The sequence below is a fragment of the Streptomyces sp. NPDC037273 genome (assembly GCF_055603625.1).
This window is the reverse complement of sequence record NZ_JBVJVO010000003.1, coordinates 404,337-516,787: the sequence shown is the minus strand read 5'-3', so window position 1 is coordinate 516,787 and position 112,451 is coordinate 404,337. Positions and strand designations below refer to the sequence as shown.

The following is a 112,451-nucleotide window of genomic DNA, read 5'->3' as shown; positions in this document are numbered from 1 at the left end:
GGGGGGCAAAGAGGTTAACGAAGAAAAAACGCCAGGGACTGGAGAGAGCTTCGGGGCCGGGGAGGCAAGGCGTGTGTTCGCCTTTTAGATGGCGTGCGCCCCCCCCCCCCCCCCCCCCCCCCCGCCCACGGCCATCACCTGCCCTTCGGACCTGGCGGCGGGTGGTGCGCCGGTGAAGCGGGTCGGATTACTTGACGACGCCGAGCGACGCGTAGTCGTAGCGGCCGTTGTAGGCGTCCGCCGTGTAGACGTTGGTCAGCCGGGAGCTGCGCCAGATGATGTTCTTCTCGTGGGTGAAGGGCAGGTAGACCGCGGCCTCCGACACCTTCGTGTTGATCTGCTTGTAGAGCTCGCCGGCCTTGTCGGGGTCGGTCTCCTTCAGCGCCTGGTCGAACAGGCCGTTGACGGCCTTGTCGTTCAGCTCGGAGAAGTTGTTGTTACCGCTCTGCAGGATGAAGCGGCCGTCGACCAGCGGCTGGAGGAAGCCCTGACCGGTCGGGAAGTCGGCGCCCCAGCCCATGATGATGATGCCGTAGCCCTTGTCCTTGACGACCTTCGGCGAACCGATGATGCCGGACGTCTGGGCGCCGTCGAACTGGTCGATCTCGGCCTCGATGCCGACGGCCTTCAGCGACTGCTGGAGGGACTCGGCGGTCGCGATCTCGATCTTCTTGTTGTTGCGGACCGCGATCGTGGTCTTGAAGCCGTTCGGCTTACCGCACTTCTTGAGCGCCTCCTTGGCCTTGGCCAGGTCCGGGGCGCCACCGAGCTTGCCGTACGGGTCGGCCTTCGGGTCGGCACCCTTCAGCCCCGGCGGAAGCATGTTGGTGGCGATGTCGCCACCGGCCTGCGGGCCACCACGGGCGGTCTGGAGGGACTTCGAGTCTGCGGCGTAGATGATCGCCTTGCGGCACTCGATGTTGGGGATGACCGTCTGCGGGAAGACCGCGTAGCGGATGAAGCCCGTCTGCGGGTTGTCCGCGTTCTCCTTGTGCTGCTGGAGCACCTTCTGGCGGGCGGAGGCGCCGACACCGGTGGCGTTGATGTCGAGGTCGTACTCGCCCTCGATCAGACGGTTGTCCATGTCGTCGGCGTTCGTGGTGAACGTGACGCTGATGGAGTCCGGGAGCGCCTTGCGGACGTTGTCCGTCTTCTGGTCCCACTTGTCGTTGCGGACCAGCTTCATGGACTTGTTCGGCGTGTACGACTGCCACTTGTACGGGCCGGAGGAGAAGACGTTCAGGCCGTACTTGGCCTTGGTGTCCTTGTCCTGGCGGACCGGGGAGGCGGCGGGCATGGCCAGCAGCTGCAGGAAGTCACCGTTGGCGACCGGCAGCTTGAAGATGATGGTCTTGTCGTCCGGGGTCTCGATGGCCTTCAGGCCGAGCTTGTCCGCGGAGGTGTCCTTGTAGGGACCCTTGTACTCGCCCTTGGGGTCGAGGACCTGCTGGAGGTAGATCGGGCCGCCGGAGATGACGTCCTGGGCCCAGACGCGCTCGATGCCGTACTTGATGTCCTTGGAGGTGATCGGCTTGCCGTCCTCCCAGGTCACCCCGTCCTTCAGCGTGAAGGTGTAGGTGAGGCCGTCCTCGGAGATCTTGCCGGCGTCGGTGGCGAGGTCCGGGACGAGCTCGGTGGAGGCGGAGCCCGGCTCGGCCTTGAAGGTGACGAGCTGGCGCGTGTAGTAGCGCTGGAAGTCCCACACGAAGCCGTAGTAGCCGCGCTGCGGGTCCCACGAGTCGGCCTCCTGCGAGCCGATGAACTTCAGCTCGCCGCCCTTCTTGGTGGAGGGGCTGGCGACCTTGTTCACGGCGGCGTTGAAGCCGGCCGCGCCCGCCTTGCCGTTGCCGCCGTCACCGGACTTGGCACCGCCACCACAAGCCGTGGCGGCGACCATCGTGGCCGCGGCAAGCAGCGCGCCCGCGGCGATTCTGCGCTGGGAGCTCTTCAGCATGGGTCCAACAACCTCCGGGATAGTGGCGGCCGTTACGGCGGTCCGCCGATTGGGGATCAGCCTCCTGTCGCCAGCGGCAGGGGCGGGTCTTGCGTGTCGTCGGCGAACGGTCAGCGGGAGCCCTTCGGGTCGAGCGCGTCGCGCACGCCGTCGCCGAAGAGGTTGAACGCCAGGACGGTGATGAAGATCGCGAGGCCGGGGATCACCATGAAGAGCGGGTCCGCTTCGTACGTGGTGATGGCCGTCGACAGCATCTGCCCCCAGGAAGCGGTGGGAGGCTTGACACCCGCGCCGAGGAAGCTGAGCGCCGCTTCGGTGAGGATGTTGGTCGGGATCATGAGCGTCGCGTAGACCGTGATCGGGGCGATCAGGTTGGGCAGCAGCTCACGGCGCAGGATGTAGAGGCGGCCGGCGCCCAGGCTCTGGGCGGCCTCGACGTACTCGCGGTTGCGCAGCGAGAGGGTCTGGCCGCGGACGATGCGTCCCACGTACGGCCAGCCGAAGAAGCCGATGACGAGCACCAGGGCGGCGATGCGGACGCCCGAGCCGTCGAGTCCGAGGAGCTTGTTCGGGAGGACGGAGACCAGGGCGATCGTGAAGAGCAGCTGCGGGAAGGCGAGCATGACGTCCATGACCCGGCTGAGGGCCGCGTCGATCCAGCCGCCGAAGTAGCCGGCGATGATGCCGAGGACGGTGCCGAGGGCGACCGCGAAGACCGCCGCGAGGAAGGCGACGAGCAGCGAGATCCGGGCTCCGTAGACGATCCGGCTGAAGACGTCGCGGCCGTTGACGGGCTCGACGCCGAAGAGGAAGTCGGAGCTCACCCCGCCCCAGGAGCCGATCGGGGTGCCGAACAGCGGGTCGATCTGGTCCTCGTGGAACTCGTCCGGCGGGTGGCCGAGGAGGCCGACGATGACCGGCGCGAAGATCGCGACCAGGACGAGGAAGAGGACGACGAACGCGCCGGCGAGGGCGAGCTTGTCGCGCTTGAGGCGCGTCCAGGCGATCTTCCAGGGCGAGCGGCCCTCGATCGCCTTGGCGGCCGTGCCGGGGCCGTCCGGGGTGCCGGAAGCGTCGGGCGCACCGTCGACGGTGGCGGTCGCCTCGCCCGCACTCGTCTCGTGCAGTGGTGCCGTCATCGTGGTGAGGACCCCTCTCGGCCGCCGGTAGCCGGCCCTTGCCCGCCGCGGGTAGCGGCTCGGTGGAACAACCTGCTGGGCATAGGGCTCGAAAAGGAGCCGAACGCCCGGTGTTCCGGGGAGTCTTCAATGCGTTCGTGATCACCCGCCAGCCCTGACGAGGAATGTTTGCTCAAACGTGATGCGGTGCTGCGACTTCCGTTATCCGGACGTCGTGATCACCTGAGCGGACCAACTCGGGTCCTCTTCCCCACAATCGGGCATGTCGCCCAACAGGGCGTTTGAGCTCCTCAATTGGGGCGAACGAAGGCCTCCGGAGAGGCCCCGCGGGGCTGTCGGTACGGACGGGGAGGAAGGCGACGTCTCAGTATCCGGACGGCGCCGGCGGCGGGTAGCCGTACCCCGGAGCGGGCGCGGAACCGCGGCCGACGTGCGCCTCGCGGTCGTAGAAGGGGCGCGCGTTCGCCCGCAGCCAGAGCGCCACCGGGTCGTAGGAGTCGGAGAGGGCGACCGTGGAGACGGGCAGCCCGTCGGGTACGGAGCCGATGGACTGGCGCATCATCGCGCGGACCGTGTCGACGGCCGCCGGGGAGGTGTCGTACAGGTCGAGACCGATGGCGAGGTACGGGGAGCCGAGCGCGGGCTGCACCCAGCCGCGGCGCAGCGCGCGGACGGCCGGGGTGCGGTGGGCGTTCTGCGTGAGCAGGGCGTAGAACTGCGGGATCTCCACGGCGGGCTCGGAGACGCGGAGCGGTCCCGCGGGCATCCGGTCGAGACCGGTGGCGATCCGGCGCAGGTCGGCCCAGGGGATGCCGACGCCGCCGCCGGGGGCGTGCGGGTTCAGCCAGACGCCCCAGCGGTCGGGGTAGAGGGCCCGGGCGATCTCGCGGCCGGTGACGAGCTCGTGGGCGCGGTTCCAGCCGGAGGCGGCGAGCTCCTGGGGGGAGGTGACGCAGGGGGCGTAGCCGAAGCCGTCGACCTCCATGTTCCCGTACTGGGCCTCGGGGGAGCCGGGCGCGCCGTGCCAGAGCAGCATCCAGAGTTCGCCGTCGGCGAGGGCGTGCAGCAGCTGCTCGTACGCGTCGTAGCGTCCGGGTGCCACCTCGCGCAGCATGCGCTCGACTGGTCCGGCCGCAGCGGTGCCTGACGCGCTCACGCTCACCATGGGTCCCCGCCCCTCTTCCGTCCACCATGTTCCGCGCGGCTCGCGTGCCGCTGCCGAGTCGGTTCGGCTCACCGGTCAGTTCAGCTTAAACAGGAGGTCGCTCACACGGCGGCGCGCTGGTAGAACGGGCGCACCCGCTCCAGCAGCCAGTCGCCGACCGGGTCCTGCGCCATGTCGAGCAGGATGAGGTTGACCGGCCAGGCGACCTCGACCCGGCCGAGGGCGCGGCCGAGGGCGTCCAGGGGCGCGTTGCGGTCGGCGCCCTCCCAGTGGGCGAGCTGGACGCCGATGAAGAGGGCCGGTTCGGTGCCCTCGACGCTGGCGAGCGCCCGCCGGGCGCTGGTGACGACGCCGGTGGCCTCGAATTCGGCGGAGGCGGCGGCGAGGAAGTCGACGGGGTCGTCCTGCCAGTCCGGCTCGAAGAGCCGGACGCGGCCGCCGGTGGCGGGGCCGTCGAGCGGGGTGCGGCCGCTGCGGCAGAGTTCGGCGACGGCGGGCGGGGGCAGCGGGACTCCGGCGGTGCCCCCGGGGTTCACGGCGATGCCGAGCTGCGGGGGCAGGCCGCGGGCGAAGTCGCGGGCGGGGGCGACGGCGAAGGACATGTGCTCGCCGACGCAGGCGAGGAACTGCTGCTCGGAGCTGAAGACGGGGACGTAGGCGGCGCCCTCGATCTCCATGGTGGCGAGGTCGAGGCCGGGGCTGTCGGGGCCGCCGCCGTTCGGCAGGGGCACCCAGACCTGGCTGCGGCCCAGCACCTCGACGAGCCGGCCGCCCGCCGCGGGGTTGCCGAGTGAGGCGGCTAGGACCTCTTCGAGCTCATTGCCCGGCCACGTCACGTCCACGGTCGCGTTTCCCCTTCTCGCACGGCCTGCCGCACCGGCCGCCGGGCAGCACCCTAACGCCGCCCCGGGGCCGCCGTGGCCAAAAGGGAAGGGTACGGGGTCCCCCGGGGCGGCGGGACGGGCCGGAGCGGCGCTACGCGGCCTCGCGGAAGGCGATGCGGCGGAGGGTGTCGGCGGCGGCGCGGTCGAGGAGGGTGACGGAGGAGCAGCCGGGCGGGAGGCTGCCTCCCTCGGCGGCCTTGAGGAGCCGGCCGACGGCTCTGCGGTGCCGCGCGAAGGCGTAGGCGGAGACGCCCCGGCCGCGGGCGTCCTGGCCCGCCCTCGCGGTGTCGGGGGTGACGTCGAGGAGGACCAGGTGCAGGGCGCCGCCACGGCGGCGGGCCTCGCGGGCGAGCCAGCCGCGCACCCAGGACTGGGTGCCGCAGTCGTGGACGATCACGCTGATGCCGGAGCGCAGGGCGCGGCGGAGCCCGGCGTAGTGCGCGAGGCGGACGAGGGGGCGGTAGACGGCGTACGGCAGGAGGCGGGGCATGCGGGCCTCCCAGCGCTCGCGGGCGTCCTGGGAGTCGATACCGCGGCCTTCGGCGGCGCGCCTCATGAGGGTGGACTTGCCGCTGCCGGGGAGTCCGGAGACGACGACGAGGTCGCCCGCGGCGAAGAGGAGGGCGCGCGGGCCGTGGCCGCCGCGCTCGCGGAGGTCGCGCAGGAGCCGGCCGCGACGGCGGGTCCTGGCGCGGGCCCGCTGGGCCGGTATCCCGGTGCCGGTGGCGTACGCGCCGGTGTGCTCGATCCTCATCGCGCTCCCCCTGTCGGGTCTCAGGAGACCTGAGGAGACCCTTGCCCACGAAGTGTAAAGAAACGGTAATGAGACACAAGCGATTTGCCCCGCCGACACCGCATGCAATGATGTGCGCGCCAGGCGCGCACAGTCGCCACACAATCGCATACCGGCCGCTCGAATCCGCGCGGGAGAGTTCCGGACCGCCTTCGGCGCCCGGACGCCGAAGGAGCAAGACCCTCCCTTGAATCTCTCAGGCCCCGTACCGCGCGGATGAGGCAGATCTGAAAAGCGGGACACCTGCCGTGTCCCCACCCAAGGTGCAAGCCGAACTCACGTCGCCGATCCCTCGGTGACGAGATGCTCTCGGTGAACCTCTCAGGTTCCATGACAGATGGGGAGGACGTCCTCGCCCGTCATGTGTTTTCGTCACCGATCACGCCCTTGGGACCCGGGAGCCACCCCATGAGCACTGCCCCCCGTCTGACCGCCCTCGATGCCCTGCATCGTTCGCTGGGCGCGACCATGACCGACTTCGCGGGCTGGGACATGCCGCTGCGGTACACGAGCGAGCGCGACGAGCACAACGCCGTCCGCACGAAGGCCGGCCTCTTCGACCTCTCCCACATGGGCGAGATCACGGTCACCGGCCCGCAGGCCGTGGACCTCCTGGACTACGCCCTGGTCGGCAACATCTCCACCGTGGGCAACGGCCGCGCCCGCTACACGATGATCTGCCAGGAGGACGGCGGCATCCTCGACGACCTGATCGTCTACCGCCTGGGCGAGACCGAGTACATGGTCGTCGCCAACGCCTCCAACGCCCAGATCGTCCTGGACGCCCTCGTCGCCCGCTCCGAGGGCTTCGACGCCGAGGTGCGCGACGACCGCGACGCGTACGCGCTGATCGCCGTCCAGGGCCCGGAGTCCCCCGGCATCCTGAAGTCGATCACCGACGCCGACCTGGACGGCCTGAAGTACTACGCCGGTCTGCCGGGCACGGTCGCGGGCGTGCCCGCGCTGATCGCCCGTACCGGCTACACCGGCGAGGACGGTTTCGAGCTGTTCCTGAAGCCCGAGCACGCGGAGGGCGTCTGGAAGGCGCTGACCGAGGCGGGCGCGGGCGTCGGCCTGATCCCCTGCGGCCTGTCCTGCCGTGACACGCTCCGCCTGGAGGCGGGCATGCCGCTGTACGGCCACGAGCTGACCACCGCCCTCACCCCGTTCGACGCGGGCCTCGGCCGGGTCGTGAAGTTCGAGAAGCCCGGCGACTTCGTCGGCCGCAAGGCCCTGGAGGCCGCCGCCGAGCGTGCCGAGACCTCTCCGCCGCGCAAGCTGGTCGGCCTGATCGCCGAGGGCCGCCGTGTCCCGCGCGCGGGCTTCCAGGTCGTCGCCGGCGGCGAGGTCGTGGGCGAGATCACCTCGGGCGCGCCGTCCCCGACGCTCGGCAAGCCGATCGCCATCGCGTACGTCGACGCGGCGCACGCGGCTCCCGGCACGCCGGGTGTAGGTGTGGACATCCGCGGCACCCACGAGCCCTACGAGGTCGTGGCACTGCCGTTCTACAAGCGCCAGAAGTGACGCATTCGTCTCACCCGGCGTCTCACCCCGCAAGACCCACGTACACCAGTACTCCCCCGATCCAGGAGAATCAGGCCATGAGCAACCCCCAGCAGCTTCGCTACAGCAAGGAGCACGAGTGGCTGACGGACGCCGTTGACGGCGTCGCCACCGTCGGCATCACCGAGCACGCGGCGAACGCGCTCGGCGACATCGTGTACGTCCAGCTTCCCGAGGTCGGCGCCACCGTGACCGCGGGCGAGGACTGTGGCGAGCTGGAGTCGACCAAGTCCGTCAGCGAGCTGTACTCCCCGGTGACCGGCGAGGTCGTCGAGACGAACCAGGACGTCGTCGACGACCCGGCGCTGGTGAACACCGCCCCGTTCGAGGGCGGCTGGCTGTTCAAGGTGCGCCTCGCGGACGAGCCGAAGGACCTGCTCTCCGCCGACGAGTACACCGCCTTCACCGCCGGCTAACCGAGACCCCCTAGGGATCGATTCATGTCGCTTCTGAACACTCCCCTCCACGAGCTCGACCCCGACGTCGCCGCCGCCGTCGACGCCGAGCTCCTGCGCCAGCAGTCCACCCTCGAGATGATCGCCTCGGAGAACTTCGCTCCGGTCGCGGTCATGGAGGCCCAGGGCTCCGTCCTCACCAACAAGTACGCCGAGGGCTACCCGGGCCGCCGCTACTACGGCGGCTGCGAGCACGTCGACGTGGCCGAGCAGATCGCGATCGACCGGATCAAGGACCTGTTCGGCGCCGAGTACGCCAACGTCCAGCCGCACTCCGGCGCCTCCGCGAACCAGGCCGCCCTCTTCGCGATCGCCCAGCCGGGCGACACGATCCTGGGCCTGGACCTGGCGCACGGCGGTCACCTGACCCACGGCATGCGCCTGAACTTCTCGGGCAAGCAGTTCAACGTGGTCGCGTACCACGTGGACGAGGCCGGCCTGGTCGACATGGCCGAGGTCGAGCGCCTCGCCAAGGAGCACCGCCCGAAGGTCATCATCGCGGGCTGGTCCGCCTACCCGCGCCAGCTGGACTTCGCGGAGTTCCGCCGGATCGCCGACGAGGTCGAGGCGTACCTGTGGGTCGACATGGCCCACTTCGCCGGCCTGGTCGCGGCGGGTCTGCACCCGAACCCGGTCGAGTACGCGGACGTGGTGACCTCCACCACGCACAAGACGCTCGGCGGCCCGCGCGGCGGCATCATCCTCGCGAAGAAGGAATTCGCGAAGAAGCTGAACTCCTCGGTCTTCCCCGGCTTCCAGGGCGGCCCGCTGGAGCACGTGATCGCGGCCAAGGCCGTCTCCTTCAAGGTCGCGGCCTCGGAGGAGTTCAAGGAGCGCCAGCAGCGCACCCTGGACGGCGCCCGCGCGCTGGCCGAGCGCCTGGTCCAGGACGACGTCACCGCCCACGGCGTCTCGGTCCTGTCCGGCGGCACGGACGTGCACCTGGTCCTGGTGGACCTGCGGAACTCCGAGCTGGACGGCCAGCAGGCCGAGGACCGTCTCCACGAGGTCGGCATCACGGTCAACCGGAACGCCGTTCCGAACGACCCGCGCCCGCCGATGGTCACCTCGGGTCTGCGCATCGGTACGCCGGCGCTCGCCACCCGCGGTTTCCAGGCGGAGGACTTCGCCGAGGTCGCCGACGTGATCGCGGAGACCCTGAAGCCGGGCTTCGACGCCGAGAAGGCCGAGGCGCTCAAGGCCCGCGTGACCGCGCTGGCGGACAAGCACCCGCTGTACCCCGGCCTGAAGTAATTTCGTACCCTTTTGTTCGTACGAAAGCTCCGGGGCACCGCGCACACTGGACAGTGAGCGCGGTGCCCCTGCTCATGCTCAGCCCCCTCCCCACGCTTTTCTGCTCCACCCCGGCAGACAACGGCGTCTAGCCCCCACAAGGAGTCCTTCCGTGGCCATCTCGGTCTTCGACCTGTTCTCGATCGGCATCGGTCCGTCGAGCTCCCACACGGTGGGCCCCATGCGCGCGGCCCGGATGTTCGCCCGCCGGCTGAAGAACGAGGGCCTGCTGGCCCACACGGCGGCGATACGAGCGGAGCTGTACGGCTCGCTCGGCGCGACCGGCCACGGCCACGGCACCCCGAAGGCGGTGCTCCTGGGCCTGGAGGGCAACTCGCCGCGCACCGTGGACGTGGAGAGCGCCGACGAGGAGTTCGAGCGGATCAAGGCGAGCGGGAAGATCAACTTGCTCGGCGCGCACGAGATCCCGTTCTCCTTCGACGACGACCTGATCCTGCACCGGCGCAAGGCGCTCCCGTACCACGCCAACGGCATGACGGTCTTCGCGTACGACGCGGAGGGCGCGCTCGTCCTGGAGAAGACGTACTACTCGGTCGGCGGCGGCTTCGTCGTGGACGAGGACGCCGTGGCCGGCGAGAACCCGATCGTGCCGGACGACACGGTCCTGAAGTACCCCTTCCGCACCGGTGACGAGCTGCTGCGGCTGGCGAAGGAGACCGGTCTGTCGATCTCCTCGATGATGCTGGAGAACGAGAAGGCCTGGCGCACCGAGGAGGAGATCCGCGCCGGTCTCCTGGAGATCTGGCGGGTCATGCAGGCCTGCGTCTCGCGCGGCATGTCCCGCGAGGGCATCCTGCCGGGCGGTCTGAAGGTCCGCCGCCGCGCGGCGACCTCGGCCCGCAAGCTGCGCTCCGAGGGCGACCCGGCGGCGCACGCGATGGAGTGGATCACCCTCTACGCGATGGCCGTGAACGAGGAGAACGCGGCGGGCGGCCGGGTGGTCACCGCCCCGACCAACGGCGCGGCCGGCATCATCCCGGCGGTCCTTCACTACTACATGAACTTCGTGCCGGGCGCCGACGAGGACGGCATCGTCCGCTTCCTGCTCGCGGCCGGCGCGGTCGGCATGCTGTTCAAGGAGAACGCCTCGATCTCCGGCGCCGAGGTCGGCTGCCAGGGCGAGGTCGGCTCGGCCTGCTCGATGGCGGCCGGCGCGCTCGCCGAGGTCCTCGGCGGCACCCCGGAGCAGGTGGAGAACGCGGCCGAGATCGGCATGGAGCACAACCTGGGCCTGACCTGCGACCCGGTCGGCGGCCTGGTCCAGATCCCGTGCATCGAGCGGAACGGCATGGCGGCGGTCAAGGCCGTCACGGCGGCGAAGATGTCGATGCGCGGCGACGGCAGCCACCTGGTCTCCCTCGACAAGGTCATCAAGACCATGAAGGAGACCGGCGCGGACATGAGCGTGAAGTACAAGGAGACCGCGCGCGGCGGTCTCGCGGTGAACATCATCGAGTGCTGAACCGTTCACGCGCACGGCCGGCCGGCCCCGGGATTCCCGGGGCCGGCCGTTCGTGTGTCAGGCGCGGACCCAGAGGACGATCACGTCCGGGCGGGTGGAGCTGAGGGGCTCGCAGAAGAAGATCGGGCCCCAGATCTGGTATCCGGCCTTGCCCGCGGCCTGGCACTCGGCGTACGAGGCGTGGTGGCTGCGCGGGTACCAGCCCGCGCCCGGGTTGGCCGAGGCGGAGCCGGCGGCGCCGAGCGCGAGGGCTCCGGCGGTGACGGCGGTGGCGAGTGCGGCTGCTGTGCGGCGGTACATGGCATTGCCTCCTGAAAACGCCGGGATGCCCCGGCGGAGTACGTGACGATGCGATGTGGTGCGTTACGTGCCGGCTGCGCAGCCGGGGACGAACGTACCGTCACGGACATGGCCGCACAATAGGTCTAGGCCAATGCGTCAGGTCGGTTCGCCCGACCGCTCGTCGGACCGTTCGCTCAGTGCGTCAGGCCGTGCGGATCGGGCACCACGGTGAGCAGCGCCGACACGACCACGATCGCCACCAGGACGGAGACCTCGACCCGGGCCGGCGCCTGGGCGTTCCCGCCGGAGAGCAGGCGGCCGCGGGCCGCCAGCGCGAGCAGGCTCGCGCCGCCGAAGAGCGCCAGCTTCACCAGGAGGAGCCGGCCGTAGGCGGTGGTGAGGACGGCGTCGAGCGGCAGCCTGCGGAGCGTGGAGGCGGTGCCGGTGACGACGAGCGCGGCGTACACCCAGGCGGCCATCCGGGCGTATCGGAGCAGGACGTCCCGGCCGCCGCCGCGCAGCCGCATGGTGCGGAGCACGTACAGGAGGGTGCCGACCCAGAGCGAGGCAGCGGTGAGGTGGACGACGGTCAGACCGGTCCCCAGGGCCTGCTGGTGCGCCTCCGGGTGGGCGCGCATCGCCTCGGCGCCGATGGCGACGGCGAGCGGCAGGACGGCGAGGCCGGGGCGCCGGGAGGCGGCGCAGAGGGCGGCGAGGACGAAGGCGTTGGCCGTGACGAGCAGCAGGCGGCCCTCGCGCAGTCCGTAGACGACGGCGGGACTGAGGCCGCTGACGGCCGTGAAGAGGAGCAGGAGCCCGGCGGAGGCGGCCGCGGCGAGCAGCGCGGCGGGCACGGAGCGGCTCCGGGGCAGCGGGCCGTCGCGGGCTATCCGGCCTCCGGCCAGTTCGCCCAGGTGCACGGCGAGGCCGGTGAGGACGAGGAGCCGCAGCAGCGAGGTGGTGCCGGCCGCGGGTATCCGCAGTTCGCCGGTGCCCGTCTGGGCGAGTCCGGCGCCGAGCAGGGCGACGGCGAGGACGGCGCTCGCGGCGACGACCGCCACCGTCAGACGGCTCGGGGTACCGAAAGGTCCGGGAAGCGTCACCGGTCGATCGTCACCGAGCCCCGGGCGGGCGGCAACTCAGCGTTGCCTCGCCCGCCCGGGCGGGCGGGTCAGGCCTTGCTGTAGTGCGCCCAGAACTCGTCCCAGGAAAGGACGCCGTCGCCGTTGTCGTCGCGCTGCTTGATGAGCACCTCGGCGACCGTCTCCGTGACGTTGAAGTCGCCGTGCTTCGCCATGAGGCTCTTGTACTCCGCGGCGGTGATGAAGCCGTCGCCGTCCGCGTCGAACTGGTTGAATGCCGTACGTGCCGACTCGATGTCCGCCACTGCTTCCGCCCCTTCTCGGTGCTTATCTGACGGGGGTCAGATTAGCTGGCCCGCCCCTGCCGGATGATGGGGGTATGAACGAACTGGCACGGATCCTGGCGGACGCGGCGCGCGGGACCTTCCCGCCCCCGGACGGCTCGACGACGGTGGTGCCGCAGCCCAGCCCGCGGGACGCCGGAGTGCTGGCCTTCACCGCCCATTCGGTGATCTTCACGGACGCCGACCCGGCATGGGTACGGGCCGAGCTCGCGGCCACGTCGAGCGACCCGCTCGCGGCCAGCATGAACCCCGGCTTCCTGGTCGCCCTGATGGCCCGCACCGGCCTGCACATGAACACCATCGACCTGCTCACCGTCGCCGACCGCCTGCCCGGCGCTCCCCCGCTGGAGCTGCGGGAGATCGAGGACCCGGCGCACCCCCGGGTGGCGCGGGCCCTGAAGTTCCGCGACGACGTCCAGGTCTGGGCGGCCGACGGCGGCGTCCTGATCCTCGGCCGGGGCGTCGCGGGCCGCTGGGAGGCGGCGATCGAGGTGGACGAGGAGGTGCGCCACCGGGGCCTGGGCCGGGCCCTGGCGACGGCGGCGCGCCACCTCACGCCCGGCGAGGTGGTGTGGGCCCAGCAGTCCCCGGGCAACGCCCGGAGCGTCCGGACCTTCCAGGCGGCGGGCTACCGCCCGGTGGCGTCGGAGGCGCTGCTGGTCGCCGGCTGAGGCTCATCTGAAGATGCCGGTGTGCCCGAGCGAGTAGCGGCCGGGCTGCGGGTAGACGGCGAGGCCGTGCGGGCCGCCGCCGACCGGGATGCGGGCCAGCTGCGCGCCGGTCGTGGTGTCGATCGCGTACACCTCGGAGTCGTACCGGCCGGAGAGCCAGAGGACCTTGCCGTCGGCGGAGACGCCGCCCATGTCGGGGGAGCCGCCGTTGGGCAGCCACCACTTCTTGGTGAGCTTGTTCTTGCCGAAGTCGAAGACGGAGACGGAGCCCTCGCCGCGGTTGGGGACGTACATCTCGCGCGAGTCCCGGCTGATGTAGAGGCCGTGGCAGCCCTTGCCGGTGGGGAGCAGGGTGGGGGTGGTGAAGTTCTCGCCGTCGAGCACCCACATGCCGTGGGCCATCATGTCGGCGATGTAGAAGGTCTTCCCGTCCGGGGAGATCTTCACGTCCTGCGGCATGGCGCCCTCGAAGGGCAGCTTGAGCTGCCCGACGACCTCCATCTTCTCGGTGTCGACCTTGAGGAGTTCGCCGGAGAACTCGCAGGAGACGACGAAGTAGCGGCCGTCGGCGGAGAAGTCGGCGTGGTTGACGCCGTAACAGCTGACCGGGACGGTCTTGCGCCGTTCCATGGTGTGCGGGTCGCGGAAGACGAGTTCGCGGTCGAGCGAGGCCATCACCACGGCGTACTTGCCGTTCGGCGTGAAGTAGAGGTTGTACGGGTCGTGGACCTCGACCGGCTTGCCGGCGACTCCCGTGGCGGGGTCGATGGGGGTGAGGGTGTGGCCCCGGTTGTTGTTGACCCAGAGGGTCTTCATGTCCCAGGACGGGACGACGTGCTGGGGCTGGACGCCGACCGGGATGGTCTCGATGACCTTGTAGGTGGCGGGGTCGATGACCGAGACGGTGTTGGAGTTGGTGTTGGGGACGTAGACCCGGGAGGGGAAGTCCCGTACCGCCGGGGCGAGTCGATTGGGCCGGTCGGCGGCGTAGACGTCGTTCGGGTCGAGCAGCGGCGGCATGCCGGGGAGCCCGGCGGGTGCGGCGGCCGGTTTGGGGACGGCGGGTGCGGCCGCCTTCTTCACGGCCGACGCGCCGCCGTGGTCGGTGGTGCCGCAGCCCGCGAGGGCGGCGAGCAGCGCGGCGGCGAGCAGGGTCCTGGTGCGGGGTGCGAGGCGTCCGGGCGGGTGGCGGTCCATCAGGTCAGCAGCTCCGTGGTGGTGACCGCGCGCAGTCCGCGGCGGTCGAGGTCGGCGAGGAGGAGGGGCAGCGCGGCGGCGGTGTCCGGGTAGCCGAAGTGCAGGCTGACCACCGAGCCGGCCCGGACGGCCCCGGTGACGTTGCGGACGACGGCGGCCGGTCCGGGCGAGGTGAAGTCGAGCGAGTCGACGTCGTACGAGAGGACGTGCGGGTATCCGGCGCGGCGGGCGGCGCGCAGGACGGCGGGGGCGGCGTGCTGGGTGCGGGAGGGCCGGAACCAGCTGCCGATGGAGCCGGTGAGCCGGCGCAGCCGGGTGGCGCAGGCCTCGATCTCGGCGTGGGCCTCGGCCTCGGTCATGGCGTTGACGTCGATGTGGTGCTGGGTGTGGTTGCCGAGGTCGTGGCCGCCGTCGAGGACGCGGCGGGCGAGGTCGGGGTGGTCGTCGAGCCAGCTGCCGACGGCGAGGACGGTGACGCGGGCGCCGGCCTTCTCGGCCTGGCCGAGGAGGGTGCGGGCGAGGGCGGGGTCGCCCTGGCCGTGGAAGGTGAGGGCGACCCTGGGCCGGTCGCGGGGGCCGTGCGCGATCTCGTCGGGCCGGCCGGGGAAGCGGCGGGGTGCGGGGGCGACGGCGGGCGCGGGGGCGGGGCGGCGCGCGGCGGCGGGGGTGGGCGCGGGGCGGGGCTCGGTACCGCAGGCGGTGGCGAGGGCTCCGGCGACGGCGGCGGCCGCGCCCGCCCGGAGGGCTCCTCGGCGGTCGGTCGGCTTCACCCGACCATTGAATGCCCGCCTTGCCCGTTTTATTACGATTAGGCCAATTCAGGACGTTTGCAGCCGAAGCCGGGGTGTCCAACATGCGGACGATCCCGGCAAACAATCGATGAACCGCATAGTCATTCACCATTTAGAAGGTGGGTGCTGCATGTCACCAACGATTCATTGTTGAACTGTCCGCATTTGACCTAACTTGCCCCAGTAGGGACTTTTGGCGGCACGGCCGCCTGTCTGCCATAGTCGGAGTCACCGACCCCCTTTGACCCGGGCCAGGTCGACATAGCGGCCGTGGATACACCCCCCCGTCCACGGCGCATCACACGGAAGCCCCCAGGCGCCCCACCACGGCACACGGGGGCTTCCGTGCGTGCGGAGGAGTCTCAGGGGCGGTCGGCGACCCGCATCTCGAACCAGGTCGTCTTGCCGCGCGGCGCCAGGTCCACGCCCCAGCGGTCCGAGAGCTTGTCGACCAGGAAGAGACCGCGGCCGCTGGTGTCGAGCTCGTGCACCGGCATCAGACAGGGCAGCCCGCGCGAGGGGTCGCGCACCTCGACCCGGATCCAGCCGCGGCGGCGCTGGAGCCGCAGCGCGAAGACCCGGGCACCGGTGTGCCGGACCGCGTTCCCGACGAGCTCCGAGACGAGGAGCACCGCGTGCTCGGCGATCTGCGGGCCGAGCCCCCACTGGCGCAGGATCACGTCCTTGGTGAGCCTGCGGGCCACCCACGCCGACTCGGGACGGGACGGCAGCCGCACGTCCTCCTCGGCCGGGTTGCCGTACAACTCGACTGCGCCGGCGGCCTGTTCGTCGTCCGCGGCCGGAGACCAGCGCGCGGCGGCGGCGCTGCCGCGCTGCCAAGGTTGTTCCCTACCCTCCAGGCCCGCCATGCCCCCCATCATGGCCGCACGGAGCCCTCCGCGGGGGCCGTTCCGCCGGAATCGGCCCCCTCGGTGACGGGCTGTCAGGCGAACTTCGCCTTGCCCGGGCCCTCTTCGACGAAGCTGCGCATCCCGCGCTCGCGGTCCTCGGTCGCGAACAGGCCCGCGAACCAGGTGCGCTCGATGGCCAGACCGGTGTCGATGTCGGCCTCCAGACCCTGGTCGACGGCCTCCTTCGCGGCCCGCAGGGCGACCGCCGGGCCCTGCGCCAGCTTGGCGGCCCAGGCGTGCGCCTGCTCGTACACCTCGGCGGCCGGGACGACCCGGTCGACCAGGCCGAGCGACAGGGCCTCGTCCGCCTTCACCATCCGGCCGGTGAAGATGAGGTCCTTGGCCCGGGAGGGGCCGATCAGGCGGGACAGGCGCTGGGTGCCGCCCGCGCCCGGGATCAGGCCGAGCAGGATCTCCGGCTGGCCCAGCTTCGCGTTGTCGGCGGCGATCCGGTAGTCGGCGCAGAGCGCGAGCTCGCAGCCGCCGCCGAGCGCGTACCCGGTGACGGCGGCCACCACGGGCTTGGGGATGCGGGCGATCGCGGTGAAGGAGTCCTGGAGGGCGCGCGACCGCTTGACCATGGCCACGTGGTCCATGACCTGCATCTCCTTGATGTCCGCGCCGGCCGCGAACACCTTCTCCCCGCCGTAGAGGATCACGGCCCGCACGTCGTCGCGGTCGGTCGCCTCCTGGGCCAGCTCGCGCAGCCGGTCCTGGACGGCGATGTCCAGCGCGTTCATCGGGGGACGGTCGAGGCGGATCGTGCCGACGCCTTCGGCGACTTCGAGGTTCACAGTCATGAAGGGAAGGTTAGTGGGCGTTAACGCGAAGGGACCCGGTGCTGTTGCTCACAGCACCGGGTCCCACCGTCGGACGGCGTCAGCGGGGATCTAGGCGATCCACTCCGACCAGTCCATGTTCCAGCCGTTCAGGCCGTTCTCCGGCTTGATCTGCTTGTCCTTGGAGTTCTTCACGATGACGACGTCGCCGATGAGCGAGCGGTCGAAGAACCAGGCCGACGGGGTCGACGGGTCGCCCGCACCGCGCACGTCGGAGAGGCCGACGCAGCCGTGGCTGACGTTCTGCGAGCCGAAGGTGCTCTTCGGGGCCCAGTAGTTGCCGTGCACGAAGGTGCCCGAGTTCGACAGGCGCATCGCGTGCGGCACGTCCTTGATGTCGTACTCGCCGCCGAAGCCGACGGTGGCGCCGTTCATGCGCGTCACCTTGTACTTCTCGCTGATGACCATCTGACCGTTGTACGTGGTCGTGGACGGGGCGCCGGCGGTGATCGGCAGCGTCTTGATGATGGCGCCGTCGCGCTCGACCTTCATCGTCTTGGCGCTCGCGTCGACGGTGGAGACCTGACGGCGGCCGATGGTGAAGGTGATGGTCTTCTTCTGCTTGCCGTAGACGCCCGGGCGGCCCTCGACGCCGTCCAGGTTGAGCTGCACGGTCACCTTGGTGCCGGCGGCCCAGTACTCCTCGGGGCGGAAGTCCAGGCGGTCGTTGCCGAACCAGTGGCCCTCGACGCGGACGGCCGGCTCGGCCGTGACCTTGATGGCCTTCTCGACGGCCTCGGGGTCGGTGATGCCCCGGGTGAAGTTGATGGAGACCGGCATGCCGACGCCGACGGTCGAACCGTCCTCCGGCGTGTAGTGGCCGATGAAGGTGTTCTTCGGGACCAGCGTGGTGAAGGTGGTGTCCTTCGCCGACTCGCGGCCCTCGGAGTCCTTCGCGATCGCGTGGACCTTGTACTGGGTGGCCGCGGCCAGGTGGGCGGTGGGCGACCAGCTGGCGCCGTCCGCCGCGATCTTGCCGTCGACCTCGGTGCCCTTGGAGTCGGCGACCGTGACCGTGGTCAGCTTGCCCTGCTCCGCGGTGATCTTGAGCGCGCCGCTGGTGGCGACCGCGTCGGCGCCGTCCTTCGGAAGGATCGTCACGACCGCCTGGGAGGCCGAGTTGTCCTGCTTGCCGCCGCCCTGCGCCGCCGGCCCCGTGCCGCCCGCGCCGCTGCCCCCGCCGGCGGTCTCGCCGCCGCCGCAGGCGGTGAGCACGAGGAGCAGCGCTCCCGCCGCCACGGCCTGGAGGCGGACGCCCCCGCGCCGCCGGCCGCGACGCGCCGTCGCCCCTACCGATGCCCCCGATATCGGCTGCCCGTTCACTGTGGTGTTCTCCCCTCGCACGGCCTGGCACCGCCACGGCCCCGCCCCCGTGCGCATCCATCCGCGCACACAGCGCTAGATAATCACACCGCAGGACACGAAAGTTCCTCGTGAATGTCACCGTTCAGTCCCAGTCGGCGTGCTAGGGGGCGGCGGGGCCAGGGGGGCCAGAGGTCAGCCGAGGGCCGAGCCCGCCCGCCACTGCTGCCAGTCCAGGTTCCAGCCGCCGAGGCCGTTGTCCGGAGCGACCTTCCGGTCACGGGAGTTGACCACCTCCACGATGTCGCCGATGAGGGTCCGGTCGAAGAACCAGCCCGCCGGGGAGTCGGAGCTGCCGCCCTTGTCGTCGCGGAGCCCGACGCAGCCGTGACTGACGTTGGCGGAGCCGAAGGTGGAGGCCGAGGCCCAGTAGTTGCCGTGCAGGAAGGTGCCCGAGTCGGTGAGCCGCATCGCGTGCGGCACGTCCTTGATGTCGTACTCGCCGCCGAAGCCGACGGTCCGTCCGTCCATCCGCGTCACGTCGTACAGCTCGGTGACGACCATCTTCCCGTTGTACGTGGTCGTCTTCGGCGCCCCCGCGGTGATCGGCACGGTGGCGAGGAGCTCGCCGTCCCGGTGGACCTCCATGGTGTGTTCGGCGGCGTCGACCAGGGAGACCTGGGAGCGGCCGATGGTGAAGCCGACCGTCTTGCGCTGGATGCCGTACACGCCGGGCGCGCCCTCGACGTCCCGGAGGGCGAGGTCGACGGTGACCTTGGTGCCGGGCTGCCAGTACGCGGCCGGGCGGAAGTCGAGGCGCTCCTTGCCGAACCAGTGGCCGACCACCTCCACCGGCGGCACGGACGTGATCCGGATGGCCTTCTCGACCTCGGCGCGGTTCTCGACGGGCCGGTTGAAGGCGAAGGAAACGATCATGCCGGTACCGACCGTGGAGCGGTTCTCCGGCTTGAAGTAGCCGATGAAACGGCTCTCCGGCACCACCGTGGTGAAGGTCGTGTGGCGGGCCGAGCGGCGCCCGTGGGCGTCGAGCGCGACCGCGTCCACGCTGTACTTCGCGGACAGCGCGAGCCGGGTGTCCGCCCGGGGCCGCCACCGCAGCCCGTCGGCGGAGATCTCCCCGGCGACCCGGGTCCGCTGGGCGTCCTCGACCTGCACGACGGTCACCCGTTCGAGCCGTCCGCTGTCGATCCGCACCTCGACGGGGCCGTCCGCCGGCACCCCCTTGCTGCCGTCCTCCGGGCTCACCCGGATCACGTCACCCGGGGCCCGCGCCTTGCCCGGCAGGGAGACGCCGACGCCTCCCCCGCCGTCCGCGCCTGTGCAGCCCGCGAGGCCCGCGATCAGTCCCGCCACCGCCAGGGCGTACCTCGTCCGCTTCCATACTCGATTCACGCTCGGCCCAACGACAGGCACCCTCCAGGGGAAACGTGCGTGCGGGTCATGTTGGGAGCACGGCCGTCCGGGCAGATAAGGGGGAGAACCACGCGCGGGAGCGGCGGCCGGGACGCCGCCGCTCCCGCGGGTGCGGGCCCGACGAGCCGCGGGAGGCCGGGACGGTGGCGAGCGCAGCCGAGCAGGAGGCGGTATCCGAGCATGCCCTGGAACGGACCGGACCACCCGTGTGGCCGGGTGCGCCGACGCCGCTCGGCGCGCGCTGCCGGGTCGGGCCCGGCGGGGTGACGGGCACCAACTTCGCCCTGTGGGCGGGCGGCGCGGAGGCGGTGGAACTGTGCCTGTTCGACGCGGACGGGACGGAGACACGGCTGCCGCTGACGGAACTCACCCATGAGATCTGGCACGGCTTCGTGCCGGGCGTCGGCCCCGGACAGCGGTACGGCTACCGGGTGCACGGCCGCTGGGACCCGTGGACGGGGGCGCGCTGGAACCCGGCGAAGCTGCTCCTCGACCCGTACGCGCGGGCCGTCGACGGCGACTTCGCCGCGCTGCCCCCGGAAGCGTACGGGCACGTCAGGGACTGGCCGCAGCAGCACGTGGCCGACACCGTCCGGGACGAGCGGGACTCCGCGCCGCACGTGCCGAAGGGGGTCGTCGTGCACGACGACGACGACTGGTCGGACGACCGCAGGCCCAAGACGCCCTGGCAGGACTCCGTCATCTACGAGGTGCACGTCAAGGGCTTCACCAAGCTCCACCCCGGCATCCCCGAGCACCTGCGGGGCACCTACGCGGGGCTCGCGCACCCGGCGGCGATCGAGTACCTCAGCGGGCTCGGGGTGACGGCCGTCGAGCTGCTCCCGGTCCACCAGTTCGCGCACGAGGACCACCTCCTGCGGCGCGGACTGCGCAACTACTGGGGCTACAACTCGCTCGGCTACTTCGCCCCGCACGCCGCCTACTCCTCGTCGGGGACGGCGGGACAGCAGGTCGGCGAGTTCAAGCGGATGGTGCGGGCGCTGCACGCGGCCGGGATCGAGGTCATCCTCGACGTCGTCTACAACCACACGGCGGAGGCCGGCGAGCTCGGCCCCACCCTCTCCCTGAAGGGCATCGACAACCGGGGCTACTACCGGCTCCAGTCCGACGCCCGCCGGTACGCCGACTACACCGGCTGCGGCAACACCCTGCACGTCGTGCAGCCGCAGGTGCTGCGGCTCATCACCGACTCGCTGCGGTACTGGGTGACCGAGATGGGCGTCGACGGCTTCCGCTTCGACCTCGCGGCGGCGCTCGCCCGCTCGATGCACGACGTCGACATGCTGTCGCCGTTCCTCGCGGTGATCGCCCAGGACCCGGTGCTCCGCCGGGTCAAACTGATCGCCGAGCCCTGGGACGTCGGCAACGGCGGCTACCAGGTCGGCGCCTTCCCGCCGCTGTGGACCGAGTGGAACGACCGCTACCGCGACGCCGTACGGGACTTCTGGCGGGGCGCGCTGCCCGACGTGCGGGACCTCGGCTACCGGCTCTCCGGCTCCAGCGACCTGTACGCCTGGGGCGGCCGGCGGCCCTACGCCTCGGTCAACTTCGTCACCGCGCACGACGGCTTCACCCTCCGCGACCTCGTCACGTACGAGCGCAAGCACAACGAGGCCAACGGCGAGGGCAACCGGGACGGCACCCACGACAACCGCTCCTGGAACTGCGGGACGGAGGGCGAGACCGACGACCCGGAGGTCAACGCCCTGCGGCTGCGCCAGCAGCGCAACCTGCTCACCACCCTGCTGCTGTCCACCGGCGTGCCGATGCTCGTCGCCGGCGACGAGACCGGCCGCACCCAGGGCGGCAACAACAACGCCTACTGCCAGGACAACGAGATCGGCTGGCTCGACTGGTCGCTGCCCGACGACCCGGACCGGGCCCAGCTCCTCGCCCTGACCCGCCGGCTCCTCGCCCTGCGCCACCGCCACCCGGTGCTGCGCCGCCGGGCCTTCTTCTCCGGCCGCCCCCAGCGCGCGGACGGGCTGCGGGACCTGGCCTGGTTCACCGCCGAGGGCGCCGAGATGACCGAACCCGACTGGTACGCGCCCACCGCCACGCTCGGTCTCTATCTGTCGGGCCGTGACATCCCGGGCCGGGACGAGCGGGGCGAGCGGGTCACCGACGACAGCTTCCTCGCCGTGCTGCACGCGGGCCCGCGCCCGCTGGAGTTCCGCCTCCCCGGACCGCCCTGGGCGGCGGCGTACGAACTCGTCGTGGACACCGCCCGCGCGGACCAGTCCCGCGCCCCCGGCACCCGCCACCAGGGCGGCGGGACGATCACGGTCGGCGCCCGGTCCACGGTCCTGCTGCGGGTCAGGGAGTGAGCGCCACTCCCGGCCCGGCCACCACGGCGCGACGGCGGTGGCCGGGCCGAGCGAGGGCGCCCGTCCCCGCGGGCCGCAGCCCGCGGAGGCGCCCGTCGCGGGCCGTCCTGGGCCCCCGTGCGACGGCCCGCGCGTCCGCCCAGTGTCGGGGCGGCCCCCTCGCCCTGTCTTTGGCCCACGGCGCACGGTTCGTTGGCTCTGCGCGCACGGAAAACCGGATGAGAGGTGTCAGGGGCGAACCGTAAGGTCGGGCCTGATGCCCGAGAAATCTGTGAACCCAGCGAAACCCCCGAAGGCGCGCGACCGGTCGGCGGTGCGCGTGCTGCTGCGGCTGTGGCCGTACGTGCGGCCGGTGCGGGGGAGGTGGCTCGCGGCGGCGGTCGTGGCGATCATCGCCTCCTGTCTGTCCCTGGTGATCCCGCTGGTGCTGAAGTGGATGGTGGACGGGCCGGTCGCGGACCGCGACCCGGGCGGCGTGTGGCGCGGGGCGCTGTACCTGCTGCTCCTCGGGATCGCCGAGGCCCTCCTGTTCGGCTTCCGGCGGTGGCTGGTCGCGCGGCCGCTGTCGGCGGTGGAGGCCGGGATGCGGGCCGATCTGTACGCCAGGCTCCAGCGGCTCCCGATCGCCTTCCACGACCGGTGGGCCTCGGGCCAGCTGCTGTCGCGCGGCACGACCGACCTGATGCTGGTCCGGATGTTCCTCGCCTTCCCGCTGACCTTCCTGCTGGTCAACGGCGTGACGATCCTCGCCGGTTACGTGCTCCTCATCGCCCAGGACTGGTCGCTCGGCCTCGTGCTCCTGACCCCCGTCCTGCCGCTGGTGATCCTCTGCTCCCTCTTCGAAGGGCGGTACGGGGTGGTGGCCCGCCGGGCACAGGACCAGGTCGGCGACCTGACCACGGTCGTCGAGGAGAGCGTCCTCGGCATCCGGATCGTCAAGGGCTTCGGCCGCCACCGCAGCCAGGCCGAGGCCTTCCGCACGCTCTCCGAGGGGCTGCGGGGCACCGAACTGGCGAAGGCGCGGCTGCTCGCCATGATCTGGGCGGTCATCACCGTCGTCCCCGAACTCGCCATCGGGGCCACCCTCGTCCTCGGCACCGTGCAGGTCGCCGACGGCGACCTGTCGGCGGGCACGCTCGTGGCGTTCCTCTCGACGGCGCTCGCGCTGCGCTGGCCCGTGGAGTCGATCGGCTTCCTCCTCGCGATGAGCCAGGAGGCGGCGACCGCCACCGAGCGGTACTTCGAGGTGATGGACGCGGAGGAGGAGCCGGACACGGCGCCGGCGAAGCCCGCCGCCGGGGACGGCGGGGCCGAGGGCGGCGTGCGGTTCGAGGGCGTGACCTTCCGGTACCCCGACGCGCCCGAGGACACCCCGCCCGTCCTGGACGGCATCGACCTCCACATCCGCCCGGGCGAGACCCTCGCCCTGGTCGGCGGCACCGGCTGCGGCAAGACGACGCTCACCGCGCTCGTCCCCCGCCTGCACGAGACCACCGAGGGGCGCATCCTGCTCGACGGCGAGGACATCGCCCTGATGGACCGGGCGCGGCTGCGGTCCCTGGTGTCGATGGCCTTCGAGGAACCCACCCTCTTCTCCGCGAGCGTCGGCGAGAACGTCCTGATGGGCGCCGGGGAGAACGCCGGCGCACCGGAGCTCGAACGGGCCCTGGGCGTGGCGCAGGCCGACGGTTTCGTCGGCCGGCTGCCCGAGGGCGCCGCCACCCAGGTCGGCGAGCAGGGCCTGAGCCTCTCGGGCGGCCAGCGGCAGCGGCTCGCGCTGGCGCGGGCGGTCGTCGGCCGCCCCCGGTTCCTGGTCCTCGACGACCCGCTGTCGGCGCTCGACGTGCACACCGAGGCCCGGGTGGAGGCCGCCCTGCGGGAGGTCCTGCGCGACACGACGGCCCTGGTCGTCGCGCACCGCCCGTCGACGGTGATGCTCGCCGACCGGGTCGCGCTGCTGTCGAGGGGGCGGATCGCGGCGGTCGGCACCCATCAGGAACTGCTGCGGAGCAGCGAGGAGTACGCCTGGCTGATGTCCGGCGAGACGCGGGAGAAGCGATGACGGACACGAAGCCGGAAACGACGCCGGGAACGACGCCTGAGAACGGTCCCGCGGCGGCGGGCACCCCCGCGTCCGACCCCTTCGACCAGGACGACCTGCCCTCCCCGCACGGGGCGACGCTCGCGCTGCTGCGTTCGCTGCTCGCCGCGCACCGGGCGCGGGTGACGGTCGCCGCGCTCGTCCTCCTCGTCAGGGAGGCCGCCGTGCAGGCGGGCCCGCTGATCGTCGCGTACGCCATCGACCGGGGCGTGCCGGCCTTCCGGGCCGGCGACCACGGCCCGGTCGTGGCGGTGGCGCTGGGCTATCTGCTGTGCGCGGCGCTCTCCGGGCTCCTCCAGTACGTCTTCGTCCGCGAGGCCGCCCGCGTCAACCAGGACGTGCTGCTCGACCTGCGGGGCCGCATCTTCCGCCACGCCCAGGTGCTGAGCGTCGACTTCCACGAGCGCTACACCTCGGGGCGGCTGATCTCCCGGGCCACCACCGACGTCGAGTCCCTGCGCGAGCTGCTCTCCGAGGGCCTCCAGGAACTCATCGGGGTCGTCCTCTCCTTCGTCTCGATCTCCCTGGTGCTGCTCTGGCTCGACCTGGGCATCGGGGCGGTCGCCGTCGCCTCCTTCGCGCCGCTGTACCTGCTGATCCGCAGCTACCGCAGGCGCGTCGGCGAGGTGTACACCGATCGCTCCACGGCCATCGCGGGCGTGATCGTGAAGTTCGCGGAGACGATGAACGGCATCCGGCCGGTGCGGGCGTTCCGCCGCGAGCGGGCCAACGACGCCGAGTTCGCCGTCCTCAACCACCGCCACGAGCGCAGCAACGGCGACGCGCTCCTCGAAATGGCCCGTTACGTCGTCGGCTCCCGCCTGGTCGCGAACACGGCGGTGGCCGGCATGTGCCTGTGGGGCGCCTACCGCGTCGCGGGCGGCACGCTCGAACTGGGCGTCCTGGCCGCCGCCGTGCTCTACATGCGGCGCCTGTACGACCCCATCGACCGGCTCGGCATGTTCCTCAACTCCTACGAGTCGGCCGCCGCCTCCCTCGCGAAGATCGCCGGCCTCCTCGCCCAGGAACCGGGCGTGCCCGAGACGACCGCCCCCGAGCCCCTCCCCCGGCGCGCCGGGACCCCGGGCCGGGAAGTGGTCTTCGAGGGCGTCCGTTTCGCGTACCGGACGGGCGGCGAGGTCCTGCCCCGCTTCGACCTGACCATCCCCGCCGGCCAGACGGTGGCCGTCGTGGGCGCCACCGGCGCGGGCAAGTCGACCCTCGCCAAGCTCCTTGCCCGCTTCTACGACCCCACCGAGGGCCGGGTCCTGCTCGACGGCGTCGACCTGCGCGACCTCACCACACCGGACCTGCGGCGCGGGGTCGTGATGGTCACCCAGGAGGCCTTCCTCTTCTCGGGGACGGTCGCCGAGAACATCGCGATCGGCCGCCCGGACGCGACCCGCGACGAGATCGAGACGGCCGCGAAGGCCATCGGGGCGCACGACTTCATCGTGAGCCTCCCGGACGGCTACGACACGGACGTCCGCAAGCGCGGCGGCCGCATCTCGGCGGGCCAGCGCCAGTTGGTCGCCTTCGCCCGCGCCCTGCTCGCCGACCCGGCCGTCCTCATCCTCGACGAGGCCACCAGCTCCCTGGACGTGCCGGGCGAGCGTGCGGTGCAGCTGGCCATGGACACGGTCCTCGCCGGCCGCACCGCCGTCGTCATCGCCCACCGGCTCTCCACCGTCGAGGTGGCCGACCGGGTCCTGGTCATGGACTCCGGCCGCGTCGTCGAGGACGGCCCGCCCGCGAGCCTGGTCGCCGGCGACGGCCACTACGCCGGACTCCACCAGGCCTGGCGGGACAGCCTGGTGGGCTGACGGGCGGGCTCCCCCGCCCGTCTTACGGACCCCCCCGGCATACGGCCCGGCCGTCCTAAGGCCCCGCCCGGCATACGGCCCCGCCCGGCATACGGCCCCGCCCGTCTTACGGCCCCGCTCGCCTCACGCCCGCCCGCGCAGTGCCCGGAGCGCCACGGCCGCCGCGAGGAGCATCAGCAGGGCGGCGCCGAGGGCGGCCCCCGCCATGGCGTCGACGAAGGCGGTGCGGGCGGTGTCGAGGACGGCGGGGGAAGCGGTGAGGGCGCCGCCGAGGGTCTCGCGGGCCGCGGCGGGCGCGGAGTCGGGCATCGCGGCGGTGTAGACGGCCGCGCCCACCGAGCCGAGGATCGCCATGCCGAGCGCGCCGCCGAGTTCCTGGCCCGCTTCGAGGACGGCCGCGGCGGATCCGGCGCGCTCGGGCGGCGCGGCGCCGAGGGCGAGTTCGTTGGCGAGGGTCATGGCGGAGACGAGCCCGGCGGCGTACACGGCACCGGCGACGAGGATCACCCAGAACGGGGTGGCGCGGTCGGTCGTGGCGAGCCAGGCGAAGCCGGCGGCGGAGACGAGGAAGCCGCCGCCCATCACGTACGCCCGGTCGGTCCGTCCGGCGAGCAGTGCGGCGACGGGAGCGGCGACCATGACGCCACCGGTGGGGACCAGGCTCCACAGCGCGGCTTCGAGGGGGCTCTGGCCGAGGACGGACTGGAGGTACTGGGTCAGGAAGACGGCGAAGCCGACGGTGGCGGCCATGGCGAGCAGGTTGACGAGCAGGGAGCCGCCGTAGGCGGGGGTGCGCAGCAGCGTCAGGTCGATCATGGGGTGGGCGAGCCGTCGCTGGCGGTGGACGAAGACGAGCGCGAGGAGCAGCCCGAAGGTCACCCCGAGCGCGGGCAGCGGCGCCCAGCCGTCCTTGGCGAGTTCCTTGATCCCGTGGATGAGGGGCAGCAGGGCGGCGAGCGAGAGTCCCGCGCTGACGAGGTCGAACCGTCCGGTGCCGGCGGCGGGCTTCGACTCGGGGAGCAGCAGGGGCGCGAGGACGAGCAGCAGGAGCATCGCGGGCAGGTTGATCAGGAAGACCGATCCCCACCAGAAGTGTTCGAGGAGCGCGCCGCTGACGACGGGTCCGAGGGAGATGCCGCTCGCCATGACGGTGGTCCACAGGGTGACGGCCTTGGCGCGCTGGGCCGCGTCCTGGAAGAGGGTGCGGATCAGGGCGAGCGTGGACGGCATGAGGCAGGCGCCGGCGACGCCGAGGAGGCCGCGGGCGCCGATGAGGGCGCCGGCGCTGTGGGCGTAGGCGGCGGCGACCGAGGCGACGCCGAAGAGGGCGGCGCCGCCGAGGAGGAGCCTGCGGCGGCCGACGCGGTCGCCGAGGGCGCCCATGGTGACGAGGAGTCCGGCGAGGACGAAGCCGTACATGTCGAGGATCCACAGCTGCTGGGTCGCGCCGGGTCGGAGGTCGGCGGCGATGGAGGGGATCGCGAAGTAGAGGACCGAGACGTCCATGGAGACGAGGAGCAGCGGCAGCATGAGGACGCCGAGGGCGGTCCATTCGCGCCGTCCGGCACGGGCGGGTCCTGTGGTGGTTCCGGGGTGCTCGGTGAGTGTCATGGGGGGACGGAAGCAGCCGGGGGCGTACGGCGCCACCATCGCCCTAGTACACCTCGGATCAGACTCCTGAAATCGCAGGTCAGCGGCCTGTACGACGTCCCTGGCGCACTAGTACACTCACCGCCGTGCCGACCTCGCCGCCCTACCTCGCCATCGCCGCCGAGCTCCGTCGCCGCATCCGGTCGGGCGAGCTGCCGCCGGGCTCCCGGGTGCCGTCGACGCGGGCCGTCACGCGCGAGTGGGGCGTGGCGATGGCCACGGCGACGAAGGCGCTCGCGGTGCTGCGCCGGGAGGGGCTCGTACGGGCCGAGCCGGGGGTGGGCACGGTGGTGCTCGCCCCGGCGGATCCGGGCGCGGAGCCGCTGTCGCGGGAGCGGCTGGTCGCGGCCGCGCTCGCGCTCGCCGACGCGGAGGGCCTGAACTCCCTGACGATGCGTCGGGTGGCGACGGTGCTCGGGGTGTCGACGATGACGCTGTACCGGCATGTGCCGGGCAAGGCGGAGCTGGTGCGGCTGATGTCGGACGCGGCGTGCGGGGAGGTGCCGCTGGGGCCGGTGCCGGCGGAGTGGCGCACGGGTCTGGAGCGGGCGGCGCGGTGGCTGCGCGGGGTGTACGCGCGTCACCGGTGGATGGCGCACGCGATGGCCTCGTTCACGCGGCCGGTCGCGACGCCGAACGCGATGGCGTACACGGAGTGGGTGCTGCGGTCGCTGCGGGGGACGCCGCTGTCGCCGTCGGACAAGCTCCACGCCCATCTGCTGATCTTCGCCTTCGTCCAGGGGCTGTCGATGGCGGACGATCTGGAGGAGCAGGCGCGTCAGGACACGGGGATCTCCGACGGCGAGTGGATGGAACAGAATGAGCCACGGTTCGACGCGATCCAGGCGGCCGGCTCGTACCCGGAGCTGACGTCGGTCACCAGCGCCGGAGGCTTCGGTCTGGACCTGGAGACGCTCTTCGAATTCGGGCTCCGCAGAACGTTGGACGGCATCGCGGCCATGATCGACGAAACGTCCGGTTAACGAACACCGACGTACGGGCAGCGGACGATTTCCGGCCAACTTGTCGATGCGCTCCTGACAGGTCCCCGTCATTCCTGTCACTCTCTCCCCGGTTCTTCGCATCAATGTTCAGCGCTTCACCCGTACGTGCTCCACAGCTCTCCTTGCTCCGCCCGGACGGGCTCACCCAAGTCCGCCGGTACCCCCCTCGCATAAGGAGTCTGCGTGAGATCCACGCCCAGCCGCCGTGCCACCGCGACCGGCGCCCTGATCGCCGCCGCCGCCATGATCGCCGTCGGCGTCCAGACCGGGTCCGCATCGGCCGGCACCTTCGCGGCCGCCCCCCAGGCGCAGTCCATCGGCAAGGTCAACCCGGGCAAGCTCCCGGCCGACCTCACCCCCGCCGAGCGCACCGCGCTCATCAAGGCGGCCGACGCCGACAAGGCCGCCACGGCCAAGTCCCTCGGCCTCGGCGCCCAGGAGAAGCTGGTCGTCCGTGACGTCGTCCAGGACCGCGACGGCACGACCCACACGCGCTACGAGCGCACCTACGCCGGGCTGCCCGTGCTCGGCGGTGACCTCGTCGTCGAGGAGTCGAAGGCCGGCGCCCGGCAGAGCGTCTCCAAGGCCTCCCGCGCGGAGCTGAAGAACGTCGACACCACCGCCACCGTCACCCCGGCCGCCGCCTCGAAGCAGGCCCTGGGCGCCGCGAAGGCGGAGGGATCCGACAAGGCCGAGACCAACCGCGCCCCGCGCAAGGTCGTCTGGATGGCCAAGGGCGCGCCCGTCCTCGCGTACGAGACCGTCGTCGGCGGCCTCCAGCACGACGGCACCCCGAACGAGCTGCACGTCGTCACCGACGCCAAGTCGGGCGCGAAGCTGTACGAGTGGCAGGCCATCGAGACCGGCACCGGCAACACGATGTACAGCGGCCAGGTCACCCTCGGCACCGCGCCCTCGTACACGCTGACCGACACCGGCCGCGGCAACCACAAGACGTACAACCTCAACGGCGGTACGTCCGGCACCGGGACGCTGTTCAGCAACACCACCGACGTGTGGGGCAACGGCAGCCCGTCCAACAAGGAGACGGCCGGCGCCGACGCGCACTACGGTGCCGCGCTCACCTGGGACTACTACAAGAACGTGCACGGCCGCACCGGCATCCGCGGTGACGGCGTCGGCGCGTACTCCCGGGTCCACTACGGCAACGCGTACGTCAACGCGTTCTGGTCGGACTCCTGCTTCTGCATGACGTACGGCGACGGCTCGGGCAACACCAAGCCGCTGACGTCCATCGACGTCGCCGCCCACGAGATGACGCACGGCGTCACCTCCAACACGGCCGGCCTCCAGTACAGCGGCGAGTCCGGCGGCCTCAACGAGGCCACCTCGGACATCTTCGCGGCGGCCGTCGAGTTCTACGCCAACAACGCCAACGACCCGGGCGACTACCTCGTCGGCGAGAAGATCGACATCCGCGGCAACGGCACCCCGCTGCGCTACATGGACAAGCCGAGCAAGGACGGCTCGTCCAAGGACGCCTGGTACTCGGGCATCGGCGGCATCGACGTCCACTACTCCTCGGGCCCGGCGAACCACTTCTTCTACCTGCTCTCCGAGGGCAGCGGCGCCAAGGTCGTCAACGGCGTGAGCTACGACTCGCCGACCTCCGACGGCCTGCCCGTCACCGGCATCGGCCGCGCCAAGGCCGAGCTGATCTGGTTCAAGGCGCTCACCACCAAGTGGGGCACCACCACCGACTACGCCGGTGCCCGCGCCGGCACGGTCGAGGTCGCCAAGACCCTCTACGGCACCACCAGCCCCGAGGTCGCGGCCGTCGAGGACGCCTGGGCCGCCATCAACGTCGGTCCCCGCTCGGGCGGCGGCAACCCGCCCACCGGCAAGGTCTTCGAGAACTCCGCGGACGTGACCATCCCGGACTCCCCCGGCGCCGCGGTCACCTCGACCGTGAACGTCACCGGCATCACCGGCAACGCCCCGAGCAACCTCGCCGTCGGCGTGGACATCATCCACACCTACCGCGGTGACCTCGTCGTCGACCTCATCGCCCCCGACGGCTCGGTCTACAGCCTCTCCAACCGCTCCGGCGGCAGCGCCGACAACATCCAGCAGACCTTCACCGTCAACGCCTCCTCCGAGGTCGCCAACGGTGCCTGGAAGCTCCGCGTCCAGGACAAGGCCTCCATCGACACCGGCTACATCAACAACTTCAAGCTCACCTTCCCGTAACCCCGGGAAACACAGCGACGGGCGCCCGAAGGGATCTCTCCCTCCGGGCGCCCGCCCTTTTTCATGCCCGCTGCCAAAGCCGCCGGTCGATCCCGTCGGGTCACCCGGGCTGTCGAGTAGGAAACAGGCCGGACCGACTTCTCCGCCAAGGTGCCATTTCTGCGGTTTTCCCTTCCTGAAAACCTTTGACTCCCCATTCGTCCGCAACGGGAAAAAGCCCTGATGGGAGGCCTGTTAGCCTGCGTCAGATTCCATAGAACCTTTCTTGGGGGGAAGCAGTGAGACGCGACCGCAGGCATGGCCTGCATGTACTCATGGCCGCAGCGATATTGGGCGGGATGCTGCCCGGCGCCGCGGCTTCCGCGAGCCCGGACGACAGACCGCGACTGCCCGATCTGAAGCAGCCAAATGCCGTCGCTGTGACCGGAGTCGCGACGGGGGGCGTCAGACGACCGGACGCCGCTGCCGCCCATTCCTGGCGGAAGAATCCCCCGAAGGCGACCTGGCCGGCACAGGGCAGCGCCGAGGTGTCTCTGTCGGCGGGAGGGCGGGCGGGAAATCTGCCCGTCTCCATAGCGCAGGCTCCCTCCGCGGGTCGCGCCTCGACGCAGGCCAGGGTGAAGGTCGCGCTCGCCGACCGCAACGCGGCCCGCAAGGCGGGTGTCGACGGCGTGATGCTGACCGTCGCCCCCAGCGAGGCGGGCAGCAAGGCGAATCCGGCCCGGGTCTCGGTGGACTACGCGGCCTTCCGGGGTGCCTACGGCGGTGACTGGGCCTCCCGCCTCCGCCTGGTCGAACTCCCGGCCTGCGCGCTGACCACACCCGAGGCCGCGAAGTGCCGCGTCCAGAAGCCGCTCGCCACGGAGAACGACGTCCGCGCGGGCAGGCTTACCGCGGACAGCACCGTGCCGATGTCGGGCGCCATGGTCCTGGCCGCGACGGCGGATGCCGGAGGGCCCACCGGCGACTACAAGGCGACGTCCCTGCAGGCGTCGGGCTCATGGAGCGGCGGAGGTTCGACGGGTGCCTTCACCTGGTCGCAGCCGATCGAGGTTCCCGAGGCTCCGGGGGGCGGAAAGCCCGAGATCACGCTGAACTACAACTCTCAGGCGGTGGACGGGCTCACGGCCGCGGCGAACACCCAGGCGTCGTGGATCGGTGACGGCTGGAACTGGGAGCCGGGGTTCATCGAGCGCAAGTACAAGGGCTGCAACGATGACAAGACCGGCGGCACCAACACCGTGGACGTCGGCGACCTGTGCTGGTACACCGACAACGCGACGCTGAACCTCGGTGGCAAGAACACCGAGCTCGTCTACGAGTCGGGCAAGGGCTGGCATCCGGCTTCCGACTCGGGCGAGAAGGTCGAGAAGTTGACCGGTGCCGCCAACGGCGACGACAACGGTGAGCACTGGAAGATCACCACGATCGACGGCACCCAGTACTTCTTCGGTCTGAACCGGCTGCCCGGCTGGAGCGACCACGGCACGGCCGCCGACGACCCGGTCACCAACTCCGCCTGGACCGTGCCCGTCTTCGGCAACCAGTCGGGCGAGCCCTGCCACGACGCGAGCTTCGGCAGCGCCTGGTGCCAGCAGGCCTGGCGCTGGCAGCTCGACTACGTGGTCGCGCCCGGTGATGACGCCATGGCCTATTACTGGGGCGTCGAGAAGAACAACTACGCCCGCAACGCCGACCGGACGACGGGCAAGGGCACGGTCACGCCGTACACCCGCGGCGGCTGGCTGGACCGGATCGACTACGGTCTGCGCTCCGACGCCGTCTACACCGGCAAGCCCATGGGCAAGGTGCAGTTCGGCGTCGCCGAGCGGTGTCTGACCACCTGCGGCACCTTCGACGAGACCAACGCCAAGAACTGGCCGGACGTCCCGTACGACCAGTACTGCAAGGACGGGTCGACCGAGTGCAAGAACCAGTTCTCCCCCACGTTCTGGACCCGAAAGCGGCTGACCTCCATCACCACCAAGCTGCTCACCGGCGGTGCGTACAAGGACGTCGACACCTGGACCCTGACCCAGGACTTCCCCGCCTCCGGTGATGGCATCTCCACCCCGATGTGGCTCAAGTCCATCCAGCGCACCGGCAAGGTGGGCGGCACCGCCACCCTCCCGCCCGTCACCTTCGCCGGCGAGCAGTTGGCCAACCGCGTGGACAAGACCGGTGACGGGCTGGCTCCGTTCATCCGCCTCCGCCTCTACCAGATCACCACGGAGACCGGCGGCACCATCGGTGTCACCTACTCCCAGCCGGATTGCACCGCGTCCACTCTGCCCGCGGCAGACGGAACCAACACGACCCGCTGCTACTCGGTCAAATGGGCGTACGAGGGCGAGACGGCGCAGACCGACTGGTTCAACAGCTATGTCGTGAACACCGTGGTCGAGGGCGACAACCTGGTCGAATCCCCTGACAAGGTCACCTCGTACTCCTACCTGGGCGGCGCCGCCTGGGCCAAGAGCACCGACGAGTTCACCAAGGCCGAGGACCGCACCTATTCCGTCGCGCGAGGCTACGAGCGCGTCCAGGTCCGCACAGGGGCGGCCGACGACCCCCGGACGCTGAGCGAGACCCGCTACTTCCGCGGCATCGACGGCCAGGGCGTCAAGGACTCCGCGGGTGACTCCGTCACCGACCGCGAACAGTTCGCCGGCATGAAGCGGGAGTCCGCCACCTACAACGGCGACGACACGAGCAAGCTCGTCTCCGCCACCTCGTACACCCCGTGGCGCTCCGCCGTGATCGCCACCCGCACCCGCAGCGGCATGCCCGCGCTCGAGGCGTACCGGACCGGCACGGAGCGGGAGATCAGTCGGGCGACCACCGGCACGGGTGTCGCCAGGACCGAGGTCTCGCGAGACTTCGACACGTACGGCCTGGTCACCGCCGAGTCCTCGACCGGCGACACGAGCAGGACCGGCGACGAGAAGTGCGTGACGACCAGCTACGCGCGGAACCTGACCACCTGGTCGCTGAACAAGCCCTCGCGGATCGAGACGGTCGCCGTTCCCTGCGGAAGTGCCGTCACCCGTCCGGCAGACGTCACGGACGACGTCCGTACGTACTACGACAACGGCGCCCTGGGCACTGTCCCGGGCCGGGGCATCGTCACCAGGACCGAGCGCATCAACGGCAAGGGCGACGGATACGACGCCACCGCCACCATCCCCAGCACCTGCGGCGCGGACGCCAAGCAGCTGTGCGTGGACATCCACGGCAGGGCGCTGGCCGCGGCCGACGCGCTCGGCAACCTGACCACCACCGCCTACACGCCGGCGACCGGCGAGGTGCCGACGAGTTCCTCGGTGGCCAACTCGCTCGGACACACCACCACCACGGTCCTGGAGCCGCTGCGCGCCCAGCCGACGCAGGTCACGGACCCCAACAGCAAGGTCGTCACCACGGCCTACGATCCGCTGGGACGCGTGACCAAGGTCTGGCTGGCGACCCGCTCGGCCACGACGTATCCGGACTCGCCGAACTACGTCTTCGCGTACCTGGTCCGCAACGACGGCCCGATCATCACGACCACCAGCACGCTGACGCACGATTCCCAGTACAAGACGGCCTACGCGATCGCCGACGGCATGCTGCGGCCGCGCCAGACCCAGGAGCCCTCGCCCGACCTCTCGGGCCGACTGGTGACGGAGACCTTCTACGACACCCGCGGCCTGGTCTGGCGCTCCTCCGGCAACTTCTACGCCGAGGGCAAGCCCGAGCCGCTTCTGGTGACGGGACAGGAGCTGAAGTACCCCGCTTCGGTCGACACCGAGTACGACGGTGCGGGCCGTGTCGTCGCCAAGATCTCCAAGCGCTTCGGCGACGAGACCCGGCGCACGACCAACGTCTACACCGGCGACACCACGACGGTGATTCCGCCCGCGGGAGGCACGGCCACGGCGTCGGTGACCGACGCTCTCGGTCGCGTCGTGGAGACCAAGCAGTTCACGAACACCGCGCGCACGACGGCGTTGTCCACGAAGTACTCCTTCGACAAGCACGGACGTCTTGCCCAGGTTGTCGACCCGGCGAACGCCGAGTGGACCTATGCGTACGACGTCCGCGGCCGGCAGACCGAGGTCGACGACCCGGACAAGGGCCTGTCGAAGACCTCCTACGACCAGGCCGACCGGGTCACGGACGTCACCGACGCCCGACTGATCACGCTGCACTACGACTACGACGAGCTCGGCCGCAGGACCGCGGTGAAGCGGGGCACCACCACACTGGCCACCTGGCTGTACGACACCGTGTCCAAGGGCCAGGTGTCGAAGTCCACGCGATTCGTCGGCGCCAACGCCTACGAGTCGGCCGTCACGTCGTACAACAGTCTGTACCAGCCGGTGGGGCAGCAGGTCACGATCCCCGCCTCCGAGGGGCTCCTCGCGGGCACCTACAAGTGGATCAACTCCTACAACCTCAACACCGGTCAGGTGATGTGGGTGCAACACCCCGCCGCGGGCGGGCTGGCGCAGGAGAAGGTCGCCAACACCTACACCGCGGGCGCCGGGCTGCTCAACACCGTCGGCGCTGCTGCGGACCCGATCATCTCGGCGAACACCTACGACCACTACGGCCGCAACATCCGCCAGGAGTTCGGCGCCTTCGCCCAGCATCTCTGGGTGAGCAGCGAGTACGACGAGCACACCAGCGCCCTGACCCGCTCGTACACCGACCGCGAGGTCGCACCGCAGCGGATCGAGGACACCCGGTACGGCTACGACCTGGCCGGCAACATCACCTCGCTGGCCACGGCCTACGGTCAGGACGCCGGGCGCACCACGGACACCCAGTGCTTCACGCTCGACGCGCTGCGCCGGATCACCGAAGCCTGGACCAACACCGGTACGGCGTGCGCCTCCGCGCCCGCCGACTCCGTGGTCGGCGGCCAGGACGCGTACTGGACCTCGTACACGTACGACGCGGTCGGCAACCGCACGACCGAGACGAAGCACAAGACCGCCTCCGGTCCGACCGCCGACACGCTGCGCACGTACGCGGCCCCGAACGCCGGACGTCATGACCTGCCCAAGGTCACCCAGACCGGGACCGCCCCGCACGAGGAGTCCTTCACCTACGACGCCGCGGGCAACACCAGGACCCGCACCATTGGCGGCGCGACCCCGCAGACGCTCGCCTGGGACGACGAGGGACACCTCAAGTCGGTCACCCAGGGTACGAATGTCAGCTCGTACGTGTACGACACCGGGGGCCAGCGTCTGATCCGCCGGGACTCGACGGGCACCACCCTGACCCTGCCGGGCGGGACCGAGCTCAAGCTCGACAAGGCCGGCACCACGGTCACCGGCACCCGGTACTACTCGGTGGCGGGCAAGCCCGTCGCCATGCGCACGGGCGGGAAGCTCACCTTCCTGTTCTCCGACCACCACGGCACCGGCACGACGCAGGTCTCCGCCGACGCCGCGCAGGTGGTCACGCGCCGCAAGACGTCCATCTTCGGCGAGCAGCGCGGCGCGCAGCCCTCGGGCTGGGCCGGCGACAAGGGCTTCGTCGGCGGGACCAGGGACGTCGACAGCGGGCTGACCCACATCGGCGCCCGTGAGTACGACCCGGCCCTGGGCCGGTTCGTCTCCGTCGACCCGATCCGTGACCTCACCGACGCGCAGCAGCTGCACGGCTACACGTACAGCAGCAACAACCCGGTGACGCGAAGCGACCCGACGGGGCAGTACGACCCGGACGAGCGCGCGTTCTGCAACGGCAATCCGGACAGCTGTACCGGTGGCCGTTACGACCGCAAGAAGGCGGAGCAGGACACCGGCGCGAAGAAGCGCAGCAAGCCGAACTACTACACCACCGAGTACAAGGCGGTCGACGACTCGTACCTGTTGAGCAGGTTGAACTCGAAGCGGGCCGCCGAGCTCCGCAAGAAGCGGTTCCAGGACATCTACTACAGGCGGGACGGCTACTACGGCGACGTGGTCCAGCTGCTCGACACCGCGACCAGCCTGTGTTGGGACACCCGCGCCGCCTGCCGGCGGGCGAAGAGGTTCGACATGGACGTCATGGAGGACAGGCTCGAAGCGGCCCTGGAGAAGATCGACGAGTCGGTGGGCCATCCCAACGAGGACACCGAGTTCGCCTGGGACGACGACGACTTCCACGTCGCCATGCGGATCGCGATGGACATGCACGATGTCCACTCGATCGTCGCCCGCCGGGAGAACGAACCGGCTCCCGGGGCCGCCGGAGACAAGCAGTTCGACGGATGGGTGGACGGTGTCAGGTCGGAGTTCAAGCGGATCAAGGGTGACAACCCCGATGCGCTCCAGAACCACCTGACGACCGCCAACCGACAGGGTGCCGACCGGGTGTACGTTGCCGTGGAGGGCATCAGCGAGCGGGACATCACGAACAAGTTGAACGGCTGGGTGAAGAACCCGAGGACGCGTGAGGTCAGACTGACCACGGTGATCTTCCTCGGGGAGAACTACATCAAGGAAGTCGAACTCAAGTAGAAAGGGAGAGGACCAGCACCATGGGCAGCTCGTACGCGTTTCCCCTCCTGGCGACCTCCGATGCCACCGAAGCCCTGGCTGTGGCCCGGCGCCTGCTGCGGCTCGCGGAGAACCGGCATCTGACCACGGTCGACGGGCAGGCCCGTGCCGCCGACGAGGCCACACTGCGGCGGCTCGCGGCCGTGGTGCCCGAGGGCTCCGACTACCTGGCGGAGGAACCGCCGCTGACGCTGGAGGTACCCGAGGACATCGCCGAGGGGACCTTCGAGGAGGCGTTCGTGGAGGCGCTGGGCGATGCTCCGGGTTGGCTCCGGTGGGACGTGGGCGCCTGGCCGGCCGGGCCCTTCGGCTTCCGTGACACGGAGTACAGCGGGGTGCAGATCGCGTTCAACTCGCGGGATCTGTACTTCGCGCCGCCTCCGCCGGGCGGCGAGTCGCACATGCTCTCCGTCTGCGTGGGCATGAGGGACCTGGCGCGCGCGCGGTGGATCGCGGAACAGACCGGACTGGAGGTTCTGGGCGAGCCCGTGCAGTCGCTCTGACCGGACCCCCTGCGAGACGGCGGTCCCCAAGACCCGATGGTGGTCTTGGGGACCGCCGTCGTCGTACGGAAGGGTCAAGGACCTCGCGCCCTCGCGCCCTCACGGTCACGGCCGACCCCGACAGCGGCACCTCGGCCGGCAGGCCGAGGTGCCGGGGTGGGCTACCTCAGGAGGACGCCCGCGCCCTCGGTCGTCGTCTCCTCAGGGAGGGCGGCGAGGCCCGGTTCGGAGGGGTGGGCGAGGAGGGGGTGGGCGGGGAGGACGCGGACGGTGCAGCCGAAGGAGCCGGTGCGGTCGAGTTCGAGGGTGCCGGAGTAGGGCAGGCGGCCTTCGAGGTCGGGGCCGCCGGCGGGCTTGAGGGTGGCGGTACGGGTGGCGGTGAGGGTGTCGTCGGCGTCGACGCGGCCGGTGACGGCCTGGACTTCGACGTCGTCGGGCGTGAGGGCGCCGAGGGCGACGCGGACCCGGACGACCGGGGTGGCGCCGAGTTCGGCGTCGGCGAGGTCGTCGGAGAGGCCGTCGCCGACCTCGACGTGCTCGACGGCGACCTTGGGCCAGGCCTCGCGGACCCTGGCCTTCCAGGCGGCGAGGTCGCGGGCCCGGTCCGGGGTGAGGGCGCGGCGGGCGCCGGCGGCGGGCACGTAGAGGCGCTCGACGTACTCGCGGACCATCCGGTCGGCGAGGACCTTGGGGCCGAGGTCGGTGAGGGTGCGGCGGACCATGGCCGTCCAGCCGGCCGGGACGCCGTCGGGGCCCCGGTCGTAGAAGCGGGTGGCGACGCGGCGCTCGATCAGCTCGTAGAGCGCGGCGGCCTCCAGGTCGTCGCGGCGGTCCTCGTCCGCGGCGGCCGCGCCGTCGGCGGTGGGGATGGCCCAGCCGAAGTCGGGCTCGAACCATTCGTCCCACCAGCCGTCGAGGACGGACAGGTTGAGGCAGCCGTTCAGGGCGGCCTTCATGCCGCTCGTGCCGCAGGCCTCCAGCGGGCGGAGGGGGTTGTTGAGCCAGACGTCGCAGCCGGGGTAGAGGCCGCGGGCCATCTCCATGCCGTAGTCGGGCAGGAAGACGATCCGGTGCCGGACCCGGGGGTCGTCGGCGAACCGGACCAGCTCCTGGACCAGCCGCTTCCCGCCGTCGTCGGCGGGGTGCGCCTTGCCCGCGACGACCAGCTGCACCGGGCGCTCGGGGTGCAGGAGCAGCGCCCGGAGCCGGTCCTTGTCCCGCAGCATGAGCGTGAGCCGCTTGTACGAGGGGACCCGGCGGGCGAAGCCGATGGTGAGGACGTCCGGGTCGAGGACCGAGTCGGTCCAGCCGAGTTCGGCGGCGGCCGCGCCGCGCTGCCGCCAGGAGGCCCGCAGCCGCTCCCGCACATCGGTCACGAGCCGTTCGCGGAGGGTGCGGCGCAGCTCCCAGAGTTCGCGGTCGGACGGGTCGGGGCCGAGGCCGCCGACCTCGGGGGCGACCCAGGTGGGGGCGTGGACGCCGTTGGTGATGGAGGTGATCGGCACCTCGTCGGCGTCGAAGCCCGGCCAGAGTCCGGCGAACATGTCGCGGCTCACGGCCCCGTGGAGGGTGGAGACGCCGTTGGCGCGCTGGGCGAGCCGCAGGCCCATCGCCGCCATGTTGAAGACGCCGGGGTCGCCGCCGAGCGGGGTCTCGTCGCCGAGGGCGAGGACGCGCGCGGTGTCGACGCCCGCGAGCGCGCCGTCCTCGCCGAGGTGGCGGGCGACGAGGCCGCGGTCGAAGCGGTCGATGCCGGCCGGGACGGGGGTGTGGGTGGTGAAGACGGTCCCGGCCCTGACCGTCTCCAGGGCGCTGTCGAAGTCGAGCCCCTCGCCCTGGAGTTCGCGGATGCGTTCGAGGCCGAGGAAGCCGGCGTGGCCCTCGTTGGTGTGGAAGACCTCGGGCACGGGGTGGCCGGTGAGCCGGGTGTACGTGCGGACGGCGCGGACGCCGCCGATGCCGAGCAGCATCTCCTGGAGCAGCCGGTGCTCGCTGCCGCCGCCGTACAGCCGGTCGGTGACGCTCCGTTCGCCGGGGGCGTTCTCCTCGACGTCCGAGTCGAGCATGAGGAGCGGGACGCGGCCGACCCGGGCGATCCAGAGGTGGGCGTGCAGGCTGCGGCCGCCGGGCAGTGCCAGGGTGATCCGGGCGGGTTCGCCGTCGGCCTCCCTGAGCAGGTGCACCGGCAGCTCGCCGGGGTCGAGGACCGGGTAGTGCTCCTGCTGCCAGCCGTCGCGGCCGAGGGACTGCCGGAAGTAGCCGTGCCGGTAGAGCAGGCCGACGCCGATCAGCGGGACGCCGAGGTCGCTCGCGGCCTTGAGGTGGTCGCCGGCGAGGATGCCGAGCCCGCCGGAGTACTGGGGCAGGGCGGCGGCGACGCCGAACTCGGGCGAGAAGTAGGCGACGGCCGCCGGGGCGTCGTCGCCGGTCCTGCCCTGGTACCAGCGGGGGGCGCGCAGATAGCTGTCGAGGTCCTCGGCCGCCGCACGCAGCCGGTCGAGGAACTCCCGGTCGGCGGCGAGCGCGGCGAGCCGGGGGGCTTCGAGGGCGCCGAGGACCCGGACGGGGTCGGCGCCCGTGAGCCGGTCGGGGGCGAGCGAGTCGAAGAGCGCCCGGGTGGGCGCGTGCCAGGACCAGCGCAGGTTGTGCGCGAGGTCGGCGAGGGGTCGAAGGGTGTCGGGGAGGACGGGACGCACGGTGAATCGACGGATTGCCTTCACGCTGTCCACCTTCGCAGGCGAGTACGGACCGGAGCGGTCGCACCACGCTGTGCGACCGGCGTGCCGCCCCGACGTTAGGCCACCCCCCGCCGTCGGCGCCACGGCGCACGGGGTCGCGCGGCCGGTACGGGCACGCCGTCCCGGCTCGTACGGGTCACCCCGTCGGCACCGCCACCTCGTACGGGGAGCCCTGGTTGACGGTGGCGGGGTCGGAGCCGCCGGTGGTGGCGTAGCGGCCGGCGACGGCGGCGAGTTCCTCGGCGGGGATGACGTCGTGGATGTCGGTGAAGCCGTGCGGGGCGCGGGCGTGGGCGAGGTCGATGACGACCTCGGGGCCGAGTTCGCGGTTGGCCCGCTGGAGGGCGGTGGTGACGGGCCGGCGTTCGCGCTCGTAGGCGGCGAGGCCCTCGGCGGGGTCGGTGTGGTGGGCGAGGGCGTGGGCGAGGGCCCGGGCGTCGAGGACGGACTGGGTGGCGCCGTTGGAGCCGATGGGGTGCATGGCGTGGGCGGCGTCGCCGATGAGGGTGGTGCGGCCGTGGGTCCAGCGGTCGAGGGGCGCGCGGTCGACCATCGGGTACTCGTGGGCGGAGTCGGCGGCGCGCAGGACGTCGGGGACGCTGACGCCGTCGAACTCCCAGCCCTCGTAGAAGGGGAGGAAGGTCTCCACCGGGACGGGCCGGTTCCAGTCGCCCTTCAGCCGCCGGGCGGCGGCCGCGTGCGGGGGCTCGGCCGGCCGGGCCAGGGCCCAGTTCACCAGGACCTCCCGGTTCCTTCCGGTGGGCCGGCCCATGGGGTAGACGACCGCCTTCTGCCGGTCGTCGCCCGCGATCAGCATGAAGGCGCCCACGGCGCGGGCGGGCATCCGGGACACTCCGCGCCACACGAGCATCCCGTTCCATCGCGGGCCGCCCTCGCCCGGGTGCAGCGAGGCGCGGACCGCCGAGCGGACGCCGTCGGCGCCCACGAGCACGTCGGGGTCGAGCGAGGCCCGGCCGCGCACGGCGCCCTCCCGGTGTTCCAGGAGCAGGCGTGGCCGCCCGCCGGGCAGCGGCTCCACGCCGCGCACCCGGACGCCGGTGACGAGTGCGGCGGGCCCGAGCCTGGCCCGTACGGCCCCGGCGAGGACCTGCTGGAGGTGGCCGCGGTGGACGGAGAGCTGCGGCCAGCGGCAGCCGGCGCGCAGGCCGCGCGGTTCGCGGGAGATGAGGGCGCCGGACCGGTGGTAGTAGCGCAGTTCGCGGGTGGGCAGGGCGCCCGCCTCCAGGGCGCCGAGCAGGCCGAGGGCGTCGAGTTCGCGGACCGCGTTGGGCAGCAGGTTGAGCCCGGCGCCCAGCGGCCGTACCGCGGGCGCCGCCTCGACGACCGTCACCCGCTCGAATCCGGCGGCGTGCAGGGCGAGCGCCGCGGTCAGACCGGCGACGCCGCCGCCGGCGATGACGATGTGCGGACTCTGCCCGAAGGGGTACGGGGTGGCGGACGGGGTGGGCGACGGCATCGGGGCTGCTCCTAGCGACTGTGCCCGGCAGGGGCTCCGGCGGGGTGGCGGTGCGGGGTCGCGCGGCGTACCAGGGTCTCGTTCTCCCGGGTGAGGTCGAGGATGGAGCGGAGCAGCGCGACGGGGGCGCCGCCGCTGCCCTCCTCGTAGCGGCGGACGTCGTCGTGGTAGGCCTTGCGGGCGATGCCGAGGTGGCGGGCGCGGAAGGTCTTGAGGGTCCGCAGGACCCGGCCGAGGGCCTCGGCGGAGGCGGTGAGCGGTGGCGGGAGCCGGTCGGCGCCCTCCCAGCTGACGGCCGCCGACAGCTTGCTGACGGCGGAGACCCCGCCCCGGTGGCGGGCGTGGAAGTCCCGCCAGGCGGGCAGCGCGTAGGGCAGGGAGCCGGCGAGGAAGGCGTCGTACGCGGGGTCGCTGCGGTCGCACTGCCACAGCGTCAGGTCGACCAGCCACAGCGGGACCTGCGCGGCGGCCGGGCCGAGGTAGTCGCGGCCGCCGATCTCGACCTCCTCGAAGTAGGGGCGCAGGGTGAGGGCGAAGTACTCCGGTGACACCTCGGCGACGGTGAGGTCGATGGAGTCGACGAGGGCCCGCACGCGGAGGCCGATCCGGTCGAGGGCGGCGGCGAAGCCGGGGTCGTACGGTTCGAGGGCGGCGACGAGGGCGCAGTCGTCGAGGGCCCCGGCCAGGCCGGGGAACACCATCCGTACCGCTTCCTGGAGGCGGGCTTCCGCCGGGTCGCCGGTGTAGGAGCGGCGGCGGGGGCCTGGCGGGTTCCAGGTGGTGTAGTGGTGGACGGTGTCCCGGGGCACCATGTCCGTGCGGCGGCCCAGGAGTTCGAGGACGGGCAGCGCCTCGGGCACCGCGGCCAGCGGCTGCACGCCGTGCCGTTTGAGCGAGCCGAGCAGGATGCCGAGGTCCCGCATGGCGGCCGCCGCGCCGCCGACGCTCCACAGGGCCGCCTCGTCCTGGTCGGGGACGAGGGCGCGCAGGGCGACCGTGAGCGCGGCCGCGTCCGCCCGTTCGTTCATCCCGGGCACCGCGGCGAGCAGCGCGTCGGCGCCCAGCGGGTCGGCGGCGCGTATCTCCTCGGTGCGGTGGCGCGGATCGCCGAGCAAGGTCCCGGCTCCCTTCTGTCGGGGCTCAGTGGCCGGTGGTGGACGAGGGGTCGGGCTTCGGTGACCGCTCCGGGAGGTGGAGCCGTACGGAGAGCAGGGCGGCCAGGGCGGCGAAGGCGGCGCCGGTGAGGAGGGCGGCGCGGAAGCCGGCGGTCTCGGCGGCGGCGCGGGCGGTGTCCTGGGCTTCGGTGCGGGCGGTGGCGACGGCGACGAGGACGGCGAGGCCGAGGACGGCGCCGAACTGCTGGCCGGTGTTGACGAGTCCGGAGGCGAGGCCGGTCTCCTCGGGTGCGGCGTCGGCGGTGGCCGCCACGTTGGTGGTGACCAGGACGAGCGGGAGGGCGGCGCCCAGGAGCAGGCTGGGGGCGAGGACGGTGTTCGCGAAGGTGCCGTCGGCGGTGAGGGCGAGGCCGAGCCAGAGGGTGCCCGCGCAGAGCAGGACGAAGCCCAGGGTCATGGTGCGGTGCAGGCCGGTCCGGAAGATGATCCGGCCGGTCTGCGGGGCGACCGCGACGACGACGAGGGAGAGCGGGAGCAGTCCGAGGCCGCCGCCGAGGGGCCCGTACCCGATGACGTTCTGCAGGTAGAGGCTGACCAGGAAGAACATCGGGAAGAGGGTCGTCTGGGCGAGTGCGGCGAGGAGGTTGGCGCGGCGGAGCGCGGGCCGGGTGAGGACCGTGGGCGGGACGAGCGGGGCGGCGGCCCGGCGCTCGGCGGCGGCGAAGGCGAGGAGCAGCGCGAGGCCCGCTCCCCCGGCGCCGAGGGTGCGGGCGGAGAGCCATCCGGCGCTGCCGCCGCCGACGAGCGCGAAGGCGAGGAGGCCGAGCCCGGCGGTGGCGGTGAGCGCCCCGGCGAGGTCGAAGCCGCCGCGGGAGGCCCGTCCGCCGCGCGGTGCGAGGACGCCGAGGGCGAGCGCGGCGAGCAGGGCGGCGAGGAGCACGTTCAGCCAGAAGGTGGCGCGCCAGCCGAGGAGGCCGGTGAGGACGCCGCCGAGGACGGTCCCGAGGACTCCGCCGAGGCCACCCATCGCGGCGAAGGCGCCGAGGGCCTTGTGGCGGGCGGGGCCGTCGGGGAAGAGCAGGAGGAGCAGGGCGAAGGCGGCGGCCGCGGCGAGGGCGGCGCCGGCGCCCTGGGCGGCGCGGGCGGTGACGAGGAGGCCGGCGTCCGGGGCGAGGGCGCCGAGGGCGGAGGCGGCGGCGAGCAGGCCGAGTCCGGTGAGGAAGACCCTGCGGTGGCCGAGGAGGTCGGCGGCGCGTCCGCCGAGCAGCAGGAGTCCGCCGAAGGCGATCAGGTAGGCGTTGGCGACCCAGGAGAGGCCGGTGGGTCCCGGGCCGAGCTCCTCGCCGACGGAGGGCAGGGCGACGTTGACGATCGCGGTGTCGGCGACGAGGAGCAGCTGGGTGGCCGCGAGCAGGGTGAGTGCCCCGCGCCGTGGCCGGGGTGGTGGCGTCACCTGGTCGTCCCGAGGCCGTAGCCGTCGAGGCAGGCCCGGGCGAGGTTCTCGCACTCCCCGGCCCCACCGGCCCAGGTCTGCATGGTCAGGGAGACGTGCGGGGCGCCGTGATAGAAGCGCTCGTACTGCTCGTGGCGGCCGGCGAACTCCGAACCGAGCCCGTCCCAGGCGAGTTTGAGGAGTTTGACGCGGTCCTCGGCGGGCTGTGCCCGGGTGCCGAAGTAGCGGTGGACCAGCGGCCCCAGTTCGGGGTGGAGGAGGTCGCGGCCGCTGGCGGGGAGTTGGACGAGGGCCCCGCCGGCGAGGAGTCTGACGTCCTGGAGCGCCCGCGGGTACAGCTCGCCGGCCATGATCCGCTGGGCGTAGGAGATCTCCCGGCCGGGGCGGACGCCGCCGCGGCCCCCGTCGACCTCCTCGTACGAGGCTTCCGCGGCGAGGACGAACGCCTTGGCCTGGGCCACCATGCCGAGGAGCCGGCCGATGGCCTGGGTGACGGGCGGCAGTTCCTCGGTGCCGTTCGAGCGGGCGACGAGGATGGCGAGGCCGGTGAGGAACGCGAGCTTGGTCCAGAAGCGGGTGGCGGACTGGTGGACGAGGTTCACATAGGCCGGGGTCTCCCACCAGACGGCGGCGGTGGTGGCGGGGTCCCGGTAGGTGAGGACCCGTTCCCAGGGCACCAGGACGTCCTCGCAGACGAGCATGGCGTCGTTCTCGTCGTACCGGGAGGAGAGCGGGTGGTCGAAGACGGAGCGGGACCGCTGCTCGTAGGAGGTGCGGGAGATCAGGCTGAGGCCGGGGGTGTCGAGGGGTAAGGAGAAGGTGACGGCGTGCTCGGTGTCGTCGGCGGCGAGGGGTTCGATGGCGCCGACGAGGAGTTCGTCGGCGAAGACCGCGCCGGTGCCGGTCGTCTTGGCGCCGCGGACGACGATCCCGCCGTCCCGCTCCCCCACGACCCGCAGGGCGAGGTCGTCCCCGTCGCGTCCCCGGGGCGGGTTGGTGAGGGTGAGGGCGGTGTGCAGGTCGCCCTCGGCGAGCCTGCGGTGGAAGGCGAGGGCGTTCGCGGCGCCGTCGAAGGTCTTGCCGGTGAAGACGCCGGGGGCTGCGGCGAATCCGGCCGCGCCGGCGGCCGTGTAGTCGGGGGTGCGGCCGAGGAAGCCGTAGCTCGCCTCGGCGGTGGTGCGAAAGGCGCGGCGGCGGGCGACGAGGTCCTCGTAGGAGCGGGGCACGGCACAGACGCGGCGGACCCCGCCCTGGACGAGGACGGGGTGGTGGACGGGGTCGTGGGCGAGGTCGTGGAGCCCGGCGAGGGAGGCGGCGGTGGCCCGGAACGCGGGGTGGCCGGTGACGTCCTCGACGCGTTCCCCGTCGAGCCAGACCGCGCGCCCGTCGCGCAGCCCCTCCAGATACTCCTGCCCCGTCCTCGTCACCGGCGCCTCGCCTCTCCTCGGGTGTCACGGCACTGCCGGACCCGAGCCTGGACCGGTGCGGACCGCCCGGACAATGAGCTTCCGTCCAGGGGTCCTTAAGAACCGTCCAGGGGCTCCCGAAGATGTCAGGTCGGGGTGTCAGGCGGCGCTGACCTCTCCGGCGCGGTACTCGCCGGGGGTCACCCCGAACCATTTGCGGAAGGCGAGGTGGAAGCCGACGGCGCTCTGGTAGCCGACCCGGGAGGGGACGGCCGACTGCGGCAGCGAGGTCTCGGCGAGCAGCCGCCCCGCCTCCTGCATCCGGCGGGCGGCGAGGTACCGGGCGGGCGACTCGCCGACGAGCTCGCGGAAGGCGGCGGTGAACGCGGACCGGGACATGCCGACCTCGCGGGCGACGGAGTCGATGGTCCAGGGTTCGGCGAACCGGGTGGCCATCATGACCACCGCGCGGCTGATCCCGGGGTGGCGGAGCAGCGGCAGCGAGGCGGGGTTGCCGGCGAGTTCGCGGAGCAGCGGGCGGAGCGCGAGGACGAGGGCCATCTCGAAGGCGCGCAGGGTGATGAGCCGGTCGCCGGGGCCGACGGGCCGGTCGGGCGCGGCGAGCAGCCGGAGGGTGTCGCGGAGCAGGGGTTCCCGGCCGACCTGGGCGCCGTCGAGGACGAGGGCCCAGGGCAGCGAGGTGTAGAGGCCGGTGGCGGCGCTGGCGTCGTAGTGGAGCCCGGCGCACAGGAGGCGGCTCTCGGGGCCTGTGCCGTCGATGACGATCTCCCCCGAGGTGCCGGGCTGCCGTTCGGGCAGGACGGCCTTGAGGGGGACGCCCTGGCGGTCGGGCCGGTCGGCGAGGCGGTGCGCGGTGCCGGTGGGGAAGACGACGAGGTCTCCGGCGTGGAGTTCGACGGGGGCCTCGCCGTCGGCGGTGATCCAGCAGCCGCCCTCGACGACGTAGTGGAGGACGGCGCAGCTGCGTTCGGCGTCGCCCTCGATGGCCCAGGGGGCGCGGACGTGCCAGCGGCTGTCGAAGACGCCGGTGAGGCGGAGGGGTTTCAGGAGTTCGCTGAGGAGGTCCTCGTGCTGCTCGTGCCGGTCGGTTCCCACGGTTTCCATGGACGATCCTTCAACTTCCGCCCCGGTTTGTTAATTGAACGGCCCAAGCCGTCGCGGCGAGCCTGGAAGGCGCCCCGCACGACAGCGGTGACAGCCTATCGAAGGGCGTTCGACACACATGTCCAGTGAGATTCCGATGCGGGTGGCGGTGGTGGGCGCGACGGGGTTCCAGGGCGCCGCGGTGACCCGTCTCCTCGTCGAGCGGCTGCACCGGGTGCGGGCGCTGACCCGCCGCCCGGCGGCCGACCGGCCGCCGCTGCCGGGTGCCGTCTTCGTCGCCGGTGATCTGGGCCGGCCGGCGGAGGTGCGGCGGCTCTTCGAGGGGACGACGCACGCGTTCGTGACGATGCCGCTGGTGTACGAGCCGGAGCGGGTGGAGGCGTACGCGCGGCACGTCGCGGAGGCGGCGCTCGCGGCGGGGACGCTCCGGCTGGTGTTCAACACCAACACCCGGCTGCCGCTGGGCCCGACGGACGTGGCCGCCTTCGAGACCCGGCGGCTCGCGGAGCGGGTGCTGCGGGACAGCGGGGTGCCGCTGGTGGTGATCAGGCCGCCGGTGTACCTGGACAACCTGTTCTCGCCGTGGAACGGCCCGGCCCTGGTCGACGACGGCGTGCTGGCCTATCCGCTGCCGGAGTTCGCGCGCACGGCGTGGCTCTCCCACCGGGGCCTGGCGGAGGCGGCGTTCGCGGCGCTGACCCGGGACGGCCTGGAGGGCAGGACCTTCGACATCGGCGGCGAGCGGTCGCTGACGGGCGACGGCCTCGCGGCGGCCTTCGGCCGTGGCCTCGGGCGGGCGGTGCGGTACGAGGAGCTGGATCCGGCCGCCTTCGAGGAGGGGCTCGCCCGGCTGCTCGGTCCGGCGGCGGCCGCCGGAGTGGCCGGGATCTACCACTACATGGCGAGCGGCGCGGATCCGCTCCTGCTCGCCGACGACGACGGCGTCTCGACCGAGGTGCTGGCCCTGGACCCGCCGCCGGTGGAGGAGTGGGTGGCCCGCCAGCCGTGGCAGGTGTGGTCGACGGACCCGGTGAGCTGACGGACGGCCGGAAACGGAGCCCCGCCCCTTGAGGGGGCGGGGCTCCGTTTTCGTCTGCCGGGACCCTTGCCGGTGCGGCTACGCCCGAGTAGTTAACAAAGCGCCGGATTGCCCACCCGAGAACCGTGGGAAGGCTCCTGCGGTACACCCCCGAAACCGCCCCTCGCGACCCCGTACTCCCTGTGGACCCGCCATCCGAGTGAACGCGGACAGGAGCCGTCATGCCCGCAACCCGCCGGCCGTCGACGGAGCTAGAAAGAGCGCACCACCACCCGCACCCCCGTAACCCGTCAGGTGATGCTGTGAATCCGCTCATGGGACGCATTCCCGTACTGGACGTACGCCCGCTGGTCGACTGTGGCCGGCGCCCCGCGAAAGCGGTGGCCGGAGAGACCTTCGAGGTGACGGCGACCGTGTTCCGCGAGGGCCACGACGCGGTCGCCGCCAATGTCGTGCTGCGCGGCCCGTCCGGCCGCCCCGGCCCCTGGACCCCGATGCGCGAACTGGCCCCCGGCACCGACCGCTGGGGCGCCGAGGTCACCCCGGACGCCGAGGGCCTGTGGACGTACACCGTCGAGGCGTGGAGCGACCCGGTGGCCACCTGGCGCCACACGGCGAAGATCAAGATCCCGGCCGGGATCGACTCCGAACTGGTCCTCGCCGAGGGGGCCGAGCTGCACGAGCGGGCCGCGAAGGGCGTCCCGAAGAAGGGCGGCGCCCGCGAGGCGGTGCTCGCGGCCGCGGACGCGCTGCGCGATCCGTCCCGCCCGGCCGCGGTCCGCCTCGCGGCCTCCCTCGCGCCCCGGGTGGTGGAGGCCCTCGATCGCCACCCGCTGCGCGAACTGCTCTCCTCCTCCCCCGCGTTGCCCCTGCAGGTGGAGCGCGAGCGGGCCCTGTTCGGCTCCTGGTACGAGTTCTTCCCGCGCTCGGAGGGCGTACGGAAGGTCAGGGGACGTACGGTGCCGGGGAACTTCCGCACGGCGGCCGAACGCCTGCCGGCGATCGCGGCGATGGGCTTCGACGTGGTGTACCTGCCGCCGGTGCACCCGATCGGCGAGACCCACCGCAAGGGCCCGAACAACTCCCTGTCGGCCTCGCCGAACGACGTCGGCGTGCCGTGGGCGATCGGCTCGCCCGAGGGCGGGCACGACGCGCTCCACCCGGACCTGGGCACCTTCGAGGACTTCGACGCGTTCGTGGCGCGCGCCCGTGAGCTGCGCCTGGAGATCGCCCTCGACTTCGCCCTCCAGTGCTCGCCGGACCACCCGTGGGTGGAGAAGCACCCGGAGTGGTTCCACCACCGCCCGGACGGCTCGATCGCCTACGCGGAGAACCCGCCGAAGAAGTACCAGGACATCTATCCCATCGCGTTCGACCGGGACATGGACGGGATCGTCGCGGAGACCGTGCGGGTGCTGCGGTTCTGGATGGACCACGGGATCCGGATCTTCCGGGTCGACAACCCGCACACCAAGCCGGTGGTGTTCTGGGAGCGGGTGATCGGCGAGATCAACCGGGCCGATCCGGACGTCATCTTCCTGGCGGAGGCGTTCACCCGGCCGGCGATGATGCGGACGCTCGGCGCGATCGGCTTCCAGCAGTCGTACACGTACTTCACCTGGCGGAACACCAAGGAGGAGCTGACGGAGTACCTCACCGAGCTGTCCGGCGAGACGGCCGCGCAGATGCGGCCGAACTTCTTCGTGAACACCCCCGACATCCTGCACGCCTACCTCCAGGAGGGCGGCCGGCCCGCCTTCGAGGCGCGCGCGGTGCTCGCCGCGACGCTGTCGCCCTCGTGGGGCATGTACGCCGGGTACGAGCTGTGCGAGAACACCGCCCTGCGGGACGGCAGCGAGGAGTACCTCGACTCGGAGAAGTACGAACTGAGGCCGCGCGACTGGGAGTCGGCGGAGCGGTCGGGCGCGACGATCACTCCGCTCATCACCGCCCTGAACCGGGCGAGGCGCCGTCATCCGGCGCTCCGAAGGCTGCGGAACCTGAGCTTCCATGACACCGACAACCCGCAGGTGATCGCCTACAGCAAGCGTTCGGGTTCGAACACCGTTCTGGTGGTCGTCAACCTCGACCCGCACCACACCCAGGAGGCGACGCTCTCGTTGGACATGCCGGAACTCGGCCTCGACTGGCACGAGACCGTGCCGGTGCGCGACGAGCTCACCGGCGATACCTATCACTGGGGCAGGGCCAGTTACGTGCGCCTGGAACCGGGTGTCACACCCGCGCACGTCCTCGTCCTGCGACCGTCCCCGCAGACCGGAGGGTCACCCACATCATGACCGTCAACGAGCCCGTCCCCGACACCTTCGAGGACACCCCGGCCAAGGACCGCGACCCCGACTGGTTCAAGCGGGCCGTGTTCTACGAGGTCCTCGTCCGCTCCTTCCAGGACAGCAACGGCGACGGCGTCGGCGACCTGAAGGGCATCACGTCGAAGCTGGACTACCTCCAGTGGCTCGGCGTGGACTGCCTCTGGCTGCCGCCGTTCTTCAAGTCCCCGCTGCGGGACGGCGGCTACGACGTCGCCGACTACACCTCGGTCCTGCCCGAGTTCGGCGACCTCGCCGACTTCGTCGAGTTCGTCGACGCGGCCCACCAGCGCGGGATGCGGGTGGTGATCGACTTCGTCATGAACCACACGAGCGACCAGCACCCGTGGTTCCAGGAGTCCCGGCGCGACCCGGAGGGCCCGTACGGCGACTACTACGTCTGGGCCGACGACGACAAGCAGTACGCGGACGCCCGGATCATCTTCGTCGACACCGAGTCCTCCAACTGGACCTTCGACCCGGTCCGCAAGCAGTACTACTGGCACCGCTTCTTCTCGCACCAGCCGGACCTCAACTACGAGAACCCGTCCGTGCAGGAGGAGATCCTCTCCGCGCTGAAGTTCTGGCTGGACCTGGGCATCGACGGCTTCCGGCTCGACGCGGTGCCGTACCTGTACCAGCAGGAGGGCACCAACTGCGAGAACCTCCCGGCCACCCACGCCTTCCTCAAGCGGGTGCGCAAGGAGATCGACGACCACTACCCGGACACGGTGCTGCTCGCCGAGGCGAACCAGTGGCCGGAGGACGTCGTCGACTACTTCGGCGACTTCCGCTCCGGCGGCGACGAGTGCCACATGGCCTTCCACTTCCCGGTCATGCCACGGATCTTCATGGCCGTGCGGCGCGAGTCCCGCTACCCGGTCTCCGAGATCCTGGCGAAGACCCCGGAGATCCCCTCCGGCTGCCAGTGGGGCATCTTCCTGCGCAACCACGACGAGCTCACGCTCGAGATGGTCACCGACGAAGAGCGCGACTACATGTACGCCGAGTACGCCAAGGACCCGCGGATGCGGGCCAACATCGGCATCCGGCGCCGTCTCGCCCCGCTCCTCGACAACGACCGCAAGCAGATGGAGCTGTTCACCGCGCTGCTCTTCTCGCTGCCCGGCTCGCCGGTGCTCTACTACGGCGACGAGATCGGCATGGGCGACAACATCTGGCTGGGCGACCGGGACGGGGTCAGGACCCCGATGCAGTGGACGCCCGACCGGAACGCCGGCTTCTCCTCCTGCGACCCGGGACGGCTCTACCTGCCGACGATCATGGACCCGGTCCACGGCTACCAGGTGACCAACGTCGAGGCGGGCATGGCGTCCCCCTCCTCGCTGCTCCACTGGACGAAGCGGATGATCGAGATCCGTAAGCAGAACCGGGCCTTCGGCACGGGGACGTACACGGAACTCCCGGCGTCCAACCCGGCGGTGCTCGCCTTCCTGAGGGAGGACGGCGACGATCTGGTCCTCTGCGTGAACAACTTCTCGCGGCACGCGCAGCCGACCGAGCTCGACCTGCGGCGCTTCGACGGCGTCCGGCCCGTGGAGCTGATCGGCGGCGTGCAGTTCCCGGCCATCGGACAGTTGCCCTACCTCCTGACCCTTGCGGGACACGGCTTCTACTGGTTCCGTCTCAAGAAGGCCTGAGCGAGAGCCAGTTCTCGCTCACCCGGAGTGGGGCGGTTTCCCCCGTCCCGCTCTGGGCACTGTGAACGACACACGATTCAGGTCCATCCGGGCCCACTTGGCGGACCCATACGGATCTTCCCTTTCCGACACGTCCCGCACATCCGGACAGCCATAGCCGCAATCCGGGACACTCTGCGCATTTGAACGCACACGAATCCTCATTGCGCACCCCGGGGAAAGGACGCGATGCCATGCCGGAGACCGCATCCACCACCCGGGCCCCGGACGCCCTCCTCCCGTCCCTCGCCCCCCTGCTCCACGAGTGGCTGCCACGGCAGCGCTGGTTCGCGGGCAAGGGCCGCCGGGTCACCGGATTCACGCTGGACGCGGCCACCGAGCTGCTGCCCCTGGACGGCGCGGGCCCCGGCCTCCTCCACCTCCTCGTCCGGGTCGAGCAGCCGGGCCGCCCGGCCGGGACGCCCGCCGACTGCTACCAACTCCTCCTGGGCGTAAGGACCCAGCTGCCGCCCCGCCTCGCCCCCGCCCTGATCGGGCGGATCCGGCAGGGGCCGCTCGCCGGACGGGCCGTGTACGAGGGGCTGCGCGACCCGCGGCTCGCCGGCCTCCTCTACGAGCGGCTGCGCACCCCGGGCCGGACCGGCCCGCTGCGCTTCCACGCCACGACGGCCCTGCCGCCCGCCCTCGCACCCCGGGTGCTCGACGCCGAGCAGTCCAACTCGTCGCTGGTCTACGGCGATTCGTACATTCTCAAGATCTTCCGACGGGTCAGCCCCGGCGCCAACCCCGACCTGGAACTGCCCCTCGCGCTCAGCCAGGCCGGCTGCGAGCGGGTCCCGGCTCCGGTCGCCTGGTTCGAGTCCGGGGCCTCCACCCTCGGCGTGCTCCAGCCCTATCTGCGGGACTCCCGCGACGGCTGGCGGCTGGCGCTCGACGCGCTCGCCGACGGGCGCGAGTTCACCACCGAGGCCCGCGCCCTCGGCCGGGCCACCGCCGAGGTCCACCTCGCCCTCGCGCGGGCCCTGCCCACCCGGCGGCTGCGGCGGGCCGAGGCGGCGGAGGTCGCCGACGCGATGGACCGGCGGCTGCACGCGGCGGCGCAGGCGGTGCCGGCGCTGCTGCCGTTCGTGCCGGGCCTCCGGGCGGTCTTCGCCGCGGCCGGCGACGGCGCCGGGGCGCTCCAGCGCATCCACGGCGACCTGCACCTCGGGCAGACCCTCCGCGGCTCCGACGGCGCCTGGGCCGTCATCGACTTCGAGGGCGAGCCCGCCAAGCCGCTCGACGAGCGGCGCAGCCCCCAGCCCACCGTCCGCGACGTCGCCGGCATGCTCCGCTCCTTCGACTACGCCGCCCGCACCCACCGCCCCTGGAACGCCGACTGGGCCGCCCGCTGCCGGGCCGCCTACTGCACCGGCTACGCCGAGGCCGCCGGCGCCGACCCGCGCGCCGACCCGGCGCTCCTGCGCGCCTACGAGACCGACAAGGCGGTCTACGAGGTCGTCTACGAGGCCCGCCACCGCCCCGACTGGCTCCCCGTCCCCATGTCCGCCATCCAGCGTCTCGCCGAGCCCTCGTGACCGCCGTGGTCGAGGGCCCCGATCGGACCAGCGTCACGGCCGGATGGGCGCGGTCTGCCTGCGGGAACGGGGTGGGGCCCGTTCGGCGGAGTGTCCAGGCGTGCCGTGGCGGCGTTGCGCATCCGTATACCCGTTCCCCTCGCCCTTCAGGAGGCCCCCGGTGACCGCCCGATCCGCAGGCAAGACGTCCCGTACCAAGAAGACGCCCGCGCCGGACCGGACCGCGGTGCGGAAGGCGCCGCCGCTGGACGGAGGGGACCGGGCGCGGCTGCTCGCGGGCGAGCACCACGATCCGCACGGGGTGCTCGGCGCGCATCCGGTCCGGGGCGGGGTGGTGGTGCGGGTGCTGCGGCCGTGGGCGAAGGAGGTCGCGGTCGTCACCAAGGGCCGGCGGGTGGCCCTGCACGACGACGGGGACGGGCTGTTCTCGGCGGTGATCCCGCTGCTGCGCAAGGTCCCGGCGTACGAGCTGCGGGTGCGGTACGAGGAGGGCGCGGACGAGCTGGCCGTACGCGACCCGTACGCCTTCCTGCCGTCCCTTGGCGAGCTCGATCTGCACCTCATCGGCGAGGGCCGGCACGAGGAGCTGTGGACGGCGCTCGGCTCGCGGACGATGACGCACGAGGGCGTGGCGGGCACCCGCTTCGCCGTCTGGGCGCCGAACGCGCGCGGGGTGCGGGTCACCGGCGACTTCACCTGCTGGGACGGCACCGGTCTCCCGATGCGGTCGCTGGGCTCGTCGGGCGTGTGGGAGCTGTTCGTGCCGGGGGTCGGCGAGGGCGCCGTCTACAAGTACGACATCACCCGCCCGGACGGCTCGCACACCGTCCGCGCGGACCCGATGGCCCGCCGCACCGAGTGCCCGCCGAACACCGCGTCGATCGTGACGGAGTCGCACTACGAGTGGGACGACGCCGAGTGGATGGAGCGGCGCGGCGCGCGCCCCCACCACGAGGCCCCGCTGTCGGTGTACGAGATGCACCTGCCCTCCTGGCGGCCGGGTCTGACGTACCGCCAGCTGGCCGAGCAGCTGCCGGCCTACGTCCGGGACCTCGGCTTCACGCACGTGGAGTTCATGGCCGTCGCCGAGCATCCGTTCAGCGGCTCGTGGGGCTACCAGGTGACCGGTTTCTACGCGCCGACGGCCCGCCTCGGCACCCCGGACGACTTCCGGTTCCTGGTGGACGCGCTGCACGCGGCGGGGATCGGGGTCCTGATGGACTGGGTCCCGGCGCACTTCCCGAAGGACGACTGGGCGCTCGCGGAGTTCGACGGGCGCCCGCTGTACGAGCACGAGGACCCGCGCCGCTCGCACCACCCCGACTGGGGGACCCTGGAGTTCGACTACGGCCGCAAGGAGGTGCGGAACTTCCTGGTCGCCAACGCCGTGTACTGGTGCCAGGAGTTCCACATCGACGGCCTCCGCGTGGACGCCGTGGCCTCGATGCTCTACCTCGACTACTCGCGGGAGCACGGCGAGTGGCTGCCGAACGAGTTCGGCGGCCGGGAGAACCTGGACGCGGTCGCCTTCCTCCAGGAGATGAACGCGACCGTGTACCGCCGCTGCCCCGGCATCGTGACCTTCGCCGAGGAGTCGACGGCCTGGGACGGGGTGACCCGGGCGACCGACCAGGTGGGTCCCGGCGGCTTCGGCGGTCTGGGCTTCGGCATGAAGTGGAACATGGGCTGGATGCACGACTCCCTCGGCTACGTCGAGAAGGAGCCGGTGCACCGCAAGTACCACCACCACGAGATGACCTTCTCGATGGTGTACGCGTACAGCGAGAACTACATCCTGCCGATCTCCCACGACGAGGTCGTGCACGGCAAGCGGTCCCTGGTGTCGAAGATGCCCGGCGACTGGTGGCAGCAGCGGGCCAACCACCGGGCCTACCTCGGCTTCATGTGGGCCCACCCCGGCAAGCAACTCCTCTACATGGGACAGGAGTTCGCCCAGGGCGCGGAGTGGTCGGCGGAACACGGTCCCGACTGGTGGCTGCTCGACCCGACGTACGGCGCGGAGGCCGACCACCGGGGGGTACGGGACCTGGTGCGGGACCTGAACACGGTGTACGCGGCGACCCCGTCGCTCTGGGAGCGGGACACGGTCCCGGAGGGCTTCCAGTGGGTGGTGGGGGACGCGGCCGAGGACAACGTCTTCGCGTTCCTCCGCTTCGACGCCTTCGGTTCGCCGCTGCTCGCCGTCTCCAACTTCTCGCCGGTCGTCCGCCACGACTACCGGCTCGGCGTGCCGGACACCTGTGCCGCCTGGGCGGAGGTCCTGAACACGGACGCGGCCCGGTACGGCGGCGGGGACGTCGTCGGCACCGACCCGGTGAAGACCGAGTCGGTGCCGTGGCACGGCCGCGCGTCGAGCCTGCGGATGACGCTGCCGCCGCTGGCGACGGTCTGGCTCAGGCCGGCGTGACGGCCCGCGTGACGGCCGGCCTGATCACGCCCAGGCGCTGAGTGGCCCGGGTGAGCGCCACGTACAGGTCGTTGACCCCGTGCGTGGCGCCCGCCCGGATGCCGTCGGGGTCGACGACCAGGACGGTGTCGAACTCCAGGCCCTTCGCCTGGCGGGGGTCGAGCAGCACCACCTGCCGGGTGAGGTCGGGCTTCGGGCCGTACGAGGCGGCCGGGAGCGCGGCGAGGAGGCCGGGATGCAGCCGCGGCGGGGCGATCACGGCGATCCGGCCCTCCTCGCGGAGCTCCGCCGCGACCGCGTCGGCGGCCTCCTTGACCGGGTCGTCCACGGTGCGGTCCCAGGGCTCCACGCCGGTGGAGCGCACCGAGCTCGGGGGCTCGAAGGAGGGGTCGTCGGCCCGCCGCACCTCGGCGGCGACGGCCATGATCTCGGCGGGCGTGCGGTAGTTGACGCCGAGCCGGACGTGGTCCCAGCGGTCCTCCACGTACGGGGCGAGGATCCGCTCCCAGGCGCCGACGCCGGCCGGGTCGCCGGTCTGGGCGGGGTCGCCGACCAGGGTCATGGAGCGGGTGGGGCTGCGGCGCATGAGGAGGCGCCAGGCCATCGCGGAGAGCTCCTGGGCCTCGTCGACGATGATGTGGCCGAAGGCCCAGGTGCGGTCGGCGGCGGCCCGCTCGGCCGCGGTGCGGTGGTCGGCCTCCTCGTGGCGCTCGGCGAAGCGCTCGGCGTCGATGATGTCGTGGGCGGAGAGGACCTCGGAGGCGTCCTTGTCGAGCTCCTCCTTGTCCTCGAACTCGTAGGTGCGGGAGGCGAAGGAGACGTCCAGGACGCCCTGCGCGTACTGGATCTGCTTCTGCCGCTCGGCCTCCTCGGCGGCGCGGGCCGCGGAGTCGTCCTCGCCGAGGAGTTCGGCGGCCTCGTCGAGCAGGGGTACGTCCCCGGGGGTCCACGGTCCGCCGTCGCGCCGGATCTCCGCCGCCTCGCCCTCCGGGAGGTGGGTGGGCTCGGCGAGGTAGTCGGCGAGGAACTCCTGCGGGGTGAGGGCCGGCCAGAGGGTGTCGACGGCCGCGTACACCTCGGGGTTGGCGGCGATGCCCTTGGCGAGCAGCGCGATGTCGTCGGGGCCGAGGAAGTTGGGGCCGCCGTAGGGGTCGGCGCCGATCCGGTCGGCGAGCTGTTCGGCCAGCGCGTCGAGGATCCGGAAGACGAAGTACGGACGGGCGAGGTTGTGCGGCAGGGCGGTCTCGCGGGCCTTGTGGCGGGCCTCGAGGGCCATGTCCCAGTCGATCACCAGGTCGCCGTCCTCGTGCGGGACGACCAGCGGCTCACCGCGCTCGGGCACCTGCTGGCGGTCGCGTACGGCCGCGGCGAGCGCCTCGGCCATGGCGGCGGAGCCCTTCACGGCGGCGGCTTCCGGGGTGTCGGTGCCGGTGGCGCGGACGCCGGGGAAGAGCTCGGCGGGGGTGGCGAGGAGGACGCCGGTCTCGCCGAGCGAGGGCAGGACGTTGCCGATGTAGCCGAGGAAGGCCGGGTTGGGGCCCACGATGAGGACGGCCCGCTTGGCCAGCTGCTCGCGGTGCGCGTACAGGAGGTACGCGGCCCGGTGCAGCGCCACGGCCGTCTTGCCGGTGCCGGGGCCGCCCTCGACGACGAGGACACCGCGGTGCGGGGAGCGGATGATGGCGTCCTGCTCGGCCTGGATGGTCTGCACGATGTCGTGCATCCGGCCGGTGCGGGCGGCGTCGAGCGCGGCGAGCAGCACCTCGTCGGCGTTCCGGCTCTCGTGCCCGGTGCGGGTGGCGTCGGTGAGGTCGAGCACCTCGTCGTGGAGGGCGGTCACGGTCCGGCCGACGGTGGTGAGGTGCCGGCGGCGGGTGAGGCCCATCGGCTCGTACCCGGTCGCGAGGTAGAAGGGGCGGGCGATCTCCGCGCGCCAGTCGACGACGAGCGGGGTCCGCTCGGCGTCGTCCCTGCGGATGCCGAGCCTCCCGATGTGGTGGTCACGGCCGTCCTTGAAGACGAGCCGCCCGAAGCAGAGCCCGCTCTCCCCCGCGTTCAGCGCCGCGAGCACACCGGACTGCTCGGCCACCAGCACGTCCCGCTCCAGCCGGCCCTGGTTGCTGCCGACGCCCGGCGTGCGCAGCGCCTGGCCGACCGCCGCCTCGGCCTGGTCCCTGAGGTCGTCGAGTCGTGCGTACAGATCGGTGATGAATTGCTGCTCTTTCCGAATTTCCGCGGTTGACAATTCGACTCCCGGCGCGATACAGTGCTTTTATTGAACTTCTCCGTGTCCTTCGCGTGTCCGGACACGGAATCCATGAATATACGCGATGCAATACCCCGACTGTCAATTCTAGTCGGGGTATTTCCGTATGCGCGGCGAGGCGGCCCGGGGGCCCTCAGGCGGGCGGGAGCAGGGGCTTCCGGCCGACCGGGGACGACAGCACGATCGAGGTCGTGGTGCGGCCGAGGGCCGAGGTCTGCTCCAGGACGTCCTCCAGATGGAGGGTGTCGGTGACGGCGACCTTCAGGATCCAGCAGTCCTCGCCCACCACGTGGTGGACCTCCAGGATCTCGGGCCGGGCGATGAGCTCCAGGGTGCGGGGGTGCTTCAGGGTGTAGCCCCCGTGCGGGTTCACCCTGATGAACGCCTGGATGCCGTAGCCGAGCCGGGCCGGGGAGACGTGCGCCCCGTAGCCGGCGACCGCGCCCGTCGCCTCGAGGCGCCGGACCCGCTCCGTGACGGCCGCGGGGCTGAGCCGGACCCGGCGACCGAGCTCGCTGAGCTTGATCCGGCCCTCGGTCTGCAGCAGCTCCAGGATCTGCCGGTCGATGGGGTCGAACCCGGCCACCGAGGTTTCGTCGGCCACGGCCCGTGAATGCCGTGGTTCCTTCTGCGGAACGGCCCGCACTCCCATGTTTCCCCCTTCAATCGACGCGCGCACAACGTAACACTTGTCCCCGGAAGCAAGGGAGTTGGGATTCATGGACATTCTGGTCATCGGCGGCAACCGTTATTTCGGAAAGCGACTCATCGCGCTCCTCCGGGAATCCGGACACCGCGTCACGATCCTCAACCGGGGCTCTTCGCCGGCCCCCGCCGGAATCGAGCAGCTGGTCGCCGACCGCGACGACGAGTCCGCCCTGGAATCCGTCCTCACGGGCCGCTCCTTCGACGTCGTCGTCGACCAGGTCTGCTACACCCCCCGCCAGGCCGAGATCGCCCGCCGCGTCTTCGCGACCCGCACCGGGCGCTATGTGATGACCTCCACGGTGGAGGTGTACGAGTACGAGGACTCCCCCGTACCGGTCCCCGAATCGGCGCTCGACCTGTCGGCGGTCGCCGTCGACACGAGCCTGCCCTGGGAGGACGCGGAGTTCCGCGAGACCCACTACGGGGAGGGGAAGCGCCAGGCCGAGGCGGTGTTCGCGGCCGGGTCGCCCTTCGCCTGGACGTCGGTGCGGGTCGCCCACGTCCTGGGCGGCGACGACGACTTCACCGGTCGCCTCCAGCACTACGCGGACCGCGTCCGCGCGGGCGAGCCCATCGCCGTACCGGTGGTCAACCACCCCGCCACGTACGTCCACGTGGACGAGATCGCCGCCTTCCTCGCCTGGACGGTGGCCGCGCCCTTCACCGGCCCGGTCAACGCCCACTCCCACGGCCCGCTCACCACCGCCGACCTCTGCGCCGCGATCGAGAAGCACGCCGGCGGCCGGACGGTCCTGCGGCCGGTGGAGGTCGGCGAGGTCTCCCCGTTCTCCTTCGCCCGCTCGTACGGGATGGACAACTCCCGTGCGGTGGAGCTCGGTTACTCCTTCAGCCACTCCGGCGAGTGGCTGGCGCGGGCCGTCGCCGAGACGCTCGGGGAGGGACGCTGATGCGGTACCGCACGCTCGGGGACCTGCGGGTCGGGGCCGTCGGGTTCGGCACCATGCCGCTGTCCATCGAGGGCCGGCCGGACGAGGCCCGGGCCGTCGCCACCGTGCACGCCGCCCTCGACGCGGGCGTCACGCTCCTCGACACCGCCGACTCCTACCACCCGCCGGGCGGCGCCCCGGGCGAGGGCGAACTCCTGGTCGCGCGGGCCCTCGCCGCGTACGGAGGCGGTACGGACGAGGTCCTGGTGGCCACCAAGGGCGGCCGGGGCCGTACCGCCGACGGCGGCTGGACCGTCGACGGCCGGCCCGGCCACCTGCGGCGCGCGGCGGAGGCCTCGGCGCGGCGGCTCGGCGGCGAGGCGATCGGCCTGTACCAGCTGCACAAGCCCGACCCCGCCGTCCCGTACGCCGAATCCCTCGGCGCGATACGGGAGTTGCTGGACGCGGGCACGGTCCGGCTCGCGGGCGTCTCGAACGTCGACTCCGCGCAGATCCGGCTCGCCCGCGACATCCTGGGCGACCGGCTGGTCTCCGTACAGAACCGCTACTCGCCCGCGGTCCGGGACAGCGAGGCCGAGCTCCGGCTCTGCGCGGAACTCGGCCTGGCCTTCCTGCCGTGGAGCCCCCTGGGCGGCGTCTCCCGCAGCTCCCTCGACGGCAGCTCCGCCCAGGAGGAGGACCCGGACTTCGGCGCCTTCCACCGGATCGCGCGGGCGCGCGCGGTCAGCCCGCAGCGGGTCGTGCTCGCCTGGCTGCTCGCCCGTTCGGCGACCGTGCTGCCGATCCCCGGGGCCAGCCGGCCGGAGTCCGTACGGGATTCGGCGGGGGCGGCGGACCTGGAGCTCTCGCCGGAGGAACTGGCCGGACTCGACGGACGCTGAGACGCGGGCGGCGGCCCGGACGCACGAGAAGGGCGGCCCCTCGGCGGGGCCGCCCTTCTCCCGGGGCCCGGATCCGGCTCAAGGCCCGGGACCCGGGGCGTGTCAGACCCCCGCGCGGGCCTTCTCCTCGCCCTCCTCGGCACGCTGGTCGGGGACCGGGGCGGGGGCGTGGTCGTCGTGGACGAGGGTCTGCTCGTCGAAGGGGACGCGGCCGGCGAGGACTTCGGCGACGCGGGCCTTGTCGATCTCCTTGGTCCAGGTGCCGACGAGGACGGTGGCGACGGCGTTGCCGGCGAAGTTGGTGAGGGCGCGGGCCTCGCTCATGAAACGGTCGATGCCGACGATGAGGCCGACGCCGTCGACGAGCTCGGGGCGGTGGGACTGGAGGCCGCCGGCGAGGGTGGCGAGGCCGGCGCCGGTGACGCCGGCGGCGCCCTTGGAGGCGATGATCATGAAGACGAGGAGGGAGATCTGCTCGCCGATCGAGAGGGGGTCGCCCATGGCCTCGGCGGTGAAGAGGGAGGCCATCGTGAGGTAGATGGCGGTGCCGTCGAGGTTGAAGGAGTAGCCGGTCGGCACGGTGATGCCGACGACCGGCTTGCTGACGCCGAGGTGCTCCATCTTGGCGATCAGGCGGGGCAGCGCGGACTCGGAGGACGAGGTCGAGAGGATGAGGAGGAACTCGCGGCCGAGGTACTTCAGGAGGGACCAGATGTTGATCCCGGCGACCAGCCGGAGGATCGCGCCGAGGACGACGAAGACGAAGAGCCCGCAGGTCACGTAGAAGCCGATCATGATGACGGCGAGCGACTTGAGCGCGGCGGCGCCGGTCGCGCCGACCACGGCGGCGATGGCGCCGAACGCGCCGACCGGCGCGGCCCACATGATCATGCCGAGGACGCGGAAGACGAGCCGCTGGATGTGGCCGATCCCGCGCAGGACCGGCTCGCCCGCGCTGCCCATCGCCTGGAGCGCGAAGCCCGCGAGGAGGGCGACGAGGAGGGTCTGGAGGACCTCGCCCTCGGTGAAGGCGGAGACGAAGGTGGTCGGGATGATCCCGAGCAGGAAGTCCGGGGTCGACTCGCCGCCGCCCGCCGCCTGCTTGGCGCCCGCCTCGGCGATCTCCTTGGTGAGGTGCAGCCCGGAGCCCGGCTCCAGGAGGTTCCCGACGAGCAGGCCGATCGCGAGGGCGACGGTCGACATCACGAGGAAGTAGCCGAGGGCGAGGCCGCCGACGGCGCCGACCTTGGCGGCCTTCCGGACCGAACCGACGCCGAGCACGATCGTGCAGAAGATGATCGGCGAGATCATCATCTTGATCAGGTTGACGAAGCCGGTGCCCAGCGGCTTGAGCTCGACGGCGACGCCCGGCGCCAGGAAGCCGACCGCGATGCCGAGCAGTACGGCGCCGATGACGGCCAGATACAGGTAGTGCGTACGGTCCCGCCGTGCGGCCACGGGGTCCTCCTCGTGCTGATGGATGGTCCACGTCCCGGTGGACTCCGCGACTATCCACCAGCCTGTGACCCGGGTCACGGTTACGTACGTTTCGTTCACGACCGAAGCTTCGGAAGGGCCCGGCGAGGGGGAGGAAAGGGACGAGCGGGAAGAGAACGATTCGGGAACGCGCTGCCCCGCGGCAAACTCCGGCGTGCACACTTACCCGCATGCGCCTCCCCCTCCCCCGCCCCCGCAGCCTGGCCGGCCAGCTGTTCGCGATGCAGGTCGTGCTCGTGGCCGTCGTCGTGGCGGGATGCTCGGTCTTCGCGTACCTCACGGACCGGGCGCAGGCCGAGGAGACCGCGCGCCGCCAGTCCACGGCGACCGCGGCGGCCGTCGCCGACTCCCCCGCCGTGGCCGCCGCGGCCCGCTCCGCGAACCCGACGGCCGTCCTCCAGCCGTACACCGAGGACCTGCGCCGCCACGCCGACGTCGCCTTCGTGGTGATCATGGCGCCGGACGGCACCCGGTGGACCCACCCGGACCCGGCGCAGATCGGCCGGACGTACCTCGGCCACATCGAGGAGGCGCGGCAGGGCCGCTTCTACTCCGAGACCCACCTCGGCGTGCTCGGCCCCTCCGTGCGGACGGTCGCGCCCGTGTACGCCGACGGCCGGGTCGTCGCCCTGGTCAGCGCGGGCATCACCATCGAGCGGATCAGCGAGCAGGTACGGGAGCAGGTGACCGCCCTGCTCGGCATGGCGGGCGCGGCGCTCGCGCTCGGCGGCGCGGGGACGTACGTCGTCAACGCCCGGCTGCGCCGCCACACCCACGGCATGAACGCGGCGGAGCTGAGCCGGATGCACGACTACCACGAGGCCGCGCTGCACGCGGTCCGCGAGGGGCTCGTGATGCTCGACGGCCGGCGGCGGATCGCCCTCATCAACGACGGGGCGCGCGAGCTGCTCGGCCTCGACGACGGCGTCGTGGGGCGCCCCGCGGCCGAACTCGGCCTGCCCGCACCCCTGACGGGCGCGCTGCTCTCCTCGGAGCCGCGCGTCGACGAGACCCACCTGACGGCCGACCGGGTCCTCGTCGTCAGCACCCGCCCGGTGGTGGGCGGGGAGCGGCGCGGCACCGTCGTCACCCTCCGCGACCGCACCGAACTCCAGGCCCTCTCCGGCGAGTTGGACTCCGAGCGGGGGTTCACCGAGGCACTCCGCTCGCAGGCCCACGAGGCCGCGAACCGGCTGCACACGGTCGTCTCGCTCATCGAACTCGGGCGGGTGGCCGAGGCGGTGGACTTCGCGACCGCCGAGCTCGAACTCGCCCAGGCCCTCACCGACCGGGTCGTCGACGCCGTCGGCGAGCCGGTCCTCGCGGCCCTGCTCCTCGGCAAGGCCGCCCAGGCCAACGAGCGGGGCGTCGAACTCGTCCTCACCGAGGACAGCCGCATCGACGACGGCCGGGTGCCCGCGGCGCTGCCCTCGCGGGACCTCGTGACGATCCTCGGCAACCTCATCGACAACGCCGTCGAGGCCGCGGGCGGCACCCCGCACGCCCGCGTGACGGTCACCGTCGCCGCCCCCGCCGGCGACGGCGAGCTCCTCCTGCGCGTCGGCGACAGCGGCCCCGGCGTCCGCCCCGCCGACCGCGAGGCCGTCCTCGGCCGCGGCTGGTCCACCCGCGGCCCCGGACGCGGCCTCGGCCTCGCCCTCGTCGGCCAGGCCGTCACCCGCGCCTCCGGCACCCTGACCCTCACGGACGCGGCGGCGGGCGGCGCGGAATTCACCGTACGACTGCCGCTGCCACTGCCGTGCCCGGCGGGCCCGGCGGACGCCGGCCGCGCGGAGGTGACGGCGTGAGCACCGCTCCCCTCCGGGTCCTCGTCGTCGAGGACGACCCCGTCGCGGCGGACGCGCACGCGCTGTACGCGGGGCGGGTCGAAGGGTTCACCGTCGTCGGGGTGGCGCACTCGCGGGCGGCGGCGGTGCGGATCCTCGACCGGACGCCGGTCGACCTGATCCTGCTCGACCTCTACCTCCCCGACGGGCACGGGCTCCAGCTGCTGCGGGCGCTGCGGGCCGCGGGGCACGCGGCCGACGTGATCGCCGTGACCTCGGCGCGCGACCTGGCGATCGTCCGGGAGGGCGTGTCGCTGGGCGTCGTGCAGTACGTGCTCAAGCCGTTCGCCTTCGCGACCCTGCGGGACCGGCTGGCGCGGTACGCCGAGTTCCGCGCGGCGGCCGGGGAGGCGTCCGGGCAGGACGAGGTGGACCGGGCGCTGGCCGCCCTGCGGGCCCCGCACCCGGCCACGCTCCCCAAGGGCCTCAGCGCCCCGACGCTGGAGTCCGTCACCCGCACCCTGCGCGACACCCCGGCCGGCCTCACGGCCGCCGAGGCGGGCACGGCGGTCGGCATCTCCCGGATCACCGCCCGCCGCTATCTGGAGCACCTGGTGACCGAGGGCCGTGCGGTACGGGCTCCCCAGTACGGGCAGATAGGGCGGCCGGAGCTCCAGTACCGCTGGCTCGACGGCCGGAAGCACGGCCGCTGAGGGGGACGGCCCCCTTTGCGCGGTTACTGATCGGTTCCGACGTTCCTACGACCTCGCGCGTTGGGCGAACGCACCGTAGCCAGCCGTCACCGTCCGCACCTACCGTGGCCGGGTGCACCAACCCTCCCCGCCCTTCGACGCCCAGGCCGCGCGCCGCCTCCGCGAGGGCCTCGGCATGACCTTCGGCCACGTCGCCTACGGCCTGCGCGCGCAGTACGGCATGTTCGTCGCCCCCGAGACCGTCGCCGCGTGGGAACGCGGCCGGGCGATCCCCGCCGACCAGGAGCTCACCGCCCTCGCCGGCGTCCTGTGGTGCTCCCCCTCCGAACTGATCGCCACCGCCTCCACCCTGCGCGAGCACCGGATGGCGCGCGGCCTCGCGCCCGAGGAGCTGGCCCGTCGCGTGGGCGTGGCGGCGCACGTGTACCAGCGGATGGAGGACGAGGGCCGCTGGCGCGGCAACGAACGCCAGACGGCCGCCCTCGCCGAGGTCCTCGGCCTCGGCCCGCGCGCCCTCATCACCGCGACCGGCGGCGACGAGGCCCTCGCCGAGCTGCTGCGCGACGCGGCCACCACCCGCTGGCAGGCCTACGTGAAGCCGGCCGTGAAGATGCTGCCGCTGCCCAAGCGGACCCTGGAGAACGCGCTCCAGCGGCTCCACACCGACTACCACGCCCGCATGGCCGCCACCAGCAGCTGGGGCGCCTCGGGCGCGACCGGCGACGAGGGCCGCGCGTACCTCGACGGCATCACCGGCCACTTCTGGAACGCCGTCGGCCTCTAGGGCGGCCTCCAGGGCGGTCTCCAGGGCAACAATTCCTAGATCATCAGGGGCGCGGGCCGTAGATTGGCCGGCGTGAAACGACACATACCCTTCGAGCGACTCCACAACTTCCGTGACATGGGCGGCTATCGGACCGCCGACGGCGGGACCGTGCGGTGGGAGACCCTCTACCGCTCCGACTCCCTCGCGAAGCTCGCGGACGCCGAACCGGCCGATCTTCAGCGCTTCCGCGCGCTGGGCGTGGCCACCGTGATCGACCTGCGCTATCCGTGGGAGATCGCGGCCAAGGGCCGCCTGCCGGAGAGCGAGGACGTCGCCTGGCACAACCTGTCCATCGAGCACCGCCCGTACGACCAGGCGGAGATCGACCCGGAGCTCGACCCCTGGCGCTACCTCGCCGACCGGTTCGCCGAGGTCGCCGAGGACGGCGCGGAGGAGCTTCGTACGGCCCTGGAGGTGATCGCCGGGGCCGAGGGGCCGCTGGTCTTCCACTGCGCCTCGGGCAAGGACCGCACGGGCCTGCTCGCCGCCGTCGTCCTCGGCCTCCTCGACGTGCCCGACGAGGAGATCCTCGCCGACTTCGCCCTCACCGAGCTGGCCACCGAGCGCCTCGTCGCCGACTGGCACGCCGCCCACCCGGGCCGCGAGCTGCGTTGGCCCGGCTACGGCCGCGCCCCCGCCGACATCATCCGCCTCTTCCTCGCGGACCTGCGCGAGCGGCACGGCTCGGTCTACGGCTACGTCACCGGCCACGTCGGCCTCGACCCGGCGGTGATCGTCCGCCTCAGGGCCCGCCTGGTGGAAGCCCCTTAAGGTCGGTCGCGCCCGCTCAGTCCCGCCGGTCGAAGTCGAAGAGCTGGCCGGCGGCGTCCGGGGCGCAGGGCGCCTGGGCGAGCGGGGACCAGGCGGCGGTGCGGTCGCCGGTGACGGTGACACAGCTGCCGGGCGTCGCGGAGTCCACGGGGACGATCCGGTAGCCCTCGACGGGGGTGCCGTACGACTCCAGGGCGAAGGCCTCGACGCGGCTCGGGTCGCCGCACTCGGAGTCCTCGAAGGCGGCCGTGGGTATCCGGCCGCCGGAGGGTATGCCGGAGCAGCCGGGGCCGTAGTCGGGGTGGTCCGAAACGATCCTCCACCGGCCGGCGGCGATCTCCTTGAGCGAGTACAGCGGCACGCCCGCGCCCGCGCACGGCACCTGGTGGATCTGCCCGGTCCGCGCGCCGCGCCGCTCCCCGAGGCACAGGTCCGTGCCCACCACCCGGATGCGCACGTCCCCGGCGGCCGGCGCGGTGACCGTCCGAGGCGGATGCCCGCCGTGCCCGTCCTTCAGGACGGCGACCACGCTGAAGCCGGCCAGTACGAGCCCGGCGACCGCGACCGCCGCCACGACGACCCGCGGTATCCGCGACCGCGGCCCGGTCGCGCCGTCCACCGCCGCCGCCTCCGCCGCCTCCGTCGCGGCTTCCCCGGGCCAGGCGGGCGGGGACACAGCCGCACCGGACTCGGGCGCGTCGGACGCCGCCCCGTCGCCCGCGTAGGTTCCCCGGCGGGCCAGCTCTCCCCGTACCGTCCGCCAGGTCCTGAGTTCCTCGGGGGTGACGCCGCAGGCGCGGACGAAGACGGTGAGGAGTTCGTCGCGGGGCAGGGTGGGGCGGCTGAGCATGTTGGCCATGGTGGAGCGGGGCAGCACGTCGCCGTGGGCCTCGGCGCGGGCCGAGAGGTCGCGGTAGGTCAGTCCTGACCAGTCCTTGAGGGCCTGGAGCCGCGCGAGGAAGTCGGCCGGATGCCGTGCTTCCCGCGGGTCAGGGGCCCGTTCCCCCGGTGCCATGCGCGCCTCCCCCTTCCGCCGGACAGGGTTGGGACATGTCCGGGACAGGCCCCAAGCCTTGTTGATCTCAGGCCGGGACTCAAGAGTGGAACCCGGCAATTCCGCCGGGGCGCGTGAGGCCCCGCACAGACGAGTGGCCCCGACCGTCCACGGGGGGACGGTCGGGGCCACTCTCGGATGTCCGGGTCCCGGAGCACATCCGGGACAGGTCGGGACGGAAGTCCCGGAAGGCCGGGCCCAAGGTCCGGGCCCTCAGGGCCGGTCACGGCGGGGCGGTAGAGCCGGTGCCGGCGGGGTCGTACGGACGGTCAGAAGACCGACTCGGCCTCGCGCATGCGGTCCTCGGGGACGGTCTTGAGGCGGGTGACGGCCTCGGCGAGGGGCACCATCTCGATGCTGGTGCCGCGCAGGGCGGTCATGCGGCCGAAGTCGCCGCGGTGCGCCGCCTCCACCGCGTGCCAGCCGAAGCGGGTGGCGAGCACCCGGTCGTACGCGGTCGGGGTGCCGCCGCGCTGGACGTGGCCGAGGATGACGGGGCGGGCCTCCTTGCCGAGGCGCCGCTCCAGCTCGACGGCGAGCTGGTTGCCGATGCCCTGGAAGCGCTCGTGACCGAACTGGTCGATCTCGCCCTTCTTGTACTCCATCGCGCCCTCGGCGGGGTGCGCGCCCTCGGCGACGCAGATGACGGCGAACTTCTTGCCGCGGGCGAAGCGCTCCTCGACCATCTTGACGAGGTCGTCGACCTGGAAGGGGCGCTCGGGGAGGCAGATGCCGTGGGCGCCGCCGGCCATGCCGGACTCCAGGGCGATCCAGCCGGCGTGGCGGCCCATCACCTCGACGACCATCACCCGCTGGTGGGACTCGGCGGTGGTCTTGAGGCGGTCCATCGCCTCGGTGGCGACGCCGACGGCGGTGTCGAAGCCGAAGGTGCGGTCCGTGGAGGAGATGTCGTTGTCGATGGTCTTCGGCACGCCGACGACGGGCATGCCGGCGTCGGAGAGCATCCGGGCGGCGGTCAGGGTGCCTTCGCCGCCGATGGGGATGAGGACGTCGATGCCGTACTTCCGCGCCAGGTCGGGGGCGGATTCGGCGGCCTCGCGGAGCCGGTTCCGCTCCAGGCGGGCGGAGCCGAGGATGGTGCCGCCGCGGGCCAGGATGCCGCTGACGGCGTTGAGGTCGAGGGGGCGGTAGTGGCCGTCGAGGAGGCCCTTGAACCCGTCCTCGAAGCCGATGACTTCGTCGTCGTGGCCGGTCAGCGCCCGGTGCACGACCGACCGGATCACTGCGTTCAGGCCGGGGCAGTCGCCGCCTGCGGTGAGAACTCCGATGCGCATCGTGCTGTGTCTCCTGCTCGGTCGCGGTCCGTTGTGAGCCACCTCGATTCTCACACGGCGGACCTGACGGCCGTGCTCGTCGTCGCTCCGCGCGTCCCTCCCGGCGAGCCCGCGGAGGCCTTTCGTCCCGGGGTCCGAGGCCCTTCGCCCGGCGGGCGACTAGGCCATCGCCGGAGGTATTGTCAAGGGGGTAATGCCGCCCTATCGGGGCTTTCTGAGCACTGTCGATTGACGCACGGGCCGCGGAGGTGCCGCGAGGCACCGCTCGGCCCCTTCCGCAGGACTGGACAGGAGACCACGGCGTGACGCGCAGCGTGTACGTGACCGGGATCGACCGCGGTGACGGCCGCCAGGTCGTCGAGCTGGGAGTCATGGAGCTCCTCACCCGTCAGGTGGACCGGGTGGGGGTGTTCCGCCCCCTGGTGCACGACGGTCCCGACCGGCTCTTCGACCTCCTGCGCACCCGCTACCGGCTGACGCAGGACCCCTCGTCGGTCTACGGCATGGACTATCACGAGGCCTCGGACCTCCAGGCCGAGAGAGGCACCGACGCGCTGGTGTCCGAACTGGTCGACCGCTTCCACGCGGTCGCCCGCGACTACGAGGTCGTCCTCGTCCTCGGCACCGACTTCGCCGCCACCCAGCTCCCCGACGAGCTGGCCCTCAACGCCCGGCTCGCCAACGAGTTCGGCGCCTCCGTCATCCCGGTGGTCGGCGGCAAGGGCCAGCCCTCGGAGTCCGTACGGGCCGAGGCGCGCAACGCCTTCCGGGCGTACGACGGACTCGGCTGCGACGTGCTCGCGATGGTCGTCAACCGGGTGGCGGCCGAGGACCGGGAGATCATCGCCGACCGGCTCGGCGCCCGGCTCCCGGTGCCCTGCTACGTCCTGCCGGACGAGCCGGCGCTCGCCGCGCCGACCGTCGCCCAGATCACCCACGCGCTCGGCGCGTCCGTGGTCCTCGGCGACGACGCGGGGCTCGCCCGCGACGCCCTGGACTTCGTCTTCGGCGGCGCGATGCTGCCGAACTTCCTCAACGCGCTGACGCCGGGCTGTCTCGTCGTCACCCCCGGGGACCGGGCCGACCTGGTCGTCGGCGCGCTCGCCGCGCACTCGGCGGGCACCCCGCCGATCGCCGGGGTGCTGCTCACCCTCAACGAGCGGCCCAGCGAGGAGATCCTGACCCTGGCGGCCCGGCTCGCGCCCGGCACCCCGGTCATCTCGGTGCCCGGCAACAGCTTCCCGACGGCGGCCGAACTCTTCGCCCTCGAAGGCAAGCTGAACGCGGCCACCCCGCGCAAGGCGGAGACCGCGCTCGGCCTGTTCGAGCGGCACGTCGACACCGCCGACCTCCTCAAGCGGGTCTCGGTGGCCCGCAGCGGCCGGGTCACCCCGATGATGTTCGAGCACGAGCTGCTCGAACAGGCGCGGGCCGACCGGCGCCGGGTGGTGCTCCCCGAGGGCACCGAGGAGCGGGTGCTGCGCGCCGCCGACGTCCTGATCCGCCGTGACGTGTGCGACCTGACGCTGCTCGGCGACGTGGAGGCGATCCGCAAGAAGGCCGCCGACCTGAGCGTGGACCTGCGCGGGACGCAGCTGATCGACCCGCAGACCTCGGAGCTGCGCGACGCGTTCGCCGAGAAGTACGCGGCGCTGCGGGCCCACAAGGGCGTCACCGTGGAGCTGGCGTACGACGTCGTCTCCGACGTCAACTACTTCGGCACCCTGATGGTGCAGGAGGGTCTCGCCGACGGCATGGTCTCCGGTTCGGTGCACTCGACGGCGGCGACGATCCGCCCGGCCTTCGAGATCATCAAGACGAAGCCGGACGCCTCGATCGTCTCCTCGGTCTTCTTCATGTGCCTGGCCGACAAGGTCCTGGTGTACGGCGACTGCGCGGTCAACCCGGACCCGGACGCCGAGCAGCTCGCGGACATCGCGGTCCAGTCGGCGGCCACCGCGGCCCGCTTCGGCGTGGAGCCGCGGATCGCGATGCTGTCGTACTCGACCGGCACCTCGGGCTCCGGCGCGGACGTCGACAAGGTGCGGGAGGCGACGAAGCTGGTCCGCGAGGCCCATCCGGAGCTGCGGATCGAGGGCCCGATCCAGTACGACGCCGCCGTCGAGCCGTCCGTGGCGGCGACGAAGCTGCCGGAGTCGGAGGTGGCCGGGCAGGCGTCCGTGCTGATCTTCCCGGACCTCAACACCGGCAACAACACCTACAAGGCCGTGCAGCGTTCGGCCGGCGCCGTGGCCGTCGGCCCGGTGCTCCAGGGCCTGCGCAAGCCCGTGAACGACCTCTCGCGGGGCGCGCTCGTCAGCGACATCGTCAACACGGTCGCCATCACGGCGATCCAGTCCCAGGTCCCCTCCCAGGGTGAGGAGCTCCCCGCATGACCGACGCACCCGAGACCGTCCCCGGCACCGCCCCCGGCACCGTGCCCACGGTCGCGCCCACCCGGGTCCTCGTCCTCAACTCCGGTTCGTCCTCGCTGAAGTACCAGCTGCTCGACATGCGTGACGGCAGCCGTCTCGCCCAGGGGCTCGTGGAGCGGATCGGCGAGGAGACCTCGCGTCTGGTGCACACGCCGCTGCAGGGCGGCGGGGGCGCGAAGCGCGAGACGACGGGGCCGATCGCCGACCACGCGGCCGCGCTGAAGGCGGTCGCCGAGGAGCTGACGGCGGACGGTCTCGGCCTCGACTCCCCCGAGCTGGCCGCGATCGGTCACCGGGTGGTGCACGGCGGGCTGCGGTTCACCCAGCCGACGGTCGTCGACGAGGAGGTGCTCGCGGAGATCGAGCGTCTGGTTCCGGTGGCGCCGCTGCACAATCCGGCGAACCTCATCGGTCTCCGTACGGCGATGGCGCTCCGTCCCGACCTGCCGCAGGTGGCGGTCTTCGACACGGCGTTCCACACGACGATGCCGGAGGCGGCGGCCCGGTACGCGATCGACGTGGAGACCGCCGACGCGCACCGGATCCGGCGGTACGGCTTCCACGGCACCTCCCACGCGTACGTCTCGCGGGAGACGGCGAAGCTGCTCGGCAAGGCGCCCGAGGAGGTGAACGTGATCGTGCTGCACCTGGGCAACGGCGCGTCCGCCTCTGCGGTCGCGGGCGGCCGGTGCGTGGACACCTCGATGGGTCTCACGCCCTTGGAGGGGCTGGTCATGGGCACCCGCTCCGGCGACATCGACCCGGCGGTCACCTTCCACCTGAAGCGGGTGGCGGGCATGTCGGCGGACGAGATCGACGTCCTGCTGAACAAGAAGTCGGGCCTGGTGGGCCTGTGCGGCGACAACGACATGCGGGAGATCCGCCGCCGCGTCGACGAGGGCGACGAGCGTGCGGCGCTCGCCTTCGACGTGTACATCCACCGTCTGAAGAAGTACATCGGCGCGTACTACGCGGTGCTCGGCCGGGTGGACGCGGTGGCGTTCACGGCGGGGGTCGGCGAGAACGCGGCCCCGGTGCGGGAGGCTGCGATCGCGGGTCTGGAGGAGCTCGGGCTCGTGGTGGACGCGGACCTCAACTCCGTACGTTCCGACGAGGCGCGGATCATCTCGCCGAACTACGCGCGGGTGGCGGTGGCCGTGGTGCCGACGGACGAGGAGCTGGAGATCGCGCGCCAGAGTTACGCGCTCGTTCACGGCACGGCGAGCTCGAACGAGTGAACGCTTGAGCGGGCCTCCGCCCATTTGTACTTTCCGCCAGACGGAATATTCCGCAGTGAAACAAACCGATAGGATCCGCCTCATGCGCCGTTCCAAAATCGTCTGCACGCTGGGCCCCGCCGTCGACTCGTATGAGCAGCTGAAGGCTCTCATCGAGGCCGGCATGAACGTGGCCCGATTCAACTTCAGCCACGGGTCCCAGGCAGAGCACCAGGAGCGGTACGACCGCGTCCGGCAGGTCTCCGCGGACACCGGCCGCGCCGTCGGCGTCCTCGCCGACCTCCAGGGCCCCAAGATCCGCCTCGAGACCTTCGCCGAGGGTCCGGTCGAGCTGGTGCGCGGTGACGAGTTCACCATCACCACCGACGACGTCCCCGGCGACAAGTCCATCTGCGGCACCACCTACAAGGGTCTGCCCGGCGACGTCTCCAAGGGCGACCAGGTCCTCATCAACGACGGCAACGTCGAGCTGCGGGTCGTCGAGGTCGACGGCCCCCGGGTCAAGACGATCGTCGTCGAGGGCGGCGTCATCTCCGACCACAAGGGCATCAACCTGCCCGGCGCGGCGGTCAACGTCCCCGCCCTGTCGGAGAAGGACGTCGACGACCTCCGCTTCGCGCTCCGCATGGGCTGCGACATGGTCGCCCTCTCCTTCGTCCGCGACGCCGACGACGTCAAGGACGTCCACAAGGTGATGGACGAGGAGGGCCGCCGGGTCCCCGTCATCGCCAAGGTCGAGAAGCCGCAGGCCGTCGAGAACATGGAGGCCGTCGTCGCGGCCTTCGACGCGGTCATGGTGGCCCGTGGCGACCTCGCCGTCGAGTACCCCCTGGAGCGGGTCCCGATGGTGCAGAAGCGCCTCGTCGAGATGTGCCGCCGCAACGCCAAGCCGGTCATCGTCGCCACCCAGATGATGGAGTCGATGATCACCAACTCCCGTCCGACCCGCGCCGAGGCGAGCGACGTCGCCAACGCGATCCTGGACGGCGCGGACGCGGTCATGCTCTCGGCGGAGTCCTCCGTCGGCGCCTACCCGATCGAGACCGTGAAGACGATGTCGAAGATCGTCGCCGCGGCCGAGGAGGAGCTGCTCTCCAAGGGCCTCCAGCCCCTGGTCCCGGGCAAGAAGCCGCGCACCCAGGGCGGCTCCGTCGCCCGCGCGGCCTGCGAGATCGCCGACTTCCTCGACGGCAAGGCGCTGGTCGCCTTCACGCAGTCCGGCGACACGGCCCGCCGCCTGTCCCGCTACCGCACGCAGCAGCCGATCCTGGCCTTCACCACCGACGAGGGCACCCGCAACCAGCTCACCCTGAGCTGGGGCGTCGAGTCCTTCCTCGTCCCCTTCGTCGAGACCACCGACGCCATGGTCGACATCGTCGACGCCGAGCTGCTCAAGCTCCAGCGCTACAACGCCGGAGACACCATGGTCATCACCGCCGGCTCGCCCCCCGGCGTCCCCGGCACCACCAACATGGTCCGCGTCCACCACCTCGGCGGCACCGAGAACGCCTGACGCGTGACGAAGCCCCCGTCCGGTCCCGGACGGGGGCTTCGTCGTGTGCGGCTCCCGGAGTGGTACGGGGGGTCAGCCGGCCTCGATCGTGTTGTGGAGGCCGGGGATCTTGAGGGTGCCGCCGAACTGGCCGGCCTGCTTGAGCTTCACGTTGGTGAAGACGACCCACGGGATGTCCAGCGGCGGCGGGGACTCCGGGCCGAAGGTGATCGGGATGATGCCGAAGAGGTTGCCCTTCAGCTCCTCCGTGTACATCGTCACCGTGCCGCCGGTGATGGTCGACGTCTTGTCGAGCGGGTTCCGGGGCAGGGAGCGGACGTGGGCCTCCCTGCCGTCGGAGTGCTCCGTGATCTGGTGGAGGTGGTCGATCTTCACCGAGGACGCGGTGAACTTCAGCACCTTCTTGATCTTGCCGCCGTAGGTCTTCACCTCGACGATGCCGTGGTACTTCAGGCCGATCAGTTCGAGCCGCGAGGTCTCCAGACGCCAGGGGGCGTCCGGCAGCAGCGGGATGCCGGGTTCCACCTCGGCGGCGGCGAGCGCCGCGGCGTCGCGCTCGGGGCACGGGAAGCGGGGCTTGGCGCCCTCGGGTATGTCCTCGTCCTTCTTGGCGTCGAGGCCCTTGGCGCTCTCCGGCAGCTCCGCGGTCTCGGCGCCGGCCTTCCGGGCCGCCGCGCGGATCGCGGCCTTGGCCTCCTCGGCGGCCGGGTCGGTGGCCGGCTTCGCCGTGGTGTCCGCGGCCGGCGGCTTCGGCGCGGTGGTGGCGGGCGCGTCCTCGGCGGCCGGGCGGGCGGCCGGCGCCTGGGTCGTCGGGGCCGCCGTGGTGGGCGTGGCCGACGGCTTGGGGTCCGGGCCGTCGAAGAGGTCCTTGAGCGCGTCGCCGACGCCCAGCGGGTCCAGCGGGTTCCTGGACTTCGTCGGGGTGGGCGTGACGGACGGCGAGGCCGAGGCGGACGGCGTCGCGGCCGGGGCGGGGGCCTTCGCCCGCTCCTGCGACTGCGGCGCGGCCGACTGCTCCGTGGCCGTCGCGGTCGGCGTCGGCGTGGCGGTGCCGGACGGGGTGCCGGTGGGCGTGGCCGTGGCGGTGGGCGTCGGCTTCGCGGTCCCGGTCGGCTTGGCGCTCTCGGTGGCCTCGGGCGTCGGCTCGTCGGAGCGCGTGACGCAGGGGCCGGGCGCGAAGGGGATGTCCTTCTCGTCGGCGAGTGCGGGGCTGGGGGCGAGGCCCATGCCCACGAGCACCGCGGTCGGCATGGCGGCGAGCGCCATCGCCTTGCCCGCGGGGCCCTGGATCCTGTTCAGCAGCGACTTGCGCGGGGCCGCGTGCCGCGGTCCCCCCTTCGCGAGCGCCGACTGATTCTCGTCACCCCGCACTGTTCCTCCCGCCGTTGGCGTCGATCGTCGTTTCGGTCAGGTGGTGCTCCGCCTCGCGCTGCTCCGGGAGCTCGGAGACCTCGGCGGCCTCGGAGCCGTACAGGAGTTCGGTCTCGGCGGACGCCTCCGGTGCTCCTTCGGTCCCGGCCTCGGGGGCGTGGGCGAGGGCTTCCTCGACCGGTGGTGCGGGCGCCCAGGCGACGGACATGCCTCCGCCGACGAGGGAGAGCAGGAACCCGATGACGAGACCGCCGAAGTTCGACACGGGAATGGAGACCAGCCCCAGCACGATCGTCGCGACGCCCGCGAACACCCGGACGATGGGCTGGAACCACATCGTCAGGCCGAGCGTGATGAGCAGGACGCCGATGATCAGCGCGCCGGCTCCGGCGGTCGTCTTCATGGCCATGGTGATGTTGCCGAAGCGCAGGTCACCGTAGGGGAGGTAGGCGATCGGCACACCACCGAGGATGGTGAGCAGGCCCGCCCAGAAGGGCCGGGTCTGCCGCCAGACCTTGAACCGGTTGTCCTGCTCGGGGACTCCGTGGGAGGCAGGGGTCTCGGCGCTCATGGAAACAGCTCCCTGGAAGCGGTGTTGCTGAGAAGAGGTACGAAGCGGGGACGGGTCCCCGGAGCGGGTGCGGGCCGCCGGAGCGCCCCCCACACTGGGGGCCGGTCAGCCCTTGAAGCACTCCTTGTCCGTGCCCCGGTGCAGGGACAGGCTCAGGTCGGGGAGCTTGAAGGTGGCGGCCGTGGTGGCCCACGCCTTCTGCTTGACCTTGGTCAGCGTGACGCTGTCGGCGCGCTGGCCGAAGCCGTTCTCGTTGGCCTGGGTGTTGGGCTGGATGCCCTGGCCGCCGGGGGTCTTCGGAAGCGAACCGGCGGCGACGCCGATGTCGATGTTCGTGAACTCGGCGTCGGCCTCGAGGTACGAGACGTCGAGGTACAGGTCCTTCGCGTCGACCCGCTTGTCGGGGTTGGACGCGCCCTGGGTGCCGGCCTCCAGGCGGAGGGTGATGTCGCCGAGACCCGGAACCGGGGTCACGACGGACTGGCACATGTTGGTGATCTTGGCGGTGTCGAAGCCGGAGACCGCGACCGGGGCGCCGAACGGCGTGCCGTCCAGCTTCTTGCCCTTGGCGACGCTGCCGTACTGGACGAACTCGGTGCCCTCGAGCTTGTCGGTGGAGACCTTGAACTCCTGGCCGGAGATCGCGAAGGACGCGGCGAGCGCACCCTGGGCCAGACCGACACCGATCGCGGCCGTCGCGGCCACGCTCGGGACCATGACGACGGCGAACCGCTTCCACCTGGTTCCGCCACGAACCTGGGACTTCATGAGAATTCCTCCTTCTCGGACGTACATCTCGGGAGGGCCGGGGGGCCGTCCTGGGATGGGAGAAGAGCTACGTCCTCGGGAAGGAGAGCGCCGAGGCATCGGGCGGCGCGCTGCGCGTCCGAATCACCGGCGATCACCCCCGAGCGACAACCAGGGCCACGCTTTTCGCGTGGCCTGAGTTGGACAGGCCCCGTTCGGTGAGAGCGGGAACCCCCCTGTCCACGACCGGCGCCGGGGCACCGGTCCGCCCGGTGGGGACCTTCGCCGCGTTTTCCGGGGTTGGTGGGCCGGTGGTGCGGTTCGGACCGAGCGTCGCCGATCGTGGTCCATTACGGGCCCCCGCACAAGGGGGTTCGTTACTCACTAGTAACGGGTGGATAACCAGGCGATGGCGGGGCGGCGCCGAACGGGCACACAGGGTGCGGTCACGTGACCGGCGTTATCGGCAGATAGCCGTATGAATCCGGACAGAATCACGGGTTCGATTTACTGCAAGTAACAGCGGCCGCGATTACCAAGTTTTGGTAAAGCGCGGCCGCCTTCTGTCGCTCTGTCGCCAAATCGTCGGACGATCCGGCGCCCGCCCGGAGGGCGGGAAAGGCCTCAGAACAGCACGCGGGCGAGAGCCTGACGGCCCGCCGTCACACGCGGGTCGTCCGCGCCGATCACCTCGAACAGCTCGAGCAGCCGCAGCCGCGCCGCGTCCCGGTCCTCGCCGGCCGTGCGGCGCACGGTCTCCACCAGACGCCCGAAGGCGTCCTGCACGTGACCGCCCACCAGATCCAGGTCGGCGGCGGCGATCTGCGCGGCCACGTCGGCCGGGTTGTCCGCCGCGTTCTTCCGGACGACACCGGCGTCGAGACCCTGCACCCGCTGGAGCAGGTCGGCCTGCGCGAGACCGAGCTTGGCCTCGGGGTGCGCCGGGTCGTCGGCGAGCACGTTCTTGTACGCCTGGACGGCACCGGCCAGATCACCCGCGTCGAGCGCGGACATCGCCGCTTCGAGCAGCGCGTCGTACGGACCCGCGGGCCGCTCGGCGGGCGCCGAACCCTCCGCGTCCGCGTCCACGACGATGCCGGTCAGACCGAAGCGCTCCTCGCCGATCTGGATCAGCTGGTCGAGGGTCTCCCGGATCTGCGCCTCGGGCACCGCGCCCTGGAAGAGCGGCAGCGCCTGACCGGCGACCACCGCGAAAACGGCCGGAATTCCCTGGATGCCGAACTGCTGCATCAGCATCTGGTTGGCGTCGACGTCGATCTTCGCGAGCAGGAAGCGGCCGTTGTACTCGACGGCCAGCCGCTCCAGGAGAGGGCCGAGCTGCTTGCACGGCTCGCACCACTCGGCCCAGAAGTCGAGGACGACCGGGACCTCGGCGGAGCGCTGGAGCACATCGCGCTCGAAGCCCGCCTCGTCGACGTCGATCACCAGGGCGGAGGGCGCCACAGCGGGCGTCCCGCCCTGCCGGGCGGCCTCGGCGCGCGCCTGCTCCGCCTTCGCCTTGGCCTCTCCGGCCGCCTTCACCGCGGCGAGGTCGACGACGCCGCTCATGGACATGTTTCGGGGCTGCATGGGTACATCCTCCCCCTTCCGCGCGCGTAACCGGTAAGCCATGGCTGAACCGTGCCGTCCGCACGTCTCCCGCCGGTGTGCGAGACGCGTGGACGACACGGTTCTTCGTCTTCGTTCGCATCGGGTCCCCACCCGATGACCCGCCGGATCCCCACCCGGCGCTCTGGTTGTCGCTCAGGCCGCTCAATGCCTTTCGCTACAGGTCGTAGCGTATCTCCGGAGGGGGATCCCGAGGGAGGGCCCGGACACGATCCGCACGGTGAACTGCCTCACATCGCGCACCTCTGGCGCGATACCTACCGACGGGTATGGTCGGTTTCCATGTCGTCCATGTGTCGCCGCACCAAACCTCCCACCAGCCGCACCGGGCGCCCCCGCTCCCCCGAGGCCGACACGGCCATCCTGGAAGCGACCCGCGCGGCCCTGGTCGAGCTGGGCTGGTCGAAACTGACGATGGGGGACGTGGCCGGCCGCGCCGGAGTGGCGAAGACGACCCTGTACCGCCGCTGGGCCAACAAGAACGAACTCGTGGTCGACGCCGTCGCCGTCCTCTTCGATGAACTCGAACTGCCCGACCTTGGTTCCCTCCAGGCCGACATCGAGCACGTCGTACTCCAGTTCGCCGCGCTCCTGGAACGGCCCGAGACCAAGACGGCCCTGATGGCGGTGGTCGCCGAGTCCACCCGCGACGCACCCCTGCGCGAGCGCATCCGCTCCTCGATCGTCGACCGCCAGAAGCGCCTCGTGCTCGCCGGCCGCATGCGGGCCCAGCAGCGCGGCGAGCTCCCCCCTGACCGCGACCCGCTCACCACGGACGCCGCCGACGACCTGATCTTCGACGTGATCGCCGGCGCGGTCGTCCACCGCGCGCTCGTCAGCGCCGAGCCGGTCGACGCGGCCTGGGTGGCCCGCCTCTCCGCCCTGCTCGTGGGCGGCCTGGGCGCGGTGGCCGCCGCCGGCTGACCCGCGCACGCGAGAGGGGCGGTACGGGAGTCCCGTACCGCCCCTCTTCCTCGTCACGAGGTGGGGATCAGAAGCCCGGGGGCTCCGTGTAGACGCCCCACTCGTCGCGCAGCGCGTCGCAGATCTCGCCGAGCGTGGCCTCGGCCCGTACGGCCTCCAGCATCGGGGCGATCATGTTCGAGCCGTCGCGGGCGGCCGCCAGCATGGCGTCGAGGGAGGCGCGGACCTTGGCGTCGTCACGGCGCTCCTTGCGCTCGCCGAGGACGCGGACCTGCTCCCACTCGACCTCGTGGCTGACGCGGAGGATCTCCAGGTCGCCGGTGACCGAGCCGTGGTGGACGTTGACGCCGACGACCCGCTTGTCGCCCTTCTCCAGGGACCGCTGGTACTGGAAGGCGGACTCGGCGATCTCGCCGGTGAACCAGCCGTCCTCGATGCCGCGCAGGATGCCGGAGGTGATCGGGCCGATCGGGTGCTGACCGTCCGGGTGGGCGCGGCGGCCGCGCTCCCTGATCTGGTCGAAGATCTTCTCGGCGTCGGCCTCGATGCGGTCGGTGAGCTGCTCGACGTACCAGGAGCCGCCCAGCGGGTCGGCGACGTTGGCGACGCCGGTCTCCTCCATGAGCACCTGCTGGGTGCGGAGCGCGATCTCGGCGGCCTGCGCGCTGGGGAGCGCGAGGGTCTCGTCGAGGGCGTTGGTGTGGAGGGAGTTGGTGCCGCCGAGGACGGCGGAGAGGGCCTCGACCGCGGTCCGCACGACGTTGTTGTACGGCTGCTGGGCGGTGAGGGAGACGCCGGCGGTCTGGGTGTGGAAGCGGAGCCACTGCGCCTTGTCGGTCTTGGCGCCGTAGACCTCCTTCATCCAGCGGGCCCAGATCCGGCGGGCGGCGCGGAACTTGGCGATCTCCTCGAAGAAGTCGAGGTGGGCGTCGAAGAAGAAGGAGAGGCCGGGGGCGAAGACGTCCACGTCCAGGCCGCGGCTCAGCCCCAGCTCGACGTAGCCGAAGCCGTCGGCGAGGGTGTACGCGAGCTCCTGCGCGGCCGTCGCCCCGGCCTCGCGGATGTGGTAGCCGGAGACGGAGAGCGGCTTGTACGCGGGGATGCCCTGCGCGCAGTGCTCCATCAGGTCGCCGATGAGGCGCAGATGGGGCTCGGGCTCGAAGAGCCACTCCTTCTGCGCGATGTACTCCTTGAAGATGTCGGTCTGGAGCGTGCCGTTGAGGACGGCCGGGTCCACGCCCTGCCGCTCGGCGGCGACCAGGTACATGCAGAAGACCGGGACGGCCGGGCCGGAGATCGTCATCGAGGTGGTGACGTCGCCGAGCGGGATGTCCTTGAAGAGGACCTCCATGTCGGCGGCGGAGTCGATGGCGACACCGCAGTGGCCGACCTCGCCGAGGGCGCGGGGGTCGTCGGAGTCGCGGCCCATGAGGGTGGGCATGTCGAAGGCGACGGAGAGGCCGCCGCCGCCCGCCTCCAGGATCATCTTGTACCGCTCGTTGGTCTGCTCGGCGTTGCCGAAGCCCGCGAACTGGCGGATGGTCCAGGTCCGGCCCCGGTAGCCGGTGGGGTGCAGTCCCCGGGTGAAGGGGTACTCACCGGGCCAGCCGATGCGCTCGAACCCCTCGTAGGTGTCGCCGGGGCGGGGCCCGTACACGGGCTCCACCTCGTCCCCGGAGAGCGTGGTGAAGTCGGCGTCCCGCTTGCGGGCCTTGTCGTAACGGGCCTGCCAGCGACGGCGGCCTTCCTCGATGGCGTCAGCGTCCATGCCTTCGAATTTACTAGGACGTCCTAGTAAATGTCGATGGCAAACCCCCGCACATACGTGCGGGGGGTCTGCGGGGTCAGGCCTTGACGGTCGCGGGAGCCGCCGTCTCCGCGATCAGCGCGCGCGCCTCGCGGGTGACCTTCGGCTCGACGAAGAACGAGGCGAAGGGGATGCAGCCGGCGGCCAGCACCCACAGCAGCTTGCCGAACGGCCACTTCGACTTGGAGCCCAGGTCGAAGGCGAAGAGGACGTAGATGATGAAGAGCACACCGTGGATCTGCGAGATCAGCATGGTGTCACCGGCGTCGAACACGTACTTGGCGACGATCGCGCCCGTGAAGACGAGGAGCCAGATCGCGGTGATGTAGGCCATGACCCGGTAGCGGGTCAGCACAGTCTCTTTCATGCCGTCGAGCGTAACCGCCCGTTCCGGGGCGATCTTCGCGGGGGTCAGCCCTCGTCGAAGTCGTCCGCCGCGACGCGCAGGGGGCGGAGCATGGCGAAGATCTCGGCGCATTCCTCGGCGTCGTAGGCACCGAGGCCGAAGTCCATGTCCATGAGGTCGCGGGTGGCGGACTCGACGACCTCGCGGCCCTTCGCGGTGATGGAGGCGAGGGTGCCGCGGCCGTCGTTGGGGTTGGGGCGCTTGTCGACGAGGCCGGACTTCACCAGCCGGTCGACGGTGTTGGTCACCGAGGTGGGGTGGACCATCAGCCGCTCGCCGATCTTGGACATCGGCAGCTCCCCGGCCTTGGAGAAGGTGAGCAGCACCAGGGCCTCGTACCGCGCGAAGGTCAGTCCGTACGGCTTGACGACGGCGTCGACCTCGGCGAGGAGGATCTGGTGGGCGCGCATGATCGAGGTGATCGCGGCCATCGAGGGGACCGGGCCCCAGCGCTTCTGCCAGAGTTCGTCGGCGCGTGCGATGGGGTCGAAGGGGAGACTGAGCGGCTTCGGCACGCGTCGACCTTACCGACTGGTCATATGCCGGTCAGCCCCGTCTCGTACTTCGGTCGCCCGCAGCTCGGCGACGACGGCGAGGACGCACACCGTGCCGAGGACTCCCGCGCCCGCGACGACCGCGTGCACGGAGGCGAACTCGGCGGCGATCCCGGCGCCCGCCATCCCGACGCCCTGGACGGTCATCATGCCCGCGGTCATCAGGGTCATCGCCCTCCCCCGCTGCTCCTCGGGGACGGCCGTGACGAACCAGGCGTCGAGGCCGAGGGTGTACGCGCCGGTGGCGCCGGCCAGGAAGAGCGCGAGGGCGGCGAGGCCGAGGCCGGGCGCGGGGGCGTACAGGAGGTAGGGCAGCACGCCCACGACGGCGAGCGGCAGCACGATGCGGGAGCGGGTCGCCGCGCTGAGGAAGGAGCCGGCGAACAGCTCGCCCGCGATGGTGCCGACGGGCAGCGCGCACATGAGGAGGCCGAGGGCGGCGGTGGAGGCGCCGATCTCGTCGGCGTAGGGCGCGGCGAGCGCCTCGGGTACGACGGCGAACAGCGGCGGCACCCAGAACATCAGCATCAGGGCGCGCACCCGGCGGTTCCGCAGCACGTCCCAGGTGCCGGCGAGTCCGCCGCGGGTCTTCCCGGACGCCCGGGCGGGGCGGCGGACGGTGCCGAAGCGGAGCAGCAGCGCGGAGAGCACGAAGGTGGTGGCGGTGACGGCGAGCGCGCCGCGCGGCGGTACGGCGGTGAGCAGGACGCCGCCGACGGCGAAGCCGGTCAGGAGGGCGCTCTGCGAGACGATCCGCAGGAGCGAGCGGCCGAGGACGAACAGGTCGCCTTCGCCGAGGATGTCGGCGAGGGTCGCCATCCGGGTGCCGTTGAAGACGGGCGAGACGACGGCGATGGCGCAGCGGAGCACGAGCAGCAGCGCGACCGGGGTGGCGGGGACGACCATGGTGGCGACGCAGGCGGCGCAGACGAGGTCGCAGACGACGAGGATGCGGCGGGGCGGCAGCCGGTCGGTGAGCCCGGCGAGCAGGGTGCCGCCGAGGAGGTAGGGCAGGAATCCGAGCGCGAAGGTCAGCGAGGAGAGCAGCGGCGACTTCGTCAGGTCGTAGACGAGGACGGTCAGCGCCAGTTCGCTGACGACGACGCCGATCAGCGAGAACAGGTGGGCCACGAAGACGATCCGGAACTCGCGGACGGCGAAGACGGCCCGGTATCCGGGGCTCGCGGGGGGCGTGGCGGGGGGCGGTTCGGGTGCGGGCGCGGAGTCCCGCGCCCGGGTGTCGTTCGTGGGCATGGACGGCAGCGTGCCGGGCGCGGCCCGCGCGCCCTAGACTTTCGGCTCCAGGCGAATGTTCGGAGGGTCCGTGCCGTACCACCTGCAATTCGGCGAGGCCGATCCGATGCGGATCCGGTTCGCGATCTCGCCGCTGTGGGAGACGCACTCGGCGGTGCGGGTGCTCGCCCGGCCGGCGAAGCAGGGGTACCACCTGCCGTGGATGCGGCGGATCGCCGGGGCGGCCCGGGGGCTGGACCTGGGGCCGCTGCATCTGCTCATGCCGGCGCGCGGGCACAGCCCGGATTCGCTGTATCCGCCGCCGCTGGGGCCGGCCGCCACCTTCGAGGAGGAGATCGCGGCGGTCCGGGAGACGGATCCGGCGCTGGCCCTGGTGGACTTCCGGCGGGCGCTCGCCGAGACGCCGGGGGCGGCGGAGACGTCGGAGGGGCGGCGGATGCTGGCCGATCCGGCGGGTGCGGTGGGGCGGATCGCGGATCTGCTCCAGGCCGCGTGGGAGTCGCTGATCGAGCCGGACTGGCCGCGGCTGAGGGCGCTTCTGGAGGCGGATGTGGCGTACCACTCGCGGCGGCTCGCGGAGGGCGGTCTTGAGCGGCTGCTCGGGGAACTGCATCCGGCGTTCGACTGGGCGGCGGAGACGGCGACGCTGCGGGTGGCGTATCCGGGCGAGCACGTGCGGCCGCTGGACGGGCAGGGTCTGGTGCTGGTGCCGTCGGTGTTCACGTGGCCGGACGTGGTGAGCGGTTTCGATCCGCCGTGGCAGCCGACGGTGGCGTATCCGGCGCGCGGGATCGGCGGGCTGTGGTCGGAGCCGGGCGACCGGACGCCGGAGGCGCTGGCGCGACTGCTGGGACCGGTGCGGGCGGACGTGCTGTGCGCGCTCGGGGAGCCGATGGGGACGACGGCGCTCGCGCATCTCCTGGGCAGGGCGCCTTCGTCGGTGTCGGCGCACCTCGCGGTGTTGCGGGACGCGGGGCTGCTGTCCTCGCGGCGGTACGGCCATCAGGTGCTGTACGAGCGGACCCCGTTGGGGATCGCGGTGTCGCAGCCGGGCGCGAAGTGACCGTTATGTCACGATGACGCCGTCTGTCCCGTCGCGTACCCGACCCTGGGGGCCGGATGTCCCGCCGCACCGTCACCGCCGCCGCCCTGGCCCTCGTCTCCGCGCTGCTCCTGACCGGCTGCGGTGACGAAGAGCCGCCGAAGGGCCCCGTCGGCCCGCCGTCCACGCGCGGCGAGGCCGCGGCGCCGGCCTCGGGCTCGCCGTTCTGGGTGGACCCGGACAGCGACGCGGCCCGGCAGGTGCGGCAGTACGAGGAACAGGGCAGGGCCGAGGACGCCCGGATCCTGAAGCGGATCGCGGACCGGCCGGTCGCGGACTGGCCGGCCGGCGACGACCCCGTACCGGAGATCACGCGCGCGGTGCGGGGCGCGTCGGCCGAGAAGCGCACGGCCGTCTTCGTCGCGTACAACATCCCGCACCGCGACTGCGGGATGTACTCGGCGGGCGGCTCGCACGACGGGCAGGCGTACCGCGAGTGGGTGGACGCCTTCGCGACGGCCATCGGCGACGCCTCCGCGATCGTGGTCCTGGAGCCGGACGCGGTGCCGCACATCGTGGACGGCTGCACACCGGCGCAGTACCACGACGAGCGCTACGAGCTCCTGGCCGGCGCGATCAAGCGGCTGAAGCAGCAGCCCCGCACCCGGGTCTATCTCGACGCGGGCAATCCGGCCTGGATCGACGACCCGGGCAAGCTGGTGGAGCCGCTGCGCCGGGCGGGGGTCGCGCGGGCCGACGGCTTCTCCCTGAACGTCTCCAACTTCCAGCGCAACGACATCGTGAAGGGCTTCGGCGCCACCCTCTCCGGCCTGCTCGGCGGCACCCACTTCACGGTGGACACCAGCAGGAACGGCGACGGCCCCCTCCCGGGTGACCGGGCGGAGGCCTGGTGCAATCCGCCGGGCCGCTCCCTCGGCGTGCCGCCGACGGACCGGACCGGGGACGATCTGGTCGACGCCTATCTGTGGATCAAGCGCCCCGGCGACTCGGACGGCCAGTGCCGGGGCGGCCCGTCCGCCGGGACCTGGTGGCCGGACTACGCCCTGGGTCTGGCCCGCAGGGCGAAGTCGTAGCGGCCGGGACCTCACTCCACCTGGATCCACTTCGCCTCGGACGGGATGCCGTCCTGGTCGGTGACGAAGAGCATGTACCAGCCGGGCGGTACGAGGGTCCGGTCGCGCGGTACGGAGACGGTGACGGTCATGCCGTCCTGGCCCTTCGTCAGACCGAGCTCGACGGAGCGCTGTTCGACGTCGGTGGTGTGGGTGACGGCGCTGGGCCGCATCAGCCGGGCCTTGGCGATCCGGTCGGCGTCCTTCGTCTTGAAGGTGGCGCGGCCGTTCTGATCGAGTTCCTGCGAGCCCTCCCCGAGGACGGGCCGGTCGTCGCCGGCGCGGTGCAGATAGGGCGGGGTGAAGACCTCGATGCGCTGCTCGAAGGTGCCGAGCTTGGTGTTGTCCTTGTCGTCGAAGAGCGGGTCGGAGCCGAAGGTGGCGACCCGGCCGTCGGGGAGCAGCAGCGCCTCGGAGTGGTAGTTGCGGCCGACGGTGGGCTCGGCCGCCTCGGTGAAGGCGTTGCTCCTGGGGTCGTAGAACTGCGCCTTGAGGATGTCGCTGCCGCTGCGGCCCCGGTAGTCCTCGGATCCGCCGGTGGTGAAGACGGAGTCGTCGGGCATCAGGACGCTGCTGAGGTAGCGGGTGCCCTGCGGGAGCGCAGGGCCGTCGGTGAAGGCGGGGCTGGCCTTCGAGAGGTCGACGATGGAGGTGCGGGCGGTGGACCGGGAGGACTCGCCGACCCCGCCGCCGCCGAGGACCATGACCTTCTGGGCCTGGGCGGGCGGCAGCAGCAGGGAGGCGGAGGTCTCCAGCCGGTCGGGGTCGGTGAGGCCGCCGAGCTTGGTGAAGGAGTTCTTCTCCAGGTCCCAGATGCCGGGTTCGCGACCCTTCTCGGCGGGGCCGTATCCGGCGTTGGAGCCGGTGTAGAGGAGTTTGCCGCCCTTGGTGAGGAAGAGGGACGGATAGGTGGGGAAGTAGCGGAAGGGGCCCTTGGACCACTTCTTGGTCCCGGGGTCGTAGTACTCGTTGTCGCCGGGGACGACGTCGCCGACGTCGTTGAGCCCGGAGACGGCCAGGACCCTGCCGTCGTCGAGGGTGACGAGGGTGGGGTACCAGCGGGCGTCCTTCATGGGGGCGACCGGGATGTACTTCTCGGCCTTGGGGTCGAACTCGTAGGCGCCCTTGATGCCCTGGAAGTCCTGCTTCTCGGTGGTGAGCTTCTGGGCGAGGCCGTAGACGTTGTCGGCGTCGTCGCCCTTGAGGCCGACGACCTCGTACTGCGCGGCCTCGGTGGTGAGGGCCTGCGGGCCCGGCTTGCGGGCTTCGACGAAGACGCGGGCCTCGGCGGCGGTGACCTTGGTCTCCCACGGCTTCATCTGGCCGCTCTTGAAGTAGGAGATCTCGAACTCGCGCTTGGCCTTGGGGACGGTGACGTCGAACTTGGAGACGTACTCGATCCCGGACGGGGAGCGGAAGACGGTGCCCTTCCTGAGGGTGACCGCCTTGTCGGGGCTCTCGTTCTTGACCCGCATGCCGCCGCCGGCCTTCTTCACCTCGCCGTTGAGGATCTCGTACCGCGCGGTGCCGCCGGCGACGAGCAGCCGCCCGTCGGGGAGTTGGGTGTGGCCGGAGCAGAAGAAGTCCTCGGGGGTGGGGATCTTCTTGAAGGTGTTCTTCACCGGGTCCCAGAGGACGGACTCGAAGGTCCCGGCGTCGAAGTTCTTCTGGCTGTTGCCGGAGCCGGCGATCAGCAGCACCTTGCCGGTGTGCAGGAGGGCCGCGTGGATGGCGTTGACGCGGTACGCGGCGGGGACGTCGACCTCGGCCCAGGAGCCGAACTCCCGCTTGTACCCGGGCTGGGCGATCTTGTAGGCGTGGTACTTCTCCTCGGCGAAGGAGACGGCGGCGGGGGCGTTGAGCGCGGCGAGCAGCAGGACGGCCGCGGTGCCGAGCAGGGTCTTCTTGAACTTCTTCGACGGCCGGTAGGCCATGGCTCAGTTCCCTCCGGTCGTCGTGGGCGCGGGAGTGACGGGCGGCGGCACCGCGGCCGTGATGACCTCGACGCCTTCGCGGGCGTCGGCGAGGCCACGGGCGCGGGCGCGGGCCCTGGCGCGCTCCCTGATCCGGGTGGCGCGGCGGGCGCGCACGGCGGTGACGGCCCAGACGGAGATCGGGGCCAGGGCGATGACCAGGGCGAGTACGGCCCAGGTGCGCATGGCGGCGTGGGTGTGGCCGTAGTGGACCGAAGCGACGAGCGAGGCGATGAGGACCACCGCCCAGTAGAGGTGGATCCGGAAGGTGAGGACCCGGTCGGGGCTGGCCGCGCCGCCCTTGGGGGTGACGACGAAGCGGCCGCGGGTGCGGAGGATCGCCGAGCCGAGGGACTTGAGGTAGATGGGCGCGGAGAGCGCGGACATCGCCATGCCGGCGAGGCCGCCGGAGCCCTCGGGTTCGTGCGGGGAGACGTTGTGCCGCCGGTTCCAGAGGTAGAGCCCGATCTGGAGGGCGACGGCGTCGCTGTAGATCATCAGCCACACCTGGGTGGAGACCTGGGTGCCGGAGGCGCCGAGCCAGAGGTAGAGGACGCAGCTGAGGATGCCGAGGAGCCAGTTGACGGCCGTCATCGGGTAGTAGACGAGCATCAGCGTGTAGTTGAGGAGGCGGCCGGGCGGGGTGCGGAAGGGCGCCTTCCAGAACTGCTTGAGGATCGTCTCGTAGGTGCCCCGGGACCAGCGGAGCTGCTGGGTGAAGAAGTCGGTCCAGGAGGCCGGGCCCTCGCCGACGGCGAGCACGTCGGGGGTGTAGACGGAGCGCCAGAAGTGGCCGGTGCGCGGGTTCTTCCTGCGGTGCAGTTCGAAGCCGGTCGCCATGTCCTCGGTGATGGAGTCGTACAGGCCGCCGACCTGCTTGAGGGCGGAGATCCGCACGATGTTGTTGGTGCCGACGAACATGGGCGAGCGGTAGCGGTTGCCGGCCCGCTGGATGAGGGCGTGGAAGAGGAACTGCTGCGACTCGGCGGCCTTGGTGACGAGGTTGTCGTAGTTGCCGTAGACCTGCGGGCCGACGACGAAGGCGATGTCGGGGTCGCGGAAGTAACCGAGCATCCGCTCCAGGAAGTTGGGCAGCGGCACGTGGTCGGTGTCCACGGAGGCGAAGAAGTCGTACTCGTCTCCGTGCTGGGCGAGCCAGGCGTTGTAGTTGCCGTGCTTGGTCCGCGCCTTGTGGACGCCCTTCTTGCGGTTCCACTCGGGGACGCCGGCGCGGGTGAAGTGGCGGACGCCGAGCTCCGCGCAGAGCGCCTTGGCCTCGTCGGAGTCGCCCTCGTCGAGGAGCCAGATGTCGAGCGGTCCTTCGTGCCGCAGCCGGACGGCGCCTTCGAGGGTGCCGCGGACCATGGTGAGCGGTTCCTTGCCCGGGACGTACGTGGTGAGGAAGGCGACGCGGGTGCCCTTCTCGGCGTACACGGGTATCGGGTCGCGGGCGACCATGGTGGCGTGGGCGATCGAGGTGACGTTCACCAGCATGAAGAAGCAGATGAGGCCGATCGACACGAGCATCACGGTGTCGTACGGGACGCGCCAGGTGTCGTCGCCCTCGCGGACGGTCCAGTGGCTCGGCCAGACGAGATAGGCGAGGAGCAGCGCCGACAGCAGCGGCGCGAGGCCCATCAGGAGGACGGCTCGTATTCGGTGCGGCTCCTTCGAGAGCAGACTTCGGTACTGCACCTTGTAGGCCGCCGGGTCCGGCTCCGTGAGCGGGCCGGCGAGTCGGCTGTAGGTGTCGTAGTCGTAGCCTCCCGGCCGCACGGTGCCTCCAGCTGTCGTCGAACGGGTCGATAACCCCACAAAAGGGGACATCGCTCGGCGTGTCGACTGGAGTCGTCCGAGTGAGCGGTTTTACCGACCGCGACCACTCTGTCGACGCAGCGTGTAGGTGACGGCCCTCCTGGCGACCGGATTCAGCTCCTCGACCGCGGTCATCAGGGCGCCCAGCTGCTCCAGGGCGGCGAAGGCCGCCTCCGCTCCGACGGGGTCGACGCCCTCGTACAGGCCGAGGCCGACGAAGGAGGCGCCGACCGCGCGGGCGAGCCCGGCGGGGTCGGTGAACTCGGCGAACGGCGTCCCCGCGAGGACCCGGACGAGCACCTGTTCGATCTCGGTGATCCACAGGTCGAGCCCGGCAGCGGTGGCCGGCACGAGCCGCGGGTGGCTCTGCGCCCCGGCGAGCAGCTGCCCCAGGAACGCGACGTGCCCCGCCTCCCGCTCCTCCTCGTGCATCTCGCGCCCGAAGGCGAGCAGCTCGTTGAGGCTGCCGATGGCGCGGAGCCGCTCACGGTGGCGGGCCACCCGCTGCTCGGCGCCGTGCCGGCAGGCCGCGGCGAGCAGTTCGTCGACGGAGCCGAAGTGGTAGAAGACCAGGGCCTGGTTGACCCCGGCGGTGGTCGCGATGGCGCGCGCCGACGCCTTGCCGATGCCCTGCTCGACGAGTGTGCGCAGGGCGCCTTCGAGGAGCTTCTCCCGGGTCTCCTGGCTGCGGGCCTCCTGCGCCGCCGCCTTGCGGCCCTTCGCGCCCCCCACGGCGACGTCCCCGCTCATGCCCTTGCCTCCTCGCGCACCGGGCGCAGCCCGGCGCGCACCCCACGGGAGCCTACGTCGGCGTACTCGGCGGTGAACGACCCCTGGTAGCCGAAGAGCGGCCCGAAGTACCGGTTCACCACCCGCACGTCGATGCGGAAACGGCCGGTGCGCTCGTCGAAGGACTCGCGCACCTCGGCCCGTCCGCCGACCAGTTCGGGCACCTTCACGTCCAACGGGCCCTCACGGAAGCGGTGTTCACCGGAGGTGATGAGCATCGACCCGTCCGGCTCGGCGGACAGATGCAGATCGCTGGCGAGGTGCTGGTGGGTGCCGAGGTAGTCGAGGACGCAGTCACGCTCGGGACTGTGCACCATCGTCGCGTCGAAGCGCCGGGGCCCGCCGGGCAGGGCGAAGGTGCGCACGAAGGTGACGGTCTCCCGCCCGAACGAGTCGGCGTACGGCACGTTCTCGATCCGGAAGGGCACGTCGCGGCCGGTGCGGGGCAGCAGGATGTTCCGCAGCCCGCCGACCGCGAGGAACGGCTTCACGAACGCCCGGCCGTGCCAGATACGGTCCATGACACCCCGTCCGACGCACAGCTCCCCGCTCGCGAGCCCCACCGAGAACCGTCGCTGAATCTCCGGATGCAGCCGCTCGAACTCGGCGTCCCCCATCGCCGTACGGAAGATCGACGGCGGGGCGGTGGTCACGGTCACAGCTGCTCCAGGGCGGCGAGGAGCCGGGGCTCCCGGGTACGGGTGGGCGGGGTGCGCAGACAGCGCCGGGCCGCGGGGGTCTTCGACGAGGGCGGTACGAGGACGGCGGCGGCCAGCCCGAGCACGGTGAGCGGCGCCGAAGCGAGCCACAGCGGACCCAGCGGGAGGTAGACCGCCGCCCACGGCACCGCCACCAGGAGCACCCGGGCGAGGGCTTCGAGCAGCCACCGGTTCCGGGCGCGGTCCGGCGTGATCCCCCGCTCGCACCACAGCCGCAGCCGGTCGAAGGACCAGGCGGTGGCCCAGCCCATCAGCGGCCGGAACACCAGCCGGTCGGCGACACGGCCGAGACGCCCCCAGCGCGGCCGGTAGTCGTATCCGGTCAGGAAACGGACACCGTCCCCGGTCGGCACGTACCTCCAGTACCCACTGCCCTCCGCGAGCAGCGACAGCGGGTGCGGCGAGGCGAACCTCAGCGCCGACACCCGGTCGCCGCCGGCCCGGTGGCGCTCCCCCGCGGAGACACCGGTCCCGGCGACGACCAGGAAGGGCAGCACGCGCGTCGCGTACCGGAACCGCTGCGGCTCGCCCGCGACCCGCGGCAGGTAGTCGATCTCCGTGAACCGCAGATCCCACTGCTGCTGCCAGTCGGGGTCCTGCGTCCGTTCCCAGAGGGTCTCCAGGTCCGTGCGCACTCGCGTCTCGATATAGAGACCCATCACCGTTCCCCCAGCTCATCCGGCATCTTGAGCGACCGCTCAAAACTGCCCACGAGCGAAGGTAGCCGATTTTGAGCACTCGCTCAACCCTCATTTTGAGCAGTCGCTCAACACCACGCCACGACGAAGCCCCCGGCCCTTGGATCAGGACCGGGGGCTTCGTCGCGACTCCGGGACGTCAGGCGCCGAGGTGCCGCTCCACCGTCTCCACCTTCGCCGTCAGACCGTCCGTCACACCCGGACGGATGTCCGCCTTCATCACCACCGAGACACGCGGCGCCCGCGCCTCGACGGCGGCGACGGCCCGCTTCACGACGTCCATGACCTCGTCCCACTCGCCCTCGATGGAGGTGAACATCGCGTCCGTGCGGTTGGGAAGTCCGGACTCGCGGACGACCCGTACGGCGTCGGCGACGTACTCGCCGACTTCCTCCCCCACGCCCAGCGGGGTCACCGAGAACGCGACGATCACGCCTTCACCGCGCCCTGCTCGGCGCGGGCGCGGGAGGCGATGACCGCGTTCTCGGCCTCGCGCTTGAGCTTGCGCTCGGCGTAGAAGCCGCCGAAGGGCAGCACCGAGAGGACGAAGTAGAGGGCGGCGGTGCCGAAGCTCCACTTGGTGCGGTTCCAGGCGTCCAGCCAGAAGAGGACGTACAGGATGAAGAGGACGCCGTGGATCGCGCCCATGACCGGCACCGCGTTGAAGTCCGTCGTCCGCTTGAGCACCGAGCACACCAGCAGGAGCAGGAACGAGACGGCCTCCGGCGCGGAGACGAGCCGGAGCCGGTGGAGGGAGGAAGCGGTCTTGAGGTCCACGGAGGGGGTCACCTTCGTTCGATCTTGTGAACGGATGCACAAGGGCCCGTCCATTGTGCACGGCGACTTTGCTGTCTCTTTAGCCGGGGGCCCAGTACCTTCCTCGGGTGGCAACGTTCCGACTCCAAGGCAGCAAAGTGCTCGCCGTGAGCATGACCGGCGACTCCGTCAAGGCGAAGAACGGCTCGATGGTCGCCTACGACGGGCAGATGGCGTTCAAGAAGATGAGCGGCGGCGGTGAGGGCCTGCGCGGCATGGTGACCCGCCGGCTCACGGGTGAGCAGATGGAGGTGATGGAGGTACGCGGCCAGGGGACCTGCTGGTTCGCGGACCGGGCTTCCGAGATCAACCTCGTGTCCCTGCACGGGGACAAGCTGTGGGTCGAGGCGAGCAATCTGCTGTGCACCGACGCGGGGCTGCGCACCGGCACCACCTTCACGGGTCTGCGGGGCGGGGCCACCGGCAACGGCCTCTTCACGACGACCGTCGAGGGCACGGGGCAGGCGGCGATCATGTCCGACGGCCCGGCGGTGGTGCTGCGGGTGACCCCGCAGTACCCGCTCCAGGTCGACCCGGGGGCGTACATCGCGCACCAGGGCAACCTCCAGCAGCACTTCCAGTCGGGTGTGACCTTCCGCACCCTCATGGGCGAGGGCGGTGGCGAGGCCTTCCAGATCCGCTTCGAGGGCGACGGGCTCGTGTACGTCCAGCCGAGCGAGCGCAACACGATCGGAGGGGACGTCTGATGCCGTTCCGCGAGATCAACTCGAAGATGGTCGAGGCGACCGTCATTCCCGGGCAGCGGATGTTCAGCCAGCGGGGCGCGATGCTCGCGTACCGCGGGGACGTCACTTTCACGCCGAACATCGCGGGCGGCCAGGGCGGCCTGATGTCGATGATCGGCCGCCGGGTGGCGGGCGAGGCGACGCCGCTGATGACCGTCGAGGGCAACGGCACCGTGATGTTCGGGCACGGCGGCCACCACATCCAGGTGATCGCGCTCACCGGCGACACCCTGTGCGTGGAGGCCGACCGGCTCCTCGCCTTCGACGGCACGCTGGAGCAGGGCACGATGTTCATGGGCTCGCAGGGCGGGGTCATGGGCATGGTCCGCGGCCAGGTGACCGGCCAGGGCCTCTTCACCACGACCCTCAAGGGCCACGGTTCGGTGGCCGTGATGGCCCACGGCGGGGTCATCGAGCTGCCGATCTCCCCCGGCCGCCCGGTCCACGTCGACCCGCAGGCGTACGTGGCCCACCACGGCGACGTGCGGAACAAGCTCTCCACCGCGCTCGGCTGGCGCGACATGGTGGGCCGCGGCTCCGGCGAGGCCTTCCAGCTGGAGCTGAGCGGCAGCGGCGCGGTGTACGTCCAGGCCTCGGAGGAGAAGCTGTGAGCACCCCTGTCATCCACGACCCGCACTCCCTGCCGTCGGACGACAACGTCAACCCGTACACCTTCTGCGTGGAGCTCAAGGGCTCCCAGTGGTTCCTGCAGAAGGGGAAGATGATCGCCTACTACGGGCGGATCGAGTTCAACGGGATCGGCCACGGCCGGCTCGACCGGCTGGTGCGGACCTCCTTCCACTCGCCGCTGCACGCGAGCGACTGGGTGGTGGCCGAGGGCAGCGGCAAGATGCTGCTGGCGGACCGGGCCTTCGACGTGAACTCGTTCGACCTGGACGAGGGCAACCTGACGATCCGTTCGGGCAACCTGCTCGCGTACCAGCCCACGCTCGCGCTGAAGCAGTCGATCGTGCCGGGCTTCGTGACGCTGATCGGCACGGGCAAGTTCGTGGCCGCGTCGAACGGCCCGGTGGTCTTCATGGAGCCGCCGATGCGGGTCGACCCACAGGCGCTGGTCGGCTGGGCCGACTGCCCCTCCCCCTGTCATCATTACGACCACGGCTACATGACCGGCGTGATGGGCGGTGTACGGGCCCTGACGGGGCTCGGCGGCACCTCCGGCGAGGAGCACCAGTTCGAGTTCGTCGGCGCGGGCACGGTGCTGCTCCAGTCGACGGAGCTCCTGATGGCGGAGCGGGCGATCGGCGGGCCTCCCGCGCAGGCGGGCGTGCCCGGCGGGCAGCCGCACGGTTCCGGCCAGGCGATGCCCGGCGCGGTACCGCGCCTTCCCGGCCAGCTCGGAGACCTCCAGCGTCGCTTCGGTCTGTGAGCGGTAGTCTGCGGAGTGTGACGTGATCGAACGCGCGCTCCCAGACTTCGTCAAGAATTCAACTTCTTAGGTAGAATCCATATATGGAGACCGAGACGGCCACCCCGTGGCTCACCGACGGCGAGCAGTGCGCCTGGCGCACCTTCCTGGACGTGCAGCGGATGCTGACGTACCAGATGGAGAGGGACCTCCAGCCGTTCGGGCTGACGATGAACGACTACGAGATCCTGGTGAACCTCTCGGAGTCGGCGGAGCGGCGGCTGCGCATGAGCGACCTCGCCTCGGCCACCCTCCAGTCGAAGAGCCGGCTCTCCCACCAGATCACCCGCATGGAGAACGCCGGTCTCGTCCGCCGCGAGAACTGCGAGTCCGACCGCCGCGGGCTCTACGCCGTGCTCACCGACGCCGGCATGGAGACCATGCGCAAGGTCGCCCCGCACCACGTCGAGTCGGTGCGCAGGCACTTCATCGACCAGCTCAGCGGCGAGGCCCTCGGCGACCTCCACGAGTCCCTGAAGCCGATCGCCGAGCAGCTGCGCGGCCGCCGCGGCAAGCCGTGACCTGACAGACACGGAAGGGCCCCTCCGGTGATCCGGAGGGGCCCTTTCGCGTCATCGGAGTCGTACCGGATCAGTGCCCGGTCAGGCTCGCGATCAGCTCGTCGGAGGCCGCGTACGGGTCGAGGTCGCCCGCCACGATCCGCTCGGCGAGCGCGTCGAGCCGCCGGTCCCCGTGCAGGTCGCCGATCCGCTCGCGCAGGGCCGTGACCGCGATGGCCTCGACCTCGCCCGCCGCGCGGGCCCGGCGGCGCTCCGCCAGGACCCCGTGCTCCTCCATCCAGGCCCGGTGCTTCTCCAGGGCCTCCACGACCTCGTCGATGCCCTCGCCGCGCGCCGCGACCGTCTTGACGATCGGCGGCCGCCAGTCGCCCGCGCCCCGCGCCTCGCCCAGGCCCAGCATGTGGTTGAGCTCCCGGGCGGTGGCGTCGGCCCCGTCCCGGTCGGCCTTGTTCACCACGTACAGGTCGCCGATCTCCAGGATGCCCGCCTTCGCGGCCTGGATCCCGTCGCCCATGCCCGGCGCGAGGAGGACGACGGAGGTGTCGGCCTGGGAGGCGATCTCGACCTCCGACTGGCCCACGCCCACCGTCTCCACCAGGATCACGTCGAAGCCGGAGGCGTCCAGGACCCGGATGGCCTGCGGAGCCGACCAGGCGAGCCCGCCGAGATGGCCGCGGGTCGCCATGGAGCGGATGTAGACGCCCGGGTCGGAGGCGTGCTCCGACATCCGGACCCGGTCACCGAGGAGCGCTCCCCCGCTGAACGGGGAGGACGGGTCGACGGCCAGGACCGCGACCCGCTTGCCCGCCCGCCGGTAGGCGGAGACCAGCGCGGACGTCGAGGTGGACTTGCCGACGCCGGGCGAGCCCGTCAGGCCCACCACGTAGGCGCCGCCGGTCAGCGGGGCGAGCGCCGCCATCACCTCGCGCAGCTGCGGGGACGCCCCCTCCACCAGCGAGATCAGCCGGGCCACGGCCCGCGGCCTGCCCTCCCGTGCCTGGGCGACGAGTTCGGGGACGTCCACCATCTGCGCTGCTCCTCGGTTGGGTGACTTACTTGCCGGCGACGCGGACGATCAGCGCGTCGCCCTGACCGCCGCCGCCGCAGAGGGCCGCCGCGCCGATGCCGCCGCCGCGCCGCTTGAGCTCCAGGGCCAGGTGCAGCACGACACGGGCGCCGGACATGCCGATCGGGTGGCCGAGCGCGATGGCGCCGCCGTTGACGTTCACCTTCTCGGGGGTAACGCCGAGGTCCTTCATTGACTGGACGGCGACCGCGGCGAAGGCCTCGTTGATCTCGATGAGGTCGAGGTCCTCGACGCCCAGGCCTTCCTTCTTGAGGGCGTGCAGGATCGCGTTGGACGGCTGCGACTGGAGCGAGTTGTCCGGGCCCGCGACATTGCCGTGGGCGCCGATCTCGGCGATCCACTCCAGGCCCAGCTCCTCGGCCTTGGCCTTGCTCATCACGACCACGGCGGCGGCGCCGTCGGAGATCTGCGAGGAGGTGCCGGCGGTGATCGTGCCGTCCTTGGCGAAGGCCGGGCGGAGCTTGCCGAGGGACTCGGCGGTGGTCTCGGCGCGGATGCCCTCGTCCTTGGAGAAGATCACCGGCTCGCCCTTGCGCTGCGGGATCTCGACCGGGGTGATCTCGGCCTCGAAGAGGCCGTTCTTCTGGGCGGCGGCGGCGCGCTGGTGCGACAGCGCGGCGATCTCGTCCTGCTCGGGGCGCTGGATGCCGAGGCGGGTGTTGTGCTTCTCGGTGGACTCGCCCATGGCGATGGACTCGAAGGCGTCGGTGAGGCCGTCGTACGCCATGTGGTCGAGCATCTCGATCGCGCCGTACTTGAAGCCCTCGCGGGACTTCGGCAGCAGGTGCGGGGCGTTGGTCATCGACTCCTGGCCGCCGGCCACGACGATGTCGAACTCGCCGGCGCGGATCAGCTGGTCGGCGAGGGCGATGGCGTCCAGACCCGACAGACACACCTTGTTGATGGTGAGCGCGGGGACGTTCATCGGGATGCCGGCCTTGACGGCCGCCTGGCGGGCGGGGATCTGGCCGGCGCCCGCCTGGAGCACCTGGCCCATGATCACGTACTGCACCTGGTCGCCGCCGATGCCGGCCCGGTCGAGGGCGGCCTTGATGGCGAAGCCGCCGAGGTCCGCGCCCGAGAAGGACTTGAGCGAGCCGAGCAGGCGCCCCATGGGCGTGCGGGCGCCCGCGACGATCACTGAGGTGGTACCGGTCGTTCCAGACATGAGGCACGGCCCCTTGGGATGAGGAGTGAACGAGGGTTTACCGCCAATGTACTGAGAGGCGCGGCGCCCGGTCACCGGCCCGATGGTGTGATCGCGCGCACGTTGCGTAACCACCCTCCCGGCGGTGCACTGGAGGAATGCTGACGCGAATCGACCACATCGGGATCGCCTGTTTCGACCTGGACAAGACTGTCGAGTTCTACCGTGCCACGTACGGTTTCGAGGTCTTCCACTCCGAGGTCAACGAGGAGCAGGGCGTGCGCGAGGCCATGCTCCGGATCAACGGCACCGACGACGGCGGGGCCTCCTACCTCCAGCTCCTGGAACCGACCCGGGAGGACTCCGCGGTGGGCAAGTGGCTCGCCAAGAACGGCGAGGGCGTGCACCACATCGCCTTCGGAACCGAGGACGTGGACAGTGCCGCCGGCGACATCCGTTCCAAGGGCGTCCGGGTCCTCTACGACGAGCCGCGGAAGGGCTCGATGGACTCCAGGATCACCTTCCTCCACCCCAAGGACTGCCACGGCGTGCTCACGGAACTGGTCACCTCGGCCAAGCCGTCCGCTGACCACTCCTCAGCGGAGCACTGACCTCCGGATTCCTGGCCCGGTAGAGTGGGCGACTCCGGGCCGGGGCCGGTCGGGGCCGCTCCGCGTGGCTCCGGAGTCGGGTTGTCGGGGTCGTCCGATCTGCCACGATTCCCCGGGGGTCCGTCCTCGTCCGTGAGGGCGTGCTCGTTGGAGTTGCGACCAGGGTTGGGGTATCCCCTGCTCGAAGAGCTCGGGGAAGGATGGGACCGCGCAGTGCGGGGCTACGAACGCCAGGAGAGCCACCGAGCTGAAGACGACCATCTCGCCAGGTTCGAAGCCGAGATGGACCGGCTGAAGACCGAACGCGAGAAGGCCGTCCAGCACGCCGAGGACCTCGGCTACCAGGTCGAGGTCTTGCGCGCCAAACTCCACGAGGCGCGCCGCACCATCGCGTCCCGGCCGGCGTACGACAGCGCCGACATCGGCTACCAGGCCGAGCAGCTGCTGCGGAACGCCCAGGTCCAGGCCGAGCAGCTCCGCCAGGACGCCGAGCGCGAGCTGCGCGAGGCCCGCGCCCAGACCCAGCGCATCCTCCAGGAGCACGCCGAGCACCAGGCCCGGCTCCAGGCCGAGCTCCACAACGAGGCCGTCCAGCGCCGCCAGCAGCTCGACCAGGAGCTCAACGAACGCCGCCAGACCGTCGAGGCGCACGTCAACGAGAACGTCGCCTGGGCCGAACAGCTCCGCGCCCGTACGGAGTCCCAGGCCCGCCGCCTCATGGAGGAGTCCCGCGCGGAGGCCGAGCAGTCGCTCGCCACCGCCCGCGCCGAGGCGAGCCGGCTCGCCGAGGAGACCAGCCGCCGCGTCGGCGCCGAGGCGGAGTCCGCCCGCGCCGAGGCCGAGGCGATCCTGCTGCGCGCCCGCAAGGACGCCGAGCGGCTCCTGGCCGCCGCCTCCAGCCAGGCCCAGGAGGCCACCAGCCACGCCGAGCAGCTCCGCTCGACCACCACCGCCGAGACCGACCAGGCCCGCCGCCAGGCGACCGAGCTGTCCCGCGCCGCCGAGCAGCGCGTACAGGAGGCCGACGAGAAGCTCCGGCTCGCCCGCGCCGAGGCCGAGAAGGCCCTCGCCGAGGCCAAGGAGGCCGCCGCCAGGCAGCTCGCCTCCGCCGAGTCGGTCAACGAGCAGCGCACCCGTACCGCCAAGACGGAGATCGCCCGCCTCGTCGGCGAGGCCACCAAGGAGGCCGAGGCGCTCAAGGCCGAGGCCGAGGAGAAGCTCCGCGAGGCCACCGCGCACGCCGAGAAGCTCCTCTCGGAGGCCTCCGAGAAGGCCCAGTCGGCCGCCGCCGAGGACTCCGCCGCCGCGCTCGCCAAGGCCGCCCGCAGCGCCGAGGAGATCCTCACCAAGGCGTCCGAGGACGCCCGCGAGACCACCCGCAAGGCCGCCGAGGAGGCCGAGCGGGTCCGCCGCGAGGCCGAGACCGAGGCCGACCGGCTGCGCGCCGAGGCCGGCGAGCAGGCCGACGAGCTGCTCGGCTCGGCGAAGGACGACACCAAGGAGTACCGGGCCAAGACGGTCGAGCTGCAGGAGGAGGCCCGCCGGCTGCGCGGCGAGGCCGAGGCACTGCGCGCCGAGGCCGTCGACGAGGGCGAGCGGATCCGCTCCGAGGCCCGCCGCGAGGCCCTCCAGCAGATCGAGGAGGCGGCGAAGACCGCCGAGGAGCTCCTCACCACGGCCCGCACGGACGCCGAGGAGCAGCGGACCAAGGCCGGCGCCGAGGGCGAGCGGGTCAAGTCGGAGGCGATGGAGCGCGCCCAGACGCTCCGGACCCAGGCCGAGGAGACCCTGGAGCGGACCCGCGCCGAGGCCGAGCGGCTGCGCGCCGAGGCCGAGGAGCAGGCCGAGTCGGTGAAGAGCGCGGCCGAGGAGGCCGCCGCCGGGCTGCGCGCCGACGCCGAGCGGGCCGCCGAGGCCCGCCGGGCGGAGGCCGCCGAGGAGCTGACCCGGCTGCACGCCGAGGCCGAGGCCAAGCTGACGGCCGCGGGCGAGGAGCTGACCGACGCCCGCGCCGAGAGCGAGCTGATGCGGCGCGAGGCCGCCGACGAGACGGAGCGGCTGCGGACCGAGGCCGCCGAGCGCATCCGTACCCTCCAGGAGCAGGCCGAGCAGGAGGCCGAGCGGCTGCGCGCCGAGGCCGCTTCGGACGCGTCGACCACCCGTACCGAGGCCGAGAGCGCCGCCGTACGGCTCCGCACGGAGGCCGGGCAGGAGGCCGAGCGCCTCAAGTCGGAGGCGCAGGAGACCGCCGACCGGGTGCGGGCCGAGGCCGCCGCCGCCGCCGAGCGGGTGGCCGCCGAGGCCGCCGAGGCGCTGGCCGCCGCACAGGAGGAGGCCAACCGGCGCCGCAAGGAGGCCGAGTCGACCCTCGAATCGGCCCGTTCCGAGGCCGGCCGCGAGCGCGAGGCCGCCCGCGAGCAGTCCGAGGAGCTCCTCGCCGCCGCCCGCAAGCGGGTCGAGGACGCCCAGACCGAGGCGCAGCGCCTGGTCGAGGAGGCGGACACCCGGGCGACCGAGATGGTCGCCGCGGCCGAGCAGACCGCCCAGGAGGTACGGGACTCGGTGGCCGGTCTGCGCGAGCAGGCCGACGAGGAGATCGCCGGACTGCGCAGCGCCGCCGAGCACGCGGCCGAGCGGACCCGCACCGAGGCGCAGGAGGAGGCGGACCGGGTCCGCGCCGACGCGTACGAGGAGCGGGAGCGGGCGTCCGAGGACGCGGTCCGCACCCGGACCCGCGCCCAGGAGGAGTCGGAGGCCGCGAAGGCGCTGGCCGAGCGGACCGTCGCGGACGCGCTCGCCGAGGCCGAGAAGCTGCGGACCGACACCGCCGAGTACGCCCAGCGGGTGCGCACCGAGGTGACGGACTCGCTCGCCTCCGCCGAGCAGGACGCGGCCCGCACCCGTGCCGACGCCCGTGACGACGCCAACCGGATCCGTTCCGAGGCCGCCGAGCGCGCCGAGACGGTGGTCGCCGAGGCGCGTACGGAGGCCGAGCGGATCGGCGCCGAGGCGGAGCAGGTCCTCGACGAGGCCCGCAAGGCCGCCGACAAGCGCCGCGCCGACGCCGCCGAACAGGCCGACGCCCTCCTCGCCGAAGCCACCTCCGAAGCCGAACGGCTCACCGCCGAAGCGGTCGAGCTCATGGAGACCACCGAGCAGGACGCCCAGCGCCTGCGCACCGAGGCCGAACAGGTCAAGGCCGACGGCGAGGCGCACGCGGAGGCGCTGCGGACGGCGGCGATCGCCGACGGCGAGCAGGTCCTCGACGAGGCCCGCAAGGCCGCCGACAAGCGCCGCGCCGACGCCGCCGAACAGGCCGACGCGCTGATCGCCGAAGCCACCTCCGAGGCCGAACGGCTCACCGCCGAAGCGGTCGAGCTCATGGAGACCACCGAGCAGGACGCCCAGCGCCTGCGCACCGAGGCCGAACAGGTCAAGATCGACGGGGAGGCGCACGCCCAGGCCCTGCGGAACGCCGCGCTGGCCGACGGCGAGCAGGTCCTCGACGAGGCCCGCAAGGCCGCCGACAAGCGCCGCGCCGACGCCGCCGAACAGGCCGACGCGCTGATCGCCGAGGCCACCTCCGAGGCCGAGCGGCTCACCCGCGAGGCGGCCGAGCTGGCGGACGCGGTCACCGCGGACGCCCGCGCCGAGGCCGAGCGCGTCGCGGCCGAGGCCGCCGAGCAGGCCGAGCGGACCGTCGCCGAGGGCGAGCGGGCCAAGGCGGAGGCGGAGGCCGTGGCGGCCGCGACGCTGGCCGCCGCCCAGCAGGACGACGAGCGGATCCGCGCCGAGTCCGCGCGGCTCAAGGAGGACGCCGAGGCGGCGGCCGAGCAGATGCGCTCGGAGGCCCGCGAGGAGGCCGACCGCACGCTCGACGAGGCGCGCGAGGCCGGCGCCCGGAAGCGTTCGGACGCGGCCGAGCAGGCCGACCAGCTGATCGCCAAGGCCCAGGAGGAGGCGCTGCGCGCCACCACCGAGGCCGAGTCGCAGGCCGACACCATGGTCGGCGCGGCCCGCAAGGAGGCCGAGCGGATCGTCGCCGAGGCGACCGTCGAGGGCAACTCCCTGGTGGAGAAGGCCCGTACCGACGCAGACGAGCTCCTCGTCGGGGCGCGCGGCGACGCGACGGCCATAAGGGAACGGGCCGAGGAGCTGCGCGCTCGCGTCGAGGGCGAGATCGAGGAACTGCACGAGCGGGCGCGGCGCGAGACGGCCGAGCAGATGCGGACGGCCGGCGAGCGGGTCGACAAGCTGGTGACGGCCGCGACGGAGCAGCGCGCCGAGGCGGACGAGAAGGCCAAGGAGCTGGTCTCGGAGGCGAGTTCCGAGGCGAGCAAGGTCCGGATCGCCGCGGTCCGCAAGGCCGAGGCGCTCCTCAAGGAGGCCGAGCAGAAGAAGGCCTCACTCGTCGCCGAGGCCGAGGGCATCAAGGCGGAGGCGGAGCGCATCCGGGCGGAGGCCGAGGCCGAGGCCGCGAAGACGGTCGCGGAGGGTCAGCGCGAGCTGGAGGTCCTGGTGCGCAGGCGCAAGGACATCAATGCCGAGATCTCCCGTGTCCAGGACGTGCTGGAGGCGTTGGAATCTTTCGAGACTCCGTCGGCGGGGACGAAGGATGGGGTCAAGGCGGGCGCGTCGGCGGGCACCACTCGTTCGAGTGGCAAGTCCCAGGACGGCTAGCCACTCAAAAGGCTGGACATTCTCCAGATCAAACGGGCATACGCTCGATGACACGCCGCTTCGGCCCCTAGGATTCCCTCTAACACCTCACCGGTCTCATTCGACAGGAAACCCATGAGCGACACATCCTCCCCCTTCGGCTTCGAGCTCGTGCGGCGCGGTTACGACCGCGGTCAGGTGGACGACCGCATTACCAAGCTCGTGTCCGACCGCGACAGCGCCCTGTCCCGAATCACCTCGCTGGAGAAGCGCATCGAGGAGCTCCACCTCGAGACGCAGAACGCCCAGGCCCAGGTCACCGACGCCGAGCCGTCGTACGCCGGCCTCGGCGCCCGGGTCGAGAAGATCCTCCGGCTCGCCGAGGAGGAGGCGAAGGACCTGCGTGAGGAGGCCCGTCGCGCCGCCGAGCAGCACCGCGAGCTGGCCGAGTCCTCCGCCCAGCAGGTGCGCAACGACGCCGAGTCGTTCGCGGCGGACCGGAAGGCCAAGGCCGAGGACGAGGGCGTCCGGATCGTCGAGAAGGCCCAGGGCGAGGCCAACTCGCTGCGCGCCGAGGCGCAGAAGGACGCGCAGTCGAAGCGCGAGGAGGCGGACGCCCTCTTCGAGGAGACCCGCGCCAAGGCCGCCCAGGCCGCCGCGGACTTCGAGACCAACCTGGCGAAGCGCCGCGAGCAGTCGGAGCGGGACCTGGCCTCCCGTCAGGCGAAGGCCGAGAAGCGTCTCGCCGAGATCGAGCACCGCGCCGAGCAGCTCCGCCTGGAGGCCGAGAAGCTGCGCACGGACGCCGAGCGCCGGGCCCGCCAGACGGTGGAGACCGCGCAGCGCCAGGCCGAGGACATCGTGGCCGACGCGAACGCCAAGGCCGACCGCATCCGTTCGGAGTCGGAGCGCGAGCTCGCGGCGCTGACGAACCGCCGCGACTCGATCAACGCGCAGCTGACCAACGTCCGCGAGATGCTGGCGACGCTGACGGGTGCCGCGGTGGCCGCCGCCGGCTCCCCGATCGACGACGAGCGGGCGGCCGGCGTCCCGGCCCAGCAGTCCCGGTAACGAGTCGACAGCACCTTCGAAGCCCCCTGCCATTCCAGTGGCGGGGGGTTTCGCACGCCCGTAGGTTGTACGCATGATCGAGCTTGAGGGCCTGACCAAGCGGTACGGGACGAAGACGGCGGTCGACCATCTCTCCTTCCAGGTGCGGCCGGGCGTGGTCACCGGGTTCCTGGGGCCCAACGGGGCGGGCAAGTCGACGACGATGCGGATGATGCTCGACCTGGACAACCCGACGAGCGGGACGGTCCGGATCGACGGCAAGCACTACCGGGAGCTGTCCGAGCCGCTGAAGTACATCGGCGCGCTGCTCGACGCCAAGGCGATGCACGGCGGCCGCTCCGCGTACAACAACCTGCTGTGCCTCGCGCAGTCCAACCGGATCCCGGAGCGCCGGGTCGGCGAGGTGCTCGACCTGGTGGGTCTGACCCCGGTCGCGAAGAAGAAGTCGAAGGGCTTCTCGCTCGGCATGGGGCAGCGGCTCGGCATCGCCTCGGCGCTGCTCGGCGATCCCGAGATCCTGATGTTCGACGAACCCGTCAATGGTCTGGACCCCGAGGGAATTCACTGGATCCGCAATCTGATGAAGGCGCTGGCCGCCGAAGGCCGGACGATCTTCGTTTCCAGTCATCTGATGAGTGAAATGGCGCTGACGGCCGATCACCTCATCGTGATCGGGCAGGGAAAGCTGCTGGCCGACACGTCGATGGCGGATTTCATCCAGCAGAATTCCAGGAGTTTCGTGCGACTGCGTTCTCCGCAGCAGGAACGGCTCCGGGACGTGATGCACGCGAACGGATTCATCGTGGTCGAGGCCGGCAACGGGACCCTCGAGGTGGACGGGGCGACGACCGAGAAGCTCGGCGAGCTGGCCGCGGAGAACGGCCTCGTCCTGCACGAGCTGAGTGCCCAGCGCGCCTCGCTCGAAGAGGCCTTCATGCAGATGACCGCCGGTGCGGTCGAGTACCACGCGCACGGCACCGACCTCGGCGGCACACCGCCGCCCGGGCCCCGCTGGGGCGCCGCCGGGGACTCCGACCCGGCCGACTCCACCACCGACTCGACCTCCGAGGGAGCCTGAACGATGGCAGCGGTATCCGCGGTCCTCCAGTCCGAGTGGACCAAGATCCGGACGGTGTCCTCGACCATCTGGACGCTGGCGAGCGCCCTCCTCGTCACGGTGGCGGTCGGCGCGGCGCTGTCCGCCGTGTTCAACTCGACCTTCGACGACCTCAGCGAGGCCGAGCGGCTCACCTTCGACCCGACGCTGATCAGCTTCTTCGGGATGACCCTGGGCCAGCTCGCGATGGTGGTCTTCGGGGTCCTCGTCGTGGGGACCGAGTACTCCTCGGGCATGATCCGCACCTCCCTCGCGGCCGTGCCGCAGCGTGCCACCTTCCTCTTCTCGAAGATCGCGGTGGCCGGCGGGCTCGCACTCCTCGTGGGGCTCGCGACGAGCTTCCTCTCCTTCTTCCTCGGGCAGGCGCTGCTCGGCGAGCACCGGGCCTCGATCACCGACGACAACGTGCTGCGGGCGGTGTTCGGCGGCGGGGTCTACATGGGTCTGATCGCCATCTTCTCGATGGGCGTGGCGGCGATGCTGCGCTCGTCGATGCTCTCGCTCGGCATCCTGATGCCGTTCTTCTTCCTGGTCTCGCAGATCCTGGCGGCGGTGCCGAAGGTCAAGGAGGTGGCCCGCTACTTCCCCGACCAGGCCGGCTCGAAGATCATGCAGGTCGTGCCGGACGCCCTGAACACGGAGGAAGCGCCCTACGGCCCCTGGGGCGGCCTCGGGATCATGGTGCTCTGGGTGCTGGCCTCGCTGCTCGGCGGCTATCTGGTGCTGAAGAAGCGGGACGCGTAGCCGCCCGTACCCCGTAGGGGACGACCAGGGAATCTCCCGGAGATTCCCTGGTCGTCTCTTTTCGCTTCGCCGGAACCGTCAACGGCTGGATAAGCTCCTAGCTCATACGGGGGGCTCCGGCCGAAGGCCGCCACGCCCCGACACGCACGCGACCGACCTGTCGATGGGGCTGGAGAATGATCGAGGCAGTCGGCCTGACGAAGCGCTACGGCGCCAAGACGGCCGTGTACAACCTTTCCTTCCAGGTGAGGCCCGGTGTGGTCACCGGGTTCCTGGGGCCCAACGGGTCGGGCAAGTCGACGACGATGCGCATGATCCTCGGGCTCGACCGACCCAGCGGCGGGCATGTGACGATCGGCGGCCACCCGTTCCGGCAGCTGCCGAACGCGCCCCGGCAGGTCGGCGCGCTGCTCGACGCCAAGGCCGTGCACGGCGGGCGGAGCGCGCGAAGCCACCTCCTCTCGCTCGCCCAGCTGGCCGGCATCCCGGCGCAGCGGGTCGACGAGGTGCTGGGCGTGGTCGGCCTCCAGGACGTCGCCAAGCGCCGCTCCAAGGGCTTCTCGCTCGGCATGGGCCAGCGGCTCGGCATCGCGGCGGCGCTCCTCGGCGACCCGCAGGTGCTGCTCTTCGACGAGCCGGTCAACGGCCTGGACCCGGAGGGCATCCTCTGGGTCCGCAACCTGATGAAGAAGCTGGCCGCCGAGGGCCGTACGGTCTTCGTCTCCAGCCACCTCATGAGCGAGATGGCGCTGACGGCCGACCACCTGATCGTGATCGGCCGCGGCCAGCTGCTCGCGGACATGAGCGTCACCGACTTCATCTCCGCGAACTCCGCCGACTTCGCCCGGGTGCGGACCCCGCAGACCGAGCCGGCCCAGCGGGAGAAGCTGACCTCGGTCCTCACCGAGGCCGGCGGCCAGGTGCTCTCCGAGCCGGACGGCGCGCTGCGGGTGACGGGCCTGCCGCTGCCGAGGATCAGCGACCTGGCGCACGGCGCGGACGTACGGCTCTGGGAGCTGTCCCCGCACCAGGCCTCGCTCGAGGAGGCGTACATGCGGCTGACGCAGGGCGCCGTGGACTACCGCTCGACCGACGACCGGCTCGCGCACCTCCAGCCGGCGCCGCACCCGGGGCAGCCGGGGTACGGGATGCCGCCGCAGCCGCCGGTCCCCGAGGTGCCGCAGCAGGGCTGGTACGCCCCGCCGCCGCCCGGACAGAACCCGTACGCCGGGGTCCCGCAGGCGCCCGCGCCGGGTGGATACGCCCCGCCGGCCGCGCCGCAGGGCGTCCCGCAGCCGATCACCCCGCAGCCGAGCGACACCACCAAGGACGCCCGATGACCGCCCCCGCCCCCCACTCCGCTCCGGCGCCGTACACGTACGTCTCGCCCATCCCGGTCCGCAAGGCGCACCTCGGTGACGCGCTCGCCTCGGAGTGGACGAAGATCCGCTCGGTCCGGTCGACGATGTGGACGCTCGGCGTCATGATCCTGCTGATGCTGTCCCTCGGCCTGGGCGTGGCGGCGATCGCGGCGGCCTCCGACGCGCCGATGGGCGAGGAGTCCGCGCTCGGCTTCGGCTTCTTCGGGATGCTGCCCGCGTCGATCTGCGTGATCACGCTCGGCGTGCTCACCATCGCCTCCGAGTACGGCACGGGCATGATCCGTACGACGCTGACGGCCTGCCCCACCCGGGGCCGGGTGCTGACGGCGAAGGCGGTCGTCTTCTTCCTGCTGGTCTTCACGGTCACCACGGTGGTCGCGACGCTGGTGGCGGTGGCGCAGGTCGCCATCGTGGACACGGCGGCGGAGCCCTCGGGCGGCGAGTGGCTGCGGGCGACGGTCGGGGCGGGCGCCTATCTGGCCCTGCTCGGTCTGCTGTCGCTGGCCCTCGGCACGCTGATCCGGCACTCGGCCGGCGCGATCACGGTGATGATCGGTCTGCTGCTGCTCCCGCTGGTGGCGGCCCTGTTCATGTTCTCCGAGGCGCTCAAGTCGGTGCAGGAGTTCCTGTTCACCTACGCCATCCCCTCGCAGATGATCGCGCTGTACAGCGAGCGCCCGCCCTTCGGGGACTCGGGCCCGTCCGGCTGGGAGCCGCTCTTCATCCTGGCGGGCGTCGCGGCCGTCGCCCTCGGCGGCGCCTACGCCCTGCTGAACAGCAAGGACGTCTGACGCCCGTCGGGCAGGCTCCTAGTACTTCGGCGCGTTACGGGACCGCTGCACCCTGCTGGTGCGGCGGTCCTTCGCGTTCCAGCAGGCCTTGTGCCAGTGGCGCCGGTCGTCCACTCCCCCGTACTCCGGCCAGGCGACCACGTGCGGGGCGCCGGGCGGGATCTCCTGGTCGCAGCCGGGGCAGCGGTAGCGCTTGCCGGGGGAGCTCGCTCCGGCGACCAGCCGGACGTACCACTCCTCGCCCTGCCAGGTCTCGGTGCGCTGCGCGCCGCCGTACCGGTCGCCGTGGTCGCCCTGGGACTCGGGCTTCTCGCCGCCTCGGGAGCGGTTGTGACGCGGGGACACGGGCACACCTCACGGGGTCTGGGAACACGGACCGTTCCCTCCAGCCTACGGGCCGCGACGCGGTGCCCCGGGCCCCGTCCGGGACGGCTTAGCCGAAAATCGCAAGAACTTCATGAACGGCCGTTGCCTTTGGCACGTGTCAGACGTTGTTGCCAGTGCGAGGGGAGATACGCGTCGGCCGCAAGGAGGCAGAAGGCGATGCGCGTGGGTACGTTCGTTCTGGCCGCCCAGTTCCCGGGCCAGGGACAGGGGGAGGCGCTGCACCGTGCGGTGCGCACCGCCGAGGTCGCCGAGGAGGCTGGGCTCGACTCCGTCTGGCTGGCCGAGCACCATTTCGTGCCGTACGGGGTGTGCCCCTCGGCCGTGACACTGGCCGCGCTGCTCCTCGGCCGCACCCGGCGACTGCGGGTGGGCACGGCGGTGAGCGTGCTGCCGAGCGTCCACCCGGTCGCCCTGGGCGAGCAGGCGGCGCTGCTGCACCTGACCTCGGGCGGCCGGTTCACCCTCGGGGTGGGCCGGGGCGGCCCCTGGGTCGACCTCGAGGTCTTCGGCTCGGGCCTCGACGCGTACGAGCGGGGCTTCCCGGAATCGCTCGACCTGCTGCTCCGCTGGCTCACCGAGCCACGCGTGGGCGCCCAGGGGGAACGATTCGCTTTCCGTGAGGTGCCGGTCGTGCCCCGCCCCGACGAGCTGATCGACGGGCCGGCCGCTCCGGAGGTGGTGGTGGCCTGCACCTCGCCGAAGAGCGTGCGGCTCGCCGCCGAGCGCGGCCTTCCGATGCTGCTCGGGATGCACTGCGGCGACGAGGACAAGGCGGAGATGGTGGCGGCCTGGGCGCGTTTCGCGCGGGAGGCCGGGCGCGACCCCGACGAGATCGCGCGGATCGGCGCGGACCACGTCTCGGCCGGGGTGGCACAGCTCGCGGACCGCGGCCCCGACGCGGCCGAGGCGCTGGTGAAGGCGATGCCCGGCTGGCTGAGGCAGGGGCTCGACGCCCATGTGACGGTGGACGGCCGCCACCGGGCCATGCGGGACCCCGTGGCGTACACGGAGCTCCTCTGCGGCCTGCACCCGGTCGGCACGCCGCGGCTCGCGGCGGACCGCCTCGCGGCCACCGCGGAACGTACGGGCATCACCCGCTTCGCCCTGCTCGCGGAGGGCTCGGGCGACCTCGACGCCACCGAGGAGAACGTCCGCAGGCTCGGCACCGAGGTCCTGCCGCTCCTGACCTGACACCCGGCACGGCCGGGACCGTGCCGCCGCTCCGGCATCTCCGGGCGTCGATGCGCGTCGGCGCGCATCGGTCGCCCCCTCCCGCGATGCGGAGCGGCAGCACCATGTCTCAGCAGTCGCGGAGTTCAGGCGACTGGTTGAGAAGCTGCCCCCGTACGGATGTGAAGCGGGCGAGCCGCTCGTCCACCGCCGGGTCCAGCGGGAACACCGCCACCCGGTGGCAGTTCTGGAAGGCGAGACGCACCCCGAAGTGCCGCTGGAGCGCACCACGGATGGCGTCGCTGGCGAGCGCGCGCAGCAGCTGACCACGTGCCTGCTCATTCGGCGGCGGCGTCTGGTTGTCGGCGAATTCTCCGCCGTCGACCTTCAGCTGGGCCACCAGAGAACTGATCATCTCCCATGCGTAGGGCAGGGAGGTCCGGACGCAGTCGACGAAGTCGGCTTCGTCGACCTCGCCTCGCTCGGCCTGTTCCAACAGTGCCGGTGAGACGTCGAGCGACATGGGTTCTCCTCTCGCGACCCCGCGGACGGGGTCTTGCGGGCAGGGACGAAGGCCGGGCCGCCCGACACGCAGCGTGCACGGACGACGACCTCCAGCTTCCACGGTAAGCGCGCAGTCCTGACCGCACCAGGAGATGGGGAACACAACCGGCTGATAACCGACGGGTGTTCGGCTCATGACTGTGCTCCGGCGCGTCCTCGGAGGGGTTCCGAGGGGGTCCGGACGATGCCCGAATCGCGCGGAAGAGCACCCGTCTTGTAGCGTTGCCGACCATGCGTCTCGTCATTGCCCGTTGCTCCGTGGACTACGCGGGCCGGCTCACGGCCCACCTGCCCTCCGCCCCCCGTCTGATCCTGGTCAAGGCAGACGGCAGCGTCTCGATCCACGCGGACGACCGGGCGTACAAACCGCTCAACTGGATGTCCCCGCCGTGCACCCTCAAGGAGGGCACGGACGGCGACGAAGGCGTCTGGACCGTGATCAACAAAGCGGGCGAGAAACTGATCATCACGATGGAGGAGATCCTCCACGATTCCTCACACGAACTGGGTGTCGACCCGGGTCTGATCAAGGACGGCGTGGAGGCGCACCTCCAGGAGCTGCTCGCCGACCGCATCGAGACCCTCGGTGAGGGCTACACCCTGATCCGCCGCGAGTACCCGACCGCGATCGGCCCGGTGGACATCCTCTGCCGCGACGCCGACGGCGGCACGGTCGCCGTGGAGATCAAGCGCCGCGGCGAGATCGACGGCGTCGAGCAGCTGACCCGCTACCTGGAGCTCCTCAACCGCGACCCGCACCTCGCCCCCGTCAAGGGCGTCTTCGCCGCGCAGGAGATCAAGCCGCAGGCGAAGGTCCTCGCGACGGACCGCGGCATCGGCTGCGTGGTCCTCGACTACGACGCCCTGCGCGGCATCGAGGACGACAAGCTCCGGCTCTTCTAGCCGCGGGCAGCGGTACGAGTACGGGGACGGCCCCGGGTGCGGTTCACGCGCCCGGGGCCGTCCGTCGTCTCCACTGCCCGTACGGGTCAGGCGGGGGTGTCCGTGGCGGACGGGCTGCCTTCGAGCGGCGCCGAGGCGGTGATGCTCGGGGAGTTCCCCTCCGTGCTCGGGGCGGTCGTCGTCGCCGGCGGCGTGGTGGGCGGCTCGGTCGTGGGCGGCGGGGTGGTCGGCGGCGTGGTGGTCGGCGGCTTCGGCGTCGAGGAGGTGGGCCGCGGCGACGAGGACGTCGGGCGCGGGCCGGGCTTCGTGGGCGTGGCTCCGTCGGTGGGCTTCGTGGTCCCGCTGGGCGAGGTGGTGGCCGTCGGGCTGTCCGAGGGCGACGCCGAGTCCGAGGAGCCGGGGCTCGCGGAGCCGGACGGGGAGGCGGTGCCGGAGCCGGTGGGGCTCGGGGAGCCGGAGGACGTCGGCTCGCCCGTCTCGCCGGCCTCGCCCTCGACCGGCGGCTCGTCGCCGTCGGCGCTGTCGTCGGTGCCGCCGTCGGGGGCGCTGGTGTCGGAGGTGACGCGGTTGTTGACGGGTTCCTCGCCGTTGCCGGAGGTGGCGCCGAGGGTGACGACGGTGCCGAGGACGGCGACGAGGAGGGCGCCGGCGCCGACCGCGACGAGGTTGCGGCGGGCGCCGCCGAGGATGCCGCCCTTGAGGCCGGAGCGGTCGCCGTCCTTGCCGGCGCCGGGGCGGGTGAGGAGCGTCGGGCCCGGGTCGGTGAAGTCGGGGAAGGCGGGGGCGGGGGCCTGCGCCGGGGTGCGTACGGGCCCGCCGGGCAGCGGGGCCGTGACGGCGGCGGGGCCGAGGGCGGGGCGGGCGGCGGGGCCGCGCAGGGCCGGGGTGCCGCGCGGCGGGGAGAAGGGCTCGTCGGCGCGGGGCGGGGCCGGGGTGGTGTGCTCCCCGGAGAGGTCGGCGACGAGGGCGAGGGCCCGGCGGCCGGCGACGGTGCCGCGCTTGTCGGCGAGCACGCCGCGCATCCCGATGGAGGCTTCCAGTTCGGCGCGGGCCCGCTCCAGGTTGCCGGCGCAGATCGCGAGGACGCCGAGCTCGTGGTGGAAGTACGCCTCCTCCGCCACGTCGCCGGTCAGCCGGGCGGACTCCTGGCCGGCGCGCAGGGCTCGTTCCCAGGCGCCCCACTGCAGTCCGGCGGCGAAGGCGGGCGCGGCGGCGCGGGCGAGGAGGACGGCGGTGGCCCGGTGTTCCGGGTCGGCGGGGGTGCCGGTGCCGGTGCCCGCGCCGGAGAGCAGCGCGGTCAGGGCGGCGAGGAGTGCGTCGGACTCGGCGGCGGCGCGGTCGGGGGTGACCGAGGGGTGGGCGGCCCACCAGGCGTAGTGCTGGGCGACGGTGTGGGCGCGGTCGGCGGCACCGTGCTCGTATCCGTGGGCGAGGAGCTGGGTGAGGACGCCGGTGGCGAGGCGGTAGCGGGAGCCGACCGGGGAGAGCAGGCCGCAGGCCACGAGTTCGCCGAGGGCGGCGTCGGCGTGGGTGTCGCCGACGAGGGCCGGCAGGTGGGCCTGGTGCGGGAGCTCGCCGCCGAGGGCGACGGCGAAGCGCAGGGTGGCCTGGGCGGAGCGGCTGAGGCGGGAGGCGAGGAGCGCGGCGGGGGCGGCGCCTTCGCCGAGGCTGGGCAGGGGTATCTCGCGGAGTTCGACGTCGGGGTCGTCGATGCCGTCGAAGGCGGCGGCGGCGACGGCCGCGGCGGCTTCCGGGTCGGTGGGGCCGAAGGCCTCTTCGAGGGCGCCGAAGGCGTCGAACTCGGCGGGGGTGACGCGCAGCCGGTCGCGCTGGCGGAGCAGGGCGCCGGCCTGGACGAAGCGCAGCGGCAGGCCC

The 112,451-nt window shown here is 72.1% G+C and carries 88 protein-coding genes and 2 riboswitches (1 of these 90 only partly in view); of the genes, 42 read left to right on the top strand and 46 right to left on the bottom strand.

Annotated features, from left to right (window positions below):
• Positions 1–187 precede the first annotated feature (187 nt).
• From ACZ7G1_RS11620 to ACZ7G1_RS11600, 5 genes are all read right to left on the bottom strand, one after another.
• A complete protein-coding gene (locus ACZ7G1_RS11620) occupies positions 188–1,954 on the bottom strand; it encodes an ABC transporter substrate-binding protein (protein WP_470872166.1) in 1,767 nt (588 codons plus the stop codon).
• A gap of 110 nt (positions 1,955–2,064) precedes the next feature.
• A complete protein-coding gene (locus ACZ7G1_RS11615; protein WP_470872168.1) occupies positions 2,065–3,093 on the bottom strand; it encodes an ABC transporter permease in 1,029 nt (342 codons plus the stop codon).
• Positions 3,094–3,457: 364 nt separating this feature from the next.
• Positions 3,458–4,249: an enhanced serine sensitivity protein SseB C-terminal domain-containing protein gene (locus tag ACZ7G1_RS11610; RefSeq protein WP_470872170.1), complete on the bottom strand. Its 792-nt coding sequence runs from the start codon at positions 4,247–4,249 to the stop codon at positions 3,458–3,460.
• A 110-nt stretch (positions 4,250–4,359) separates the two neighbouring features.
• Positions 4,360–5,100: an enhanced serine sensitivity protein SseB gene (locus ACZ7G1_RS11605; protein ID WP_470872171.1), complete on the bottom strand. Its 741-nt coding sequence runs from the start codon at positions 5,098–5,100 to the stop codon at positions 4,360–4,362.
• 133 nt (positions 5,101–5,233) lie between these two features.
• Positions 5,234–5,896 carry an AAA family ATPase gene (locus ACZ7G1_RS11600; RefSeq protein ID WP_470872173.1) on the bottom strand — a complete coding sequence of 221 codons (663 nt, stop codon included), beginning with the start codon at positions 5,894–5,896 and terminating at the stop codon, positions 5,234–5,236.
• 160 nt (positions 5,897–6,056) lie between these two features.
• Positions 6,057–6,156: riboswitch (glycine riboswitch) on the top strand.
• Positions 6,157–6,282, top strand: a riboswitch (glycine riboswitch).
• Between the two features lie 61 nt (positions 6,283–6,343).
• Between ACZ7G1_RS11600 and gcvT the strand changes: the two genes are divergently transcribed.
• From gcvT to ACZ7G1_RS11580, 4 genes are all read left to right on the top strand, one after another.
• Positions 6,344–7,459, top strand: a complete 1,116-nt coding sequence (gene gcvT / locus ACZ7G1_RS11595; protein ID WP_470872175.1) for a glycine cleavage system aminomethyltransferase GcvT — start codon at positions 6,344–6,346, stop codon at positions 7,457–7,459.
• 77 nt (positions 7,460–7,536) lie between these two features.
• Positions 7,537–7,914 (top strand): glycine cleavage system protein GcvH, encoded by a 378-nt coding sequence (gene gcvH, locus ACZ7G1_RS11590; RefSeq protein WP_470872177.1) that lies wholly within the window; start codon positions 7,537–7,539, stop codon positions 7,912–7,914.
• Positions 7,915–7,938: 24 nt separating this feature from the next.
• The gene (gene glyA, locus ACZ7G1_RS11585) at positions 7,939–9,207 is read left to right on the top strand and encodes a serine hydroxymethyltransferase (protein ID WP_470872179.1); all 1,269 of its coding nucleotides are present in this window, start codon (positions 7,939–7,941) and stop codon (positions 9,205–9,207) included.
• A gap of 151 nt (positions 9,208–9,358) precedes the next feature.
• Positions 9,359–10,729, top strand: a complete 1,371-nt coding sequence (locus ACZ7G1_RS11580; RefSeq protein ID WP_470872180.1) for an L-serine ammonia-lyase — start codon at positions 9,359–9,361, stop codon at positions 10,727–10,729.
• Positions 10,730–10,786: 57 nt separating this feature from the next.
• Here the strand turns inward: ACZ7G1_RS11580 and ACZ7G1_RS11575 are convergent, their stop codons facing one another.
• The 3 genes from ACZ7G1_RS11575 to ACZ7G1_RS11565 all read right to left on the bottom strand — a co-directional run bounded on the left by ACZ7G1_RS11575 (position 10,787) and on the right by ACZ7G1_RS11565 (position 12,398).
• Positions 10,787–11,029, bottom strand: coding sequence for a hypothetical protein (locus ACZ7G1_RS11575; protein ID WP_470872182.1), 243 nt, complete (start codon positions 11,027–11,029; stop codon positions 10,787–10,789).
• 176 nt (positions 11,030–11,205) lie between these two features.
• Positions 11,206–12,114, bottom strand: coding sequence for a CopD family protein (locus ACZ7G1_RS11570; protein WP_470872183.1), 909 nt, complete (start codon positions 12,112–12,114; stop codon positions 11,206–11,208).
• A 68-nt stretch (positions 12,115–12,182) separates the two neighbouring features.
• Positions 12,183–12,398: an EF-hand domain-containing protein gene (locus tag ACZ7G1_RS11565; RefSeq protein ID WP_470872185.1), complete on the bottom strand. Its 216-nt coding sequence runs from the start codon at positions 12,396–12,398 to the stop codon at positions 12,183–12,185.
• A 74-nt stretch (positions 12,399–12,472) separates the two neighbouring features.
• Here ACZ7G1_RS11565 and ACZ7G1_RS11560 point away from each other — a divergent pair, with 74 nt between their 5' ends.
• Positions 12,473–13,108, top strand: coding sequence for a GNAT family protein (locus tag ACZ7G1_RS11560; protein WP_470872187.1), 636 nt, complete (start codon positions 12,473–12,475; stop codon positions 13,106–13,108).
• Positions 13,109–13,111: 3 nt separating this feature from the next.
• Here the strand turns inward: ACZ7G1_RS11560 and ACZ7G1_RS11555 are convergent, their stop codons facing one another.
• The 6 genes from ACZ7G1_RS11555 to ACZ7G1_RS11530 all read right to left on the bottom strand — a co-directional run bounded on the left by ACZ7G1_RS11555 (position 13,112) and on the right by ACZ7G1_RS11530 (position 19,582).
• Positions 13,112–14,305: a YncE family protein gene (locus ACZ7G1_RS11555; RefSeq protein ID WP_470872188.1), complete on the bottom strand. Its 1,194-nt coding sequence runs from the start codon at positions 14,303–14,305 to the stop codon at positions 13,112–13,114.
• Entirely contained in the window at positions 14,305–15,075 is a 771-nt protein-coding gene (locus ACZ7G1_RS11550) for a polysaccharide deacetylase family protein (RefSeq protein ID WP_470872190.1), read from the bottom strand. The genes ACZ7G1_RS11555 and ACZ7G1_RS11550 overlap by 1 nt, the downstream gene beginning before the upstream one ends.
• Positions 15,076–15,458: 383 nt before the next feature.
• Positions 15,459–15,965 carry an ATP-binding protein gene (locus ACZ7G1_RS11545; protein WP_470872192.1) on the bottom strand — a complete coding sequence of 169 codons (507 nt, stop codon included), beginning with the start codon at positions 15,963–15,965 and terminating at the stop codon, positions 15,459–15,461.
• Positions 15,966–16,039: 74 nt separating this feature from the next.
• Positions 16,040–16,807, bottom strand: a complete 768-nt coding sequence (locus tag ACZ7G1_RS11540) for an enoyl-CoA hydratase/isomerase family protein (RefSeq protein ID WP_470872194.1) — start codon at positions 16,805–16,807, stop codon at positions 16,040–16,042.
• 90 nt (positions 16,808–16,897) lie between these two features.
• Positions 16,898–18,169, bottom strand: a complete 1,272-nt coding sequence (locus ACZ7G1_RS11535) for a L,D-transpeptidase (RefSeq protein ID WP_470872196.1) — start codon at positions 18,167–18,169, stop codon at positions 16,898–16,900.
• Between the two features lie 174 nt (positions 18,170–18,343).
• A complete protein-coding gene (locus ACZ7G1_RS11530; protein ID WP_470872197.1) occupies positions 18,344–19,582 on the bottom strand; it encodes a L,D-transpeptidase in 1,239 nt (412 codons plus the stop codon).
• 143 nt (positions 19,583–19,725) lie between these two features.
• Here ACZ7G1_RS11530 and glgX point away from each other — a divergent pair, with 143 nt between their 5' ends.
• The 3 genes from glgX to ACZ7G1_RS11515 all read left to right on the top strand — a co-directional run bounded on the left by glgX (position 19,726) and on the right by ACZ7G1_RS11515 (position 25,854).
• On the top strand, positions 19,726–21,930 hold the full coding sequence (gene glgX / locus ACZ7G1_RS11525; RefSeq protein WP_470872198.1) for a glycogen debranching protein GlgX: 2,205 nt from the start codon (positions 19,726–19,728) through the stop codon (positions 21,928–21,930).
• 256 nt (positions 21,931–22,186) lie between these two features.
• Positions 22,187–23,992 carry an ABC transporter ATP-binding protein gene (locus ACZ7G1_RS11520; protein WP_470872200.1) on the top strand — a complete coding sequence of 602 codons (1,806 nt, stop codon included), beginning with the start codon at positions 22,187–22,189 and terminating at the stop codon, positions 23,990–23,992.
• A complete protein-coding gene (locus ACZ7G1_RS11515) occupies positions 23,989–25,854 on the top strand; it encodes an ABC transporter ATP-binding protein (protein ID WP_470872202.1) in 1,866 nt (621 codons plus the stop codon). Before ACZ7G1_RS11520 ends, ACZ7G1_RS11515 begins: the two co-directional genes overlap by 4 nt.
• 123 nt (positions 25,855–25,977) lie before the next feature.
• On the opposite strand, the gene ACZ7G1_RS11510 is transcribed toward ACZ7G1_RS11515, so the two are convergent.
• Positions 25,978–27,465 carry an MFS transporter gene (locus ACZ7G1_RS11510; protein ID WP_470872204.1) on the bottom strand — a complete coding sequence of 496 codons (1,488 nt, stop codon included), beginning with the start codon at positions 27,463–27,465 and terminating at the stop codon, positions 25,978–25,980.
• A 125-nt stretch (positions 27,466–27,590) separates the two neighbouring features.
• On the opposite strand from ACZ7G1_RS11510, the gene ACZ7G1_RS11505 reads away from it, so the two are divergent.
• From ACZ7G1_RS11505 to ACZ7G1_RS11490, 4 genes are all read left to right on the top strand, one after another.
• On the top strand, positions 27,591–28,487 hold the full coding sequence (locus tag ACZ7G1_RS11505; RefSeq protein WP_470872206.1) for a TetR/AcrR family transcriptional regulator C-terminal domain-containing protein: 897 nt from the start codon (positions 27,591–27,593) through the stop codon (positions 28,485–28,487).
• A 204-nt stretch (positions 28,488–28,691) separates the two neighbouring features.
• Entirely contained in the window at positions 28,692–30,719 is a 2,028-nt protein-coding gene (locus ACZ7G1_RS11500; protein ID WP_470872208.1) for a M4 family metallopeptidase, read from the top strand.
• A gap of 617 nt (positions 30,720–31,336) precedes the next feature.
• On the top strand, positions 31,337–37,216 hold the full coding sequence (locus tag ACZ7G1_RS11495) for an RHS repeat domain-containing protein (protein WP_470872210.1): 5,880 nt from the start codon (positions 31,337–31,339) through the stop codon (positions 37,214–37,216).
• A 20-nt stretch (positions 37,217–37,236) separates the two neighbouring features.
• Positions 37,237–37,758, top strand: coding sequence for a hypothetical protein (locus ACZ7G1_RS11490; RefSeq protein WP_470872212.1), 522 nt, complete (start codon positions 37,237–37,239; stop codon positions 37,756–37,758).
• A 161-nt stretch (positions 37,759–37,919) separates the two neighbouring features.
• Here ACZ7G1_RS11490 and glgP read toward each other — a convergent pair whose 3' ends face one another.
• From glgP to ACZ7G1_RS11460, 6 genes are all read right to left on the bottom strand, one after another.
• Positions 37,920–40,478 (bottom strand): alpha-glucan family phosphorylase, encoded by a 2,559-nt coding sequence (glgP, locus tag ACZ7G1_RS11485; protein ID WP_470872213.1) that lies wholly within the window; start codon positions 40,476–40,478, stop codon positions 37,920–37,922.
• Positions 40,479–40,632: 154 nt separating this feature from the next.
• On the bottom strand, positions 40,633–41,973 hold the full coding sequence (locus tag ACZ7G1_RS11480) for an FAD-dependent monooxygenase (RefSeq protein WP_470872214.1): 1,341 nt from the start codon (positions 41,971–41,973) through the stop codon (positions 40,633–40,635).
• 11 nt (positions 41,974–41,984) lie between these two features.
• Positions 41,985–43,088: a monodechloroaminopyrrolnitrin synthase PrnB family protein gene (locus ACZ7G1_RS11475; protein WP_470872216.1), complete on the bottom strand. Its 1,104-nt coding sequence runs from the start codon at positions 43,086–43,088 to the stop codon at positions 41,985–41,987.
• A gap of 25 nt (positions 43,089–43,113) precedes the next feature.
• Positions 43,114–44,541: an MFS transporter gene (locus ACZ7G1_RS11470; protein WP_470872218.1), complete on the bottom strand. Its 1,428-nt coding sequence runs from the start codon at positions 44,539–44,541 to the stop codon at positions 43,114–43,116.
• On the bottom strand, positions 44,538–45,968 hold the full coding sequence (locus tag ACZ7G1_RS11465; protein ID WP_470872220.1) for a 4-hydroxyphenylacetate 3-hydroxylase family protein: 1,431 nt from the start codon (positions 45,966–45,968) through the stop codon (positions 44,538–44,540). Before ACZ7G1_RS11465 ends, ACZ7G1_RS11470 begins: the two co-directional genes overlap by 4 nt.
• A gap of 138 nt (positions 45,969–46,106) precedes the next feature.
• Entirely contained in the window at positions 46,107–47,072 is a 966-nt protein-coding gene (locus ACZ7G1_RS11460; protein ID WP_470872222.1) for an AraC family transcriptional regulator, read from the bottom strand.
• 118 nt (positions 47,073–47,190) lie between these two features.
• On the opposite strand from ACZ7G1_RS11460, the gene ACZ7G1_RS11455 reads away from it, so the two are divergent.
• The 5 genes from ACZ7G1_RS11455 (at position 47,191) to glgB (ending at position 56,107) form a co-directional block, all read left to right on the top strand.
• Complete coding sequence (locus tag ACZ7G1_RS11455; RefSeq protein WP_470872225.1) at positions 47,191–48,111, top strand: SDR family oxidoreductase; 921 nt, start codon at positions 47,191–47,193, stop codon at positions 48,109–48,111.
• A 314-nt stretch (positions 48,112–48,425) separates the two neighbouring features.
• Positions 48,426–50,411, top strand: coding sequence for an alpha-1,4-glucan--maltose-1-phosphate maltosyltransferase (locus tag ACZ7G1_RS11450; protein WP_470872227.1), 1,986 nt, complete (start codon positions 48,426–48,428; stop codon positions 50,409–50,411).
• Positions 50,408–52,102: a maltose alpha-D-glucosyltransferase gene (gene treS, locus ACZ7G1_RS11445; RefSeq protein WP_470872228.1), complete on the top strand. Its 1,695-nt coding sequence runs from the start codon at positions 50,408–50,410 to the stop codon at positions 52,100–52,102. Before ACZ7G1_RS11450 ends, treS begins: the two co-directional genes overlap by 4 nt.
• A gap of 233 nt (positions 52,103–52,335) precedes the next feature.
• Positions 52,336–53,679: a maltokinase N-terminal cap-like domain-containing protein gene (locus ACZ7G1_RS11440; protein WP_470872230.1), complete on the top strand. Its 1,344-nt coding sequence runs from the start codon at positions 52,336–52,338 to the stop codon at positions 53,677–53,679.
• Positions 53,680–53,839: 160 nt separating this feature from the next.
• A complete protein-coding gene (glgB, locus tag ACZ7G1_RS11435) occupies positions 53,840–56,107 on the top strand; it encodes a 1,4-alpha-glucan branching enzyme (RefSeq protein ID WP_470872231.1) in 2,268 nt (755 codons plus the stop codon).
• On the opposite strand, the gene ACZ7G1_RS11430 is transcribed toward glgB, so the two are convergent.
• Both ACZ7G1_RS11430 and ACZ7G1_RS11425 read right to left on the bottom strand, forming a co-directional pair.
• Positions 56,094–58,352 carry a HelD family protein gene (locus tag ACZ7G1_RS11430; protein ID WP_470872232.1) on the bottom strand — a complete coding sequence of 753 codons (2,259 nt, stop codon included), beginning with the start codon at positions 58,350–58,352 and terminating at the stop codon, positions 56,094–56,096. The two genes, glgB and ACZ7G1_RS11430, sit on opposite strands and share 14 nt — an antisense overlap.
• A gap of 154 nt (positions 58,353–58,506) precedes the next feature.
• Positions 58,507–59,025: an Lrp/AsnC family transcriptional regulator gene (locus tag ACZ7G1_RS11425; protein WP_470872234.1), complete on the bottom strand. Its 519-nt coding sequence runs from the start codon at positions 59,023–59,025 to the stop codon at positions 58,507–58,509.
• A gap of 67 nt (positions 59,026–59,092) precedes the next feature.
• On the opposite strand from ACZ7G1_RS11425, the gene ACZ7G1_RS11420 reads away from it, so the two are divergent.
• Both ACZ7G1_RS11420 and ACZ7G1_RS11415 read left to right on the top strand, forming a co-directional pair.
• A complete protein-coding gene (locus ACZ7G1_RS11420) occupies positions 59,093–59,989 on the top strand; it encodes an NAD-dependent epimerase/dehydratase family protein (RefSeq protein ID WP_470872235.1) in 897 nt (298 codons plus the stop codon).
• Positions 59,989–60,870, top strand: coding sequence for an aldo/keto reductase (locus tag ACZ7G1_RS11415; RefSeq protein ID WP_470872237.1), 882 nt, complete (start codon positions 59,989–59,991; stop codon positions 60,868–60,870). The genes ACZ7G1_RS11420 and ACZ7G1_RS11415 overlap by 1 nt, the downstream gene beginning before the upstream one ends.
• 102 nt (positions 60,871–60,972) lie before the next feature.
• Here the strand turns inward: ACZ7G1_RS11415 and ACZ7G1_RS11410 are convergent, their stop codons facing one another.
• On the bottom strand, positions 60,973–62,328 hold the full coding sequence (locus ACZ7G1_RS11410) for a cation:dicarboxylate symporter family transporter (protein WP_470872765.1): 1,356 nt from the start codon (positions 62,326–62,328) through the stop codon (positions 60,973–60,975).
• A gap of 209 nt (positions 62,329–62,537) precedes the next feature.
• On the opposite strand from ACZ7G1_RS11410, the gene ACZ7G1_RS11405 reads away from it, so the two are divergent.
• The 4 genes from ACZ7G1_RS11405 to ACZ7G1_RS11390 all read left to right on the top strand — a co-directional run bounded on the left by ACZ7G1_RS11405 (position 62,538) and on the right by ACZ7G1_RS11390 (position 66,464).
• The gene (locus ACZ7G1_RS11405) at positions 62,538–64,175 is read left to right on the top strand and encodes a sensor histidine kinase (protein WP_470872239.1); all 1,638 of its coding nucleotides are present in this window, start codon (positions 62,538–62,540) and stop codon (positions 64,173–64,175) included.
• Positions 64,172–64,867, top strand: coding sequence for a response regulator (locus tag ACZ7G1_RS11400; protein ID WP_470872241.1), 696 nt, complete (start codon positions 64,172–64,174; stop codon positions 64,865–64,867). Before ACZ7G1_RS11405 ends, ACZ7G1_RS11400 begins: the two co-directional genes overlap by 4 nt.
• A gap of 175 nt (positions 64,868–65,042) precedes the next feature.
• Positions 65,043–65,651 carry a helix-turn-helix domain-containing protein gene (locus ACZ7G1_RS11395; protein ID WP_470872767.1) on the top strand — a complete coding sequence of 203 codons (609 nt, stop codon included), beginning with the start codon at positions 65,043–65,045 and terminating at the stop codon, positions 65,649–65,651.
• Positions 65,652–65,723: 72 nt separating this feature from the next.
• Positions 65,724–66,464: a tyrosine-protein phosphatase gene (locus ACZ7G1_RS11390; RefSeq protein WP_470872243.1), complete on the top strand. Its 741-nt coding sequence runs from the start codon at positions 65,724–65,726 to the stop codon at positions 66,462–66,464.
• A gap of 16 nt (positions 66,465–66,480) precedes the next feature.
• On the opposite strand, the gene ACZ7G1_RS11385 is transcribed toward ACZ7G1_RS11390, so the two are convergent.
• Both ACZ7G1_RS11385 and ACZ7G1_RS11380 read right to left on the bottom strand, forming a co-directional pair.
• On the bottom strand, positions 66,481–67,479 hold the full coding sequence (locus ACZ7G1_RS11385; protein WP_470872244.1) for a hypothetical protein: 999 nt from the start codon (positions 67,477–67,479) through the stop codon (positions 66,481–66,483).
• 308 nt (positions 67,480–67,787) lie between these two features.
• The gene (locus ACZ7G1_RS11380) at positions 67,788–68,813 is read right to left on the bottom strand and encodes an ATP-dependent 6-phosphofructokinase (RefSeq protein WP_470872246.1); all 1,026 of its coding nucleotides are present in this window, start codon (positions 68,811–68,813) and stop codon (positions 67,788–67,790) included.
• A 302-nt stretch (positions 68,814–69,115) separates the two neighbouring features.
• On the opposite strand from ACZ7G1_RS11380, the gene pta reads away from it, so the two are divergent.
• The 3 genes from pta (at position 69,116) to pyk (ending at position 73,999) form a co-directional block, all read left to right on the top strand.
• Entirely contained in the window at positions 69,116–71,209 is a 2,094-nt protein-coding gene (gene pta / locus ACZ7G1_RS11375; RefSeq protein ID WP_470872247.1) for a phosphate acetyltransferase, read from the top strand.
• Positions 71,206–72,486, top strand: coding sequence for an acetate kinase (locus tag ACZ7G1_RS11370; protein WP_470872249.1), 1,281 nt, complete (start codon positions 71,206–71,208; stop codon positions 72,484–72,486). Before pta ends, ACZ7G1_RS11370 begins: the two co-directional genes overlap by 4 nt.
• 82 nt (positions 72,487–72,568) lie before the next feature.
• A complete protein-coding gene (gene pyk, locus ACZ7G1_RS11365; RefSeq protein WP_470872251.1) occupies positions 72,569–73,999 on the top strand; it encodes a pyruvate kinase in 1,431 nt (476 codons plus the stop codon).
• 72 nt (positions 74,000–74,071) lie between these two features.
• On the opposite strand, the gene ACZ7G1_RS11360 is transcribed toward pyk, so the two are convergent.
• The 4 genes from ACZ7G1_RS11360 to ACZ7G1_RS11345 form a co-directional block, all read right to left on the bottom strand.
• Positions 74,072–75,370 carry a hypothetical protein gene (locus ACZ7G1_RS11360; RefSeq protein ID WP_470872253.1) on the bottom strand — a complete coding sequence of 433 codons (1,299 nt, stop codon included), beginning with the start codon at positions 75,368–75,370 and terminating at the stop codon, positions 74,072–74,074.
• Positions 75,360–75,941, bottom strand: a complete 582-nt coding sequence (locus tag ACZ7G1_RS11355) for a DUF6114 domain-containing protein (RefSeq protein ID WP_470872254.1) — start codon at positions 75,939–75,941, stop codon at positions 75,360–75,362. The genes ACZ7G1_RS11360 and ACZ7G1_RS11355 overlap by 11 nt, the downstream gene beginning before the upstream one ends.
• A gap of 105 nt (positions 75,942–76,046) precedes the next feature.
• Complete coding sequence (locus tag ACZ7G1_RS11350) at positions 76,047–76,709, bottom strand: DUF6230 family protein (RefSeq protein ID WP_470872256.1); 663 nt, start codon at positions 76,707–76,709, stop codon at positions 76,047–76,049.
• A gap of 603 nt (positions 76,710–77,312) precedes the next feature.
• Positions 77,313–78,278: a tetratricopeptide repeat protein gene (locus ACZ7G1_RS11345; protein ID WP_470872257.1), complete on the bottom strand. Its 966-nt coding sequence runs from the start codon at positions 78,276–78,278 to the stop codon at positions 77,313–77,315.
• Between the two features lie 330 nt (positions 78,279–78,608).
• Between ACZ7G1_RS11345 and ACZ7G1_RS11340 the strand changes: the two genes are divergently transcribed.
• Entirely contained in the window at positions 78,609–79,241 is a 633-nt protein-coding gene (locus tag ACZ7G1_RS11340; protein ID WP_470872769.1) for a TetR/AcrR family transcriptional regulator, read from the top strand.
• Between the two features lie 67 nt (positions 79,242–79,308).
• Here the strand turns inward: ACZ7G1_RS11340 and ACZ7G1_RS11335 are convergent, their stop codons facing one another.
• From ACZ7G1_RS11335 to ACZ7G1_RS11320, 4 genes are all read right to left on the bottom strand, one after another.
• Positions 79,309–81,009, bottom strand: a complete 1,701-nt coding sequence (locus ACZ7G1_RS11335) for an acyl-CoA mutase large subunit family protein (protein WP_470872258.1) — start codon at positions 81,007–81,009, stop codon at positions 79,309–79,311.
• 76 nt (positions 81,010–81,085) lie between these two features.
• Complete coding sequence (locus tag ACZ7G1_RS11330) at positions 81,086–81,415, bottom strand: DUF3817 domain-containing protein (RefSeq protein ID WP_470872260.1); 330 nt, start codon at positions 81,413–81,415, stop codon at positions 81,086–81,088.
• A gap of 44 nt (positions 81,416–81,459) precedes the next feature.
• On the bottom strand, positions 81,460–81,969 hold the full coding sequence (locus ACZ7G1_RS11325; protein ID WP_470872261.1) for a MarR family winged helix-turn-helix transcriptional regulator: 510 nt from the start codon (positions 81,967–81,969) through the stop codon (positions 81,460–81,462).
• Positions 81,970–81,978: 9 nt separating this feature from the next.
• The gene (locus ACZ7G1_RS11320; RefSeq protein WP_470872263.1) at positions 81,979–83,262 is read right to left on the bottom strand and encodes an MFS transporter; all 1,284 of its coding nucleotides are present in this window, start codon (positions 83,260–83,262) and stop codon (positions 81,979–81,981) included.
• Positions 83,263–83,332: 70 nt separating this feature from the next.
• Here ACZ7G1_RS11320 and ACZ7G1_RS11315 point away from each other — a divergent pair, with 70 nt between their 5' ends.
• Together ACZ7G1_RS11315 and ACZ7G1_RS11310 are read left to right on the top strand one after the other, a co-directional pair.
• A complete protein-coding gene (locus tag ACZ7G1_RS11315) occupies positions 83,333–84,325 on the top strand; it encodes an ArsR/SmtB family transcription factor (protein ID WP_470872264.1) in 993 nt (330 codons plus the stop codon).
• A 56-nt stretch (positions 84,326–84,381) separates the two neighbouring features.
• Positions 84,382–85,398: a glycoside hydrolase family 6 protein gene (locus ACZ7G1_RS11310; RefSeq protein ID WP_470872266.1), complete on the top strand. Its 1,017-nt coding sequence runs from the start codon at positions 84,382–84,384 to the stop codon at positions 85,396–85,398.
• Positions 85,399–85,409: 11 nt separating this feature from the next.
• Here the strand turns inward: ACZ7G1_RS11310 and glxA are convergent, their stop codons facing one another.
• From glxA to ACZ7G1_RS11275, 7 genes are all read right to left on the bottom strand, one after another.
• Positions 85,410–87,371 (bottom strand): radical copper oxidase GlxA, encoded by a 1,962-nt coding sequence (glxA, locus tag ACZ7G1_RS11305; protein ID WP_470872267.1) that lies wholly within the window; start codon positions 87,369–87,371, stop codon positions 85,410–85,412.
• A gap of 3 nt (positions 87,372–87,374) precedes the next feature.
• The gene (locus tag ACZ7G1_RS11300; RefSeq protein ID WP_470872269.1) at positions 87,375–89,186 is read right to left on the bottom strand and encodes a glycosyltransferase family 2 protein; all 1,812 of its coding nucleotides are present in this window, start codon (positions 89,184–89,186) and stop codon (positions 87,375–87,377) included.
• Between the two features lie 90 nt (positions 89,187–89,276).
• Positions 89,277–89,975, bottom strand: a complete 699-nt coding sequence (locus ACZ7G1_RS11295; RefSeq protein ID WP_470872271.1) for a TetR/AcrR family transcriptional regulator — start codon at positions 89,973–89,975, stop codon at positions 89,277–89,279.
• Positions 89,972–90,631, bottom strand: a complete 660-nt coding sequence (locus ACZ7G1_RS11290; protein WP_470872771.1) for a DUF4166 domain-containing protein — start codon at positions 90,629–90,631, stop codon at positions 89,972–89,974. Before ACZ7G1_RS11290 ends, ACZ7G1_RS11295 begins: the two co-directional genes overlap by 4 nt.
• A gap of 38 nt (positions 90,632–90,669) precedes the next feature.
• Complete coding sequence (locus ACZ7G1_RS11285) at positions 90,670–91,392, bottom strand: hypothetical protein (protein WP_470872273.1); 723 nt, start codon at positions 91,390–91,392, stop codon at positions 90,670–90,672.
• Positions 91,393–91,570: 178 nt separating this feature from the next.
• A complete protein-coding gene (locus ACZ7G1_RS11280; protein ID WP_116158775.1) occupies positions 91,571–91,864 on the bottom strand; it encodes an MTH1187 family thiamine-binding protein in 294 nt (97 codons plus the stop codon).
• Positions 91,861–92,208 carry a DUF3817 domain-containing protein gene (locus ACZ7G1_RS11275; protein WP_470872275.1) on the bottom strand — a complete coding sequence of 116 codons (348 nt, stop codon included), beginning with the start codon at positions 92,206–92,208 and terminating at the stop codon, positions 91,861–91,863. Before ACZ7G1_RS11275 ends, ACZ7G1_RS11280 begins: the two co-directional genes overlap by 4 nt.
• 107 nt (positions 92,209–92,315) lie before the next feature.
• On the opposite strand from ACZ7G1_RS11275, the gene ACZ7G1_RS11270 reads away from it, so the two are divergent.
• From ACZ7G1_RS11270 to ACZ7G1_RS11255, 4 genes are all read left to right on the top strand, one after another.
• On the top strand, positions 92,316–92,954 hold the full coding sequence (locus ACZ7G1_RS11270) for an AIM24 family protein (RefSeq protein ID WP_362561796.1): 639 nt from the start codon (positions 92,316–92,318) through the stop codon (positions 92,952–92,954).
• The gene (locus ACZ7G1_RS11265; RefSeq protein ID WP_470872277.1) at positions 92,954–93,604 is read left to right on the top strand and encodes an AIM24 family protein; all 651 of its coding nucleotides are present in this window, start codon (positions 92,954–92,956) and stop codon (positions 93,602–93,604) included. Before ACZ7G1_RS11270 ends, ACZ7G1_RS11265 begins: the two co-directional genes overlap by 1 nt.
• A complete protein-coding gene (locus ACZ7G1_RS11260; protein ID WP_470872279.1) occupies positions 93,601–94,383 on the top strand; it encodes an AIM24 family protein in 783 nt (260 codons plus the stop codon). Before ACZ7G1_RS11265 ends, ACZ7G1_RS11260 begins: the two co-directional genes overlap by 4 nt.
• Before the next feature lie 83 nt (positions 94,384–94,466).
• Positions 94,467–94,943 (top strand): MarR family winged helix-turn-helix transcriptional regulator, encoded by a 477-nt coding sequence (locus ACZ7G1_RS11255; protein ID WP_470872281.1) that lies wholly within the window; start codon positions 94,467–94,469, stop codon positions 94,941–94,943.
• 70 nt (positions 94,944–95,013) lie between these two features.
• Here the strand turns inward: ACZ7G1_RS11255 and meaB are convergent, their stop codons facing one another.
• Both meaB and ACZ7G1_RS11245 read right to left on the bottom strand, forming a co-directional pair.
• Positions 95,014–95,970, bottom strand: a complete 957-nt coding sequence (gene meaB / locus ACZ7G1_RS11250; protein ID WP_470872283.1) for a methylmalonyl Co-A mutase-associated GTPase MeaB — start codon at positions 95,968–95,970, stop codon at positions 95,014–95,016.
• A gap of 25 nt (positions 95,971–95,995) precedes the next feature.
• Positions 95,996–97,198: an acetyl-CoA C-acetyltransferase gene (locus ACZ7G1_RS11245; protein ID WP_470872285.1), complete on the bottom strand. Its 1,203-nt coding sequence runs from the start codon at positions 97,196–97,198 to the stop codon at positions 95,996–95,998.
• Positions 97,199–97,335: 137 nt separating this feature from the next.
• On the opposite strand from ACZ7G1_RS11245, the gene mce reads away from it, so the two are divergent.
• The 7 genes from mce (at position 97,336) to ACZ7G1_RS11210 (ending at position 107,552) form a co-directional block, all read left to right on the top strand.
• Positions 97,336–97,788, top strand: a complete 453-nt coding sequence (gene mce, locus ACZ7G1_RS11240) for a methylmalonyl-CoA epimerase (RefSeq protein WP_470872287.1) — start codon at positions 97,336–97,338, stop codon at positions 97,786–97,788.
• Between the two features lie 213 nt (positions 97,789–98,001).
• Complete coding sequence (scy, locus tag ACZ7G1_RS11235) at positions 98,002–102,468, top strand: polarized growth protein Scy (protein WP_470872288.1); 4,467 nt, start codon at positions 98,002–98,004, stop codon at positions 102,466–102,468.
• Positions 102,469–102,582: 114 nt separating this feature from the next.
• On the top strand, positions 102,583–103,518 hold the full coding sequence (locus ACZ7G1_RS11230) for a coiled-coil domain-containing protein (RefSeq protein ID WP_017236114.1): 936 nt from the start codon (positions 102,583–102,585) through the stop codon (positions 103,516–103,518).
• A gap of 73 nt (positions 103,519–103,591) precedes the next feature.
• Positions 103,592–104,596 (top strand): ABC transporter ATP-binding protein, encoded by a 1,005-nt coding sequence (locus ACZ7G1_RS11225; protein WP_470872290.1) that lies wholly within the window; start codon positions 103,592–103,594, stop codon positions 104,594–104,596.
• 3 nt (positions 104,597–104,599) lie between these two features.
• On the top strand, positions 104,600–105,379 hold the full coding sequence (locus ACZ7G1_RS11220) for an ABC transporter permease (protein ID WP_470872292.1): 780 nt from the start codon (positions 104,600–104,602) through the stop codon (positions 105,377–105,379).
• Positions 105,380–105,555: 176 nt separating this feature from the next.
• On the top strand, positions 105,556–106,719 hold the full coding sequence (locus ACZ7G1_RS11215; RefSeq protein ID WP_470872294.1) for an ABC transporter ATP-binding protein: 1,164 nt from the start codon (positions 105,556–105,558) through the stop codon (positions 106,717–106,719).
• Positions 106,716–107,552, top strand: coding sequence for an ABC transporter permease (locus ACZ7G1_RS11210; RefSeq protein ID WP_470872295.1), 837 nt, complete (start codon positions 106,716–106,718; stop codon positions 107,550–107,552). The genes ACZ7G1_RS11215 and ACZ7G1_RS11210 overlap by 4 nt, the downstream gene beginning before the upstream one ends.
• Before the next feature lie 18 nt (positions 107,553–107,570).
• Here ACZ7G1_RS11210 and ACZ7G1_RS11205 read toward each other — a convergent pair whose 3' ends face one another.
• The gene (locus tag ACZ7G1_RS11205) at positions 107,571–107,897 is read right to left on the bottom strand and encodes an ATP/GTP-binding protein (protein ID WP_470872296.1); all 327 of its coding nucleotides are present in this window, start codon (positions 107,895–107,897) and stop codon (positions 107,571–107,573) included.
• A 198-nt stretch (positions 107,898–108,095) separates the two neighbouring features.
• On the opposite strand from ACZ7G1_RS11205, the gene ACZ7G1_RS11200 reads away from it, so the two are divergent.
• On the top strand, positions 108,096–109,130 hold the full coding sequence (locus ACZ7G1_RS11200; RefSeq protein WP_470872298.1) for an LLM class flavin-dependent oxidoreductase: 1,035 nt from the start codon (positions 108,096–108,098) through the stop codon (positions 109,128–109,130).
• 109 nt (positions 109,131–109,239) lie between these two features.
• On the opposite strand, the gene ACZ7G1_RS11195 is transcribed toward ACZ7G1_RS11200, so the two are convergent.
• The gene (locus tag ACZ7G1_RS11195; protein ID WP_017236120.1) at positions 109,240–109,632 is read right to left on the bottom strand and encodes an SCO5389 family protein; all 393 of its coding nucleotides are present in this window, start codon (positions 109,630–109,632) and stop codon (positions 109,240–109,242) included.
• A 272-nt stretch (positions 109,633–109,904) separates the two neighbouring features.
• Here ACZ7G1_RS11195 and nucS point away from each other — a divergent pair, with 272 nt between their 5' ends.
• Positions 109,905–110,576: an endonuclease NucS gene (gene nucS / locus ACZ7G1_RS11190; protein WP_470872299.1), complete on the top strand. Its 672-nt coding sequence runs from the start codon at positions 109,905–109,907 to the stop codon at positions 110,574–110,576.
• Between the two features lie 86 nt (positions 110,577–110,662).
• On the opposite strand, the gene ACZ7G1_RS11185 is transcribed toward nucS, so the two are convergent.
• Positions 110,663–112,451, bottom strand: the 3' portion of a protein-coding gene (locus ACZ7G1_RS11185) for an ATP-binding protein (RefSeq protein ID WP_470872300.1). The gene runs 827 nt beyond the window's last position; the window shows 1,789 of its 2,616 coding nt (coding positions 828–2,616); its start codon lies off the right edge, out of view; it ends in the stop codon at positions 110,663–110,665.

Excerpts from the sequence above, each read along its gene's own strand:
- ACZ7G1_RS11620 (WP_470872166.1), bottom strand. The coding sequence starts at position 1,954 with ATGCTGAAGAGCTCCCAGCGCAGAATCGCCGCGGGCGCGCTGCTTGCC.
- ACZ7G1_RS11615 (WP_470872168.1), bottom strand. The coding sequence starts at position 3,093 with ATGACGGCACCACTGCACGAGACGAGTGCGGGCGAGGCGACCGCCACC.
- ACZ7G1_RS11600 (WP_470872173.1), bottom strand. The coding sequence starts at position 5,896 with ATGAGGATCGAGCACACCGGCGCGTACGCCACCGGCACCGGGATACCG.
- gcvT (WP_470872175.1), top strand. The coding sequence starts at position 6,344 with ATGAGCACTGCCCCCCGTCTGACCGCCCTCGATGCCCTGCATCGTTCG.
- gcvH (WP_470872177.1), top strand. The coding sequence starts at position 7,537 with ATGAGCAACCCCCAGCAGCTTCGCTACAGCAAGGAGCACGAGTGGCTG.
- glyA (WP_470872179.1), top strand. The coding sequence starts at position 7,939 with ATGTCGCTTCTGAACACTCCCCTCCACGAGCTCGACCCCGACGTCGCC.
- ACZ7G1_RS11575 (WP_470872182.1), bottom strand. The coding sequence starts at position 11,029 with ATGTACCGCCGCACAGCAGCCGCACTCGCCACCGCCGTCACCGCCGGA.
- ACZ7G1_RS11560 (WP_470872187.1), top strand. The coding sequence starts at position 12,473 with ATGAACGAACTGGCACGGATCCTGGCGGACGCGGCGCGCGGGACCTTC.
- ACZ7G1_RS11555 (WP_470872188.1), bottom strand. The coding sequence starts at position 14,305 with ATGGACCGCCACCCGCCCGGACGCCTCGCACCCCGCACCAGGACCCTG.
- ACZ7G1_RS11545 (WP_470872192.1), bottom strand. The coding sequence starts at position 15,965 with ATGGCGGGCCTGGAGGGTAGGGAACAACCTTGGCAGCGCGGCAGCGCC.
- ACZ7G1_RS11540 (WP_470872194.1), bottom strand. The coding sequence starts at position 16,807 with ATGACTGTGAACCTCGAAGTCGCCGAAGGCGTCGGCACGATCCGCCTC.
- ACZ7G1_RS11520 (WP_470872200.1), top strand. The coding sequence starts at position 22,187 with ATGCCCGAGAAATCTGTGAACCCAGCGAAACCCCCGAAGGCGCGCGAC.
- ACZ7G1_RS11515 (WP_470872202.1), top strand. The coding sequence starts at position 23,989 with ATGACGGACACGAAGCCGGAAACGACGCCGGGAACGACGCCTGAGAAC.
- ACZ7G1_RS11510 (WP_470872204.1), bottom strand. The coding sequence starts at position 27,465 with ATGACACTCACCGAGCACCCCGGAACCACCACAGGACCCGCCCGTGCC.
- ACZ7G1_RS11490 (WP_470872212.1), top strand. The coding sequence starts at position 37,237 with ATGGGCAGCTCGTACGCGTTTCCCCTCCTGGCGACCTCCGATGCCACC.
- ACZ7G1_RS11480 (WP_470872214.1), bottom strand. The coding sequence starts at position 41,973 with ATGCCGTCGCCCACCCCGTCCGCCACCCCGTACCCCTTCGGGCAGAGT.
- ACZ7G1_RS11460 (WP_470872222.1), bottom strand. The coding sequence starts at position 47,072 with ATGGAAACCGTGGGAACCGACCGGCACGAGCAGCACGAGGACCTCCTC.
- ACZ7G1_RS11455 (WP_470872225.1), top strand. The coding sequence starts at position 47,191 with ATGTCCAGTGAGATTCCGATGCGGGTGGCGGTGGTGGGCGCGACGGGG.
- ACZ7G1_RS11450 (WP_470872227.1), top strand. The coding sequence starts at position 48,426 with ATGGGACGCATTCCCGTACTGGACGTACGCCCGCTGGTCGACTGTGGC.
- treS (WP_470872228.1), top strand. The coding sequence starts at position 50,408 with ATGACCGTCAACGAGCCCGTCCCCGACACCTTCGAGGACACCCCGGCC.
- ACZ7G1_RS11440 (WP_470872230.1), top strand. The coding sequence starts at position 52,336 with ATGCCGGAGACCGCATCCACCACCCGGGCCCCGGACGCCCTCCTCCCG.
- ACZ7G1_RS11425 (WP_470872234.1), bottom strand. The coding sequence starts at position 59,025 with ATGGGAGTGCGGGCCGTTCCGCAGAAGGAACCACGGCATTCACGGGCC.
- ACZ7G1_RS11420 (WP_470872235.1), top strand. The coding sequence starts at position 59,093 with ATGGACATTCTGGTCATCGGCGGCAACCGTTATTTCGGAAAGCGACTC.
- ACZ7G1_RS11415 (WP_470872237.1), top strand. The coding sequence starts at position 59,989 with ATGCGGTACCGCACGCTCGGGGACCTGCGGGTCGGGGCCGTCGGGTTC.
- ACZ7G1_RS11405 (WP_470872239.1), top strand. The coding sequence starts at position 62,538 with ATGCGCCTCCCCCTCCCCCGCCCCCGCAGCCTGGCCGGCCAGCTGTTC.
- ACZ7G1_RS11395 (WP_470872767.1), top strand. The coding sequence starts at position 65,043 with ATGACCTTCGGCCACGTCGCCTACGGCCTGCGCGCGCAGTACGGCATG.
- ACZ7G1_RS11385 (WP_470872244.1), bottom strand. The coding sequence starts at position 67,479 with ATGGCACCGGGGGAACGGGCCCCTGACCCGCGGGAAGCACGGCATCCG.
- ACZ7G1_RS11380 (WP_470872246.1), bottom strand. The coding sequence starts at position 68,813 with ATGCGCATCGGAGTTCTCACCGCAGGCGGCGACTGCCCCGGCCTGAAC.
- ACZ7G1_RS11370 (WP_470872249.1), top strand. The coding sequence starts at position 71,206 with ATGACCGACGCACCCGAGACCGTCCCCGGCACCGCCCCCGGCACCGTG.
- pyk (WP_470872251.1), top strand. The coding sequence starts at position 72,569 with ATGCGCCGTTCCAAAATCGTCTGCACGCTGGGCCCCGCCGTCGACTCG.
- ACZ7G1_RS11355 (WP_470872254.1), bottom strand. The coding sequence starts at position 75,941 with ATGAGCGCCGAGACCCCTGCCTCCCACGGAGTCCCCGAGCAGGACAAC.
- ACZ7G1_RS11350 (WP_470872256.1), bottom strand. The coding sequence starts at position 76,709 with ATGAAGTCCCAGGTTCGTGGCGGAACCAGGTGGAAGCGGTTCGCCGTC.
- ACZ7G1_RS11345 (WP_470872257.1), bottom strand. The coding sequence starts at position 78,278 with ATGCAGCCCCGAAACATGTCCATGAGCGGCGTCGTCGACCTCGCCGCG.
- ACZ7G1_RS11340 (WP_470872769.1), top strand. The coding sequence starts at position 78,609 with ATGTGTCGCCGCACCAAACCTCCCACCAGCCGCACCGGGCGCCCCCGC.
- ACZ7G1_RS11335 (WP_470872258.1), bottom strand. The coding sequence starts at position 81,009 with ATGGACGCTGACGCCATCGAGGAAGGCCGCCGTCGCTGGCAGGCCCGT.
- ACZ7G1_RS11330 (WP_470872260.1), bottom strand. The coding sequence starts at position 81,415 with ATGAAAGAGACTGTGCTGACCCGCTACCGGGTCATGGCCTACATCACC.
- ACZ7G1_RS11320 (WP_470872263.1), bottom strand. The coding sequence starts at position 83,262 with ATGCCCACGAACGACACCCGGGCGCGGGACTCCGCGCCCGCACCCGAA.
- ACZ7G1_RS11310 (WP_470872266.1), top strand. The coding sequence starts at position 84,382 with ATGTCCCGCCGCACCGTCACCGCCGCCGCCCTGGCCCTCGTCTCCGCG.
- glxA (WP_470872267.1), bottom strand. The coding sequence starts at position 87,371 with ATGGCCTACCGGCCGTCGAAGAAGTTCAAGAAGACCCTGCTCGGCACC.
- ACZ7G1_RS11295 (WP_470872271.1), bottom strand. The coding sequence starts at position 89,975 with ATGAGCGGGGACGTCGCCGTGGGGGGCGCGAAGGGCCGCAAGGCGGCG.
- ACZ7G1_RS11290 (WP_470872771.1), bottom strand. The coding sequence starts at position 90,631 with ATGGGGGACGCCGAGTTCGAGCGGCTGCATCCGGAGATTCAGCGACGG.
- ACZ7G1_RS11285 (WP_470872273.1), bottom strand. The coding sequence starts at position 91,392 with ATGGGTCTCTATATCGAGACGCGAGTGCGCACGGACCTGGAGACCCTC.
- ACZ7G1_RS11265 (WP_470872277.1), top strand. The coding sequence starts at position 92,954 with ATGCCGTTCCGCGAGATCAACTCGAAGATGGTCGAGGCGACCGTCATT.
- ACZ7G1_RS11255 (WP_470872281.1), top strand. The coding sequence starts at position 94,467 with ATGGAGACCGAGACGGCCACCCCGTGGCTCACCGACGGCGAGCAGTGC.
- meaB (WP_470872283.1), bottom strand. The coding sequence starts at position 95,970 with ATGGTGGACGTCCCCGAACTCGTCGCCCAGGCACGGGAGGGCAGGCCG.
- ACZ7G1_RS11245 (WP_470872285.1), bottom strand. The coding sequence starts at position 97,198 with ATGTCTGGAACGACCGGTACCACCTCAGTGATCGTCGCGGGCGCCCGC.
- mce (WP_470872287.1), top strand. The coding sequence starts at position 97,336 with ATGCTGACGCGAATCGACCACATCGGGATCGCCTGTTTCGACCTGGAC.
- ACZ7G1_RS11230 (WP_017236114.1), top strand. The coding sequence starts at position 102,583 with ATGAGCGACACATCCTCCCCCTTCGGCTTCGAGCTCGTGCGGCGCGGT.
- ACZ7G1_RS11225 (WP_470872290.1), top strand. The coding sequence starts at position 103,592 with ATGATCGAGCTTGAGGGCCTGACCAAGCGGTACGGGACGAAGACGGCG.
- ACZ7G1_RS11220 (WP_470872292.1), top strand. The coding sequence starts at position 104,600 with ATGGCAGCGGTATCCGCGGTCCTCCAGTCCGAGTGGACCAAGATCCGG.
- ACZ7G1_RS11215 (WP_470872294.1), top strand. The coding sequence starts at position 105,556 with ATGATCGAGGCAGTCGGCCTGACGAAGCGCTACGGCGCCAAGACGGCC.
- ACZ7G1_RS11210 (WP_470872295.1), top strand. The coding sequence starts at position 106,716 with ATGACCGCCCCCGCCCCCCACTCCGCTCCGGCGCCGTACACGTACGTC.
- ACZ7G1_RS11200 (WP_470872298.1), top strand. The coding sequence starts at position 108,096 with ATGCGCGTGGGTACGTTCGTTCTGGCCGCCCAGTTCCCGGGCCAGGGA.
- ACZ7G1_RS11195 (WP_017236120.1), bottom strand. The coding sequence starts at position 109,632 with ATGTCGCTCGACGTCTCACCGGCACTGTTGGAACAGGCCGAGCGAGGC.
- nucS (WP_470872299.1), top strand. The coding sequence starts at position 109,905 with ATGCGTCTCGTCATTGCCCGTTGCTCCGTGGACTACGCGGGCCGGCTC.